Here is a 98606-nt window from a genome sequence, read left to right as displayed (position 1 = left end):
AATGTTTTCATTAAGTTACAATTAAGTGAGGTCTATTTGTGTTTTTTATTACGATCTATATTTTAAATAATTTCGATTTATTTCGTTTTTTAGAGAATATTAATTATTTTCGATTGTTTAATAAACAATAACCAGAACTAACAATTTTATTTGAACCTGATAATTGCAATTTAGAGCCAGTTAGATCATTTTAGATACATCAATCGGTATTACAATAGATTGCTGTATTTGCGAAAGGAAATCTAATTCGAAACAATTCTTAACACAAAGAAAACATTAAATTAAAACTAACTTTTTGTTAAGAATATATTTTTGTGCCAAATTGAAAAATTACAATTTACATTCATATCTATGTTTAGTATTAACCCTATCCAAATTAATCTGAGGCACTCCTCCTCAAAGTTGCTCTTCATTGCATTGGCGATCGCAGGCAATATGGATCTTACGGCGACAGCGGCTCCAGTGGAGCATGGTAAAGTTGTACATTCGTTTAATCAAGCCAAGATTAAGGTAAAAGGAAAAGTTTTAGATAGCAAGACACAGGAGCCCCTAGCATCGGTATCTATCCTTGCTGGCGGGGTAGCCAAAGGGACGACAGATCGAATGGGAAATTTTGAAATAGAGATTGAAGCAGGTGCTTCGATTCGTTTTCAATTAATTGGCTATGAGGCGCAAACGAAGATCTTTACGACAGAGCAGTCAACTGTGCAGATTGCGTTAAATGTTACTTCTGAGGCACTAAATGAGGTTGTTGTAACGGCACTGGGTATTCAACGTGAAGAGAAAGCACTTGGTTACTCCATTAGTACGGTAAAGGGGGAGGAATTGACCAATGCAATTTCAAACAACTGGACAGATGCGTTAACGGGAAAAGTTGCTGGTTTAAATTTGGTGAAATCGGGTGCTGGGCCATTGGGGTCAAATAAAGTTATCTTGCGTGGGGAAACCTCAATGACGGGTGATAATGACGCATTAATTGTAGTGGACGGGATTATTATGGGCGGCGGAAAGGAGATGACAGGTACTGGAAACTCTAATTATTTGGATAGTGATTCTCCTGTCGATTTTGGATCATCTTTGGCTGATATCAATCCCGAGGATATTGAATCCGTGTCCGTTTTGAAAGGACCTGGAGCGGCAGCCTTGTATGGTTATCGTGGAGCGCGAGGGGCAATTATTATTACAACCAAAAAAGGAAAGGGGATACAGAATAGAATTGGTATTAGTGTCAATTCAAATACAGCAATTGGAACAATGAACAGGTGGCCTGATTATCAATATGAATATGGACAAGGTGCGATAGGACAGGATTTGTATTATTCTTATGGACAATCAGAGGATGGCGCAAGTACCTTGAGTACATCATCTGCATGGGGGCCAAAATTTGATGGACAATATTTCTATCAATACGATCCCGCTAATTATAGACAGACGCCTACTGAACGTACACTTTGGCGACCATACAAAAATAATCGTAAGGACCTGTTTCAAACAGAATTAACTTCGACTAATTCCATTAGTGTTTCTGGATCTACGGATAAGACAACAGCTCGTTTTTCATATACCAATGTAACCAATAAGTGGATTATTCCCAACATGGGGTATAATCGACACACGATTGCAACGCAGTTTAGCAACAAGATCACTGATAAACTGAGCCTATCCACAAAAATCAATTTTAATAATAGAGGATCAGATAACCTACCCAATAGCGGTTACAATAACCAAAGCTACATGTATTTTATTCGCGGTATAGCTCCGAATATAGATGCAGCTTGGTTGGATCAAAATTGGATTCCAGGAAAGGAAGGCATTGAGCAAATGACACCATTTTCTACGCTTTTGGATAATCCAAGAACGATATCTTATGATATGGTGAATGGGCAGAACAAAAATAACTTGATTGGAAATGTGCAATTGGACTATAAATTTACCAATGAATTAAGTTTGATGCTCCGGACCGGAATTGATATGGGCTACGACAAACGTAAGCAGTCAAGACCTTTTGATACAAATAAATATGCCTTTGGTTACTATCGGGAACAATCTATCTACTCAGAAGAGCGCAATTCTGATTTCCTTTTGCAGTATAATAATCAACGTTCACAAGATCATCGTTTTGGCCTTTCTGCGGGAGGAGCTCTAATAAATAAGAAGTATATTAGAGATGATGCTACTGCCAATAGCTTGATTTACCCAAATCAGTATAATTTTGCGAATGCGAGGGAAAGAGTTCTCTATCAGCCTTTTAGAAAAGAGATGGCTATTCATAGCATATATGGTCTTGCTAATTATAGCTATAAAGAAAAATATTTTATCGACTTTACAGGACGCGTTGACTGGGCAAGTACATTGGCTTCTCCCGTGACAGGGAAGGTTCCTTTCTTTTTTTATCCCTCAGTTAACTCCAGTTTTATATTAAGCCAAATTTTTGAGTTGCCTAAGTCAATCAATTACTGGAAGTTGAGAGCTTCAATAGCAGGTGTTGGAGGAGGAGGTCAAGAACCTTATGGAAATTCTTATGGTTATTTTAGTGCAATAGGTTTTAATGGTGGACTGGCAAATCCAACAAGGGTTCCCGATGAAAATTTAGCTCCTGAAAATACTGTTTCCTATGAATTGGGAACAGACTTTCGGATGTTTAAAGATCGAATTAAATTGGATCTAACGGTATATAGCACTTCGACATCAAAACAACTGATTGAAACGCCGGTTGATCCCTCAAGTGGGTATAGAACCAGATATACAAATGCAGGAGAGGTCCGAAATAAAGGAATTGAAATTGCCCTATCCGGTGATATCTTGAAAAATCACGATAAATTAAATTGGAATATGTATGGTAATTTTTCAAACTACGATTCGAAAGTAATTTCTATTCCAGCGGCTTTAGAAGGACAGCTTGTCCTTTCTAGCTTATTTGGTAGTCGTGGTTCCATTATAGCGATTCCAGGGCGCCGATTTGGTGATATTTGGGGCTTAGGCTATGAAAGAAGTCCCGAAGGAAAGATTGTTTATGCGGATGGAGTGCCGGTTTTGACACAAGAAAGCATATATATCGGCAATCCTAATCCAACCACAAAATTTGGCTGGGGTAATGAATTCAAGTACAAAGGTTTCCGATTTAATTTCTTATTTGACGGTCAATTTGGTGGAGTAGGCTATTCATTGACACATGCCGTATTAATGGAAGAAGGGAAATTAAAGAAGACTCTTCCCGGACGATATAATGGAATTATTGGTGACGGTGTTGTGCTGAATCCAGATGGAAGTTATAGCAAAAATACGGCTGTTGCAACAGCAGGAGAGTACTATTCCAGACATTTTAACCGTGATAATATTGAATCAAATACGTTTTCTACTGACTTTATCAAACTTAGAGAAGTGCGATTCGACTATTCATTACCGAAATCTTTCCTAAGTCGTTACAAGATCGAAAAGGCATCTATTGGTGTATATGGACGGGATCTTTTTGTATTTACTAAATGGCCTGCTTTTGATCCAGAATTTGCTTCGTTGACTGGCAGTGGAATTGAGAAAGGAGCTGAAATCGCTCAGTTTCCTTCGACGCGAACAATGGGCGTAAATCTATCGTTTTCATTTTAATTATTGACATTATGAAAAAATATATCCGTATAACATGTCTACTGATGCTCGGAAGTTTAGTATTTCAGGGCTGTACTAAGGACTTCGTAGAGAAAAATACTAACCCCAATGCAATTGCTGCTGCTGCGCCACAAAGCTTAATTGCCCCAGCATTGGTTAATGTGTTGGGAACTAATCTTTCGCGCAATTTAAGGATCAATAATGAGTTAATGCAGGTGACTGTTACCGTAAATGATAATCTGGAAATCCAGCGTTATGAAATAAGACCGTCAGAATCAGAATCAAGTTGGTCCGGTTGGTATGTACAATTGACCAATATTAGAGATATATACCAAAAGGCTAACGCTGCACAACAGACCGGTTATCAGACTTATATGGGGATCTCCCTGGTTCTTGATGCTTGGGTAAGTTCGCTAATCACTGATATGTATGGTGATGTGCCGTATTTCGATAGTAACAAAGGTTTTTCCGAAGGTAATCTTACGCCTAAATTTGATAAACAGGAGGATATCTACAAGGATATTTTCCGAAAACTGGAGGAGGCCAATACCTTATTGAAAGAGAATGTTGCGGTAGAATCGGCCAATACAGCGATGGATCCGATTTATAATTCAGATCCGGTGAAATGGCGCAGATTTGGGAATTCCTTGTACTTACGGTTGCTATTGCGGCTGGCTCATAAAACGGAAACAAATGCTGTTGCGAAGATTAAAGAAATATTAGAGATCAATACTGCTGAATATCCGATTATGCAAAGCAATGCCGAGACTGCTGCATTGTATTATACGAATGTGCAGCCGTATATGAATCCTAATTTCACGCTGCGTGATATTGATTTCAATCGTACAAAAGGCTATGGCGAGTTTTTTATTAATAATTTGATGGACCTGGGCGATCCTCGTTTGAAGATCTGGGCGACTGAAGCAACGCTGGGCGTATACGGCGGAATGCAATCCGGTTACAAAAGGGGAAATGTCCCCGAGATCCAATCTACTTTACATCTTGCATTAAAGTCAGATGCACGTATGGGAAATATGATGAATTATGCTGAATTGCAGTTTATTATCGCCGAATGTGGTATCAGGGGCTATGCGAATGTCGATGCTTCGGCCGCAAATTTGAAAGGAGTAAACGCAGCTATGGAATTTTGGGGAACAACAGCGCCAGCAACTTATCTAACAAATCCAAAAGTAGCTTTTTCTAACACTGACCCCGAAACTGAAAAACTGAAAAAAGTGCATCTGCAAAAATACTATGCCATGATGTTTACCGATTTTCAACAATGGTATGAATATCGTCGAACACAGTTGCTGGATCTGTACAAAGGGCCAGGTTTATTAAACAATGGAAAGATGCCGGTCAGATTAAATTACCCAATTATTGTCCAATCACTTAATAGGGAAAATTACCAAGATGCGGTCGGTCGCATGGGCGGAGATGGAATAAATGAAAAAATGTGGTGGCAACCTACAATCAACTAGTTCATGAAAAAGTTAAAGTTAGTAATATGGACTGCGTTGGCGATGTCAACGTTCCTGACAGGCTGTAAAGAAGATATCAATGAGTCAATAGGAGAATTAAATCCTGAAATATCATTGTATACATTACGTAGCCTCTATAAAAATACGGACCTACAGCTCAACGAATCAAGTGCGCTGGGCGCAAAGTATGTAAAAGCGCTTGTGGTTTCGCGCGCTGAGAATAAGAATTTGCCCGAAAATACCATTGCTGTTCAGAATATTTGGCGCAATCAACGTAGAGGAATATTAGTAGAGGTTACTGATGCCTCGAGTTTCAAATTTGGTGACTCTGTTCAGATCAATATCGATGGTACAAAATTGGTCAAAAAATCTGGCCTAATGGTTTTATCTTCTGTTAATAATCAACAGGTCAATGTCTTTGCCTCAAATAAGGATGTTGCTCCATTGGCCGTATCGGTCGCGAACCTCAAAGCGAAATTCGACGAATTTGAATCAACTTATATTGATGTTACTGCTGATGTCGAGCCAGAGCCTGCAACCGGAACAGCCCTAAAAGGCGATAAGATCTTGATGGATGGAGATAAAAATGAGATTACCTTACATACCGAGGACAATGCAACATTTGCGGCACAGTCTATTGCTCCCAGCGCCTCTTTCAGAGGAATAGCATTCAGAGAGGGGGATAAATTGCAAATCCGAATGCAGGACTACTCCGACATGGCCTATGCAAGTGGTAAACTATATGCTGGATGGCCGGAGACTTTTGATGCTGTAGACGCGAGTGTGAAAGGAAGTTACGATATGGGCGAAAAGAACGATGTGCCTTTTTCAACTGGGCAATGGAAGTTATATCAGGCAATATTGGGTACTACTGCTGGTCGTGACCGAATTGTTTCCGGTAAAAATGCGATACGCATGCAACAGAATTTAAGTGTGGATGGTCATGTACAGATGAATTTTGATGTACCAAATGGCGCTTCAAAAGTGACACTTTGGTATGGTTCATATTATACAGATCGGTCATGCACGTTTAAGCTGGAATATTCTACCGATCAGGGCGCGACTTGGAAGCAAATAGGTGAATCCATCGCTGACGCACATCCAACTTCGCAGAGTATGAATTCAAAACAGGCTGTATTTTTAATGAATGTTCAAGGAGCTGTTCGTTTTCGGGTCACCAAGCTTGGATTGGGAACCAGCAACAATGTCATTAATAATGGAAGGCTCGGCCTGGATGATATTGCAATCTATAAGAGTTATTAAGTTGAACGACTGATTATGTAAAAGCCCTGTGTAGTGAAGACTCCACAGGGCTTTCTGTTGTCGGCATATATTTTCTAAACTCCTCATAAAAATTCGTTATCTTCATAGTAACTATAAACGAAGACTTATGAACTTAACAGACTTAGTTACAGGAGGAGTTGGCTCGAAAGCAATAGAAGCCATTTCTAAAATGACAGGCGTCAGTGAATCCAAAGCAAAATGGATTGTGGCAGCGGCTGTTCCTTTAATGATTGCAGCATTGAACTACAATGCAAAAAACAAAGGTCAATCGGAAAACATCGACAAAGCGATCGATCAACATAGCGGTGGAGGTATCTTCGATAAGATAGGTGATTTATTTGGCGAGGGTGGATCTGACGACGGGAACAAGATTGTCAACCATATGTTTGGACAAAACACAGAGGTGGTGACACAGAATATTGCCGATAAAGCTGGTATTAGCTCTGCTCAGGTAACTGGGGTTTTAGCAACGTTAGCGCCTATTGTCATGAGTTACTTAGGTCAACAAAAACAGGCGTCCAGTGGCGGGGGTATTGGTGACCTGATCGGATCTGTTTTAGGTGGTGGTGGACAGCAAGGTGCTGGGGGTGGTATGCTAGGAGGGATTCTCGGTTCATTTCTAGGCGGCGGACAGGAAGAGCCTGCACAAGAAACACAACAGGCTTCTACAGGCGGTAGTATGACTGATATGTTGGGCGGTTTGGCCGGCAGCTTCTTTGATAAAAGTAACGATGGTCAATCCAAAGGAAATATCCTTGACTCGATCGCAGGAATGTTTGCGAAGTAAAGCAATCTTATAACATAAAAAAGTCGGTAACTGATCAGTTACCGACTTTTTTATGTTGTATTGAATTAATTTTCTACCGTTACTTTAGGTGGAAAATTCTTATGTTTTCTTTTGCTGATTTTGTCTACATTAACAGGTTGAGGAACTTTAACATAGTATCCTGTACCATCATATTCTCGTTTATTCGGACTTTCCTTACATGCTGCCGAACAACAACCATCCATTTCCTGACCACACTCATCGCATTGTGTGAAATGCTCATTACACACAGGATTAGCGCAATTGATCATCTTGGTTGTCTGTTTGCCACAATTGAAACAGGTTGATACAACAGATGGGTTGACTGAGTTAACATCGACTGTGACACGATTGTCAAATACATAACATTGGCCTTCGAAATCTTCGCCACCAGCTTCTTTTCCATATTTAATGATTCCACCATGCAATTGGTAGACGTCCTCAAACCCCTCTTTTAACAATAGGGCAGAAGCTTTTTCACATTTGATCCCGCCTGTACAGTAGGTTAATATTTTTTTTCCTCTATATTGTTCAAGCTCTTTGATTTTTTCTGGAAATTCGCGGAAGTTGTCAATGTCCAAAGTCACCGCATTTTTAAAGTGACCTACATTATGCTCGTAGTTTGAACGCACATCCAATACAACGACATCTTCCTGGTCTTTCATCGCCAAAAAATCTTTTGGCTCCAAATGCACACCTGTTTGGCGGTTTGGATCGATTTCTTTAGGGTCTCTCAGACCAGAGTGTACGATTTCAGCTTTATAGCGACAGTGCATTTTGATGAAAGAAGGTTCTTCAACGTTATCGATTTTAAATTCTGTTTTGTTAAAACGACCATCCGCATAAATTGCATCCATATATTGCTGACAAGCCTCAGTCGTACCGGAAACAGTACCATTCAAGCCTTCATCAGCGACGATAATACGCCCTACTAAGTCAAGTGATTTACAAAATTCAAGGTGATCAGTAGCAAACTGTTCTGCGTTTTCGATAGGGCTGTAACAATAGTACAGCAATGTTTGATATTGTGTCATGATATTCATTGATACCGCTGCAAACGGCGTTTAATGCAAAAATAAATTCACTGCAAAGCTACGAAAAATAATAAATGGAAGGAAATGACCTTCGTCACCTTTTCTTCAAAGGTTCCAGAAGATACTCCAAGCCGTTTAGTTTGATCTCATAAAGTGTGGCCAGTTGCTGACCTAATTTGCCTTTAGGGAACCCTTTTTGATTGTACCAGACCAAATAAGGCTCCGGAAGATTGCATAACGTGTAGCCTTGATATTTGCCGAAAGGCATTTTAACTGTTACAAGTTCAGTGAGGATTTCAGGATTTAGCATTAGTCTTTGGGTTTTCCGTAATTGATGCGGTACCAGATCGCTTTTAAAGCGATAATCCCATGATTGAATAAATTGGGAATGGTGCCGTAATAGTGTTTGAAGATAGCGAAGCGTTCTTTTAGCGACTCCTTATGTTTCTGTTTTGACATCCCGCCGACGAGATAGCGAGCTACATATTGATGCGCATTAACAGATTTATTTGCCTTTTTAGCACAGCGAATGACCCAATCTATATCAGCGCATAGTTTGTAATTGAGATCATACGGTTCTGCAATACTCCGTTTGATGTAGATGGCCTGGTGACAGATATTCATGCCATAACGAAAACTCTTCCAGTCAAAACTTGCAGGTGCCTTATGTCTTCGTTCACCAATAAAAGCCCTATTGTCATCTATCAGTATCGTTTCACCATAGAGGATATCGGCACCATCACTGAGCTTCGCTAGGTTTTCGATGCTATTGAGATCGTATATTTCATCACCGGAATTCAAAAAGAGAACATAGTCACCTGTAGCCAAAGCAAGGCCTTTGTTCATCGCATCGTAAATTCCTTTGTCTTTTTCAGATAATAAGACCGCAATTTTATCCTGATATTTTTGAATAACGGCTAAAGTGCCATCGGATGATTCCCCGTCAATGACGATATATTCAATATTGTCATAAGTCTGGTTAACAACAGATGTGATGGTATGCTCAATATCCCGCACATTATTGTAAACGACAGTGATGATTGAAAATTTTGGATGAGCAGACATGTCTATTTATTGAATTTGTTAATTTTTTTCTTGAGGAATCGGATGCCCCGATTGAATAAAGAACCTTTCCGATGTGCGTAGAAATATTTGATAGCTTCATACCCTTGTACATTCTCCGCTATTTCGGTAGGGAAAGCATGTACAGGATGATCTGCTAAAGTGACCTGATAGGTTGATTCTGCAGCTGTATGAGTGCCCGAACCATCGTTACCGATATTCTGTGTCATCGAATTCCTCGGATACAAAACTAGTCCATTTTTTTTGAATACCGAAGCGTACCAACGTATTGCCCAGGAGTTGATCTTTCCAGTGCGGAGCTCCTGTACCTGTTTCCAAAAGTTCTCTTTTCCTTCAATACTGAACTGATGAATCTGTTCCTCCGAAAAATCGGAAACAAGCTCATCGATGTTTGGGTTGAAATGTTGCCATGCACGATCCCATGTTGCCCAACCCCAGCTATTGGCGACCCGAAAGAAAAACGTTTCAGGAAGCTCATTCAGGTTTTTTACCGGATAACCATAGCCACTGATCTGCATCACCGGTTCGTCCTCTTTATAGCGGTCTAGTGCTTTATTAAAGTAATCGAGGGCAAATTCCGATGTTTCAAGATCATCTTCTAAGACTATAATCTGTCCATGTTCGTTCACGACTTTGGTAACACCGTCGATGACATTTGCCGCTAGGCCCCAATTTTTGTTCCGCTCGACAATTTTGATCTGTTTAAAAGACCAAGGCTTTTTTATAATCTTACGTACTTCTTCTACAGCTTGAGCTGCACGTTCATCCTTTGCTGCATCTGAATAAATATAAACAGTCGTTTGGTCTGCAAGCTTGTTTTTCTCAAGTGCAGTAAGGGTCTTTAGTGTATGCGCTGGACGATTATACACAAAGAGTAGAACTGGAGCAAGACTGTTCATCGATCAAAAAATTTTATTATATGCTTTTTTATTGGCCTGTCGGGTATGACGAACTTGGCTGGTCTTACCCAATAGCCTAAAAGCAATATTGAAATAACTTCTTGTTTCAAAAATACGACCTTTACCTAAAGAAGACAGCATTTTCTTTACGCTCGCTAGTATAGCCATTGAGAAAGCCTTTGTAAACGTATAATTGATATTGCAATATTCGGTCAGGTGATAGACGAATTCGCTCTTTAGAAAAGCTTTGCGATCTACTTGACGCTGCTGTCTGTCGTGATAAGCCTTGGCATCTTCGGCCAACACAAAGTTCAATCCATAATAATGGATGCGGTTGGCATAATCTTTATCTTCTCCATAATGGAAGAAAATTGGAGAAAAACCGCCGACTTTTTTGATGACAGCTTTTGGTATCAACCAAAAAGCAGCATTGACGAATGAGCAGGTTCGATACGAATTTTCGAGCTGCGTATGCTTCGTATAGACTGAGAACCCATGGTCGAGTTTTTCCTCCGTGCCATCGTAGTGGATAGGGGAAACAATTCCAATGTTTGCGGTGTTTACCTTGATCAGGTTGGTGATGCAGTTCTGATCTATCCAAGCGTCTTGATTGACCAAAAAGGCGTAGTCATAATCTTTCTCTAGGGCGATGGTCAGTCCAATGTTGTTGGCCTTCCCAAAACCGAGGTTTTCGGGGCTTTCTATCAGTCTGACAGTAGGGTAAGTTTCTTTGATGATACGGGTGGTATGATCACTTGAGTTATTATCTATAACAAGGATATCCGTTTGATAGCTTGATTCCAATAAACTGGGCAAACATTTGTGAATCCAAGGTTCAAAATTATAAGAAACGATTATGGTGAGAATCTTGGCCATCTATTTTTTTCGGATAACTGTGATGAAATAGCTGAATAACTCAAGCAGAATGCTTGGCTTAAAAATTCTATTGACGATAATATATGCACATACAGCGACAGCAACAGTACTAGCAAACCGAAGGTAGAGGTTGGCAATAGATGCCGTGGCGTAGTGTGCTGCTAAACAGCTGATACCTGCTAATACAGCATACGAAAAAACATCCTGAATCAGATAGCTGAATGAATAGGTCATATAGGGTTTGGCCGAAGCGTACCAAACAAATATCCATAGCGCGTTTAATCCAGCGGTTAGTGTGATCAATATTTCGAGACCGAGTGATTTGCCAAAGACCAAAATAGCAATTTGAAGTAAACCAAAAACGACGATATTTCGCATATAGATCTGAGACTTGCCCTTGCTGATAATTAAGTTTGAGAAAACATTACTTACCGAGTCAAAAGCTGCTCCAATACAGAAAATCTGAAGAAATATGGCACTTTGTTCCCACTTTTCAGTGATGGCTATCGTAATGAAGTCTTGTGCCACTGTGGTTAAACCAAATAACATCGGGAAGGCTAAAAAAGCCGTAAAGGAGATGAGCTTGCGGAATACACGAAGCTGTCTATCCCTATCATCTTCTATTTCCCGAAGAATCGGTTGTGTGACATTGTTGACCATATTGGTCAAAATATTCTGTGCCATAATACTCCATCTATTAGGATTTACGGTATATCCCAACTCTTCAGCGGAATAATGGCGACCTAATACTGCAGCATATATATTTTTATTGATATTGATAAAGATATTCGTAACTAATATCTTACTGCTAAACCCTAGAATATCGCGGATAGGACTGAAATCAAAGGTAAATGAGGGTTTGAATTTGGAGAAATACCAAAAGCCAAGCATATTAAAACCGCTATAGGATACAATTTGTATTGCATAAGCCCAATAGGAATAATCTTTATAGGCTAGATAAACACCAAGGATATTTGATGCGACGAGGGCGAATGTTCCTGTGATTACTCTTTCCTTGATCTTTAAATTACGAAAAAGGTAGGCATGATGGGCAACCCCAAAGCTTCCAAGCCAAAAAGACAGAAAGGTAAATCGACTGAGTTCAACAAGTACAGGCTGATTGTAGTAAAGGGCAATCAGCGGAGCTGAAAAGAATAATACAATATAAATAAATGTACCTATTCCGACGCTTGTCCAGAATACAGCATTGTAGTCTTTATGCTGAACTTCTTTTTTATTGACAATCCCATACACAAATCCGCTCTCTTGAAATGCTGAGGCAAGAACAGAGAATATGGTAATCATGGCTACTAAACCGTAATCTTCTGCTGTTAGTTTACGATTTAGTAGAATACCGAAGCCGAAGCCCAAAAACTGCTGAATAATGCTGGCCATGCCACCCCACAGCAGTCCTTTTGTTGTTTTTGATTTTAAAGAGTCATTTTCCGTTTGCGATGACATGCTAAATTAAATGAGCGGCAATATTAAAGTATTGCAATTGTATTCGCAAATTCTTTTAAGGAAACATCAGTCGGATTGATATCAGTAATCAGATAAGAAATATCACGTAGGGGTACCACTTTCATTTTTTGAACGGAATTAAGTTTTTCCGCAATACTGAGTATAGCAACCTTCTTAGAGCATTTGATCATTGCACGTTTGATCTGCACAACTTCCCAGTCTGAATCCGTTACCCCATCTTCTACAGAGAGTGAATTGGTACCCAGCAAGCAAAGATCTACTTTTAGGTCCGCCAATTCATTGGCCACCTGTGCGCCTGATACAATATTTGTATTCCGTGAAAGCTTTCCACCAACCAAGATCACTTCAAGATTTGGCTTTTCAGCCAGTTCTAGTGCAACTAATGGACTGATCGTGAAGAATGTACATTGAAGGTGGTCTGGAATTGTTCGTGCCAGTTCAATCAAGGTCGTTCCCCCGCCGACCAATATAGTCATACCATTTGAGATCAATGAGCTTGCCTTCTTGGCAATTTCTTTCTTCGCCTCTTTAGCGTAAACATTTCCGTCCTGAAAAGGAAACTGAAAAGATTTGGATAGCGCTCCACCGTAGACTTTTAAAACTTTGCCATTTTCTGCAAGCTCGTTCAAGTCACGTCTGATCGTATCTTCGGATACATTAAGTTGGACACTTAAATCTGAAGATAAAACTTTGTTATGTAGATTGATCTGATGTATAATAAATGCTTGTCTTTCTTCCTTTAACATTGGTCTTTGGTTTTAATCGGAATTTTAAAATTAATTGAAAAAAATCAGTTTAAATGTAATGAAAATTATTCTTCCTTTTTATCAATTTTTGTTAAACCCGCTTTAAAGCGAGGTTTGAATCCTGTTGGCTTGTTGGTTGCTGTTTGTTCCTTTGTCGTATCGTCGTTCTGCTGTGGTTCAGCAGTTGGATTGGTTGTGCTGCTTTCCGTTAATGTTGGGGCTGCTTTTGAAGCCGGTTCAGCTGTCTGCTCTTCGCTTGTATCCTCTACTGAGGAGCTTGCGGATTGAACAGCTTCATCCGCCTGTTTGTCATCAGTACTTGCTGTTTTCGTTACACCAGCTTTGAATCTTGGCTTAAAGCCTGTCGGCTTCGATGTCTCTGTTGCCGAACTGCCTGAGGCCTCCGAAGGTGAGGATGTATTCGCTGTAACAGCGCTATCCACAGTCGCTGAAGGTGTCGTCGCATCCGCTACCGAAGAGTTTGCGGATTGAATAGGTTCATCCGCCCGTTTGTCATCAGTATTTGCCGCTTTCGTTATCCCGGCTTTAAAGCGAGGAGTGAACCCCGTTGGTTTAGCTATTGTTGTTTCCTGCTCGCCGGGTTCCTTTTGCTGCTTGTCAACAGTGTTCTCTACTGGCGCGGCCTTTGTTTGTGAAGAATCTGTATTTTCTGCTTTCGTCACGCCGGGCTTAAACCTAGGCTTGAATCCTGCGGGTTTGTTTGCTGCGGTTGCATCCGTTTCAGCGATATTCTCCTGTTGAGGTTCAATGGATGGATTGGCGGGGCCAGCTTCATCAAAAGTTGAAGATACTGGTTGCACAGGCTCAGCTGCTTTCGTTAGGCCTGCTTTGAATCTTGGCTTAAAGCCTGTCGGCTTCGGTGCTTCAGTTGCTGAACTGTCCGAGGGCTCTGTAGGTGAGGATGTATCCTCATTAACAGTACTATCAGCTGCTTTCGTTACACCCGGCTTGAACCGTGGTTTAAAACCTGTTGGTTTCGCCGTTTCTGGCGCAGCATCGTTCGACAAATCTGTAGGGGCGGACGTTTCGGCTGTAGCCGCTGTGTTTTTAGTGATCCCTGGTTTAAAGCGTGGCTTAAATCCTGCAGTAGAATTTGCAGCTGCTGTCGAAGATTCTGTTGTATGTTCCTCTTTCTGCTCAGCCGGCTCAGTTGTTGGAGTTGTTGCTTTAAACCTAGGTTTGAAACCTGCGGGTTTTGTGGCAGTGGCATCCGTTGCGGCCGGAGCCGTCTCAACAGGATCTGTTTGGATCGGTTTTTTGATGACCACGGTTTCTTCTTCCGCCAGATGGTAACTCTTACGAAGCTTGTTGAACCAAAATTTCTTGCTATGATCAAAACTTTTCTCGCCCATAGCAGAATAGTGTGCTCTGAACTCTTCAAATAAAGGTTCATCTGAAGCTTTTAAAGCTTTTAAATCAATTTTCTTTTTCGTGAAAAATTCTTCAAAAGTCATCCTGTTACGAGTTTGATATAGTCTATTACAAATGTAGTAATTTTTCTGACGGCGCTGAGAGGCCTTTCTATAAAAAAAGAGCGACAAGCGCTCTTTTAGATATTTTTGAGATAAACAGCTTATGCCATATTATGGTATACCGCCTGAACATCGTCATCCTCTTCGATTTTATCGATCATCTTTAACACATCTGCCGCTTGTTCTTCAGTAATATCAGAGTGTGATAGAGCAATACGCTCCAACTTTGCTGAGCTTACTTCAATACCTTTCTCTTCTAGCAATTTTTGCATATTACCGAAATCTTCAAAAGAAGTCTGAACTACAGCAACATCATTGCCTTCTTCATCAGCTTCAACGTATAATTCTTCCAAACCACCATCGATAAGCTCCAGTTCCAACTCTTCAAGATCCAATTCGTCTGTAGCTGCAAAACGGAAAATGGACTTGCGATTGAAAATAAAATCCAAGGATCCTGTTTTTCCCAATGAACCTCCGGCTTTGGTAAAATAGCTGCGGATATTTCCTACAGTACGGTTGGTATTATCTGTCGCTGTTTCGATCAAAACCGGAACACCATGTGGGCCATAACCCTCATATACATATTCTTCGTAGCCTTTTGAATCTTTCTCTGAAGCACGTTTTATAGCCGCTTCAATACGATCTTTAGGCATATTTACAGCCTTAGCATTATGTATTGCTGTGCGAAGTCTCGAGTTGGTTTCAGGGTGAGGGCCGCTTTCTTTAACCGCCATAGCGATCTCTTTACCTAAACGTGTAAATTGCACGGCCATCTTAGCCCAGCGTTTGAATTTCCGCTCTTTTCTGAATTCGAAAGCTCTTCCCATTGTTATATTTTGTTTTTAAGATTCTCAATCATATCGACTGTCATCTTCTGGATGTCAAATTCTGGCTTCCAGTTCCAGTCTTTGCTTGCGTATGAATCATCCAGACTTGCAGGCCATGAATCGGCAATCTGCTGTCTTGGGTCATTCTCTACGTAAGAGATTGCAAAATTAGGAAGAATTTTTTTAATTTCTTGTGCGAGTTCTTTTGGAGTAAAAGTAATACCACCAAGATTATAGGCGTGGCGGATGCTCAGACTTTCCTGTGGTGCGTCCATCAGCTCAAGTGTGCCGCGGATGGCATCTTCCATATATAACATCGGTAATGCTGTATTCTCGGATAAGAAACATTCGTAAGTACCTGTTTTCAGCGCCTCATAAAATATATCAACAGCATAATCTGTCGTTCCACCTCCCGGTTCTGTCTTCCACGAGATAATACCTGGATATCTTACGCTACGGATATCCAATCCGCGGTGCTCCTGATACCACTCGATAAGACGCTCACCTGCAAGCTTGCTGATTCCATAGATCGTATTCGGATCCATAACACAGTATTGCTCCGTATTTACTTTTGGTGAGTGCGGACCGAAGACAGCAATGGAACTTGGCCAGAATATTCTTGAAACTTTATACGTAACAGCTAGATCAAGCACGTTGAGCAATCCATTCATATTAAGCTCCCAGGCTTTTTCAGGATATTTCTCTCCTGTTGCTGAAAGCATGGCTGCCAATAAATATACTTGAGTAGGTTTATATTTTTGAAACAATATGTCGAGACCATTTTTGTCAAGCACATTTGCAATTTCAAAATTCTCGTCGGGGCTTTTTGTTTGTGGTTCTCTGATGTCTGTGGTGACAACATTTTCTGCACCAAATTTTTTACGCAGAGCGATTGCCAATTCAGTACCGATTTGGCCGTTTGCACCAATGATAATAATGCTTTCTTTCATGATGCAAATATAACGGCTTTTCAGTATCTAGCAACTGTTTGATGCAAAGGATATCTTTCTAAAAATGTTAATTTATAGACTCTTGGCACTGTTTTTATGAGATTTTAAACCGTTTCAATCGTTTGTTCTGTTTTTTTGAACGAGCAGCGAAAATTTTTATTTTTTTTGAATTATCGTCACTTCAATTTTTTTAGTCAAATCCGCGGTTCGTGGCCAATAATTTTTTGGCTGGGGTGGAAAAAAACCGAGTCGTTGTGACTTTTTTAGCGGAGTAAGCGATATTTTGTTATTTTAATATTGTAATTGGGGAATATTTTTTAAATTTGAAGAATTCATTCTTCAAGAATCAACTAAAAACAAATCAAATAACAAATTTTATATACACAATTTAAACACAGACAAAAATGAAAGTGGCAGTAGTCGGCGCAACAGGCCTTGTAGGTACTGAGATGCTAACCGTGTTGGCGGCGCGAAATTTCCCAGTAACAGAATTGATTCCAGTAGCTTCAGAGCGTAGCAAGGGTAAGGAAATTGAATTCAAGGGAAAGAAGTATAAGGTGGTTACACCATCTGAGGCTATTGCTTTGAAACCTGATGTTGCATTGTTCTCCGCTGGAGGTGATACGTCTAAAGAATTTGCACCAAAATTTGCAGAAGCTGGAATTACAGTTATTGACAATTCTTCAGCATGGCGTATGGATCCGACCAAGAAATTGGTCGTTCCAGAAGTAAATGGCGATGTGTTATCTGCTGATGACAAGATCATCGCAAATCCAAATTGCTCAACTATTCAAATGGTGGTGGCGTTAAAACCATTGCATGATAAATATAAAATTAAGCGTGTCGTAGTTTCGACTTATCAGTCCGTAACAGGCACCGGAGTAAAAGCCGTGAACCAGTTGATGGACGAACGCGCAGGTAAAGAAGGCGAAAAGGCTTATCCATATCAGATTGATTTGAATGTCATCCCACATATCGATGTATTCCAGGAAAATGGCTACACCAAAGAGGAAATGAAAATGATCTTGGAAACAAACAAAATCATGCGTGACGATTCAATCAAGGTAACAGCAACAACTGTGCGTATTCCAGTGATGGGCGGGCACTCCGAATCATTGAATATCGAATTTGAAAATGACTTTGATTTAAATGATGTACGTGCTGCATTAGCTGCTCAAAGTGGTTGTATCGTTGTTGATGATCCTGCTACTCTTCAATATCCAATGCCAAAAGATGCACATGGTAGAGATGAGGTTTTTGTAGGACGTATCCGTCGTGATGAATCGCAACCGAATACGTTAAATATGTGGGTAGTAGCAGACAACTTGCGTAAAGGTGCAGCAACAAATGCTGTTCAAGTTGCTGAACTATTGGCAGAAAAAGGATTGATCTAACTCAAGTAGATTCCATCATATTGAGCCCCCATGAAGCAGTTCATGGGGGCTCTTTTTATAGGTGCATTTGTGATTTTCAGAAGGATAGGTATATTTCAGCCAGATCCAATAAATCTGTTGCTATGGTGTCAAAGTCTTTGGCAGGATGGAAAAATCAATCTTATCATTTAGTGGTACATAGCTGTCTTTTTCCTGCTCTTCCAGACGGTCAGGAAATAATATGCCGAAGAGGTGATCTGTTTCATGTTGGAAAATAACTGCTGTAAATCCTTCAATATTTTCTTCGATAACTTTTCCCTCCTGATTGATGTATTGTAAACGGATCGCATAGCTCCGCAGAACATCTTCTTTGCGATTTGGGATGGATAGACAGCCTTCTGCACCCTTCCGTTTTAGCTTTGAACGCCACAGGATTTTTGGGTTTACATAAAACTCGAAAGGTTGTTCTGGCTTGTCAAACCGTTGCACCCAGATCAGGTTTTTGTTGATCCCAATTTGAGGTGCCGCTATTCCTACCCCTGGATGATTTGGATCCCGAACGGTTGCAAACATCCGCTTTGAAAGTGTTTCTAACAGTGGGGCATTGTACTTAACATCACTGCTTGTCGCTTTCAATACCTTTAGATCTTTTTCATCGGTAGTTTGTAATACACGAAGAATTGTGTTTTCATCACCTGATAGAATAATCTTCTTGTCAGCTTCTGTAAATTCCTGTCCGGCATTCAGGTTGACCGGCCGTTCATTCTTCGCTTTATGAAAGGCTTTTTCTCCTGCCATAATTTTTGTTTCTAAATTGTTTTCTACTGGGGGAACTGGACAACGATAACCGTTGCTATAGGCGCAATAAGGATTGTAAGCCTTATTAAAATCTATTTCAATGGTACTACCCTTGATGTCATCCGTGGACAGGTCAATATACCGTCCACCACTATAACTCTCCTGGCCGTTTGTCTGATCTAAAAATGGTAAAAATAAATGTTTTTTGTAGGCAGGATTTTGAAATAAGGCCACACTTTGGTAAATATTTAATGTCCTTTCAGCCCCATTCAATTGAAATGTCACAATCGCATAGCGTTTGTACTCATTGCTGGTACCGTCATAGGTTGGCATACGAAATACAGGTTCATCAAATAAGACCTCTATCTTAGCTTTAGCCTTATAGTTAGGGCTTATAGGAAAGTAATCTAAAGATGCCACTTGATCGGCTTTCAATGGGCCAAATTGCTCTTTGGCCAATTCCAAAGCTTTTTCCTTGCGCTGAGCCAAAATTTGTTGCTCATAATTGCTCTGGGCATGACCATATAGGCAAAATGCAACAAAAAGGCTGGCAATAACTGTTTTTCTCATTTATATTTTAAATAGTCTATCAAAGTTATAGCTTTTTTAGTGAATTCAGGTTTTACACAGTAAAAAATAAAAAAATGATGACACTTCATAGGCCTATAGCGTGTAGAAGCAGAATCTCAATACGCATATCTTGATACTCAAATCTAAATTGTACTTTTGTAAAAAACGATTTTCCATGAGGTTAATGGCATTTGATTACGGTACAAAACGAATTGGGGTTGCAGTGACGGATCCGATGCAAATTATTGCTACGGCCCTGACAACAATACATCCGCAGGATATTTGGACTTTTCTAACGGATTACCTCCAAACGGAACAGATCGAAACATTCGTTGTCGGTAAGCCCAAACAGCTGGACGGATCGGATTCGGAGTCAGCTTCGCATGTGGTCGGGTTTATGCGCAAATTGAAAAAGACCTATCCTACCATTCCAGTTGTGGAAATCGATGAACGGTTTACTTCAAAAATGGCCTCTGCAGCCATCGCTCAAAGTGGAAAGAAGAAAAAGGACCGTCAACAGAAAGGCCTGGTTGACACCGTCTCTGCGACAATTATCTTGCAAAGCTATATGGAGGGTCGGAATTTTTAAATACGAATTTTATGGCATGAGCCGCTAGCGTTAGATGACTCGTTTATTGATGGAGCAATGTCGATCTTAACAGCATATTGTCTATTTAGGCGATGAAATCAAGCCGGGTATAACGGGTTCACTTAATACAAAGTTACAGATGAAAAGCATATTATTTTTTACAGAAGACATAGATTTCAAATTAAAAGAAAAAGGTAAGATTCGTCAATGGATCGCTGATGCGATTAAAGGTGAGGGATTTAAACGCATAGGCGAGCTGAGTTTTATCCTCTGTTCGGATGCCTATCTGTTGGAGATCAATAAAGAATACCTGAACCACGATACGTATACCGACATCGTGACTTTTGATTCATCAGAGGATGAAGATACCATTGCTGGCGATATTTTTATCAGCGTGGAACGTATCCTGGAAAATGCACAAAAATTTAAGGTTGGTGAACGTGATGAGTTGCATCGCGTCATTATTCACGGTGTCATGCACCTTTGTGGATATCCGGACAAAAAGCCAGCCGATAAAGCAAAGATGACGGCTAAAGAAGATGAATATCTAGGAAAAAGAAATTTCTAGTTTAATTATAATCCAATGTCAGTGGGGGTGTCCAAAAGAAACGGATACCCTATTTTTTTATTCATATCCTCCTAGAGCCTCATTTCAGCAGTTCAATTCTCCAGCGAGGCTCTTTTCCTTTTTTGACAGCTTCTTGTTCATCTTTTTATACAAGTGAACGGTCATTTCTGTCTCAAATCTTCCCCGCTGAGGAATGCCTAATTATAAGGTATATATGTGAATATCTCATAAGTTTTTCCGGCAAAAAAACTTGACTTTTCGATTATATTTAATTAGCTTCAAAACACAAATTGTCTAAACCATTTATTTGTGTCTAATATGAACGAATTAGAGGAATATTTCCGAAATAACAATGCGAAGCTGATAAACAAATGGATGCATTATTTCGACGTATACGATCGCCATTTCCGTCGATTTAAAGATAAAGAGATTGTTGTGCTTGAAATAGGTGTCTTTCAGGGTGGAAGCCTTCAGATGTGGAAGAAATATTTTGGCGACAAAGCAAAAATCTATGGGGTAGACATCAACCCCAATTGTAAAGAACTAGAAGAGGAGAACGTAGAAATATTTATCGGATCTCAGTCAGACCGTAAATTTCTACGTAAAGTAAAAGAATCGATCCCGCCAATAGATATCCTGATAGATGATGGCGGGCATACCATGCTACAACAGATTATTACATTTGAAGAATTATTTGGACATGTAAAAGAGGATGGTGTCTATCTATGCGAAGATTTGCATACCTCTTACCAAGTTTTTTATGGTGGTGGGCATAAGCGGAATGGCACTTTTATCGAATACAGTAAGAATTTTATTGATTACATCAATGCCCATCATTCAGAACAACGAGGACTAAAGGTTAATGAATTTACACGTTCGGTTAACTCCTTGCATTATTACGATAGCATACTGGTTGTTGAGAAACATAAAATGCAGCCGCCAACACATATGAGAACGGGTAATGCTACAGTACAGGACTTTGATGCTCCGCCAACAGGGATAAGTGGATTAAAGTGGAAGATTAAGAAGCCGGCGCTAACAGTGATCAATAAATTCCTCCGTTTTTTTAGGATTGGAGGATTTATGTGGAGATAAGAAAACGATAATACACAAAAAAAGCGCTGTACAAAGTACAACGCTTTTTTTATAGCATTGCTAATGACTAAAATCTTTCAAATTGAGAGAAGAAGAAGTTACCTTCGATAGCCGCATTTTCATCAGAATCAGATCCGTGGATAGCGTTAGCATCGATAGATTTAGCATATTTGTTACGGATTGTACCTTCAGCTGCGTCAGCTGGATTAGTAGCACCGATTAATGTACGGAAATCTTCAACAGCGTTGTCTTTTTCTAAGATTGCAGCAACGATAGGACCTGAAGTCATGAATTCTACCAATTCACCATAGAAAGGACGTTCTTTGTGCACTGCGTAAAATGCGCCAGCAGTTTCTTTTGATAATTGAATGTATTTCATTGCAATGATTTTGAAACCACCAGCAATAATATCGTTTAAGATTGCACCGATGTGACCGTTCGCTACTGCGTCAGGTTTAATCATCGTAAAAGTTCTGTTAGTTGCCATTATTTTAATTTTTTTGCAAACTTAGATAAATTGCTTTTTATATGCAATATAATTAGGTTTATATAAAAAACAATTTATTCACCTTCGTGTGTTAACTAGCGTTACACCTGGTCATGAAACAAGTCTCAGTTTAACTCTGCTGAACCCGCAAGTTGTGCCTCCCTCTGTCACTGGCAATCTTTTTGCCGTGGAGAATGTAATAAGTTCATAGGCAATTGATAATGAAAGGAAATAAAAAATCAACTGTAAACAAATCTATAAGATAAATATATTCGATACGAATATGTAACTTTGTAATGTTATGGCATTAAATCTAACAGTAGACATCGATAAGGATTCCGGCTTTTGCTTTGGAGTGGTATACGCTATAGATATGGCAGAGGAGATTTTGGAAGAGGATGGTTACCTCTATTGTCTTGGTGACATTGTACACAATGACGAAGAAGTAGCCCGATTGAAAGCCAAAGGACTGCGTATTATTGATCATGCTGCGCTGCCTACACTACAAAACGAGAAGGTGCTGATCCGTGCACATGGTGAGGCCCCCGAAACCTATCGTACGGCGTTAGAAAACAATATTACGCTAATTGATGCTTCCTGTCCAGTCGTACTCAAATTGCAGAATAGGATCAAAACCTCGTTTGACCAGGAGGAAAAGATCTTGATCTTTGGAAAACATGGGCATGCGGAGGTCATCGGCCTACAGGGACAGACAAATAACGAAGCACTCGTATTTCAGGATATAGCTGAGTTGGATGATGCTGATTTGCCAGCTTCATTTACGCTCTATAGTCAGACAACAAAAAGTGTGGATAAATTCTACGCCATCAAAGATGAGTTGATCAAAAGAGGGTATGAGGTCAAGGCCAATGACACTATCTGTAGACAAGTGTCTAACAGATATGAGGATCTTGGTGCCTTTGCTCGACAATATGATAAAATTGTTTTTGTATCCGGTAAAAAGTCTTCCAATGGAAAGGTTTTGTTTGAAGTATGCCAAAAAGCCAATCCTGAAAGTTACTTTATCTCCGACCCTGCCGAACTGGATGCGTCAGTTTTTAGGACCGGTGACCGTATTGGTATATGCGGAGCAACCTCAACACCAATGTGGCTGATGAAAGATGTAAAAGCGAGCCTGGAAGCACTCTAACCTAGTTTACCCGTCATAGATATTTCATATTATCGCGAGTGAATCTGCAGTACATGCTTTTTTGTTTATTTTTGTAGGCTATGAGCAATAAAGCCAAAAAAGGTATTCTTTTAGTACAATTAGGTACACCCGATAGTCCAACTACTCCAGACGTAAAGAAATATTTGACCGAATTCTTAATGGATCCCCGCGTCATAGATATTCCTTATTTTCAACGGACATTATTGGTAAAAGGAATTATTGCTCGTACCCGCGCACCAAAATCAGCAAAAATTTACGAAACAATCTGGGACAAGGAAACCGGCTCTCCCTTGATGCATTACAGTATATTGCAACGGGACCTATTGCAGGAGTCTCTAGGGGAGGAGTATCATGTGGAGTTGGCCATGCGTTACCAAAATCCATCCATAGAAGCTGCACTGAGCAAGATGGAGGGGATGCTGCTCGAATCCGTTCGCGTTATTCCATTATTCCCACAATATGCATCGGCGACATCAGGCTCGGTAATAGACCGTGTGATGGAGTTGATCCGCAAATGGAACTATTTGCCTGAAATTAGTTTTGTAAGCAATTTCTGCACGGATGACTTAATGGCTGAAACGTTTGCAGACCATGCCAGAAAACACGATCTTACACATTTCGACCACTTTGTGTTTAGCTATCATGGCCTTCCCGTCAGGCAGCTGGGTAAGGTGGATCCCACAGGCAAACTAAAATGCCCTGAATCAGGTTGTGATTCCTGCAAAACAAATGTCAACGCATATTGTTATGTTTCTCAGTGTTATGCGACGACGCGGACCATTGTTGAAAAACTAGGCTTGCAAAAAGAACAATACTCCCTGTGCTTCCAATCCCGTTTGGGCAAAGAGCCGTGGATTCAACCCTATACTTCCGATCTGTTGCATGACCTCGCTAGTAAAGGCTATAAAAAATTACTGGTCTTCAGTCCGGCATTTGTGGCAGACTGTATAGAGACTATCGATGAAATTGGCGTGGAATATGCTAATGAATTCAAGGATTTAGGTGGAGAGGAAGTCTGTTTGGTCGAAAGTCTCAATGACGATCCCAAATGGATTGCATCTCTGAAGCAATTGGCACTCAATGCCAAAAATTAAAACGAATTAATGATGTTGTTAGTAAATGCATGTGTTTTACTCATTCTAGATTTTTATATCTTTTTTGCCCTTCGTGCTACAAAGATTAAATTTCCCAAAACAAAAATATTCGCCGTGTTATGGTGGTCGTATTCGGCCCTATTATTATTGGGTGTTTTTATATCTGCCAAATATAACATTCCATTGATTGTACGATCTGTTATTTTGGTTGGATTCTTTCTGACAGCAGCTTCAAAGATATTCTTCTTTTTGATTTTATTGATTGATGATATCCGTCGTGGTGGAGTCTGGGTCAAACGCTTGTTCAGCAAGAAAGAATCCGTTGAGGATGTTGTTGAAGATGCTGGCGATCCATTACCCGAAAATCCGGTCAAAGGCATCAGTCGATCCGAATTTTTGACCAAAGCGGGTATTTTAATTGGGGCCTCACCACTGATTCCATTAAGCTGGGGTATTATTTCTGGCGCATACGATTACCGCGTGAGACGTGTACCTTTATATTTACCTAATCTTCCGAAAGCTTTTCATGGCATGACTATCGCACAGATATCAGATGTACACTCGGGATCCTTCTATAACAAGACCGCTGTAACAGGTGGAGTCGATATGTTACTGAAAGAAAAAGCGGATGTAACATTCTTTACGGGGGATATCGTGAACGCTCAAGCATCTGAAATGCGCGAATACCAAGATATCTTTGCGCGTGTGAAGTCTGATTTAGGGGTATTCTCAACTTTGGGTAACCATGATTATGGTGATTACTATTATGGAAAAGAAGATTCTCCCGAGAAGCGGAAAAATTTAAAGGATGTGATTGATGTTCATAAAGTGATGGGCTGGGATCTATTAATGGATGAAAACCGCAAGATTAAAGTCGATGGTGAAGAGCTCTGTATCGTTGGGGTGCAGAACTGGGGAACAGGTCGTTTCCCAAAACATGGCGATATCAAAAAGGCATTGATGGGGACTGAGGAACAGTCCGTTAAGTTATTATTGTCCCATGACCCTTCTCATTGGCGCGCACAAGTATTGGATACTGATGTCGATGTGATGTTTGCAGGCCATACCCATGGTATGCAGTTCGGTGTACGCGCTGAAATGTTGCAATGGAGTCCTGTACAATATATTTATAAAGAATGGGCTGGATTATATCGTGCACAAGAAAACAAACGGTTATATGTCAATGTCGGTTATGGATTCTTAGGATATCCCGGTCGTGTTGGTATCCTGCCTGAAATTACAATCTTTGAGTTGATTAAAGGGCAAGATCCGAAATTTAAGGCTTAGTTTACTTTATGGAGGCCGTGGTCGTTCCGACCTTTGGCTTACTTAACCCTAGAAATGGCTAACCATACAGCGGGAAGATGACGTCGTTAGTTTTTTTAAGCTTTAAAGGATTCATCTTTAGATAATTTTACTTTTTAATTTTAACTTTTTACTTAAAAAAGCTAATATTGTGTATTCTGTACACCAGTTATACATAACATGCAATCAACTTTAAACTTTGGGGACTCTCCTCACACACGCGTTAATATTCTTACCGGGGAAAAAGTACTTGTGTCTCCACATCGCAGCAAGCGGCCATGGCAAGGACAAGTAGAAGATCTGCCTGACGATGATAGACCAGCTTATGATCCCAAATGCTATTTGTGCCCTACAAATAAACGGGCAGATGGGGATATCAATCCAGATTATAAAGAAAGCTTTGTTTTCGTCAACGATTTTTCGGCATTATTGAAAGATACTAGCCAACAGGAATTTAATGAGGACGAATTGTTTATTGCAGAGACCGAAAAAGGAATCTGTAAAGTTATTGCTTTTACACCACGCCATGACCTCACCTTGCCCGAAATGGAACAATCAGCTATAAAGGCTGTGGTTGATCTCTGGCAGAAGGAATTTGAGGAACTTTCCAAGGTGGAATGGATCCGCTATATTCAGATTTTTGAAAATAAAGGTGCTATCATGGGTTGTAGTAATCCACATCCACATGGGCAGATCTGGTCACAAAATCATTTACCGGTAGAGATCCAGAAAGAATGTGTTCAGCAGAAAAGATATTTCGACAAATATCAGCGTACCCTATTAGCTGAATATATCAAAGCCGAACTAAAAAAAGAAGAGCGCATTATTGATGAAAATGATTCTTTTGTCTCTTTAGTGCCTTTTTGGGCCGCTTGGCCTTATGAAGCCATGATTGTCAGCAAGAGAGCTGTGCAGAATATTACCGGATTTGACGAAAAGGAAAAGGAAGATCTTGCAGCGATACTTAAGTTATTGACTACACGTTATGATAACCTTTTCAAAACATCTTTTCCTTATTCTGCGGGTATGCACCAAGCTCCAGTTAATGATGGGGACCATCCGGAATGGCATTGGCATATGCATTTCTATCCACCCTTATTGCGCTCGGCAACAGTCAAAAAATTTATGGTCGGATACGAGATGCTCGCTAATCCACAACGGGATATTACACCTGAAGTCGCCGCTGAACAATTGCGGAATTGTGCTACTAAACATTATAAATCTAAGTAAGAATGATCGCAAAAGAAACTATAGTAAATAAATTTAAAAGCTTATATCAGGAAGAACCCATTGTGGTTTCCTCTCCGGGCCGGATTAATATTATTGGCGAACATACCGATTATAACGATGGTTTTGTATTACCTGCAGCTATCGACAAGGCTATTTATGTTGCTGTCAGCAGACGTACTGATGATGATGTCGTGTTGTATGCTGAAGACTATCAAGAAAGCCATGAAGTCAAATTAACGGATATCGCTATTTCAGACAAGCATTGGCCGAATTATATTCTCGGTGTAGTGGATCAATACCAAAAAAGAGGTGCCGTATTGGGTGGGTTTAATCTTTATATTGATGGTGATGTGCCATTGGGTGCCGGCTTATCTTCTTCAGCAGCAGTAGAATGTGCTGTTACTTTAGCCCTTAGTGAGTTGTTTCAATTAAATGTGGAACAGATTGATATCCCGCAAATTGCACAAAAAGCAGAGCATACCTATGCCGGTGTGATGTGTGGTATCATGGATCAATTTGCGTCGGCCTTTGGTAAAGAAAAAAATGTCATTAAGCTGGATTGTCGCTCCTTGGGATTTGAATACGTGCCACTTGACCTCAAAGGTTATGAGGTGGTCCTATTGAATACAAACGTGAAACACTCCCTTGCTTCGACGGCTTACAATACACGTAGAGAGCAATGTGAGCAGGCATCGGCATGGGTAAGGGAGCAATATCCGGAGGTTAAAAATCTGCGAGACGTTACAGTGGACATGCTGGATGAACTGGTTAAAGATAAAAATGCAGATATCTATGCCAAAGCAAGTTTTGTTGTCCGTGAAAATGAAAGGGTAGAGAAGTCTTGCGAAGCATTACGTTCAGGGGATATTGAACAGTTGGGACAATATATTTTTCAGAGTCATGAGGGCTTGAGCAAAGTATATGAGGTCAGTTGCCCCGAATTGGATTATCTGGTTGATTATGTCAAACAATTCCCCGAAGTCATTGGTGCACGGATGATGGGCGGCGGCTTCGGTGGCTGCACAATCAATATTGTTAAAGAAGGTGCCGTTGCATCAATTTTGCCAACCTTGGAGAAAGAATATCAACAAAAATTTGATAAGGAACTTTCAGTCATCCGGGTAGAAATTGCGAATGGTACGCGTGTACTTTAGCTAATAAACGGATAAAACAGAACAGAGCGGACAGTCTATAATAAGTGTCCGCTCTGTTCTATTTTATGGGATTAAAGCGGAGCCCCCGCCCGAATTTAGTCAAGTTTCCTCAGCGCCTGCTCTATGTCTTCAATTAAATCTGCTATATTTTCAATACCAACTGAGATACGCAGCATGCCCAAAGTAATACCGGAGGCTTTCTTCTGTGCTTGTGTGTGATGGCCGCCCCACATGCTGGCTGGATGTACGATCAATGATTCGACACCACCCAAACTGGCGGCATTGATAAATATTTCCAGGTTGTTAATTAAAGATTGTGCATTTTTGAAGGCCTGCTCTTCATCCTGTCCATCAACTTCAATACAGATCATTCCTGAAAAGCCGCGCATCTGGCGAGCCGCCAGTTCATACTGGGGGTGGCTGGAAAGCCCCGGATAACTTACGTTCTTAATCTTAGGATGCCGATCAAGGAAGCTGGCGAGTTCTAACGCATTTGAATTGATTTGTTTGACACGTAGACTCAGCGTTTTCAGTCCGCGGAGCAACAGCCAAGAATCCAATGGCGCCAGGGACGCACCCAGAGCAACACTGCGTTTCCATACTTTTGCAATATAGTCATGACTTCCACAGATAATGCCAGCCGTTAGATCGCTATGCCCGCCCAAATATTTCGTGGCACTATGAACAACAATATCAATCCCAAAGTCTCGCGGTGTCTGGTTTATGGGGGATGCAAAGGTATTGTCAACCATACTCAAAATATCATGTTGCTTAGCTAATTCACCTACGGCCTTTAGATCCGTAATATTTAAATTGGGATTGGAAGGAGTTTCGATATAGATCAGCTTGGTATTTGCCTGAATAGCCCGGGCAAAGGCTGCGGTATCCGTTTGGTCCACGGCTGTGACGGTGATGCCATAGTCGTTCAGAAATTCTTTAAAAAAAATAGCTGTTCCTGAGTAATGGGCAAGCTGTGCAACGATATGGTCACCGGATTTCACAATAGCTAATATAGCTGTACTGATAGCGGCCATGCCCGTAGCAAATACGAGTGCATCTTCTGTTTTCTCCAGTTTGGCGACTACCGCCGCAACTTGGCTATTTGTTGGATTGCCATGACGGTGATAAAAGTAAGGATGCTTGGGTTCGGTCGCTGCCTTGATGTATTCCGTGGGATCACTGTCGGCAATATAAGTTGATGTCTGAAAGATAGGAGCCGTTACAGCAGCAGTTGAATTGAAGTGTTGTCCTTCATGGATGAGTATCGTTTCGGTATTGGATGCCATGCTAATTTTTATTGATAAGTGTCCTTTTTTTAGCTTCAAAAAACACATCACATATATGTCTGTTCCTGATAGCAAATAAGAGCCTTCAATATCCTTTCATTGCACTTGGCGCAGATTGCTATAGGAAGGTTTCTTGTATACCCAAATATAAATAAAATCTACACAATAAGTAGATTTTATTTATAGCTGAGTGCCAAGAGTATTACGATAACATCTGTTTGAGTAGGTTTAGCGCGTAGCTTATTGTATTTACATTACTTAGCGCAAGGCGAAGCTGCCCTTTAACCTCTTTGAGATTGCTGATTTCAGGGTGGGACTGCACAAAAGACAGGACCCGACCAAATTGATCCGATTCGAAATAACTCGATTTTGGGTTATTGACAAAATACCCTTTTAAAGTATTCTTCTTATAAGATATCTTTTCGAACCCAATTGTTTTTCCAAACCATTGCAGACGTAAAGTATTGAATAGTTCGAATACTTCGTGCGGGATCGGGCCAAAGCGGTCTTCGAGTTCTTTCTCAAATGCCGCCAGCTGCTGTTCGTTATCGAGTTTGGAAAGCTCCGTATAGAGATTATAGCGTTCGGTGATATTCGTTACGTACTCATCGGGGATTAATACTTCAAGATCTGTGTCTATTTGTGTAAAATTAACATATTTGCGTTCTTGTTCATCCGCAAACACCTCCGAGAACTCATCGTCTTTCAGTTCTTGGATGGCTTCATCCAAGATTTTGTGATACATTTCAAAACCTATTTCAGCAATAAAACCCGATTGCTCTCCCCCCAGTAGATTGCCTGAACCCCGGATATCTAAGTCCCGCATGGCAACATTGAATCCCGAACCTAGTTCTGAGAATTCCTCTATCGCCGAAAGCCGTTTGTATGCCTCCGATGTTAATGTCGATAATGGTGGGCTCAATAAGTAACAGAAGGCTTTTTTATTCGAACGACCTACACGGCCCCGCATCTGGTGAAGGTCACTCAAACCGAACATATGCGCATGGTTGATGATAATGGTATTGGCATTCGGAATATCCAGACCTGCTTCAATAATCGTAGTTGCGATAAGTACGTCAAAATCATGGTTGATGAATTTGAGCATCACGTCTTCCAATTCATCACCCTCCAGCTGACCATGGGCCACACCAACACGTGCCCCGGGTACGAGCTTGCGGATTAAATTGCCCAATTGAGGAAGGTCAGCCACGCGGTTATGAATAAAGAAAACCTGTCCGCCTCGATCGAGTTCATAACTGACTGCTTCACCGATCAATGATTCATTAAATACGTGAAGCTCGGTCTGTACCGGTTGACGATTGGGTGGAGGAGTAGATATAATGCTTAGATCTCGCGCTCCCATCAAGGAGAAATGCAATGTCCTTGGGATAGGGGTTGCTGTTAAGGTTAACGAGTCCACATTGGCGCGCATAGCCTTTAACTTCTCTTTCGCGGCAACACCAAATTTCTGCTCCTCATCAATAATCATCAAACCCAGATCCTTGAACTTGACATCCTTACTCACCAAGCGATGCGTACCAATAATAATATCTATTTTTCCTTCCGCAAGACGCGCCAAAGTATCCTTGATCTGCTTCGTCGTTTTAAAACGGTTGATGTAGTCAATATTGCATGGAAGCCCTTTTAGGCGCTCTGTAAATGTACGGTGATGCTGTAATGCTAAGATGGTTGTTGGAACTAACACAGCAACTTGTTTGCTATCTGCAACGGCTTTAAATGCTGCCCGGATGGCAACTTCTGTCTTTCCAAATCCGACATCACCACAGATCAACCGGTCCATTGGATGTGGCGATTCCATATCTTTTTTTACATCTGCGGTAGCCTTTTCCTGATCTGGGGTATCCTCATAGATAAACGATGCCTCCAGTTCATTCTGCAAATAACTGTCTGGAGAGAAGGCATTCCCATGCTGAGCCTTCCGTTTTGCATAGAGCATAATCAGGTCACGGGCAATATCCTTGACCTTCTTCTTGGTCGTTTTCTTTAATTTATCCCAGGTATCCGTACCAAGCTTGTTCATCTTCGGAACCGTACCCTCCTTGCCAGAATATTTTGAAATCCGGTTTAACGAGTTGATATTGACATAAAGCAAATCGTTGTCTGCATAGATCAGCCGGATCATCTCCTGTGATTTGCCGTTGACATCGACCTTTTCAAGACCGCCATATCGGCCCACACCATGATCAATATGGGTGATAAAATCTCCGGGTTTAAGATCCCGTAAATCTTTCAGTGTAATCGCCTGCGAACGTTCGTATGCTTTTTTCCGTTTGTATTTGTAATACCTGTCAAATATCTGATGATCCGTATAACAAGCAAATTTCAAGCTGTCATCCCTAAAGCCTTCACGCAATGCTTTATGAATAGGGATAAACGTAGCCGCTTTGTCAAGATCCTCCAATATCGTATAGATCCGTTCGACCTGTTTCGTTGAATCCGAAAAGATCAGATTCTGGATCCGATGGCTCTCATTTTCCTTGAAATTATGGATCAGCAGATTAAAGTCTTTATTAAAAGATGGTTGTGGATGAATATCAAACTTGATCGTGACTTCCCCCTTATAGAAAAACTGTTTTCCAAATTCAATGATCGGGAAATCAAAAAATAGGGCATTGAGGTTTTTCTCATCGGTAAATTCATACTCTGGATTATGCCATTCCGGATTATCTTTTTTCTGTTTATCGGTCAGACTGGCCCAAAGTTGTTTCGCTTTTTTCAACCCGTCCTTGACAATATCCAGTGTAAACTGGGCATCTTTAATCCAGATGGAAGCCCCCTGATCGATATATTCCAATAAGGAAATGTGCTGCGAGGTCAGGAACTTGGCCTGAACATTCGGAACAATGGTAACCTTATGGATTTTATTGACCGAGAGCTGAGATTCAATGTCAAATGTTCGAATGCTTTCGATATCATCGCCAAAGAATTCGATGCGGTAGGGAAGGTCATTCGAGAAAGAAAAAATATCTACGATACCACCTCGTATTGCAAATTGCCCAGGTTCATAGACAAAATCTACACGTTCGAAATCATATTCGATCAAAAACTCATTGATAAAATCAATACTTAAAGCAGTGTTTTCTGTAATCTCCAGCGTGTTTTTCTCCAGATCGGTACGATTGATTACCTTTTCAGCAATTGCTTCCGGGTAGGTGACTACCATCTTTGGTAATTCAGACGTATGATTGAGCGAACTTAATGTTTCAGCACGCTGTAGTACGTTTGCCGAATCCGTCTGTGTGAAATCAAAAGCTTTTCGGTAAGAAGAGGGGAAAAAAAGTACCTGTTTGTCCAATAAGCTTTCCAGGTCACTCAGAAAGTAGGAGGCATCTTCATGCGTTGGCAAAATAAAGACCATTGGACGCTCCTGCAATTTGTAGGATGAGACGGCAATGAATGCATCCGAAGAACCGATAAGACCTTTCAGTTGAATCTTTGGATTTTTGGACTGCATAGCCTTTGTAAGCGACTGAACTGATTCGCTTTGGCTGTATTTTTCTAGTATTTCTTGAATTCCCACGAGCAAAAATTTCGAATAATTGCGAATTTAATTAATTCCTCGAAAGTATATGGTATATTGTGCTAAATTTTTTGGTAAAAAAACTTGTCGAAAAGATAACTTTTGCTACCCGGACAAAAAGGGAATATCCCATGAATGGCGAGCGAGAGTATTTTGGCAAATGACCAGTTGTGCTGCCTCTCATTGAAGACTAACAATTGAGGTTCCGCAATGAATTATTTTGCTAAGTGGAATGTATAAGCAAAGGCTAATAAGATTAAAAGGATCGCCAAATAGATTAATTTATATTGCTCGTAGGCAGTAACACGATAGGATCCAATTTTAACACGGTTTTTGCTGTTTCTCATAATTAATTCAGGTCGAGCTCAATTCGCTGTTCACTAATATAGCTTTTTAATGTTGTATTACCAAAAGCATGTAGTGCGTTTTGAAAATCTTCCCGATAATCGAACTGAAAGTCCTCATGAAGTTTATCATATTTACCGACAGCATGTTTAATACGGCCCGTGATATATTTATGCAATTTATGGGCTGCCGATTGATAAGATGAATCAAATAGTCGCTCATAGTCGCTGATGACCCGTTGTAGGATATAAAAACGGAATTCAGCTTCACTGGTTTTGTCTTTGGTGACTTTCTCATGCTCGTTCACCAGACCGCTTGCCTGTTTGACCAGCTTGCTCAGCCCGATAAAATTGCTGTGATGCGGTGTATTGCCAATCTGACTTGTTCCAATGTCAAACAATTGAGCTAATTGCTTCCGCAATTTATCAATACGTTCCTCCAGATCATATTCATTCTCCAACAATTGAAAATGCAATTGTTTCATCAGCATTTTGTCCTTACTGATCAGACGGACAAGTAATTTGTCTTTTTCTTTTTGAGGTAGCTCTAGGACAGCTTTCTTTAACTCGGCATCTTGATGTAGAGACATAGTGTTTGCGTAAAATTATCTTGTTATTAGCGATTAAAGAGCAAAGATGAAAAGACTCCTGATTGTTCAGCTAATAGTCCGTTATCCTTGCTCCTTTATCCATATCTTATCAACCGTCCTGAATATGTGGGCAGAAAGTGTCATCCTGATCCCACACTATAGGTCAGCTGGTTGATTGTTAATACAATATTCTAAATTTGATCGTATTGTCAATCTGCTTCAATTGCTTCAATAGATCTTTATCATATTCGCCCTGAATATCTGTAACGGCATAGCCAATATCGCTCCTAGTCATTAAGAACTGTGCAACGATATTGATGTTGTTTTGTGCATAGACCTTATTGATTTGGGCCATGATACCCGGTACGTTTTTATGGATATGCAGTAATCTTGTCACCTGTTTTACTTTTGGTAATACGAGATTCGGGAAATTACGGCTGAGATAGGTGTCACCATTGTTGATAAACTCGGCCATGCGACGTGGTATAAATTCCGAATTTTTCTTTTTACTTTTCTTATCATCAAATACGACAATTCCCTTAGCATTGCAAATATCTTTATTGATATGCCCCTTGATGTCGCCCAAATAACCGATTGTTTTTAATTTATCTGCCTGTTGAAGCTGTTCATCAGTGATATCGATATTGTCGCCTAGCAAAAGCATGCCAACATCTTTTATATATTTCTCTTCGAAAGTTTCTTTTGTACGGATCGAGAAACCATCTCTTTTCAGAATATGAGCAGCAATCTCCGGAACATCCCCGACAATGAGACAAAGGATACGGTTTTTAGGATAAGAGATCGCACGTGGCAGATCATTGACATATAGGAATTCATCAAAGCTAGGCGTGATGAAATCCGCTTTTTCAGTGACACTTTTACGTTGGATGTTCTCGGTGAAGGCAAAAAACTTTTCGATTAAACCCGATTCTTTCAATTGGAAATCCGAATAACCATCGCCAATACCAAAAAGCCGACCCTCGATATTCAGTTGTTTTAAGAGCTGTACTTTTCCGCCTTCAGTGGATAGCGGATTTTCCTCATCAAAGCCGATAATATTGCCTTCATCATCAAACCTAAATGTGTTTGCGTAGATATTTTCGGTTTTGATATGATAAGGTGTCACCACGGGCGTGATAAATTCCTTAAATCCACCAGAAACAATCCAGGCCGTATCCGAATTTTTTTTGAAAAATTCACGATTACGTGAGAAAGACGTTGAAACCTTTTTCTTGAGGTGAGATACCAATTTATCCAGGTGGCTTTTGTTCGCGTTTAGCAATTTCACACGACCAGCCAAGGCTTCACGGAAAGAGAGTTTTCCCTCCATGGCAAGATTGGTGTATCGTTCAATTTCATTGTAGATAGATTCGCGGTCAGGATGATTTTCGAGTGAGATCCGGGCGAGCTCATCGAGCGCTTCTACTTGGGTAAATGTACTATCAAAATCAATGATGTAATAGTTTTTCATCTTAATTATTTGTTTTTTAATGGCGATGAAGCTATCATGAGCAAACTGTTCATTTCCTTGGTAAGCAATTGGAGCTTTTGATGGTTTCATCGGGATACTGTTTAGCAAATGAAACAATCATAAACACGCAGGCTTTATTTTTAATCGGATAGTTTGGTAAGCTCATGACGGGTTCAGGGTTCGGTTGTTTAATATTTTATATTGTCTTTACTGTTTGCTGTACAAATTTGCAATTTCTTTTAATGTCTGTTCCAATGGACGGTAACTGTGGTTCAGGAGTGATTGTACCTTCGTATTGGAATACTGTAATTTGGCACTTGACGCTGACGCTGTTTCTTTGGTCAGGGAAGATCCTGATTTCTTGAAGACAGCGAGCATGCTGGAGACAGTGGATGCGATCTGAAGAAGAGTCTCGGAGACTTCAATCGTAGGTTCGGGCTTGTTCATCAGGACGCTGGCCACACTGAGTAGATCTTTATTGGGAATATTGAGGTGATTGATAATATAGCGTTCAGCGGTAATCTCGCCTTTTTCCATCAATTGGATCATAATCGACGCGACATCCTCAACATCGACGATACCGACACTCCCTTTTGGATAAAACTTCAATCCCTTATTGATCATTGAGAATATGGCTCCAGATCCCTTGTCTTTAGCTGCCGCTCCCAATATCACCGAAGGGTTTACAATAACGGCATCGAGCCCCTCAGTAATACCGCGCCAAACCTCCATTTCTGCCTGATATTTAGACAATGAATAGTTGGAGGTGCTGGGGCTATGCTCCCAATGGTTTTTTTCAGATACGGGTAAGTTGTCTTTGTTGGTGCCCAATGCTGCGATTGAACTAACATGAAGTAGACGAATGTTTTTCTCCAGACAAAGGTTGACAATATTTGCTGTTCCTTCTACATTGACCTTAAAGAGTGATTTAGCATCTTTCTTCTGATAGGAGACCAGTGCCGCACAGTGATACACTTTCGTTACACCTTCCAACGCGTCTTCCAGTTCAAAATAATCGTTGATATCTGCATCAATCCACTGAATCAACGAAGAAGATAACAAGGAGGCTGGAATAGTCGATTGAGCTCTCTTGGTCGCAATGACGTCAACTCCTTGATCTATCAGTTGTTTGATCAATGTAGATCCTAAAAAACCTGTTCCTCCTGTTATTAATATCACTTGATAAAGATACTGTTAAAAATAATGTTTTCAAAAGTTAGTTAATAAATGGATATTTGTGTGAGTTGCATCCCGAAAAAATAAGATGTTTTAAACAAATTATAGCTTATGTCGTCATTGTCCGTATTCTTTAGTCCGATTTCAATTGCAAGTATCTCTCCAGAACATGGTTTCTTAAATTCCCAATTAGGAAATGTGATTCAGGCCTATGAAATAGATTTTCCTGGCTGGGAGGAAAATGAACAACCTCAATTGGCTATTATCGGTGTACAGGAGGATCGGGCATCGGTCAATAATAATGGAACGGATAAAGCTCCGGATGCGGTACGCAAACATCTTTATACCTTGTATCAAGGTGATTATAAGATGAATATTGTCGATCTGGGGAATATTAAAGCAGGCAATACCATTCAAGATACCTACGTGGCCTTGAAATCTGTGGTAGAAGAATTAGTAAAGACGAATATCCTCCCGATTATTATCGGTGGTGGACAGGATCTGACCTATGCACAATACCTGGGCTACCAGAATTTGGAAAGGAAGATCGAATTGGCTATTGTGGATTCGCGTTTTGATCTCAATCAGGAAGAAGCTGAAAATGTCAGCCTCAATTCTCGGTCTTATGTCAATCACATTATTTTGCATCAGCCCGATTATTTGTTTAACCTGAATTCCATTGCTTATCAGACCTACCTCGTCAGCAAAGAATCCATCAATATGTACGACAAATTGTTTTTCAATGCAACCCGGGTGGGAATGATCGCAGGTAAAATGGATCAATCTGAACCACTTATCCGGGCGGCTGACTTGATCAGTTTTGATATCGGAGCCATACGAGCATCAGAGGCACCAGGCAATGCCAATGCGATTCCAAATGGCTTGTACGGAGACGAAGCCTGTCAGCTTGCACGTTATGCAGGTATGTCGGACAAATGTACTTCTATTGGTTTCTATGAATTGAACCCAACATTTGATCCAATGGAACAGACCGCAATGTTGGTTTCTCAAATGATCTGGTGTTTTATCGATGGCTATTATAATCGTAAGCAAGATACACCGTTGTATCCTAAATCGTCCTATATTATCTATCGTACCACACTTGAAAATGAAGAACATGAATTGGTTTTTGTGAAAAGCAAAAAATCAGATCGCTGGTGGATACAAGTGCCTTATTTTGGATCAAAATCTGTCAACGAAAGGTACTACCTTGTGCCATGCCGTTATGAAGATTACCAGATGGCCGTATCTGGGGAGATGCCTGATCTATGGTGGAAGACCCATCAGAAGTTGCAGTAAATCAGAATAAAAAAACATCACCCAATTGCAGCAGCATAAATCCATCAGTCAGTAGTGATATGATCAGTCAAAAAAGACTGTTGTATACTGCTGTTGACACACAAAACTTAACGTAAATCAAATTTGATAGCAGATGTTCTGTCACGACAGGTAAGAAGCTGCTATTCTCGTAAAATATAAATCATGGAAATATTTTTCTTTGCAGGAATTGTCTTGTTGTTGGTCATTTTGATCATATTGGTGTTGAAAAGAAACGGCGTCTCCGCTGTGGATGTGGGCCAGAATAAGGAAGTGGAGGCATTGAAAATTGAACTGGCGCGTTCACAACAACGAGAGCAAAGTTTGCTGGAGGAACGTTTAATGCTAAGAGATGAATTGGACAAGGAACGTGAGAGTGTATTGGTTGCTGAGCGTTCGCTGGAAAGCACACGTTCTTTCTATGAGGCCCAAATGGATAAATTTCAGGAGCAAAAAAATGAAATTGCCGAAATAAAAAGGCAGTTTAACAATGAATTTCAGGTTATCGCCAATAAAATATTGGAAGAGAAAACCCAGAAATTTACCGAAACTAACCACCGCTCACTCGGACTGATCCTAGATCCGCTCAAAGAGAAAATCAAGCTGTTTGAAGAGAAGGTAGATAAAAATTATAATCAGGAAGCGGCCGAACGAAATTCCCTAAAAGGCGTCGTGTTGCAGTTGGTCGAACAAAGCCTCAAGATTAAAGATGAAGCCAATAGCCTTACCAAAGCTTTAAAAGGAGATACTAAAAAGCAGGGTAATTGGGGTGAGGTGATTTTGGAAAGAGTCCTGGAGCGTTCGGGACTGATGAAAGACCGTGAGTTTAGGTTACAGGTTTCTTTAATGGATGCTGAAGGTCGGAGAATGCAACCCGATGCGATTATTGACCTTCCCGAAGATAAACATCTTATTGTGGATTCTAAAGTCTCCTTGATCGCTTACGAGCGTTGGGTAAATGCGGAGACTGATGAAGACCGAGCGATTTTCGCGAAGCAACATGTACAGTCCGTTGAAAATCATGTGAAGGAACTTTCCGCCAAAAACTATCATGAGTTGTATGGGATAGAATCTCCAGAATTTGTCTTGTTGTTTATGCCGATTGAATCTGCATTGAGTATGTCGGTCGCAGAAAAACCAGATCTATTCAGCGATGCTTGGGATCGTAAGGTCGTTATCGTTAGCCCTTCGACGCTTTTGGCGACATTGCGTACCATCGCCAGTATCTGGAAGCAAGAGCGTCAGACACGCAATGTGATTGAAATCGCCAAAGAAGCAGGAAGTTTGTACGATAAATTTGTGAGCTTTCTGACGGATATGGAGCAGGTTCAAAATCAGCTGGAGCGTGCGCTGAAAAGCCATGAGGATGCGACCAAAAAGCTGTCCACAGGTGCCGGAAATGTCATCGGTAAAGTGGAGAAGCTGAAACGATTGGGGGCAAAAGCAAATAAACAGATCGATGCTAAATTTCTGGACGAGGACGAATAATTAAGTCCTCCCTGTCCGACAGGTTCTGCAGGCATAACAATAAAGATTGAAGAGCTGATCATAAAAGCGTTAGGCTTCTTGCAGATAAGCTCTTCAATCCTCAATCTAAGGCCATAAGCCGGAGGCTTGACCCCATCAAAGTCTCAATACTAATATCTCAATACTAAATACTAGTATTACCCTAGAGTTCTTTCATACGTTTATTGATCGAAACATCTACATAAGTATCCTTTAAGCGATCAACAGCCTCTTTTTCGACAACGAGATTTGTGTCTGATTCGTAATCATGTAGAGTTCTTAGATTTTGGATTTCATTGTCATAAGGGTCACGTCCGGCCAACAATTTGACAATGACAGGAAGACATTCTAAAAAGACAAAAAGTAGTGCGATAAAGAATACCGCATTCGCATTGGATTCATTGACTTTTCCATTGGCATCATAGCGTAGATTGCCTAGCGCTGAATTGCGATCGGCAAAACCTGCGACGTTGACAGCACTGTCCAGCGAGGCATTGGACAAAACCTTTTGATCCAATATTCCTTCAAATTTCTGCTTTTGACGGATAGCATTTTGTTGTGCTGCTATCTTATTACGCAGGGTGTCCAGATAAGCTTCTTTCTTTTTGAGTTCTTCTTCCTTCATTTTAGCATAAGGGCCATAACCCATCACACCCGATGTCTCCGTGGTTTTATTCCCATAGATTTCATAATTCAATTTGGTACGATCAGCCTTGATACCTGATTCCACTGAATCACGCTCTACACTTATCGCTTTTAGTTGATTGACCTCATTGCTGTATTTTTTATTGAATGTACTGTTCAGTGTATCAATTTTTGCACGTTGGTCAGCGAGGAAACGTACACGTAAATTCTCGCGGATTTCCTTGTCAAAAATTTTCAGTTCCAAAGGCCGAGAAATAACTAAACCAATTAAAATAGCCAAGAGAATACGGGGTAGCGCCTGCAAGAGCTGCATCCAGCCACTTTTTGATTTGTTGATACTCAGTACGATATAGCGATCCATGTTGAAAATTGCCAAGCCCCAAATTATACCGAATACGATCGCCAGGAACCAATCTAGTGTTCCCCCACTAAACACAAAATACATGGCATAGCCGCCAGAAAGACTGGCAAACAAACCGGTAAAAAAAATAGTAGCACCTATGGCTGTGTACTTACTATGCTCCTCCGGATACTTTTCAAGAGTTTCTTGATGTACACCTGCACATCTCCAAAAGAAACGGTTAATAGCGTTCATTTAAATATTTTTACTCAAATTGACAGATTATTTTTAACAAGGTTACGAATAAGTTTTTGTTTTACAATAGGATGACGTTTTTTCAGTTGCTTGCGAAGCAATGATGCGGGGCCTCCTGTATTTGCCTAATTTTATTATCTTTGGAAAAAAATCAGGAATAATCAGACGATATGAAGAAAAGACAACTTTTGCCATTTTTAATAATAGTGGCAACTGCGATTGTTGGTTGTGAGGAAAAAAAAATGATGACAGATAATCCTCTTTTGTTAGCCTATGAAACACCCTTTAATGTTCCACCATTTGACAAGATCAAAACCGAACATTTCAGGCCTGCCTTTGAAGAGGCAATAAAAGTACATAATTTGGAAATTGACTCTATAGTCAATAACTCCGATAAAGCAACTTTCCAAAATACGATAGTAGCCCTTGAAAATGCTGGAAGCTTGCTAAATAATGTATCTACTGTATTTCATAATCTCAATAGTGCCAATACTAACGATAGCATTCAGGCAATTGCAAAAGATCTAGCCCCAATATTGTCTAGCCATTCGGATGAGATCTCGATGAACGCCAAATTATTTGATAAAATCAAGGAAGTTTGGAATAGCCGTACCACACTTGGTCTGGACGCCCAAGACAACAAGCTTTTGGAGGAGACCTATAAGAGCTTTGTACGTTCTGGCGCAAATCTAAAAGATGCAGATAAAGAGAAAATGAAACAGATCAATGCCGAACTTTCGACATTGACAACACAGTTCGGACAGAATCTATTGGCTGAAACCAATGCCTACCAACTGGTGGTTGATTCGGCGAGTCAATTGGAAGGCCTACCTGAATCTTTAAAAACTGCGGCTGCTGAGGAAGCTGTTGCTAAAGGTAAAAAGGATAAATGGGTATTTACTTTACAGAATCCTTCGATCATGCCTTTCCTGCAATATGCCAAAAATCGGGAACTGAGAAAGCAGATTTGGGAAGCATATCAAATGCGCGGGAACCACGATAATACAAATGATAATAAAGAAATCATTCAGAAAATCGTCAACCTTCGTCTTCAAAAAGCGAAGCTATTAGGTTATAAATCCCATGCGGCCTATATCTTGGAGGAATCTATGGCTAAGACACCTGAATATGTATATGCTTTATTGAATAAGTTATGGACACCGGCTTTGGCTAAAGCAAAGGGCGAAGAGGCGGATATCGCAAAAGAGATTAAGGGCGAAGGTGGTACTTTTGCGGTTGCGCCATACGATTGGAGATATTATACAGAGATTATCCGCAAAAAGCGCTTTGCACTGGACGAAGATGAGATCAAGCCTTATTTGAGCTTACCAACAGTACGTGAAGGCGCTTTTGCAGTAGCAAACAAACTATATGGTTTGACATTTGTTGCCCTTAACAATGTACCGACCTATCATAAAGAAGTCGAGGTGTACGAAGTGAAAGACAAAGATGGCTCGCATCTTGGACTTTTGTATGCAGACTTCTTTCCGCGTGAATCTAAACGTGGTGGTGCCTGGATGACATCTTACCGCGATCAATCCACAAAAGATGGTAAACGTGTTGCTCCGGTAATTTCTATTGTATGTAATTTCACAAAACCTGTTGGTAAGAACCCTGCATTGCTGACATTTGATGAAGCGACTACGCTATTTCATGAATTTGGACATGCTTTACATGGACTACTTTCTAATGTCAGATATAGATCAATGGCCGGTACTTCCGTACCACGTGACTTTGTAGAATTGCCATCACAGATCATGGAAAATTGGGCAGCAGATCCAGAGGTATTAAAGACCTATGCAAAACATTTTAAGACCAAAGAGGCCATGCCAGATTCATTGATCCAAAAAATGGAAAAAGCAGGTACTTTTGACCAAGGCTTTGCAACAGTGGAATACCTTTCAGCAGCATTGTTAGATATGGATTACCATGCGACAACCAAGGAAATTTCCAAAGATGTCAATGGATTTGAAAAAGCAGCCATGAAGAAAATAGGTATTATTGACGCAATTATCCCGCGTTATAGAAGTACTTATTTTCAGCATATCTTTGCTGGAGGTTATTCAGCTGGATACTACGCTTATATCTGGTCGGAAGTATTAGATTCAGATGCTTTTGCAGCCTTCAAAGAGAAATCATTATACGATAAAGCAACAGCAGATTCATTCCGTAAGAATGTCCTCGAAAAAGGAGGAACAGATGATCCGGCAAAAATGTACCGTATCTTTAGAGGTGCAGACCCAGATCCGAAATATTTATTGAAAAAAAGAGGATTGAATTAATCCACTACAAAACAAAAAAAGGAGATATATAAAAATATATCTCCTTTTTTTGTTTTAATACTTGTTATTCTAAAAACAATGCTTACATTTGGATATTATTTATAATGAGTCTAAATAAATGTATATAGTATGTGTGATACCAAGATTCTAAGTCAACGCGGAGATACCCACATTAGTGTTTGTCATAAGTGCAGAACATATTATATCTGGCAACAAAGTTTTGTACTGACATTTACACAGAATAAGTTTTTCGATTTTCTGAACATCATTAAGAGTAATGGTGACGAACTTTTCTTCAGTTCGTTCCCGGATGGTGAATTTCGCTTGATTATGAAGACCCCTTATCCCGACATTGTTTTCTCGTTTGATGAAGAGCAATGGCAAAACTTTAGGGACGCGCTACAAGAATCGTATTACATGAATGAATTTTATGGCATGTTAAACAATTAAGATAAAAAGTCCTGTTGCTTCGCTTGTGTTTCATCTCTCTTTCCTTATGCGTTGCTAACAGGCACAAACAAAACCCTCAGTGATATCCGTATTAACATACAGATAGCTACTGAGGGTTCTTCTTTATCTCGTGATGCGCTTATTCGCCTATCGCATAATATTTAAAATCGAGATCTTCAAGCTGTTTCCGATTCAATAGTTTTCGCCCATCAAATATAAAGGCAGGTTTCTTCATCTGATCTTTGATCTTCTTCCAGTCATAGCTTTTGAATTCATCCCATTCTGTTAATATGGCAACAGCGTGTGCGTCGTCACAGGCTTCATAAGGCGTATTGACAACTTTGACCAAGAGTCTATTTTCTTCCGATGAACGTGTGTTCAAATAATCCAAGTCAGCATAAATACGTTCCGCAGACACTTTTGGATCGTACACCGTGATTTCTGCCTGCTCATTTAATAGATAATCGGCAACATAGATCGCTGCGGATTCACGAGTGTCATTGGTATCTTTTTTAAACGCCCAGCCCAAAAAAGCAATCTTTTTTCCTGATACCGTATTGTACAATGTCTGGATGATATTGTCAGCAAAACGCTGCTTTTGATAATCATTCATTAAAATAACCTGATCCCAGTATTCAGCGACTTCCGTAAGTCCATAACTACGTGCGATATAGACGAGGTTGAGAATGTCTTTCTGAAAACATGACCCCCCGAAACCAACCGATGCTTTTAAAAACTTAGCACCAATACGTGTATCCATACCGATTGCTTTGGATACCTCATCGACATTGGCTCCCGTTTTCTCACAAAGAGCAGAGATCGAGTTAATAGAAGAGACCCGTTGCGCCAGAAAAGCGTTAGCGGTCAATTTAGAAAGCTCAGAAGACCACAGATTTGTCGTCAAGATTTTGCTTTGATCTACCCAATGCGCATAGATATTCACTAATGCTGTAATTGCTTCTTCATTTTCACCGCCGATAAGTACACGGTCCGGATTGATCAAATCCTGTATTGCCGTCCCTTCGGCGAGGAATTCAGGATTTGATAAAATATGAAAATTTACACCGTTACCGGTATTGTCAAGGATACTTTTCAATGCAGCAGCTGTACGTACCGGAAGTGTGGATTTTTCGACAACAATCTTATCATCTTTGGCGACTGAAGCGATTTGACGAGCGCATAGCTCGATATATTTTAAATCTGCAGCCATCCCCTTTCCTTTTCCGTAATTCTTGGTTGGGGTATTTACCGAAATAAAAATCATATCAGCCTCATCAATAGCCTTGTTGATATCGGTTGAGAAAAACAAATTGCGCCCCCTCGCTTCAGCAACGATTTCTTGGAGCCCCGGTTCATAAACAGGAAGGTTTTCCAGGTTTTCATCATTCCAGGCAGCAATACGCTCGGTATTCATATCAACGATGGTGATCTCAATATGAGGACATTGTTTCGCAACAACCGACATTGTTGGCCCACCCACGTAACCAGCTCCTATACAGCATATTTTCTTGATAGTTTTACTCATTTTGATTATCTTAATCAGCTATAAATTGAACAACAAATGTAAAGAATTCGAAATTGTTTTTTGTCGATAAAAGTCAATATTTCATTTCGGAAGTGTAAAAACGGGACGTTATTGTAGCATAGAGGTTCCATCGAAGCCTTTGTCCGGCTCATTTTGAAGGTATAAGAGCTGAGGTGGGTGGATTAGCTGGGGGGTAAATCTCTTTTCAGGCAGTTTGATTAGACAGCAAAGGGTCGGTATAAATAATTGAATCGGGACTAAAATCTATCAGATTTATACTAATTTTACATTAAAAATAGGAGCACGATTTTGATAAAGCAAGAAGTTATTGACAAAGTACTGGAAACGGCACGGATAGAGGAGGTGGTAGGTGACTTCGTTGATTTAAAGAAACGTGGTACCTCGTTGATCGGAAACTGTCCATTTCACCACGAAAAAACACCATCATTCCACGTTTCTGTCTCAAAAGGTATCTATAAATGTTTTGGCTGTGGTGTCGGCGGGGATTCCCTCAAATTTGTGATGGAACTGGAAAAGTTCTCCTATCCCGAAGCGATTCGTTATCTGGCTGATAAATATTCCATTGAGATTGAAGAAGTTGAACGGTCTCCAGCACAGCTGGCTGCGCAGGATAAAAGAGAAAGTCTGTATGTCTTGAGTGCCTGGGCCGGTAAATTTTTCGTAGAACAGCTCTGGAAAAGTGAAATGGGGCAGGTCATCGGACTCAACTATTTCAAAGAGCGGGGATACCGTGAGGATATCATCAAGAAATTCGAACTGGGTTATTCACCCGAAGAGTGGACGGCACTGGTGGATAAGGCACAGGAAGCAGGCTTCCATCCGGATTACCTGGCTGCAAGTGGTCTTGCTATTGAACGTGACGATAAATCGCTCTATGATCGCTTTAGGGGACGTGTCATGTTCCCAATCCATAATTTAACCGGACGTATTATCGGTTTTGGTGGACGTACGCTAAAAACGGATAAGAAGGTCGCCAAATATGTGAACTCACCCGAAAGTGAGATCTATCATAAGTCAGATGTACTCTATGGATTGAATTTTGCCAAAAAGGCAATCATGGAAGAGGACAACTGCTATCTCGTCGAGGGCTATGCAGATGTTCTATCTGTACATCAGGCTGGTGTTGAAAATGTGGTTTCTTCCTCGGGAACCTCCTTGACCACAGGTCAGATTAAATTGATTTCCAGATTTACCAAAAATGTAACCATACTCTATGATGGGGATGAAGCTGGTATAAAAGCTTCATTGCGTGGTACTGATATGTTGCTGGAGGAAGGCCTGAATGTAAAGGTACTGCTCTTCCCGGATGGGAATGACCCCGATTCCTATGTGCAAACATACGGAGCCACAGCCTTTAAGGATTATGTGAAATCCCATCAGCAGGATTTTATCTTCTATAAGACTAATATTTTACTTCGCGATGCCAACAACGATCCGATCAAAAGGGCCGAAGTAATACGCGATGTTGTTGAAAGTATCGCTTTGATCCCGGATGAGATTAAAGTTTCTGTTTTTATTCGGGAATGTAGCAGTTTATTGGATATTGAGGAGCGTATTTTGCTTGCCGAGCTCAACAAAATAAGGCTGAATAAGGCAAAAAAAGCCGATAAGGATGCCTCTCGCAAGGCCCAAAATACTCCCGCAAACACGGGAATGCCGCCGTTTGGAATGGATGGCCCGCCGCCTGATTTCTTTATGACAGACGATGAGCGTGGAGAAGTGCCGGCCATGGAAGCAACAGAACAGCCTACACAGCTTACTGCTGAGATCCTGCAAGAGCGTGAGATCGTCCGTATCCTGATCAACTATGGTGATTACCTGGCGACCTGGGAAGGGGATGGCGATATTCCGGTTGCAGGTGTCTTATTGGGTAATATTGGCGATATCGAATTTAAAGATAAGGCCGCCGCATTTATTCTGAAAGCTTATCGGGATGCTGCTGAAAATTATGAAATCCCCGATGCAAAATTATTTTATTCCAATGCTGATGCCGCAGTTTCCGAGCTGGCGATCAATTGTGTGGCGACGAAATATTCGCTCAGTGAAAATTGGAATGATGATAAACGCAAGATCTATGTGACTCAGGAGTATGAACATCTCAAGCAATTGGTTGTAGAGGCTATCTATCGGATAAAAAAGCAAAAGATCGGGGCGGAAATGCATCATATTCGTGAGGAAATGAAGCAAGAACAGGATGTTGCTAATCTGGAAGTGCTTATCTTTAAGTATCAAAAACTCAAAGAAGCGGAGCGTCTTTTGGGGGGATTTTTGGGAAATACGATTGTAAAGTAATTCGGATAATATGGCGAAACATCTTGAAATAGGATTACAGGGCGAACAGTTAGCCATGGAATACCTGATCGAGATGGGCTATAAAATAGTGTTAAGAAATTGGCGATTTAAGAATTTAGAAGTAGATTTGATCGTCATGGATGGGGATACCCTGGTATTCGTGGAGGTGAAAACACGGTCGACGACAGATTTTGGTGAGCCTTATGAATTTGTGGATGTGCGCAAACAACGGCGACTGATTCGGGCAGCACAAGCCTATATATTAAAACATGCATATAGTGGTGAAGTGAGATTCGATGTGGTAGCTGTAACGAATAGCACACATTCAAAACTTACTTATATTAAAGATGCATTTTGGGATAGTTGAGAATAGTATTGAGCTATCCGATTTGAAATAAGAGATCTTGGGCGTATAAGCCATCAGTTTACCAAGTTTCTGGTTTTGAATCAGACTTTTATATTATAAAAATGAAACGATCATGATTTATTAAACATACTGTTTTATAACAATGCGATCGTTTCATCAGCTTTAAAAATAGATTATTTAGATGAAAAAAATCACGTATTTTATTGCGATAGCAACACTTGCTTTTGCTTCCTGTAAATCGAAAAAATCCGCTTTGGAATTTGCGTCGCCTGGTGCAAACCAAGCCGTTTTAAAGGGCAGTCAAGTGCAACTAAAATTGAAATTTGACGCAATTACCATGGATTCTGTCGCTTACTTTGTGGATGACAAACATGTGGGTTCTTCTACGGATACTGTAGCAATTACCGTAGAGACCAAAGATATGGCCTATGGTTCACGCAATATTTCTGCCACAGTCTATAGCGGTGGAAAGTCAGATTCAGTCTCCAGCACATTCTATGTGGTTCCTGCAAGTGCAAAGAACTATGGATTCCAGGTTGTCAACAAGTATCCTCATGATACCACAGCATTTACCCAAGGTCTTCAGTTTGCCGATGGTGTATTGTATGAATCAAATGGACGATATGGTGAGTCTAACCTTAGAAAGGTAGATCTGACAACTGGAAAAGTCCTGAAAGAAATCAAATTCGATGAGAAAACTTTTGCTGAAGGGATGACGTTAGTCGGTAATAAACTGTTTATGCTAACCTGGCAGCAAGGTGAGGGATACGTTTTTGATAAAAATTCATTTACAAAAGAGAGCTCATTTAAATACGAAAATAGTAAAGAGGGCTGGGGCATTACCTACGATGGGAAGCGTTTAATCAAGTCAGATGGTTCCAATAAATTGTTCTTCCTAGATGCAGTTACTGGTAAAGAGTTGGGCTCAATTGGTGTATATGATGAGAACGGTCCCGTAGATCAACTGAATGAATTGGAGTATATTGATGGAAAAGTTTACGCGAATGTCTATCAAAAGGATGTTCTCGCAATTATCAACCCAGAGACAGGTGCTGTAGAGGGGAAGATTAATCTGGTCGGAATCTATGAGCATACTTCAGCTTATGATAATGAGCTGAATGGAATCGCCTATGATCAGGCCAATAAACGCTTGTTCGTAACTGGCAAGTTGTGGAACACACTGTATGAAATCAAAGCAATAGAAAAGTAACGTATTAAGCGAAATACATATAAAGAAAAGCGATGTCCCTGGATATCGCTTTTCTTTTTACGGTGAGTCTAACAGTGCCAATATCAAGTAAAGGGTATTGATCGTTCATGTGAGGCGATTTGGTCCACACAAAACGAATGCATTGACAGACCTTCTGAGAAACATAAACTCGTATCAATTCATCGCGGGACCTTGACGCATGGATCCTTCAAACATAAAAAAGTAGCCGCCAATCTATATCGCAGGGACCACTTTACATCTTGGCTCCTACAACTCAAGAGATCAGACATAAGCCAATAATGATAGATCTTGTCGTAAAACCTATATGCTTTAACAAGCGCCAACAGCTATTAGAATCAACTGAACGTTCTTTTTGGCCAATAAACCTAGGGCTGTGAGCTTATTGATACCTTGATGAAAAAACGCGAATCAATAAAACCTTCATGCTCTTATAAGCATCAATAGCCATGAAAATCAACTGAAGGTTCTTTCTGACCAATAGAAAACAGACACTATAAAAAAAGGGATGAAACATATGTTCCATCCCTTTTCTATTGATTTATATTTTGTTATTAATAAACAGGAACAAAGCTCCAGTTATCATCAAAACGAGTTGTACCATTTAGGCCTGTCGCAACATAACCAGTTGATCCGATTGTGTAAGCAACAGCATCTTGTCTTGCACCACCACCAAGGGCTGTATTGTCACTTGTCCAATAGTCGCTGCTGATATTATATTTCACAACTGAACTTGTTGCAGTTCCTTTTAATCCACCAACTAAGAAACCACTATTGCCGATAACGAAAGCAGCAGCATTAGAACGAGTCATATCATAACTATATGTGCCATCGTTTCTGTTTAGATCTGCTAATTGTGTCCATTTGCTACCATCAAATTTGTAAAAATCTGCTGGGTAACCACCATTGGAAACTCCGCCGCCAACATATGCAGCATTACCCGATACAAATACAAAAGCACCTTTTCTCTTAGCTGTAAATGGAGCATCAGGAATCGCTTCCCATTTATTTAAATCTGGGTCATATTTGAAAAATTGATTGGTAAAGGAAGTACCATTTGCAATCGTTGTTTCTCCTGTACCCACATAGGCTTTTCCTCCGATAGTAAATGCAACAGCATTTGCTAATACGATAGGTAAATCAGCAACTTTAGTCCATTGTTTTCCTTTGTCTGCTGAAGGGTCAAATTTATAGAAATCTTTCAAGAAGTTTGCGCCATCATTACCGCCACCTACATAGCCAAAATCTCCGATAGCAAAAGCAATTGCGCCACGACGGCCACTACTTTCTACGTTATTATCAGCTAATGGATCTTTTTCGCTCCAAGTGTTAGATGCTGGATCATAAGCATAGGTGTTTTTTAGGTTAACAGGCTTGCTACCTGCATTGTTTGATTGACCTGTAGTTACATAAGCGATGTTCTTTATTACAAAACTTGCTGCAGAGGAAGTTTGTGGACCTTTGTAAGCTGCTTTTTGAAACCACTCAGTAGATTTATCTTCAGTGTTGTCGTCGCTTTTTTTACAAGAAGAGAATGATGTAACTGTAACTACAAAAGCTGACAATACGAGTAGCCAATTTTTCTTGTTCATAAATTATTGAAATTTAGTATAAAGGATGTTTAATTTAATTCTTGGATCATTACCATCTTTTGCCAATATCAACCGATTCGCTGTACTTGATAGCTGTGGAGGTATTGCTACTGAAGTCCCACCTACAGTTCCAACTGGTACTGGCAATGGGGGTAAAGATAGATATAATGAAGTGTTTTTATATGCTGTTGTTTTAATTTTATTTAAATAATCAATCAAATTAAAGGTGTATTTACCATTTGCGTCTCCAATTTTAATCAATCGGGCCACTTGCATGGCGTTTGCAGTCTCTAATGATGCTAAGGCACTAACAGGCGTCCCTTCGCTATTTGCGACCATAAGGACCAAATTACTTGGTTGCTCATAGCCTTCCAGCGGGTTGTTTTCTGCTTCAATGACAAGTTCCACCTTATTTATTGAAATTGTTGGATCATTGACCAATGATAATAACGTAGGGAACTCAATTTTCGCTACAACACCACTTGAACCTTCCAAGAATGTATTTCCGTCGGTTTTTTCAACATCAATCTGCGGATTTGATAGCGTCATAGATGCAAATTTTGTCGCAGAACGATCTGTCTCAATTTGGTTATATTGGTATGCTTTGCTGTCGATAGCAAAAAACTGTTTGCCTTTTGTCTTGTTTCCTTCATTGTTTTCAAAAGAATAATGTACCTGAAGGAAAACGGTATCTTTAAAGCCGATAAGCGCTGTATTGTTATTATCTGGAACAAGCGCTAACCCTTTGAAATATTCTTGAAAACTAGTGTTATTTTGAATCCTGATATCGCCATCTTTGATCAATCTAAAAAGTTCATTGCTAATGGTACTATTGAATTTAAAGAACAATGAATCTGTTGATTTGACACGTGGGTTAAAGGAAAGCTCTGCTAATGGCGTGTTTTCATAAGCAAATTTTTTATTGCTGAATATACTGGCTGCAGTCACATAAAATGGTCGTGCGGTCGTTGGCTGTGTTGGATCAATTGGTGTCAGGGTGATATCTTCCGTAACACGATGAACAGCGATTTTCTGAACTTTGGTTGTATCACCAGCATAGTATTTGTTCGGACTTAGAACCAAAGACACAGAATCCAATACCGCATCATCTGGAATGGCGGTACTGTTTATTGTACCAATTCCCAAACGCATATAAGAAGTTGATTTGACACTACCAGTGACAGCATTGCTATTTTTTCCTACAAGAATCGTCCCCGTATTTGAAGTTGGAAGAGGATCCAATTGGTAAGTGGAAACTTTCACGGAAACAGTATCAATTGGTACTACGCCAATCGTTTCATCTCTTGAGCTATCCAAAGAAAGTGAAATGTCTTTATTACAACCGACAAAAGCTGCCAACGTAAAAAGTGGAAGTAAAAATTGTATACTACGTCTCTTAAAGTTTTTGATCATATTAATTTTTGAATAGTGCAAAAGTAATCAATGCTTACTGTTAATCAGTGTTATATTTTGTTAAATATGGTTAATTACCACAGCGATTGCAAATCTAGTAATTTAAATTTGTTTTCATTATGGGTAGAAGATTTAAATTGCTGATCAGCTTGATCGTTTTAATAGGCACAGGAATCACCATTGTGCTGGGCATCTGGCTTTACGGAAGTTATACCAATCGGCGGGATCTTTTTCTGTCTACGGCTGAGCGGTCGCTCTTTAATGCGGTGCAGGAGGTATACCAGGCAGAAAATGGTGATCAACGATTGGATGGGCCTGAGACCGAAAGAGATCAGCTTCTCAATGACGTGAAAAAAGAACTTCTACCTGCGGTACCGGAGACGGAGCTTGATCAGGCTTTGCAAAGGGTACGCGCCCGCCAGCCGCGCAAAGAACATGCTTTTCGTGGCGATCCTGATCGAAAAGGTAAAATGTATTCCAAAGATCGTGATCATCAGAATGCCATTATTCCACCCTTTTTGTTCCGTGATTTTGAAATGAACAAAACGAATCTAGACCAGATCGACAATAAATTCAAGGAATCACTGAGCAATAAAAGCATTTCCGTACCCTATGAACTAAGTATCGTAACCATTCCACGTGAACAGGTGAAAGATGTACGTCGCGAATATCGGGAAAAGAACCTGGCCTGGACCAGACCGATGATGGTCAATCCCCTAAAGAATGAATTCCTCGTTGTCAAATTTCAGGAGGATTGGAAATATCTGCTGTACAGCTTGAGCTGGCAATTACTGATTTCGCTACTGTTGATTGGGCTTTTGTTAGGAACCTTCTTTTATCTGATGAAAACCATTTTTAACCAGAATAAAATGGCCGAGCTTCGAAAGAACTTTGTTGACAATATGACCCATGAACTGAAAACTCCAGTATCCACCGTGATGGCAGCGATTGAAGCCATACAATTATACGGGGTGCGGGAAGATAAGGTAAAGATGGACCGTTACCTTGATATTTCAAAAAAGGAACTTGAACACCTCTCCGGCATGATTGAAAAAGTCTTGCAGATGGATATTGACGCCTCTCGGGGAATTGTATTGCAACGGTCGGATTTTGATATTGTCGCGATGGTGGCAAGTGCGATTGAAGTGGCTCAGCTCAATAAAACAAAAATAGTCGAGGTGGAGCTCTTTGCTGATCCTAGATCGATCCAGATCAAAGGAGATGAGTCCCATCTGAAAAATGTTATCAATAATCTATTGGAGAATGCCATTAAATATGCTGGACCGCATGTTAAGATTAAAGTTGAAATAAAAGGGGCTAAGGAACATGTTCAGATCCATATTACGGATAATGGCAAAGGTATTGCAGCAGAATACCATCAGCAGATCTTCGATATGTTTTTTAGGGTACCTTCGGGCAATCTACATGATGTGAAAGGTTTTGGACTGGGGCTTGCTTATGTCAAGCAGGTTGTAAAACGCCATGAGGGCAAGATCAGTGTAGAGAGTGAGCTGGAAAAAGGGAGTATTTTTATGATCAGGTTACCATATTAACCTAAAGAAAGCGACCTTCAACATAACGTTAGTATAGAAAAACATTATTATTGAACAACAGGAATTATGATTAATATTTTATACGTAGAAGACGAACCGAGTCTGGCGATGATTGTTGCAGATAGTTTGGAGGCCAATGGCTTTCAGGTTGTACACTGTAACAATGGAGAGGAGGCCTTGGAATCTTTTAGCATAGCGAAACCGGATATTATGGTCGTAGATGTGATGATGCCTGTCATGGATGGGTTTACCTTGGCGGCAAAAATCCGTGAGATGGATACCTTGCTTCCCATTATCTTCTTAACAGCTAAAGTGCAGACAGAAGATGTGGTCCGGGGATTTCGTCTCGGGGGAGATGACTATGTCAAAAAACCGTTTAAAATCGAAGAATTGGTCGTAAGGATAGAGTCCTTGTTAAAGAATAGTCCCAAGATGCTGTTTGGACAGAAACTGATGATCGGTGATTATACACTGGACAGTTTGAAGCACCAGCTGATTTATCAGGAGGAAATGCTCAAGTTGTCTTTTCGTGAAAGTGAGCTCCTCCGTAAACTCTACGAACAGAAGGACAAGGTAATCCCTAGAGAAGAGATCATGCGTGCTTATTGGAGCCATGATAAGTACTTTACAGGACGAAGCCTAGATGTATTTATTAGTCGTATTCGAAAGTATTTAAGTCAGGACCCAAGGGTCAAAATTACCAATATACGGGGGGTCGGATATATGCTTACAGTGGATTGATAACAGCGTTCCACGTGGAGATTTTTTATTCTTTTCGCATTCGATTAGCCTTCCCGCCCATACCCCGTATATGATAGGTGAAACTTAAGATTGCATATCGGGTAATTGCATTGGATTGGGATACGCGTACCCAAAGGTCATTGACCTGTTGATTGATGTTTTTATTGTCATTAAAAATATCAAAAACCGTTAAATTGATCTCTGCATTTCTCTTTTTGAACAGCTTCTTGCCGACGGAAACATTCCATAATAAACTTGTCGTACTGGGCGCGTTAAGAATACTTCCGTTGTACAGGTAATTGAAAGTCGAATTTAACGTCCAGCTGTGTAATAACGTCAATGCGATGGAATTGCTGATGGTATGTTTATAAACAGAATAATTGGATTTTTCAGTTGCCGAATTTTTTGAATACGATAAATTCCCATTATAATCCAATCCGATGATCAGCTCCTTGCTGAAGGCTGTGTTCACACCGACGCGTTGATTTATACCGTATGTCTTTGCATTAACTTTCTCTAGATTCAACAAGGTAAAGTTCTGATTGAAATATAGATTATTATTCAGGTTGACATTGAGTTTTAAAGGTTCGATGCGATAACCGAGACTATTATGCCACTTTAAATTGTAGACCCCGTCAAAATTTTCCGGTTTGATATATTGGCCTCCTGGTCCCAGTATGACATCATTCTCAATGGTAAATGCCGAATCAGTTGTAAAGATCGTGTTTGAAATCTTGTTCTGAATAAAATCGGCTGTAAAGTCTGATGTAAAGCTCCGGCCAGAAGCCTTATTGATAGACCTAAACTGCATGACCAGGTTATGATCATATTCCTGTTTTAGGTTCGGGTTGCCCGAAGTAATGCGTAGTGGGTTCTGATTATCGATAAAATCCTGTAGCTGCTCAATGGCAGGTGTATTCGTTTTGGCATTATAGCGCAACTCAATACGTGTTTCCTTGTTGAAATTATACTGGAAATTCAAGTTTGGCAGCAGGCTATTGAAATGGCTCTTTGTTTTTAATTTGTTCGGAAATAGCTTGTCATTTGTCTGATTGGCGGTCTGGTAATCCAATCCAATTTGAAACCGTATGCTATCTTTTTTATTGAATAAATAGGATACCCCAGCACTATGGTAAACGAAGTCATTGCGAAATTCATTCGAAAGGCGGTTTTTCAACTCCCCCAATTGTTCGGTTTCCGCCAGGAATTCATACGTTTTACGGTCAGAGTAGCGCACCGTATTTCGGAAGGTGTAATTACCTTGCAGACGCGAGTATTTATTCAGCATCTCCGTATAGGCAATTTTTGAGCGAAAGCCATTATTGTCACCATTTGAGTAATTACGATTGTTTGCGGTGTCAATTCGACTAAACTCCCCATTTCTATAATAGGTATTCAAGGCATAGTTCGCAGCATCCCCCTTGTTCGTGCTGAAAGAACCATTAAAATTGACGCTAATAGTTCGTCCCGGTTTGTTTAGCCTGCGCATATAAGTCAGATCCCCACCCCAGTTGAAATTTTCGCCAAAACTACTGTTGTTCCTGTCGGATTGGTTGAGCATTTCGCTCAGGTTTAATAAGGTACTGCCCAGCGAGCTGCTATGCCTATTATTGCTCTGGTAGGAGAAATTGGGCTGTATGTCCAGCTTTTGAATAGAATCTATTTTCCAGTTCGCCCGCAGGGAGAAGGCGTGATTATTTGTGTAGGTGCTGCCAGATTGCTGTTGATTGTTGATCTGGTTGGCTCTATTGCCTGCAGTGTATTCCGTTTTGTTTTGGCTGATGGTATTATTGTCGGTATAGTTGTAGGTGTAATTGGCGTTGAAATCCATCCGGTCCGCAAAAAAACGGTCGAGATAGTTAAATCCAGCATTGAAACGTGTTGTGACGCCCTGTCCTGTACGCCCACGTATGTTGCCTCGTGGCGCAAAACCATTGGGCTGATTGACGTTATTGGTATTGATATCTATGGAATATTGACGCTTTGGATTCATTTTGGTAACCTGCGTATTGATCGCATACTTCTCATCCGGACCAGCTCCGCCACTGATTTTGCCAAAATATGATTTCCTTTTATCCGGTTTGGTGACAATATTAATCACTTTCATGCGCTTGCCATCATCAAATCCACTGAATTTCGCTTGTTCGGTTTTGTCATCAATAAGCTGCACTTTGGAAATGACATCCGCGGGTAAGTTTTTAAGGGCCACTTTTGGATCAGTGCTAAAAAACTCACGACCATCAATGATAATCTTACTTACGGCTTCCCCCTGCGCCTTTACATTACCATCTTCGTCAATTTCTACACCTGGGATCTGTTTGACCAGTTCGTCAGCATCTGCAAAATCAGGTGTAACATATTTTTTGGCATCAAATTCTAACGTATCGCCCCGTACCTGTACGCTCGTCGGTGAGATGCTGATTTCGTCCAGCACGATCTCCGAGCTGTTGAGCTTAAAGTTGATCTCGGCGGTTTTACCTACTAATTTGATCTTCCGAATATCTGCCGTATAGCCCATTGGCTGTACCGAAATCAGATAATCACCATTGGGAAGTGCGACACTGGTAAACTTGCCCAAGATATCCGTTGGTGTTTGCAGTTTACTGGAGTCTTTTAAGGCAATGATCGTAATACTGGCTCCCGAAATTGGTTTTGAACCGTTGCTGTCCATGAGCTTCCCTGAGATATATTGCTGGGCAAAAGCATTCATCTTTAACAGCATTAAACTAAGCGAGAGGATAACGATTGTCCAGGTCTTGATTTTCATTGGTTGATGATGTCTGCGTGGTTTTAGGCGCTGTTGTTGGTTCTATTTTTTTATTTGTCAAATTTATGCGACTATTTGATACGAATTACTATCATTTTAGTTACAATAATCCTAACTGAACGGAAAGATTAGATATATTTGCAGTAGAATTAGAAATCAACTGAACGGCATAGTATATGAAAGAAAGTGTTTTGAGTAGAAAAGAGCGTATTATGAAAGAAGCATTACTGCTTTTTTCAGACCAGGGCTATACCAATACGTCTACCAAAACAATAGCGCAGAACGCTGGCGTTTCTGAGGCTTTGATATTCAAACATTTTGGAAACAAAGATGCACTCTTGGTCTATTTGATCAAATCCGGATATCGCAAGGTCCTGACCCATCACCGTGGGATGATGACCTATCGTGAACCCAAAGACTTCTTACGTACCATGATCAATCTTCCCAATAAGTTGGTCAGTGCTGAACCGATATTCTGGAAATTGCAGGAACGACTGTCACATCATCCCTTTTCCAAACAACAACATGAGCAGTTTATGAAACCAGTGCAGCCGATTATCCATCGTGCTTTTGAGGAACTGGGTTATGAAAATCCTGAATTGGAAACGCAGTTTCTCCTCTTGATCATTGATTCATTTTGGAAAAAGGAAGCTATTGGCGAATTGGAGCATGTCATGGAATTGACCCTGTTTCTGGAGAAAAAGTATAATTTGATTTAGTCTATTGTATTGAGTTTTTGTATTTAGATTCTGGCTGTTCAAGCTTACTGCAGATACTTCATCCCTAAACCGGTTCTCGACAAAATCAACGATAGACAACGGGTACATCCGGCACCACTTCTCACTTCTTAAATCATTATATTGCTCGCTGTTGCGCTTAAATTGCGTCTTGTCGCGTGTTTCAATAAAATTGTTGCAAAAACAATTTCATATTATCCAAAATAATAACGTTATTAGTATTCTATTTAAGACATTATACAAACTAATTTATGTTCAAAAAATTCAGTCTGGGCCTATTGGCATTGGCCAGTGCGCTATCATTTGCGAAGGCACAGGACAAGAAAGATTTTGTAAAATACATCAATTCCCAGCATGATTGGGTAGATGCCGTATTTAATACCTTGACTCCAAAGGAAAAAGTTGCGCAGTTGTTCCTTGTAAGGGCGCATACTAATCTTGGTCAGAAATATATTGATTCGGTCGCGCAGGTTGTTCAAGATGAACATCTGGGTGGTCTGGTGGTTTTCCAAGGCGGTCCCGTACGTCATGTGGACATGTTCAATCGTTATCAGTCTTTATCTAAAGTGCCGTTAATGGTAACCTTTGATGGAGAATGGGGGCTTGGTATGCGTATGCCGGATTCTACGTTATCATTCCCTTATCAGATGACACTCGGTGCTGTGCAGGACAATCAATTGATCTATCGCATGGGACGTGAGGTTGCGCTAGATTTTCATCGTATCGGTATGCATTTCAATTTTGCACCAGATGTGGATATCAATAATAACCCGAAAAATCCGGTCATCGGTATTCGTTCTTTTGGCGACAATAAATATAATGTCACCAAAAAAGCAAAAGCTTATATGGACGGTATGGTGGATGGTGGTATCTTGGCTTCCATTAAACACTTTCCGGGACATGGCGATACAGATGTAGATTCACACTATGACCTGCCTCAACTCCCTTTTGATAAAACCCGATTGGATACACTGGAAATGTACCCTTTCAAAGAACTTATTAAAGCCGGTGCACCAGCGGTTATGGTTGCGCATATGAATATCCCTGTCTTGGATGATACTCCCAATATGCCGTCTTCTATTTCTAAAAAGGTCGTTACAGACCTATTGCGAAATGAGCTTGGCTTTAAAGGCTTAACAGTGACTGACGCGATGGACATGAAAGGCGTCAAAAAATTCTTCCCGAATGGTGAAGCCGATGTTCAGGCAATCATTGCCGGACATGACCTCCTTGAGGTATCCGAAAATAGTAAACGCGCGATTGACCTTATTCTGAAAGCAATCGAAGAAGGTCGGATTTCACAGACAGATATTGATGCACGCGTGAAAAAAGTATTGGCTGCTAAACTATGGTTAGGCCTAGACAAATACCAGGCAACCCCGCAGCAGAATCTGTATGCCGATTTACATAGAGCGTCTGCAGTTCAGCTGATTGATGAGTTATCCAATGCTGCTATTACAGCCCTCAACAGCTCCGAAAAATTAAAATCCTTTAAAAAGGATCAGCCTACAGCGATTATCAATGTCGGTGTTGCTGTCAATCAAACATTCCAGAACGAACTGGCGGCGGGATTGACCAACGAAACACAATATTTTGTGCCAGACAGCTTGAGCAAAGATGATATGAAACGTCTTGTGAAAGAAATCAAGAAAAACAAGCAATACATCATCGCTGTACACGATACACGACTACGTCCACGTCCTACAATGCAATTGAATGAAAATGTGCAGGACCTGATGAAGAAATTTGCAAAAAAATCCATCTTGACCCTATTTACAAATGTATATGCATTAGATGGCGTAGAAGCATCCAAGAAAGCGAAGACAATTTTGCTAGCTTATCAAAATGATGCTTTTATGCAGAAAGCTGCTGCCAAAACGATATTGGGACAAAATACTCCTAAAGGAAAATTGCCTGTTACCATCAATAAAAAATTCAAGTACGGACAGGGCAAATAAGGTCGCTATAAAATCACACCAATAAAAGAGCCCTCCCGGATAGCTGTGCTGTTGTCATCAGCACAGCTATCCGGGAGGGCTCTTCTTATTTTTTGTCAATGCTAATCGTTCTTACGAAGATTAGGTCTCCTCATTTTCTTCCCGACTGTCAGAAGGACGACTTTCATTTTTCATCCGGTCTATTGCGGTGACGACATATTTATAACGTTGATTCTGTTTGATGTCATCATCCGTATATTGGAGTTTATCGGCATCGAATGTGATAAAGATAATTTTGCTAGGATCTTTGATATTGACCCGCTCACCTACGACAAATCGATAGACGACATAGCCATAGGCTGATTGACCATCGCTGGCTACATCCGGTTTCTGCCAAAAAAGTGTATTCATTTTTCCGTTAGCGGATGATTTTACCAGCAATCCGAAAGGAGCGTTTGGTGGGATGCTGTCCAGCCAAGGCATTGTCGGGGGTAAAGCAGGGGTACGATACAAGTCATTTCGCATGGAGTCTTGTAGTCCAGCCAAGTTGTCCATGAGCGATTTGGAACTGAAATATATACTTCCTTCCACATCATGTTCTTCGCGTAGGTGGCGTACCTGTCGGGGGATCTGACTTTTGTCGGTCCATCCGGTCTTATTTTCTGTTACCCGGTAGGCTCCATGACCTACATAAAAATGCCGACCATAGGTATGTCGTTGCCACCAGGATACCAGAACCTCATACGCCGCTGCGCGGTTTTTAAATGGAAAGTAGATTTGTGGATTGATATAGTCGATCCAGCCTTCCTGCATCCATTTTACACCATCCGCATAGAGCTCCCGATACGCACTTAGCCCACGTGTTTCCGAACCAATACTATTGTTTTCCTTATTATCCCATACACCACATGGACTGATCCCATATTTAACATGAGGTTTTATTTTTTTTATGGCAATGCCGAGGTCGCGCACGAGCATGTTCACATTATTGCGTCGCCAGTCTTCAATATTTTCGATGCCATTATTATACTGGGCAAAAGTCAGCTGATCCGGGACGGATGTACTCCGGCTATCGGGATAAGGGTAAAAATAATCGTCAAAATGAATGCCATCCACATCGTAATTCTTGACAACATCCATAATGACATCGATGATATATTTACGGACATCGGGCAGTCCCGGGTTGAAAAGCTTTTTTCCTGCGTATGTAAAGAACCATTCGGGGTGACGTTTGGTGATATGGTCCTCTGAGAAATGTGCGGGATTCAATGTGGTCGAGGCCCGATAGGGGTTGAACCAGGCATGCAGTTCCATGCCTCTTTTATGTGCTTCCTCAATGGCAAATTCTAAAGGATCATAAAATGGGGATGGGGCCTGACCCTGTTTTCCTGTCAGGTATCTGCTCCAAGGTTCACGACCTTTACCATAAAAAGCATCTGCTGCAGGCCGTACCTGTAGAATGATTGCATTTAAACCCGCACTACGGTGCTGGTCGAGGAGGTCTATAAATTCCTGCTTTTGCTGGGCAACATTATTGCCGGCTCTGACCGAAGGCCAGTCTATATTACCTATGGTTGCAACCCATACACCACGAAACTCTCGCTTAGGTATTTGTTGGGAATATGTTCTGATCGAAAATAAACAGATAAAAAAGGCAAAAAAAGAATATAAATATGTTTTTCCCGTCATTCTATAAATTGTAGCCAACAAAGATAGGGAAGCATTTCTTACTTTTTCCCTAAAAAATGTAAGATGTTTGTTGGATACTTGTTAAAAGAATGTCAGCTTGGTTTTCAAATTGATAATAATGCAAATACAGGTAACATTGTACACTTATTTGTGCTAATTTAGATGCGGTTTTCACAAAAGCTATGCAAAGCGAGCTAACCGCAACAATAAAGATTATGAGCAAAGAACAAATATCCGTTTTTGATATGTTTAAGATAGGTATCGGACCATCCAGTTCGCATACCTTAGGTCCTTGGCGTGCAGCCCAGCAATTTACCCATGTCCTCAAGACAAAAGGTGTATTGAATGAGGTCGATCAGGTCAAGATTTTGCTTTATGGATCTTTAGCCAAGACCGGTGCTGGACACGGTACAGATATCGCTGTTCTGCTTGGACTGAGTGGCGATGATCCGGTTACCTTTGATGTAGATCAGGTGACACCAAAGGTGGCGCACATCAAAGCGGTAGGAGAACTGGTAGTTGCAGCTGAGCGCACGATTCCATTCTCCTATCAGGAAGACCTTCTGTTTTTGTACACGGAGAGTTTGCCCTTCCATCCAAATGCCGTTACTTTTCAGGCTTTCCTATCGAGTGGTAAGGCCATTACCGAAACCTATTATTCAATCGGTGGTGGATTTGTCGTTCAGGAAAATGATACCGAGAGTGTATTATCCGAAGTAGATCTTCCTTTTCCAGTGGATACCGCACAGGAGCTACTGCACTGGACGATGAAAACAGGCTTGAAAATATCAGAACTTGTTCTTGAAAATGAGTGTGCATGGCGGGAGGAAAGTGAAACTGTTGCTGGTGTCCTGAATATCTATAAGACGATTTATGAATGTATCTATCGTGGCTGTCACACTGGTGGTACACTGCCCGGAGGCTTGAATGTAGAACGGAGGGCTGCGAAATTAAATAAAAAATTGATGCAGGGGCGTAGCTACCAAGATTATGAATCATGGATAACTGCAATTCGTGAAGGTGGACAGAATTTTCAATATATCCTAGACTGGGTAAGCTGTTTTGCGCTTGCTGTCAATGAAGAAAATGCATCGTTTGGACGTGTTGTTACTGCTCCTACCAATGGCGCTTCGGGGGTAATACCAGCGGTTTTACAGTATTATATTACTTTCCATGACGGTATGCGAGAAAATAAAATTGTGCAGTTTATCCTAACAGCTTCGGAGATCGGATCCATCTTTAAAAAGAATGCGACTATTTCAGCCGCCATGGGTGGTTGTCAGGCAGAAATTGGGGTATCCTCAGCAATGGCTGCCGGTGCGCTGACGGAGGTGCTGGGTGGATCACAACGCCAGGTGCTGATGGCTGCGGAGATCGCAATGGAACATCACCTCGGATTAACCTGCGATCCTATCGGAGGACTGGTACAGATCCCTTGTATCGAACGCAATACCATGGGGGCGATAAAAGCAATTACAGCAGCGCAGCTGGCTTTACAGTCAAATCCCGACAAAGCCAAAGTAAGCTTGGATACAGTGGTCAAAACCATGTGGGAGACCGCTTTGGATATGAACGCCAAATATAAAGAAACTGCAGATGGCGGCTTGGCGGTCAATATCCCATTGAGTTTGCCGGAATGTTAAGGTTAAACTGATTTTTCTTGTTTTTTGTATCTTTGCTGTTGTAGAACATATATACTCATAATTAGTATACGCGAATGAAATATTGTGCAATCGCCTCCGGGAGTAATGGAAACTGTTATTATATAGCCAAAGATGATTCGGCTATCTTAATTGATGCTGGTATCAACAGTAAACATATTCATCTTCGGATGTATAATCTTGGGATTATTCCGACCCAGATTAAAGCAATTTTCATTACGCACGAACACTCCGATCATATCCGCGGATTGTCGGTTTTTGCAAAAAAATACAATCTACCCGTGTATATCACGAAGGGAAGTTATGAAGGATCCAGACTACATTTACCTTCCCACCTGGTCAATATCATTGCGCCCAATGAGGAAGTTGAAATAGGAGGACTTAAAATTTATGGGATCCCCAAATATCATGATGCAAAAGAACCCTGTAGTTTCCTTGTCTCTGATGGAGTTCATAATATCGGTGTGCTGACCGATATTGGACGGCCCTGCGAAAATGTGCAACATGTGATCCAACATTCGGATATTCTCTTGCTGGAATCCAATTACGATGAAGATATGTTGCATACTGGAAGATATTCTTATTTTTTGAAGAATAGGATTAGCAGCGGATGGGGGCATCTTTCCAATCGTGTTGCGGTTGAACTATTCAATCAATATAAAACCGATCGTCTCAAGCATCTGATCTTAACACACCTCTCCGGTGAAAATAATACGGTCGATCTTGTTCATACGACATTTGAGCCCCATTGTGAGCATATCAAACTTCATGTGGCTACACGCTATCAGGAAACGGAATTGTTTGACATTACCCATATCTTAAATAAACAGGCGGTTTCATCGCCGACGGCCTGTCTTGGATAGTTAAGCTAAGTACTGCTTCTAATAAAGCGACCGTCACTCCTAATAAAGTCAACGACCATTTCACTTTTATTGCTGATACTGATCCGATATGAATGCTGCTACATAAACAGGCGGTTTCATCGCCGACGGCCTGTCTTGGATAGTTAAGCTAAGTACTGCTTCTAATAGAGCGACCGTCACTCCTAATAAAGTCAACGATTACTCTACCTTTTTTGCTGATATCAATCCGCTATGGGCCCCCTATTGGCGCGACTTAAAGAAACGGGCCAGCTGATTTTATTGATCAATATCTTGTAAGTTGTTGTTTTACAGGGGGATTTTTTAAAAAAATCAAAGATAACTCCATAAGTAAAAAAATTAAAATATAGTTGATATCCAAATAATTCCTTTTATATTTGCTTTGTTTTTAATCAGTCTAAATTATTCAATAAGAATTTGCTGGTCTGGTTAAAGACAAAAACACCATGCAATAGACGGCAATCTATCACATGGTGAAAAAGCTAAAGACAGCGGCAACTGCCTTTAGCCGACTGAAGCAGCGCGCTGCTCCAGTTGCTTCCGATATAGGATATGGAAGAACTTGCAAGATAATGAAATTTGCGGTTTTATTCGTTAACCGTTTTTTTGGCTGTAAGATCCTCCATAATAAGTTGAAAAACTATACGCATCAATCAACATATTATGAAAATTTTAACTTCGCTCTTTACATTCCTTACAGTATTGTTTTACTGTAACAGCAGTTTCGCTCACGCACTTTGGATAGAATCCGCTCCTCATGGTACAGTCAATCAGTCTCATGAAGTAAAAGTCTATTATGGTGAATATGTTACCAATGAAAGAGATCAAATTGAAAAATGGTATTCTGATGTAAAGGATTTTACCTTGTTATTGTATGTTCCAGGAAAAGCCCCTGTTAAAGTACAATTGACCAATAAAGGAGATCATTTCAGCGGTTCATTCCAACCAACTGAGCAAGGAACTTACTTTTTATCGATCGTAAAGGCACCGAAAGATCTAGGTGGCCAGACAAAATATGAGTTTTCCTCACTAATGCCCGTTGTTGTTGGCAAATCAAGCAAATTGGATTATAGCGCATTAAAAAATCCGTTACAGGTTGAGTTGCTCAATTCAGCAAATGCAAAAAAAGGCACTAGCTTACAGGCTAAGATAACCAGCGAAGGAAAAGTTGTTCCAAATGCCAAGGTATCTGTTTTCTCGTCCACAGGTTGGGGAAAAGAATTTGTAGCTGATGCCAACGGTGTTGTTACGTTCGATGCTCTTTGGGCTGGTGCTTATGTACTCGAAGCAAGTACATTTGTCGAAAAAGCAGGCGAGCATGAGGGAAAACCCTATGTATCGTCTTGGCAGGGAAGTACAACCTTTTTTGCAGTAAAATAAAAATTGATACCTACAAATTAGATGGATTCATTTTAAATCCCATATTCAAAATGAATCCATTCTTTATTACATATCTACCAGTGAAATACTCATGAATAAAACTTTATCCTTTCTAGCTATTCCGATGATCAGCTCAATTTTTTCTGTAGCGCAAGCGCAGAGCAAATTGAAGATTGACGGTATCCTTGTCAATGAAAAATCCGAACCTATTTCGGGTGCAACGATTAAACTATCGAATACAGGGGTGACTACCAGTACCGATAGTGATGGTCGCTTTATCTTTGATAGACTTTCTGCCAAGACTTACCGCTTGGAAATCAAAGCTTTCGGCTATGGTAAACATTCCATGGAGGTAACCGTAAAAGACGAAGAAACACATTTAGGGCCCATCATTATGAAAGACGAATCCGAGTCAATCGATGAAGTGGCCGTGTACGGTAAGTACTATGAGCATTATAAGTTTGATAGTATATCCGGGTCATTGCGTCTTAAAACACCGATCTTGGAGTTACCCCAAAATATTCAGGTTATTTCATCTGACCTCATGGCTGATCAGCAGGTTTTTGACATTGTCGATGGTATTACACGCAATATCAGTGGTGCAACACGTCAAGGACACTGGGACAATCAATACGCCAATATTCGTATGCGTGGATCCAAGATCCCGGCATTTCGTAACGGCATGAATATCGAAGCATCATGGGGACCCACGGCTGAGGACGCATCTATGATTGAGCGTATTGAATTTGTAAAAGGCCCAGCTGGCTTTATGTTGGCCAATGGTGAACCGGGGGGATTCTATAATGTTGTGACCAAAAAACCGACAGGAAATACGAAAGGCTCGGCGACATTCAATATGGGGAGCTTTAGTACATACCGTGCCGCGGTTGATTTTGATGGCAAGTTGAGTAAAGATGGTAAATTGTTGTACCGCTTAAATATGGCTGCACAGCAAAAGGACTATTTTACAAAATACAACTATAGTAATCGTGTAGTGATTGCGCCAGTGGTAACTTACAAATTGGATTCATTAACTAATTTGACATTCGAATATACTTATCAAGGGTCAACTTATTTGGCTAATGGTAACTATACTTTTTCGCCAAAAGGATTTGCTGATTCAGATATTTCCAATGATTTTTTCTATGGTGATCCTTCTATGGAGCCGGGTAAGCTAAGGGATCACAGTGCGTACATCTATTTAGACCGCAAACTGAATGATCGATGGAAATTACACGCGCAGATGGCCTACTTTAACTTCGATATGAAGGCGACAAGTACTTGGCTTACCTATATGACAGCAAAGGGAGATATGCCCCGAACTTATTCAATAGCTGACGAGCATGGCGAAAATCGTTTTGGTCAGATCTCTTTAAATGGCGAGGAGTATACTGGAAGTGTCCGTCACCGAATTTTGGTTGGTGCTGATTATGGAAATAAAAAGTTTTGGGGTGATTTCAGAGATCTAATGCCTAAAGATAGTACTGGATTTGCGCCGATCCCTTGGACTCCATTGAATGTATATAATCCTGTTTATGGTATACCTGGAAATTTGCTTCCGACAGTAGATCGTTCTAAAAGTGTGAAAGTACGCGCTGGAGGCAGTAATTACGTTACCTCAACAAACTATATTTCTTTTTATGCACACGATGAAATGGCATTTTTGGAAGAAAAATTGAGATTATCTTTAGGCCTGCGCTATACAATTAATGAAGTTGTTGGAAAGACGGCTGTTTCGGATAGAACAGATAAAGCATTTACTCCTCGTGTTGGATTAAGCTATTCCATTGACAAATCCACAAGTATATACGGATTATTTGACCAGTCTTTTGTTCCTGTAGCTGGTACGGATTGGGAAGGTAATGCTTTTAAGCCGGTAAGAGGTGTTGATTTAGAGGCGGGAGTGAAAAAAGAATGGATGGGAGGAAAATGGATTTCTACGCTTAGTGCTTATACTATTGCACGTAAGAATGCTTTGGTTGCCGATCCTGATCCGAGCCATGTTGTTAATGGGGTATCTTTTCAGACACAGTTAGGCGAAACAAGATCTAAAGGTATTGAGTTTGATATCACAGGAGAAATTTTAAGAGGGTTAAATGTCAATGCCAATTATGCGTTGACAGATTCCAAAATATCAAAGGATACGAAAGAAGAAAATGTTGGGAATATTACACCCAATACGGCAAAACATACGGCAAATGCCTGGTTATCCTATCGGTTACAACAAGGTGTGCTAAAAGGTGTAGGTTTTGTTGGAAGTGTTCAAGGGATGTTTGACCGTGCCGTAGGAACGACAAAAGAAAGTAATTTTAAGAACTATCTACGTACTGATGGTGGTATCAGTTATCAAAAAGGTAAATATAATATCTCCCTTATGGTTAACAATCTGCTAGATAACCGTAAGTTGTTAACAGCCGGTTCGACAGGTGCTGCTAATGCAAAAATAGCCGGAAGTGTAAATTATTATTCGTACATCGTTGAAGCAAGACGTAATTTCCGTATGGGTATAACTTACAAGTTTTAATCAAGCGATTCTATATAAATCATTTATGCGATGTATAGCACACTTTTAATAATCATACTTATTGGCGCTTACCTTTTTTATAACAGCAGTAAAAAGGTGAAGTTTCATCATAGACCCGAGTGGTTGAAAAAGCTTTGCGCACAGACTCAGTCTGTGCGTATCTTGAGCATTGTAATGCTCCTGCTACCATTTGGGGTTATCCTCTATCTGCAGGGGCTTGGTGCAGGATTCTTTGCTTTTTTTGCCTATGTCATGTGTATGATGAGTCTTGTCGTTTTACTGAACCCTTACCGTTATTTGACAGGGTACCAAGTTCTCGGATTGTATGCAGCCAGTCTCTGTGTTGAATTTTTGATATCCTAATTGATTCCTTATGCCAGCAAATAAAAAATACCTGAGTTCGCCCTTGCAACGATTCCTGAAGATTACGGCCGGATTTATCGGCGGTTATGTTGTGATGCTCTCTTTTCATGTATTGTTGACTAACCTTTTTGAGAAAAAAGATGTTGTTATGACTGCCGGATTCACAGGTTATCTACTTTGGGCAGTCCTGATGCTTCTGGCTTTTCTTTCCAAAAGCGGATGGAAAATATGGGGAATTTATTTACTCTTGGCTGCGGTTTTTTCGTTGCCTTATTTGTTAAAGATGTAATCAATCATGAACAACAGAAATTACAATATCTATTTTAATACCCATACCATCAGTGGCATTATTATCTGTGCGCTTCTGTACGTGATATTTTTTGCAGGTTCCTTTGCATTTTTTAGAAATGAGATTGCGGCTTGGCAAAATAATGCGTCGTACAAAACATACAAGGAAAACCATCAAAGCTTTGACAAACTTTTGGATTCTCTAAAGGGAGAAGCCAACCTACATGGGCGTGATATCAACTTCTATATGCATAGGGAGGGGACTTCTGCTTATGTGGGGTACACAGCGTCAAACGACACGATACTCAATAAGGAAAATCTATCCAAGATAACGCCTAAACAGAAAGCTGAAAAAAAGAAAGGCCGGAGACGGAGAGGTGGAGATGATGACTCGAAAAATTTTACCTATAATTTTGTCAATCAAAAAGTAGGAGACTATGCGCAGAACTATGATATGGGCGAGTTTTTATTCCGCTTACATTTTCTGGCCCAACTCAATCAAGTCCCCATTAGCGTAGGAATAGCGCCATTTGGATATCTCGTTGCAGGAATTACAGCCTTTATCTTTTTATTTGCATTGATAACAGGTTTGTTATTGCATTGGGACAAATTAGTATCGAACTTTTTTGTTTTTAGGCCATTCAGCAAGTGGAAGACTGTCTGGACAGATATGCATACTGCCCTCGGGGTGATTGGATTTCCTTTTCAATTTATTTTTGCCGTTACAGGTACATTTCTGATTGTTAACTCAGTTTTGGCACTACCTTTCAGCAAATTGCTGTACGATGGTGATCAGCAGAAAATGTATCAGGATATTGGTGTTTCAGCTAATGAAGATTATGCGTATAGCTATAAATCCTTGAACAGGGATGTGAAAATCGCTCCTTTCTTGGATATGGCAAAGACAAAGTGGCCAGAAAGCGAGTTCCTGCGTATTGTCGTAAAAAACTATGCGGATTCAAATATGCATGTTATCATGGAACTCGAACCACATTTTAACAACAGCTTTGCCGGATCTGGAATATTGACCGTGAAGGTGGCGGATAATAAAATTTTAGAAGAGAAATCACCTTTAACAGGAGCGAGCTATGGGGACTATGTCCGAAGCATTATTTACCGTTTGCATTATGGTGACTATGGTGGGTACCCGCTCAAAATGGTCTATTTTATCTTAGGAGTAATGGGCTGTCTGGTTATTATTTCAGGAATTCTGATCTGGTTGGTTGCGCGGGATAAAAACAATGTCATTCCAAGAAAACGCAAATTCAACTTTTGGGCAGCTAATGTCTTTACCGCGATATGCTTGACGATGCTCCCGGTTACAGCGATTACATTTATTGCGATCAAGGTCAGTCCTAAAGTTGATCAGGACTTTATTTATCGGGTCTATTTTTACGCATGGTTGGTGCTGTCACTTTACTATATCATTCGTCGCAGTATAAGAAGAACAAACCGCGAAACGCTATTGGTCGGAAGTATCCTTGCATTTATCGTCCCGATAGCCAATGGTTTGGTAACACATAATTGGCTTTGGAAAACATTTGTTGACGGCCAACGCGATTTATTTATTGTCGATTTTCTTTGGTTGATGATTGGTATCATCGGATTACTGGCCTTCTATAAGACAAAAAAATTCTTTCAAAAAATTCAGTAATTAGAAGGCGTCGTTTGGGACGCCTTCATCATTTTTGGGATTTTTTAAAGCCTCTTTTGACGTTTTATAGGCTAATATTTCGCACCTGAAAGCAAAAATTCTTTGGGCAAACATATAATTCCAAGTCATGTAATGTTTGTCGTTGGGTACGTCTACATTACGTATTATAAAATATATGCCAAGGGGCTGCTTTATCCAAGCAGCCTCTTGGCATATATAAGATACAGCTAAATCACCTGTAAAGTACTTTTCGCTTTATACAATCTGTGAGGAGATACGGTACTGGAGGGTTAGAGCGTTTTCGCTGATTTGTTACTCCTTGTTCGATAGTTGTTCGAGGATCCTTCGGGTGTGCATTGCTACTGCTTCTGGACAGCGTTGGGGTTGGTTTGACTGTTCTTCGGCTGTTGTTTGCCTTGTTGTCGATGGATGACCGAAGCGTAAGCGACCAGATGTCGAACCAGCCCCGAAGAAATCCCGAAGTTGGTACGAAGTATGTGCGGAGCCTACTCGAACATTGTTGGCATTTGAACGGACTTAAGGGGACTTAAAGGGAGTTGAAGGGACTTTGTGCACCTTAGCGATCATGGCCTTATGTGTTGTTGGACGAGCTGTTGTTTAATTCATACGATTATTGTATTTTTAAAGTACACCAATTTAACTTAATGAAATGAGTAAATCTTCTGGTAACCGCAATATAGGAGGAAAGCAGGGGGTATCATACGAGCTGAGTGAAAATAGTCGTTTAGCTGGACTTGATTTTACCTATAACAGTGGCTTAACCAGTCGTTTGTATCAGATTCTAAAATCCATTCAACCTCGTGCCTGTGAACGCAGTACCTATATACGATTGCAAAATGCACTATATGAAGCTGTACGTAATGACCGGGTGCATGATCTCGGGAGCTTACGGCTCGGATATGGATCAGTACTCCCCTTGAAAGGTTTCCGGTACTCCAAACGGGTCAGCTGGAACAATTTCTTTATGAATCACCCAGTCGCACATTTTGATGAAGCCCAGCAACAAGTTCGGGTTCAGCTCCATTTGGTAGGTCTCCGTAAATTTAATTTAATCCATGAAAAGCTTCGTAAAATAGACATAAAAATATATTGTGTGGTGATTCAACTGGATGATCGTAATACTATATTTTACCATTCTAGCAAAGCCTTGGAGCTAAGAAAAGAAGATCACAAAGTGGACCGTGGCATTACTTTCACATTGGAGGATTGCAAAGATGCCGTCATTTTATGTCTGGGCACAGTAAGGTGCTGGCTGACGAGCCCTGATGGGTGTGACGAATTTATGTCCAATAGTAGTACCCTGATGACTGGTGAAATTTTCGATGTGATCCTGATCCGTGGAGGTAAGCATACTATATTCCCGGAGGAAAAATCCGATAAACTGCCACCACCTATTTCACAGAGTCATAATGATGAGGTTGACTGGGATTAACCGATTAGATGACAGCCTTAAAAAAACGGCCCAATCGCATCAGGTCGTTCGCTGTCTTTTCGTTCCAATCGACGGCATAGTTGAGCCGGATACAATTTTTAAATTGATCATGTTGGGTAAACATTCGGCCTGGAGCAAAGCTCAATTTTTGTTTTAGCGCGTAATCATAAAGTACGGTAGAATCAATTTTTGGATCCATTTCCAACCAGAGTACAAATCCACCTTCGGGTTGAGACATTTTGGTGTTATCGGGAAAATGGGCCTGGATACTATTTCTAAAATTGATATAATTGCTGTACAACTTCTTCCTAAAAGTATTGAGGTGATGGTCATAGCGACCGATCTGCAAAAATTTGGCTACGGCCTCCTGGTAAATGGCCGGTTGCGAGATGGTCTGGATAAGCTTTTGTTTGAGGATTTTGTCTTTGTATTGTCCGGGTTCAACCCATCCGATGCGAAAACTTGGCGCCAATACTTTGGTTACAGATCCGCACCACATGACCAAACCTTCTTCATCAAAGTATTTACAGGGTTTGGGTCGTGAGGTACCGAAATAAATATTTCCATAAAGGTCATCTTCGATCAAGGGGATATGATGGAAAGCAAGGAGTTTGACAAGTTCTTTTTTATGTTCATCGGGCATCAACGCGCCCAAGGGGTTGCTGAAATTGGAAACAAAACAGCAGACATCGATTTTATGGATCACTTTTTTCAGGGCGTCCAGTTCAATGCCCGTAATGGGGTGGGTCGGTATCTCAATGGTCTTTAAACCCAACACCTGAAACGCCTGGATAATGCCAAAATAGAGGGGGCTTTCCACGGCAATGGTGTCGCCGGGTTTCGTGACCGCACGGAGGCAGCTATAAATGGCATTCATGGCACCCGAAGTGATAATCAGGTCTTCGTCGCTTATTTTTCCTTCTAGTACGAGGGACCATTTGGCAATCTCTTTACGTAAAGTCGGACTACCCTGCACCTGCCCGTAATGATCACCGTAATCATGCAGCTCGTGTACGGTCTCCAGGATACATTTGTTGAGCTTCTGAATGGGGAGCAAAGAAGGGCTGGGTAATCCCAAAGAGAATCGCGTAATTTCCTTATCCTCCAATGAGTGGAAAACTTTATCAATCAATGCTGCGGGATCTTGCTTCTTTTCGTCAATCTTAAATGTTGAGATGGACGGTATAGACATCCGGCGTTGACCGGCCAGGCTGACAAAAAATCCCGATTTGGGGCGAGACTCGATCAGAGATCTGCTCTCGAGCTCCATGTAGGCGCTCTTTGCCGTATTTAAGCTCACATTATACAATTTTTGCGCACTACGGACAGAAGGAAGACGATCACCGTAGGTCAAAGAGCCATTTTTGATCTGGTTCTCTACGATGTTTGCAATTTTCTTATACAATTGTTGCTGCTCCATACTTATACTAATTTACTGTTTCCCTTTGGATTTACCCAATCATGAAAATGACGGATTCCCCTTTTTAGCGATTCTTCGTCGCCAAACATATTTAAAAGCTGCTGTTCGAAATAAACCTGCGCTTTGCGCTTAAATACCATTGATAAGTCTTCGGAAACTTCAGTTCGATACGAAATTTCGACAGTGAGGTTGTTGTTTTCGGAGACTGTAGCAGAAGAAACAGCTGCTATTTCCTCGTTTTGGGCAAGCAAGAGAAAAGGCATGTGCTGCAGGTTTTTGTTGGTTACTTCGGACTGAGCCTTTTTTAGTAGGGAGAGATCAGAGAGATCAACCTGTCTGATGGAATACGATTGATGTGTTGTAGTCGACATGGCAATAAATCTTTTTTGCTAATTTAAGAAGGGTACAGACCGAATTTGAGGTACAGAATTCGGGCAAAACTAGGGTACAGATGAAAAAGTAAAAAATATGACCGGGAGTTGATGGTTTTTAATTTCCATTTAAGATCTTTACAAGAGTTAATGAAATGTCTCAAGACCAATAAATTATGACAGCCTATGCATAACTTGTTTCCGCTATTTATTGCCATGATTACGGCCATCGTTCTACTTGAAATGCTGGCCACGAAACTTCGGGTTGCTTATCCCATTTTATTGGTTTTGGCGGGCTTGATTGTCAGCTTTATTCCAACCTTGCCCGTTGTTGCGATCGATCCGGATGTTATTTTTCTGATTTTCCTTCCCCCCTTATTATGTGAGGCTGCATGGTCGATTTCGTATAAGGAGATGAAGAAATGGTGGCGTATTATTGGAAGTTTTGCCTTTTTGGTCGTTTTCTTCACTGCGCTATCCGTTGCGGTGGTTGCCAATCATTATATTCCAGGTTTCACGCTCGCAATGGGTTTTCTACTGGGTGGGATTGTTTCCCCGCCAGATGCCGTCAGTACGGGTGCAATCATGAAGTTTGTGAAAGTTCCAAAATCTACTTCTGCAATCCTGGAAGGGGAGAGTCTGTTGAATGATGCTTCATCTTTGATTATTGTCCGTTTTGCCCTGATTGCCGTGGGTATGGGACAGTTTGTATGGCAGGAAGCAGCGGTATCGTTTATCTGGATGTTGGTCGGTGGGGTTGGCATCGGTGTCTTTTTGGGCTGGTTTTTTATTCAGGCACATAAACGCTTACCGACGGATGCACCATCGGATATTGCTCTGACCTTGATCGAACCCTATTTTATGTATTGGATTGCCGAGCAGTTTCACAGTTCTGGGGTGCTGGCCGTCGTTGCGGGAAGTCTGTTGATGTCCAACCAGCGGCTTAAATTTCTGAACAGTACCAGTCGCGTGCGGGGGCTGAGTGTCTGGGAGAGTTTTGTGTTTATCCTGAATGGCATTGTATTTTTCATTATCGGTCTTGATCTCCCCGAAATTGTAGCTGGTTTGCGCGCAAATGGCACTTCACTGCGGGAGGCAATCGGTTATGGTCTTTTGATTACAGCAGTCCTTATCTTTGCTCGTATGATCAGTGCATACGCTGCGATGATTGCGACGCTTATCTTTCGTCCAAGTGTGGCGCCTAGGGCGCGGTCTTCAAAACAACGGTTCTTTATGCCACTTTTACTTGGCTGGACGGGGATGCGGGGAGTAGTTTCCCTGGCAGCTGCGCTTTCCATTCCTTTGGTCATGAATGGTACCGTGATACCTCAGCGTCATCTGATTCTATTTATCACCTTTGTCGTCATTCTCTCAACCCTTTTGATTCAGGGATTGACTTTACCCTATCTGATCAAGCGGACGAAGCTCTTTGATACTGTTCTTGCAGAGGAACCCGAAGAGGTAGCCAAACAGCAGATGAAGCAAGGCTTAAAACAGCATGTCTATCAGTTTCTCAAGGATAAATATGAGAAAGAAGAACATAATCGGGAGGCAATGGAAAGGATTTTGCGACATTGGGAGGAAAAAGTCAATGCTGCGGATGATTCGTGGATGAATGAACGCACGAAAGTGATTTTCATTGAGCTTTTGGACGTACAGCGCGAATACCTGGAAAAATTGAACTGTGAGTCGGAGATTGATGAGGATATTGTCCGTGCGCAGCTCTATCAGATTGACCTGGAGGAAGAGCGCCTGCGCATGATATAATGCTAATGCAGTGGTATTCTATTGATCGGGATAAATAATAGTAGTTGTAGCCCTTTTGGGCTTGGTACATAAGTTGAATTGCGATGAAAGTAATAATAACAGGGGCCACAGGGATGGTCGGAGAAGGTGTTTTATTGGAATGTCTTCAAAATGATAAAATAGATGCAGTATTGAGCATATCACGCCGTACTGCTGATATACAGCATCCAAAGTTAAAGGAGCTTTTGGTTAAGGATTTCACGGATCTTTCCGAAGTTGAGACGGAGATCGGCGGCTATGATGCCTGTTTTTATTGCGCAGGTGTCAGTTCAGTTGGCATGAAAGAGGATAAATACCGCTATATCACCTATGATACGACGTTTGCATTTGCAAAATCGCTGTTGAAGATCAATCCCGAAATCAGCTTTATTTACGTGTCTGGAGCGAGTACAGATAGTACAGAACAGGGACGGGTGATGTGGGCGAGAGTGAAGGGCAAGACGGAAAATGATCTGGCGAAATTGCCATTTAAGAAAGAATACAATTTCCGCCCGGGCGGAATGACGACCGTCGCGGGACAGAAGCATGCCAATCCATTCTCGTTTGTTGCCAAGATTATAAAGTTCTTTGCCCCTTCGGCAGTGTTGTCACTACATGAAGTGGGGCGGGCGATGATACATGCCGTGGAGCGGGACGATGTAAAAAATATATTGGAAATCAAGGATATCAGGGCATTGGCTTAGTGGATGGGTGGATATAAGGTCTTTCGGCCATTATTTCCATTTCCAGTCCAGCTCCTCCTGATAGGTGATATGAAGACGTTGGCTAAGCGCTGTCAGGAAAGCTTTAAATTCGGCGGTATCTTCGATCTGCTGTTTTGGAAAAAACAGTTGATCGGCCATTTTTAGTTTGATAAAAAATGCGAAGGCCGTTTCGGTGATATATTCAAACTGATCGTATTGATATTTGGACTCCATTTGTGTGCTTTTGATCTGGAGATAATTGTCTTCAAAAGTAATTGTATGGAGGATGCCGATCCGATTTTGGAATTCAGGGCTTTTGACATATTTGGTGAAATAGCGCTTATAGTATATCCCAAGATATTTGGGAAAGAGAAGAAAGGCGATTATGCTCACTCCGATAATCAAAATAGCAAGTTGACGTTCATAGTAGAAAAACGGGATGGCGAGTATCAGCATGAGCAGCATAAACATGAATCGTGATTTTTTGCGTGCTTTAATTATTTGGGGTGATTTAGACATACTGAACAGCAATGCATCCAGTTGATCTTGTTCGGAAAGGGTTAGTTGAAGTTCTTTCATAACGTAAATGTATTAAATTGGTAAGATAATCGGAATATTTCCGACTATCTGCAAATAATTTGACATGTCTGTTTTTTGCACCAGCGGAGATCCGATAATATAAGGTTGGGATGGTCGCGGGTGGGCTTCCAGGGCTCGACGAATTAGGTAAGAATCATGCTATTCACCAAAAGTAATGCTTTTTGGTGAGTTCGTTCACTGAAAAGCATTACTTTCAGTGAATTGAGTGGTAGGATTTTGATGTAGTGACTGATTGAAAGTAGCCTGACGTATATCGGTATTTATTTCTTATTCTATTTTCTCGACCTGAATAGCGCTTGAGATTTTCTCAAAGTAATCTTCCATCTCTTCGTTACATCTTTCGATAAACAACTTTGTAAGCTCCTGTAATCTTATAATAGCGAATGGATCCCCTTTATAGTTCGCGTTATACCTGAATTGCTGTTGGGCTTTGATAATTTCTTTAAAGAGTTTAATATGATCAGTATTGTTCAGACAAAAGGTCGCATGTGCTTCGGGAACGATTAACCGACAGAGGTTCATTAAAAAAGGGAGCCCAACGGTTTGGGGTTTGTATTGAAGGATTGTATTGATAACACCGAGGCAGATTTGTTCTAAAGCCTGTGAGAGGGTGTAATATACCGCTTCGACACCACTAGGCCAGCCTTCTTCATAAGCTATATATAAGCAACGGGCGTTTTTATAGCGACTATCCCATTGTTTGCGCGCATATTCCAAGTCGAGTTGGGGAACTGCGATGCTGTCTAGTGCTAAGTTTTCTATCGTTGCGTTTTGAAACCATATATCACCGACTTTCATCAGCGATAGAAAGAAAGGATGGCCTTTGGAGAGTTTTTTGATAAAGTGCGCTGTTTCTTCCGTCACTAAGGTCAGCGAAACATTTTTCGGCAGCAGATCCATTGTCTGTTGCTGTATGTTGGTCAGTTCTGTATTTAGGCTGTCATACGCGATAAAGAGGTAGTAAACATGCGTTATCTGCTCTTCTTTATTGTTTTGGAGCAGACTATTGTACTTATGTTGATCTGAATGATAACCGAAGCAGGCAACTAACGAAGGAGTACAGTATAACTCCAGAATATTTAAAATCAGGTCTCGATAACTGCTGTTGCAATGATATTTATTGTAAATAGCAATGTTATTTTTGAATTTTTCAATCTTCCTGTGCTGAATTTGTTTTGGGCTAAGTTGTCCTCTGATTTCTTCGAATAAAAGATTGGAATAATCGTAGATCCAATTTAACGCATTTATAGCAATTTGGTATGCTGTTTCTAATAAGCTTTCTCAATCTTATTAAGCGCTCTTTTTTTATCTTCTGTATCCGCCAATTTTGCTAATTTGGAATCAAATGTTTTGAGATAGTTGATATTTGCTTTAAGCGAATGTGATTTTTTTTCATCACTTATCAATAGATTTTCTGCTGTTCGGAGTGATAGTTCAATGGCTTGGTGGAGCATAAATGCTGCATGTGAATGGTCTCTGTGCTCTAGATAAAAATTATAGCCATCAATAAAAGAACGGATCTTTGTTTTCTCTTTATTTATATACACTTCAGTTTTCTCAATGACTTTTTCAGCAGAATCGTTAGGTACTACAAGTTGTATTTCCTGCGCTGGGTTTTGATAAATACGGTTCCCAGTTTGGCATATGAGTTGGGTTCGGCCCAGTCCTTGGTCGATTTTCTTTTGTATCTCGCGAGGTAAATGCACATTGAAGTAAAGATTAGGATAGTTTCCGATCGCTTTGTTGATTAGACTACGGGCTTTGTCAAATCTGGTAGCAGAATTTGACGAAAGATTAATCTGTAGCATTTGATATTTTTTTCCATCATGGTCAAACGGCCATAAATAGATTTCATCGACAGCAATAGCACGAAGGATGGCTTCGATGATTGGAGTAAGTTCGGTGTTCATAATTGATAGTTGAATTTTATTTTCAAATTTCCTAAGCAATCGATTTGGTGAATGTTATCTCGTTTTTATTGGCTAGAAGATAGCATAGTTCAATCAGTTTTTGGAAGTTAAGGAGGAATTCAGGAATATCCAGCTCCCCATAGTATACAGTGCCTTTATCCAATATAAATCCTCTGTGGATAAGATCTGCAAGGTTATCGTGCCAATCAACAATTGAGTAGGTAAATAGCATTTTAATGAGATAATACTCTGGATAACTCGTTTCGAGAAGTGAGAGAGCTTTGAAATTTCCAGTTCTATTTTTATCCCGGAAAAAATAGTATAAGGAAACCTCTTGATGTGGAGTTAATGTCATTTCTGCATTTCTATCAACAAACCAAAAGATTTCCTCATATAAGATATCTAGGAGTGTTATCGATTGTGTGAATAGCCAAAACCGACTCTCTGGAATATATACTTCGAACGCCTTGTCCCAGTTTTTAAAGTTTTTTTCTGCTGACACATATAAGCTGTTAATGAAGGCCTGCCAGTCATGCAGATCTTCCCCTCCCAGAATGTTTTTGATTTTTTGGATGGTCTCTTTCTGATGTGGACTTTTCTCAATTTCAGTGGGAGATATATTGATCTTTTCTAAGGTTGTGGCTTCTATAGTCAAATTTTCAGAAATTTCGCTTTCTACTGCGTCATCGGAAGGTTCCTCCTTTGTCTCTATGCTGTTGGTCTGTTTCGAAGACTTTTGGCCTTGGCTTTCCTCATTTTCAATATCTTCTTGATTGTTTGCTATACTGTCTGGAAGTGATTTATTTTCATATATTTTATGCAGAGATATAGCTAATCTTTGTAATAATTCTCTAACGGCAAGCACATCATTGGCTCTATTGCCCAAAAATTCATCGTCGCTATCACCAATCTTTACCCAGAGATTATCAAGCGTTTCATACCATTGTTTTAATGTCTGATATGAAAAAAAGCGACCTATATTATCGACAGGGGATTCAATGTCATTATTGGTAAAGACTCCTGCTCTAACGTAATTCCAATAATCAGAATCACATTTAAAAAAATCCAATGGATTTTTCAGCTTTTTTAAATTACATTTTTTAAAAATCACATAGGCGATTTCTACCTGTTTTATGAGTAGCTTGACATTATAATTATTGGCTTGTACAGGAGGGTTTAATTGTGCATTCGTGGCGACGTTGATTAGAATATTGAGATCTCTTAGCCAATAGTCTATCCCTGTCTCAAGTACAAAAAAATCTTCGAGATATTTCAGCGGATCTTCAATATACTCCTTGCTTAAATAGCGAAAATGTTTCGCTTTTAGTTTCTTTTGCGTATTTTTCATGCTAGGAATGTTTTTTGGTTAAATACTGTGTTTATAATTATCAATGCTAAAGCTAATTTAAGCACTAATTTTCGATAAAACAAATTATATATTGATAATTATTGATTATGAGTTCTTTTTTAACGAGAATTAAGGTTATTGCTGATAGGGAGGGATTAAGTGTAACAGCGTTTGAATCGGCTATTGGGGCCAGTAGAGGCGTATTTACACGTGCACTAAGCAATAATACAGATGTTCAGGCTAAATGGCTGATTAGTATTGTCGAAAAATATCCTGAATATTCCTCGGAATGGTTATTAAAGGGGGAAGGAGAAATGCTTAAGCCTGTTTTAGCTAAGGAGGATGAAGAGACGTATCTAACACCTGATTTGGAAAGAATCACTAATGGGGAGATTCATGCGTTAAAGCAATTAATTTTGTCACAAAATATCACTATTAAATCTCAGGAAAAGACAATTATATCATTAGAGCGATTATTATTGTCGTTGGAGCGCGAGATTGAATCGCTGCGGAATAAATAGATTATCATCGGCAGAAAGGCAATTGATTATTATTTTCATGGGGATAAGTTATTCAATCGCTTGGAGTCAACAGGAACTAGTGAGCCTTTTTTTGTGAAGATAAACTCCGATACAAACGGAAAACTTGGTTTGTGGTTTGGTTTAAAATAATAGCGTCTTAAAAGTAGAATAATTGTGAACGTAAAAGAACGCGTATTGCTGATCGCTGAAAGAAAGGGCATCAGTAAAACTGAATTTTTTAAAGATGTGGGGCTTTCCTATGCCAATTTTAAGGGCGGCCAGAAAAATACAGCGCTGAGTTCGGATGCAATGATTGCAATATTGACCCGCCATCCAGATATTAGTCCTACTTGGCTATTGATGGGTGAAGGTAAAATGATGCGTAGCGCGGAAACCGTTAGCCCTGAACCACAGATTGCTGCTGCAAGTTCCGAAGGTTCGTCAGTTTCCAAACAATTGGTCGCCGCACTTGAGCAGACAATCAAAGCGCAGGAAAAGACAATTTCTGCTTTGGAGGGACAGGTTGTGCTGCTGAATCGGAAGTAAGCGCTGGGCGAGATACTGTGTTAGTTCCGATGAGAGTTCTTTTCTCCAACGGAGACATTCTTTACCCAAAGAGCTTTTAAAACAGCAATTTTTTTTTCTTTCCGAAGAACTAGACACGTGCTCAAATGGAAATACTGCTGTTGTCATCATGTTTCATTGTTAAAATTGGGATTGTGAGACTTATGCCTTGATGCAAAGATGTGAAAACTATTTTTCATTAGTAAAGCCACTTAGTTATTGAAATAGGAACAGATCTGCTCTTCGTTTACAAAATAGCTGATTATAGCGATTTCCTTGGCCTCCTTTTTGCCTATTTTTGTTAAGTATCAGGGATGCTATTGTTAAGCTAAAAATATTGAGCTACCCTTAGGGATGGGTTTCAACAGATTTAGCCGACTTTGATGGATATCTGCATCGCTATTTAAAGAAATAAAGCTATATGTTTAGAAAAGTATTACTCCTGTGCTGTATCCTATACAGTTGTTTTATGAACCGAAGCATGGCGCAGCCAGCGGGTGAACGACCTGTTTATACATCCAAGTGGGGCTATCTCTATCGGGAGTCCGGAAATAACAATGATCCTTTGGGGGTATTTAGTACCGAAGCACCGATTTATCTGCTCGACTCGACCAATATGCAGTATAAGGTGCAGGTCAGCAACGGTGATATTGGCTTTATCGATCGACAACCGCTGAAGAAATTCATGGACGGGAAAAAATCTGCTGGTGAGCCCGCCAAGTATTTTTATCGGGGTGTCGAGGGGTATCAGTGCCCACACTATTATGTGCAGGTGTCCGAACTACGTGTCCGTAAATCGCCTTCAACGACAAGCACCGCTGTGCGCCGCGCTCCGCTCAATGAGTTGCTGTGCATTGATTATGTCCCTTTATATACCGACGGTTGGGTGTATATCGGTGATCATTTTCATGAGAATCCTGAATATGTTCAATTGAAATTTTTAGGCTCCGTCCTGACCTACGATAAAGTACTGAAAGATTATTTGGCGGTAAAAGGTAAGGATCAGGAGGAAGAACTGGTTCAGGTAGGAAGATTGCGGGAGCTGGCTTGGCGGGAGGAGAAAAACTTAAAACAGGCTTTTTCCTATTGGAAGGAATCTTATACCGCTTACGGGGTGGAAAATCCGAAAGTCGATATTGATTTTGAATTGCTGCTGGCCAGTAAACGGGATAAAAAACCTGATTTTGAAGCCTATGAAAAGAAAATGAAGGCGCTGAACTTGCATTTTATCTGGAAAGGGATAGCACTCGTCGACGGAGAAATCAAGGATGCGCAAATGAACCAGTTGAAGATGCAACGTGTATCGGATATACCGGATATGCCCGAATGTGGCTGGGAACCGCGTTACTTTTATAAAACCCCGAATATGATTGTGGCATTTGAGGAAAATTATAAAAAGAAGATCGTCGGAACGGTTTATAAACTATATTTTACGGACGGTGAGATCTTAGTGATAGGCAATGAGCGTATGGACGCCAATTACGCTGAAAGGGATTTTATCAATCATTTTGGTGATATGATCTCTACGAATATGGTCGAAGAACCACATGTGTACCGTTTTCAAAATGGCGACGCAGGCCAACTGATCATCACGTTTAAAGATGGTAAACTGTTTAGCTATGACTGTATGTATTATTGTTAGCCGACCAGAGTAAGGCGCTAAATAAAGAAATGTATTCTACAGGGATTTCCTGTTTTTAAGGATAGCATAACCAAACAAGGACCTGTGTTGAGCAGGTCCTTGTTCGTTTCTATGATTTCTAATGCTAGATTACTTCCATTTCAAAAAGTCTGGCAATGTGTCCGCGAAGTTTTTCCTTCACTTCATCCATATCGACTTCTTGACCAAGTTCCCGCTTCAATGAGGTCACGTCTTTGTCGTCGATACCACAGGGGATGATATTGCTGAAATAATCCAGGTCTGTATTGACGTTAAACGCAAAGCCATGCATGGTTACCCAGCGTGAGGCACGCACGCCCATCGCGCAGATCTTGCGGGCCGTAGGCTTGTCCGGTTCAATCCAAACACCTGTAAACCCTGGATATCTCCCCGCTTGAACACCATAATCGGCGCAGGTCAGGATGATGGCTTCCTCCAATGTTCTTAAATAAAGGTGAATATCGGTAAAGAAGTTGTCGAGATCCAGAATCGGATATCCTACAATCTGACCAGGTCCATGGTAGGTGATATCACCGCCACGGTTGATCTTATAGAACTTCGCTTCTTTTTCTTCCAGGCCTTTTTCATCCAGCAGCAGGTATTCTTCGTGTCCGCTTTTTCCTAAGGTATAGACATGGGGGTGGGCTGTGAAAATCAGGTAGTTTGGCGTGTCTGTCGTTGTCGCATTGACCCGATTGTCATGTTTGACGTCTAATACGCCCTTGAAGATGGACTCTTGTCTGTCCCAGGCTTCCTGATAGTCTACAAGTCCCCAATCTTGGAACTGCACCACTTTATTCATTGCTTATTTTTTTAAGAAGACGGATCGTCAGTAACGATCCGCCGTCATGTTTGTCAAATTAATACAACAGGTTGTTGTATGGATAACGTTCATTATGCATCTTCACGATAATATCGTAAAGTGTCTGTTTGAACTCTTCGATATTTGTCTTGTTTGTTGCAGACAGGAAGATCGCCGGATCGGAGTTTTTCGCCATCCATGAATTGCGGAAATCGTCCAATGTAATTTCTACCTCTTCACCATCGTGTCCTTCTTCAACAGCCGGTTTGTACAGATCGATTTTGTTGAACACTGTAATAACGGGCTTATCTAAAGCTTTCAGATCTTCCAATGTTTCATTTACCGCCTGAATGTGGTCTTCAAAGTTGGGGTGTGAGATATCCACCACGTGGATCAGCACATCTGCTTCTCTGACTTCATCCAATGTAGATTTGAAACATTCCACCAGGTGATGCGGTAATTTGCGAATAAAACCTACCGTATCGGACAGCAGGAACGGAAGGTTGTCGATAACGACCTTACGTACCGTGGTGTCAAGCGTTGCGAAGAGTTTGTTTTCGATCAATACATCAGATTTGGAGATCATATTCATGATCGTTGATTTACCAACGTTCGTATAACCTACCAGAGCTACGCGGATCATCTCGCCACGATTTTTGCGCTGGGTTTCATTCTGCTTGTCGATCGTTCTCAGTCTTTCCTTGAACAACGAAATTTTGTCCAAGATAATCCGTCTATCGGTTTCGATCTGCGACTCACCGGGACCACGCATACCGATACCCCCGCGTTGGCGCTCCAAGTGGGTCCACAGCCGGGTCAGTCGTGGTAGTAGGTATTGCAATTGTGCCAGTTCCACCTGGGTTTTTGCCTGTGCAGTTTTCGCATGTCGGGCAAAGATATCCAGGATCAGATTGGAACGGTCCAAGATTTTGCGTTGGAGTTCTTTCTCGATGTTACGCAGTTGGGATGGGGATAACTCATCGTCAAAGACAACAATGTCGATCTCTTCGGCTTCGACATAGGCTTTGATCTCTTCAAGTTTTCCGCTACCGACAAAGGTCGCCCTATCCGGAAAAGCTAACTTCTGCGTAAACATACCTTTGGTCTCTCCGCCGGCTGTTTGTACGAGAAATTCAAGTTCTTCCAGGTATTCCCTTGCTTTTGTTTCAGTCACGCCTTGAGTGATCACACTGACCAAGACGGCTGTTTCGGGTTTTATTGCTGTATCGTGTATTTTAATTCTGGCCATTTTGTACTATTAAGTATATTGTAGCGTATGGAGCGCGTTCAACTATGAGTTCATAGCGATCGTCTGCCTCTTATCATACTTCCACTTTTAATTTTTGTTTTGAAAAAGGTGAATTTAAGAAAAACCAATAAGTTTTTTGTGATTTGCTTACCAGGGGCAACTCAAAATAAGTAAGCGGTCAGTCGCCATCTTTTGCCTAGTAAAAGAAGGGGATATTTTTTATATCATGATCATAATGATGCAAAATTAAATAATTTTGATTTTATATACAAATGAATTGATCACTGGATTTTTGTATAAGTGATTTATGACGATCTGTTTACCTTACTTTTGGTCACCATTTCTCAGGGGAATGAAACCTCTCTCGGAAAGGTTTATGCTGACTTGGGCATTTCTGAGGAAAGCCGTTGGTAGACTATTTGGATTTATTGGGCGCTGAATCGCGTCAAATAGTTTATTGAATGCTCAGCTTATGGAGCATTCTCGTGGGCACTGAAGGTGTCATCATCTGGTTTGTGCCGAATATATAGCGTTTCTTTTTTTGAATTTAAGTGCGCCAGTACTGATTGGCTGAAGATCAGGATATTTTGTCCCAGGCAATACCATCTGATTTCCGAGCCAAAAAGCTTCGAAGTAACTGATTTTTCTCGCTCTGAAGCGTAGGATCTTCTTTAAATATGGCAATCACGGTGTTTCTACACTCGGTCAATAAGGCCTGGTCTGTCGCTAGATTGGCCATCTTAAGGTCAAGGACGCCAGATTGTTGTGTGCCGGAGATGTCACCGGGGCCGCGTAATTCCAAGTCAACTTCGGCGATCTCAAAGCCGTCATTGGTGCGCACCATGGTATCCAGCCGGAGACGGCCTTCCTTGCTGAGCTTATTTCCCGACATCAGGATACAAAAGGACTGTTCGGCTCCACGGCCTACACGCCCCCGCAATTGATGGAGTTGGGAGAGGCCAAATCGTTCGGAGTTTTCAATGACCATGACAGAGGCATTAGGCACATTGACACCGACTTCAATTACGGTTGTTGCCACCATGATCTGTGTTTCATGCTTCACAAAACGCTGCATCTCAAAATCCTTATCTTTTACGGGCATCTTGCCGTGAACAATGCTGATTTTATATTGCGGAAGGGGAAATTCGCGCTGTAAATTCTCCAGCCCTGCTTCTAAATAAATCAAGTCCAGTTTTTCACTTTCTTTGATCAGGGGATAGACCAGATAGACCTGTCTGCCTTTGGCGATTTCCTCGCGCATAAAACCAAACATCCGCAGACGGGAGCTTTCAAAGAAATGCACGGTTTTAATCGGTTTACGTCCGGCGGGAAGTTCGTCGATCACCGAAATATCAAGGTCACCATACATGGTCATCGCCAGCGTCCTTGGAATAGGAGTCGCTGTCATGACCAGCATATGCGGTGGAATGACATTTTTGCGCCAGAGTTTAGCCCGCTGTTCCACACCAAAACGGTGCTGTTCATCAATGACAACAAAACCAAGATTTTTAAATTGCACTTTATCCTCAATGAGTGCATGGGTGCCGATCAGGATATCGAGTGTTCCCTCTTCAAGCGCCTGATGTATCAGCCGACGTTCTTTGGTGCCGGTTGACCCTGTGAGCAGTTTGATGCTGACGAGATCATCACCGACAAGCTGTTTGAGTCCATGATAATGCTGTGTGGCCAAGATCTCGGTAGGTGCCATCATACAGGCTTGGAAGCCGTTGTCAACTGCGAGCAGCATACTCATCAGGGCAACGACCGTTTTACCGGAACCCACATCACCTTGCACGAGACGGTTCATCTGCGCGCCAGTATTGGTGTCGATACGGATTTCTTTAACAACGCGTTTCTGTGCACCCGTCAACGGGAATGGAAGTCGTTCATTGAAAAAAGTGTTGAACTTTTCGCCTACTTTATTGAAGCGCTGGCCTCTGAATTTCTGCGTGTTCAGTTGTTTGTTGTTGAGCAGTTTGAGCTGGATGAAAAACAGCTCTTCAAATTTGATCCTTTTGATGGCCTGGTTCAATTCCTTTTGGTTGCTTGGGAAGTGAATGGACGCTAACGCCTGCTGGTGAGAAACCAGTTGGTGTTTTGCCATTATTTCCTGGGGAATCGTTTCACCGATACTCCGAAATACCGTCTCCAATGCTGTCTGCTGCAAACGTTGGATGCCTTTGGTGTCCAAATTGAATTTTTTGAGTTTCTCCGTGGAGGAATAGACTGGCTGTAAGCTCATGTTACCCGCCTGTTTGACCTGCGGATTGTACAGGTCCATTTCAGGGTGGGTGATGGAAAGCTGCCCATTAAATTCGCTGGGCTTGCCATAAATGATATAGGCCGAACCTACTTTCAGGGACTTTTGGAGCCAGGGAATGGACTGGAACCAGACAAGTTCCATGGAGCCGGTTTCGTCCTTGAATGAGCCGACGAGGCGCTTGGTCCTTTTTTCACCCACGAGCTGTAGTGAAACCAGCCGCCCCAAAACCTGTGCCGCCATCATATCGGGGTGCAGCTTCCGTATCTTGTGGAATTCTGTACGGTCGATATAACGGAAAGGATATTGGGTCAACAGGTCCCCAATGGTAAATACCTGTAACTCTTTCTTGAGTACATCTGCCTTTTGGGGACCTACACCTTTGAGGTATTCTATTGGGGTAATTAAACTTAATTCAGCCATTCTTCTCGAATGGCTAAAATACGAAAAATTTAATTTTTACGATTTAAATACTTCTACAAATGGCTTACCATTCCTGCATTGAACTGATTTTTTTCCTATTTGTGTGACTGGTCTGACAGGCTTTTTTTTACGCTCAATGCACTTAGTCTTGTAAAGTTTTCTGTTTTGAATCAGTTTATTCGTACTTAATCGTGGCCTTTCCTTCCTTACAGATGACATTAATCGGTTTTCGATAAGGAGTGCAATTGATCCTTGGAGCCATCATGGGCTGGTATATTTCCATCAGCTTATTATAATCATTGATCATGTTCTGTAAGGTCGTTTTATCAACGGAACGGTGGTAGGGGATATGATTGGTGCCACATACGGTCTGGATGTCTATTATTTTCCAGTCATCGGCATTGGAACATTCTTTTGGGCTGGCCAGCGCTATAATTTTACTGTATTTTTCATTTGAAAGTGTTTCCAATTCCTTTTCGGTTTTTTCTTTATAGGGGTTGTCAAGATGGGATTCGGATTTACAAACAACAAATAGCATAGTACAAGCGAGCAGGGAGGTAATACCTAGGACGGACAGATTTTTCATAATAGCGTATTTGGTTTTTTGACTGAACGGACAATTTTGTGTAGGTGCTACAGTGAGGATCGAAAATTTCTCATGGCTGTGATTTTTTTAAAACTGTGGTTTGTGCTGGGCCGTAGGAGGGGGGAGCCTTAGAGTAAAGCGGAATCAGAACGGTAAAAAAAGCGGCTTAACCTTATGGTTAAGCCGCTTCGGTATTGCAGGGAATTCTTTTTAGAAATTTCCTTTCGCAACATCCCACCAAAGGCGTGTACCCCCATTGTCGGGGCCACCCAATAAAGCAACAGCTTTCTGTACTTCGGCTTTATTAGTAATCTCTTCATTTTGAGGGAATGGTAATCGACGAATCTGTACTTTTGTATCGATCAGTCCAGCACTGTTATTGACAACAACAGGAAATAAACGTGGATATCCGGTACGACGGAATTCACTCCATGCCTCTTGTCCTTCCGGGAAGATTGCCAACCATTTTTGGGTAATAATGCGTTCTAACTTTTCCTCGTTTGTTGCGGCATCATTCCATTTAATAGTAATATTACTTGGCGATTTTGCATCGTTGTCTTTGTTGATAGGGTCTTCGTAATCTGCCGCTATATTCGTATTATCATTTAAGTAGACATTTAAGCCTGAAGTTACCCCCCATTGTGCGAAAGAAGTTTCGATTCCTTTTTCATAAAGCGATTGCGCTGTTCCGCCTGGATTATTCCATCCTCTTAAAGCGGCTTCAGCACGCAAGAAATAGACTTCTGCGGCGGTCATCAAGACAGGTGCTGTGCTTGGAGTAAGCGTAGGGGTGTTTCCTTCTGTATTGAGCGCGGAAAAATTTAGATGCGTTTCTTTTTTTATACCACTTCCACCAGCACGAATACCAATATATTTTCCTTTAGATTTTAATAATATCGTCTCTGTTGTCGCTGGGGTAACAGGAGACATGTATCTGGAGATCCTTGGATCTTTTAGTCCGACCATATAGGATGTGAGGGTTGCGTTAATGCGTGTGTCTGCCCAGTTTTTAGAAATAAACCATAATGGATTAGTAAAAGTTCCTTCTGTTGGTACTTTCACTTTAAAGTTTTCAGTATTATTTTCCAGGACTCCGCCATTGGCTGGGTTTAACGCAATTTCAGCTTGGGTCTTTGCTTGTTGTGGCGCTACTTTCACAATGCGCATAGCAAGACGTAGTCTAAGCGAATTGGCCAGTTTAAGCCAATTTTTAAATCGGGTCTGATTATCCATGTTTGGATAAACCAAATCTAATGATTCAATTTTGTCACTCATAGGGCTTTGTGAATTGAATGCTTTTAGAACATCTATTACCTGATCCAACTCATTAAAGAACGTTGTATAAATATCAGATTGCTTGTCATAAGGAATAGTTTCCTCAGCTGATCCAACTTTGATGTACGGGATTGGCCCATAAATATCAGTAACACGGCTTGCGGCCTCTACTTTAAGGATTTTTGCGACGGCTCCAAGAGCGGGATAGTTTTTGTCCAGGCCGTTTTTTTGTAATTTGTCGATAGGATTAATTACACTAAGGTAAAGGACTTTAAAAGCTTCCCCATTCCATTCGCTTTTCAGGGCGTAATTAAGGTTACTCCGTTCAAAATCTGTTGCTGGCATCATGTATCCTGAGAAGACATCAGCATTTAAGTTTTGTTGTAGCTGAAAAGAATTGGGATCTCCTCCGCCAGAAAAATTGTATATAGCCATCTGAGGCCTTTTAAACAATATCTCCAAGTCTTTTCCACCAGCGGCTAGTTCTTCGTCAGTCAAGCCTAAATTATTCTTGTTGTAGTCTTCAAAATTCTTAGTACAGCCGTTCAAGGTTCCTCCAATGAGTAAACCTGAAACTATAAATTTGCTTATATTGTTGAACGTATATTTCATGTGTGTATTCTTAAAAAGTTGCATTTAACGTTAGTCCGTAGTTACGTGTTGCCGGCATCATAAAGATATCTATACCGTTAAGCGAATTGCCTGTGGACATTGTTACTTCTGGATCAAAAGGTGCTTTCTTTGTGATATAGAACAGATTTCGCCCAACAGCATTGACACGAAGTTTTTTGAAGAAACTATCTTTGATATTAAAGTCATAACCAAATGTCAATTCGCGTAATCTCACCACTGTTCCATCGTAAATATATTGACTACTTGCAGGTGTCATGCCCCCAGTCGAACTATACCATTGTTCGGCATCGATGTTGGTGACAGGGGTTCCATTTGATGTGGCACCATTGATAGTTACACCACCGTTCGCACGCGCGTCGCCACTAACTTTTGATACTCCCCTTCCATCGAGTAGCGCTTGCGTCAATGACATCACTTGATAATCAAATTTACCATCGATAAGGAAACTCAAATTAAAATTCTTGTAGCTAAAAGTATTATTCCAGCCCATCTGCCAGATTGGATTCGAATTTCCTAATTTGACGTATTCCGAATTTACTTGAGGTGTTCCGTTGGCGTCAACGATAATCCGACCCTGGCTGTCTTTTACAAAATCCTTTCCATAGATATCGCCGAAGGAGCCGCCAACTTGAAATTTTGATGCATAATTACCGAAATTTCCTGCGCCTGTTAGAGCAAATTCAGTTACACGATCATCTAATTTCACAATCTTATTTTTATTATAGGTGAGATTTAAGCTGGTATTCCAGGTGAAATTATCATTTTTAATCGCATCCAATGATATCAATGCTTCTATACCTTGATTTTGGATATCTCCGGCATTGATCGCAAATTGATTGTATAAAGATGCCTGGTTTGCCGCAATTTTAAAGAACTGATTCTTGGTGTTAGTTTTATAATAGGTCACATCCACATTTAAACGGTTGTTCCACATGCGCCACTCTGTTCCAATTTCCAGCGAGTGAGTTTTCTCAGGTTTTAGCGTTTTAAGAAAAGCAATGTCATTTAATGTCAATACAGAATATGAGCCTAGAGAATTGGTCAATAACGTAGTGTACGGTGGAAGATCATTACCTACAATAGCATAAGACGCTCTTACTTTTGCCATATTGATAAATTCCGGCATGTTTAATTTATCATTCAATACGACCCCTAATCCGACGGATGGATAAAAGAAAGATTTAGAATCTGTAAATGCTAGGGTGCTGGACCAGTCATTACGTGCTGTAAGATCGAGATAGAGCCATTGATCGTAAGACAAGTTCGTGCTTGCAAATATTGATTGCAGCTGTCGACGATTATTGGATAATGCAGATGGATCAGGTGTTGTGGAATTTTGAATTATAAACTGATTTGGGTATTCTAAACCTGCAGTTCCGCTAGTATAGTTTACGCCTTCTGTTTTCCAGTCCGTGATACTCGTGCCGACCAATCCTGTAATCTGGAATTTATCATTGACTTGAAAATTCATGTTGGCGATAAAATCTCCATATTGTTGTGTAATGGTGGTATTTGTATAATCATACCGACCATTTGGTTTGCCGAGAGGGGTTGGTGTACCTGCGTATACTTTTCTGTCCCATATTTCACTTGTACGATCTACACTACCGCGCGCTTGAACACTTATCCAAGGTGCAATCTGATATTTTGCGCTACCATTTAGTAAGAGACGATTACGCGTTGAACGGGTTGGGTTCCGATTTACAATCCACCATGGATTTTGCTGTGTTGTTTGTACATCATTTAAAGTGTACCAATTTTGATCATAAAGATTACGAGAACTATTAAAAGTTTCAAATTGTTTATAGTCAGCGATATTTAGATCCCGTGGCATCAGATATAATCCGATTAATGGATTGAAGTAGAAGCCAGAAGTTGGGGCATTATCAAGCTTTTGCGTTATGTAGTTAGCACTTCCTTCTACTGTTAGTTTATCATCAAAAAATTTGGCGCTTTCCTTCAGGTTGAAGTTATGCCGCGTAAGATCATTTTGGGGTAATATTCCTTTTGCTAGGGTATTGGCGTAAGAAAAATAAGTTTGATTTTTCTCATTGCCACCCGATAAGGTCAACGAATTGGTAAAATTACTTCCGGTACGGAGAAACTCACCAACATTGTCATAATTTTTACCATCGGTTTGTGCTCCCCAGCTTGATAAACTAGTTATATTGCTTTTACCACCTGAACCTCGTCCATATTGGTTTTGGAACTCAGGTAATGATACCGCCTGCTCAATCTGTGCGCTTGATGAAAAATTGATCGTTGTACGGCCTTGTTTGCCAGATTTTGTCGTAATTAAAATAACACCGTTGGCGGCTTGACTTCCATATAACGCAGCTGCTGAGGCGCCTTTTAACACAGATATATTTTCTACATCCTCTGGGTTGATTAACGCGATTGGATCTCCACCATCACGGTCACCGCCATAGATATTTCCAGGTTGTGAAGCTACTGTCTGATTATTGATCGGAACACCGTCCACAACGTAAAGCACTTGGTTATTCCCAGAGGCGGATTTGTTGCCACGTAAGACAACTTTTGCAGACCCTCCAGGACCGGAAGAGCTAGAAGCAATGTTGAGCCCAGCTACTTTTCCATTTAAGTTATTAGCTAAGTTGGTGCTTTTCACCTTGTTCAGTTCATCTCCATTGACCTGTTGAGTGGAGTAGGTCAGTGATTTCTGTGCACGACTGATACCTAGCGCGGTGACAACAACACTTTCGAGCTGTTGCGTCTGCCCCTCCAAGCTTACCGTAACTGTTGTTTCTCCTGGTCCAAGTGTAATCGTCTTATTTTCGTAGCCAACTGTGCTGATATTCAGGATACGATTTTTGTCGTCTACATTGATCTGAAATGTTCCCTTACTGTCTGTGGAGCTTGCTGTTGACGTTCCCAATACTTTAATGGTGGCGCCCGCGAGTGGAGCTTTTGTTTTTGCGTCGACAACCGTTCCTTTCACCTGGTTGCTTTGTGCGTGTAGTAAAGATGCTGAAAAAAGCATTGTCGGAACAATACTCAACATCTTAAGTGTAGTGTATAATTTGTTATTCATCTAGTATATGAGTTATATTCAGTTTTTTATATACATATTTTCACAACAGAAGTTATTTTTCACGGTAATGGCTAATTCCATTTAGCATGTCGGTTAGGGAAAACGATATTGAATAGAGCGGGAGAGCAAAATAAATTATGATAGTATATTATTCAATATCCCAATTGATAGGAGTGGAGGAAAGTGTGATTTCCTTTAATAAATACTAATTTACTACTGTTGATGAGAAATCAAAAATTTTAAGAAACAAAATTGATACAAAAGTGTTTTTACTTTATTTAAAGTGTTGTTTTTTAACATCTTAAATTTTTTTTGATTTCTGATTTCTTCAAGAATTGTATTATTCAGTAGGAAATACTTAATTCTTTTTTAGTTTTAGATCTTTAATTGTTTTCAGATTTCCTTGCAAACGATCGTTATTGAAGTAATAAACAGGAGGTATTCTATTTGAGTAATCTCCTTTCTCTGAAATTTTGAGACCTTTTTTGGGGATGCTATTGTAAATTATTGAATTTATTGCAGGATCTTCTTTAGAACCGAAATCAGTTTCGATATTGTCTATAACAGTTTGATCAGCAAGTATGCCTTTAAAATAATCTCCCTCATTTTGTGCGTTTAAAAGTTGGTACATACTCAGGTAAAGGTCAAATTGATTTATTTTAATTGGGAAAAAGCCGATTGGTTTACCATAAGTCTGCACCTTTTCTTGGCCCGTTCTTGATACACCGATGATTTGCACGTCCAGATATGGTTTAAAAATATTAATTAACAGCTCGCTCGCGGATGCGGTCATATCACTGACTATAAAATAGATTTTTTTAAGACCCGGCAAGCCTGATTCTTTATTAAAATAGCTGGTATTTGTCCTTATTGTATAATCTAAATCGTATAGGGTGATTGGTTTATTATTGTTATAGACAGGTTTTCCATTTTCATCTAATAGGTGTTGGGACTTTAAGATGTCAGCTTTTCCATTTTGCATTAGATTATTGTAGTGTTCGGAATACATAATTTTCTTGTTCACTGAAGAAGGAGCTATCAAGTTCGCGAAGAAATTAACACTGGTTTGGAACCCTCCCTGATTGTATCTCAGATCGACGATCAATTCTGAGACATTAGATTGTTCAAATGTTAAAAAGGCAGGTTCTAGATATTTTTTAGTATTTTCCTCCGAAGTAAAACTATTATAGGCTAAATAGCCGATTTTAGTGTTGCTTCTGTTTAATACTAACTTTTTGACAACCGGATTTTGTTCATATATAGCTGCATTTAATCGGACTTCTCTTCTTCCTAAATTTAGATCAAGTATCTCAAATTTGATAAAAGATAGGTTAAGTGCAATTTGCCATTGTTTGATAAAGGACTTTTCCGAAATGATCCCCTCTCCATTGATAGTCAAAATTTGCATTCCCCTGGTTAGTCCTGCTTTTCCTGCAGGTGAATTTGGATCTACATAAAGAAGCCGAATATTGTTATTCTCCATTGCGACAGAAATACCAAAGGGATTTGATAAGGTATAATCCTTTATCGTGTTTTCATTGATAGAAGCAGGTGTTTGAACTATAGTTGAGTATTTGGGTGATCCTGGATTTAACGAATTATACTCATAAAGTTCATTTGTTATTATATTTTTTGCGTAACGAGTTAACTGAAAAATTTCATTTTCATAAAGCTTGATTTCATTTGTTTGTGCTTGAAAAAAAGATGTTGGATTGAAACGATCAATTGCAGGCAATTGATCGTTCCATAAATATACTTGTTGAGCAACGAGATAAATAGAATCTAAATTTTCTAGTATGTTAGGCTGACTTGATGAAATATCATAAACGGGGATGTCCTTTTTATTGCAAGAATACAAAAGAAGTATAACACCGGCCAAGAAAATATTAAATAACTCAGTTTTCATCGTTTATTTTCGCGTTGTATTGATCTACTTTTTTGACAGCTTTTATCATTCATTTGTTTCTAGTTTTTCAAATTTTTCAAAACCATTTAACGATTCAGGTAAAACGTAATAATGATCAGCGTTGGGCTTTAACTTGAAAAGATAGTTGTCAATAAGTATATTCCAAGCTCGTGGTAAATAGGAGGCATCTACATCTGGATAATAGTGTTTCTTTGAATGAACCGTCTTATCTAAATAATGTTCGAAACCATAATTTTTGAAGAATATACTTTCGGGTCGAGCGTTTTGACTTTGAGATCCATTTAATAAAACGAAATAATTTCCTTTTGCTTGTGTTGATAGGATAGCATCATATTTAAATTCCAAAAAATTTGGAACTATCAACCTGAGTGTTGCTCCAGGGTCACTATAGCAGGCAATGTATGGATCAGCAGTACGCGTAATAGAGCGGCTAAATCCGAGCGATGGACTGGTGTTTCCATTATACATTCCTGGGCTCTTATCTTCCTGCTTAATATTTCGGTATTCAATCCTTACATATGGTTTATCAAAAGGACCATAATTAATCTGAAAAGGAGCGGAGAACAGTTCATTACCTTCTTTTAGCAGCGCTAATTGAAATGCAATTGGTACTCCGGGGCTTTCTTTTGAATATGTACTATTTGCTGTTAAGGTTTGAATAAATCCTGCTAGTCCTTGGATTTTTTCCGCAGGTGATGAGTCAGTTCCAACACCTGTATATTTGACCTTGATGGAAGCCTCGTTTATTATTTGTTTCTCTTCTTCGGTCATATCTTTACCAAGCCCAACGAGACCTTTAAGGATATCGATCTGTTTATAAACAGCATTGTATAGCTTTTCGCTACTATATTTGGACTCAATAACCATTATTCCCATTCTGCCATATGTCACGCTTTTGACAAAAAGAGGTGTCACACCACCTGTAATTTTTTGCAGATCCAGTCCTCTTGGATCAAATAATTTATCATATCCATTATAATCCTCTACATCTATCGTGAAATTTTCCTGAGAAAATCGAATCTTCATTGCAGATATTGAGGTGATCTTATGATTCTCACCTTGTTTGATCGTATTTGTGCCAACTAGGAATGCATCTATTCCTTTGTTAAATCCGTATAATGTCTTTAATTCCTCATATACTCGAAATGTGTCCCTCTCCACTTCTAATTTAGCTGCGCCGATGTCATCAGGGTATAAACGCTCTAAATCAGTCAATGCAGCATTAAATAGCGTTCTTTCGGCAGTAGGTCGTGGTAAGTTTGTATATGCAACTTTATCTGGCGAAATAGGCATCGATGTAGATATTGTCACCGGACGAATATGATCTGAAATTCCTTGCAAAATTTTGGGATCGAACAGTGCGCCATCTACACTTCTACCATCAATAATTGAACCCGGATAGATAATCTTGCTCATTTCCGGCTCAACAATGGTGAACATTTGTGACTTGTATTTTTGATAAAGAAATATCTGGTTATCCTTCACATCTATTGTATCGCCTACCGGCTCCGTCCATGCATCAGCACGTGTGCCTCCAGATCTCAAAGTTGCATCAGTACTGCTTTTTTTTGCAAATCCTTGATTGCTAATTTGTCTAGGGAAGGAATTCGTGTTTATAGAGAATAGGTCTAATTTGGGATCTTTAAGCGATTTCAAGCTATCGTCAAATGTAGTTTTATTAAGATCGAAGTGATCTTTTGAACACCCCCAAACTAAAATAAGCAGACAGAAGTAATATAATATTCTGCTGCTTTTTGGGATATATTTTTTTCTATAACGTTTTAATGTTGTATTCATTTTAATTTCCATATTTTTATGTCGCTAGCTGCACTATTTGACCGCTATCAATTTCATATAATTAATAGCGCTGAATGTTAAAAACAGTTTTAAACCTAGAATTGTCTTTTAGATACTTGGCAGTATAGGAGATTGGTACGCCCGGATCACTGGCTGTAAAGGTTCCTACATTTTCTGATATAAAATTTGATAGGTTCTCCGGATCAGGGTCCAGCAGCAACTGAACTGTATTACTCCCTATTTTACTCCCTAATAAATAAATTGTTATTCTACTGCCAGCGAACAGAGACTTTTCTTCTTGTGTGTATGATTCTGTAGTTTTTTTCAAAATTTTCTTAACAACCTTTTCGAAAACACTTTGCATATCACTACTGGCTTTATTAGATTCAAGCACTAGTAAACCAAAGCGTCCATAAGTTACCGAATTGATATAGACTGGCGAAAAACCATTAAATACATCGGACGGAATGGATTTAATGTCAATAAGTTCTCCTTCTACTGGATCAGACATATCAAAGGTGAAATTTTTGACAGTATAGCTTGCAACATATTTCGAATAATATTGGGTAGAATTAGAGCTTCCGCTAAATGAAGTGTTTGTTGAAGAAAATAGTTTTTTTTCATTTACATTATACCCAAATGCAAGCTTCACTTCTTCATATTTATTAAATCCTGCAAAGTATTGGGTAAAATCAACAATGGTCTCGCCCGAAAAATCAGGAGCCATCAATGCATCTCTTAAAAACATCCTGCTGTTCGCTAGACTCGCAGTTGGTATTGTTCCAAACGATTTGCTTGATGGGAATGAAAGTTGCACACTGATTGGTGCTCTATCATAACCAAAAAGGGTTTCAAATTTATCATTTGCTATCGAGGATGCTTTTAAAATAGCCCCCGGATAGATGTAACTCGCGTTTGATGGGGTTACTATCATTTCATCGGACTCATAATATGAAACTGTCCCGACTCCCGATGGGGTTGTCGTATCCCGCAGATGGGTCAAAACAGCTTTTTTACTTGTGCCAGACGAAGGCTCTACTCCAAGCTTTTTGCTTCCAATAATAACTGGTGCAACAGGTTGAATCTTTAGATCCTTAAAATAACTTGATAGTAATTTTTTTTCACTCTTTTGCGAATCGGTGTTCTCTTGATAAGGCATGTCCTTTTTGCACCCGCTTATTATCAAAAGGAATAAGACTGATAGAATGTACAGGTTTTTTCTCATGACCATTGTTGATTATTATAGACAATTAGTACGTAATATTCAGTTTAAATTTGTTTCTGAACGTTCCGAAATCGCGTAAATAGTTCAATGAATAATACAAGATAACTCCTGGGTTGTCTGGGGTAAAGTTTCCATTCTGGGCAATTACTCGTGCAAATCCAGCTAAACCTCCAGTTACTGCTTCAACAGTGCTTTTTCCATCCACTCCGATTATATAAACCTTTATTCTTGCATTTTGGATGGTTGCTTTTTGTTCCTTGGTGAGTCGTAAACTAAGTTCAGCATAAAATTTATCTCCCAATTTTCCAGTAGCGGATACACCTAACATTTCGGCGGAAAGGTTGAAAGCTACGTTTAATGTCTGCTTTACCATTGAATAAGATGAATCAGACTCCATAAAGAAAATTCCCTTGCGTCCGTAAGTTACTGAACTTACAATCAACGGTTCGTAAGGCCCAATTGTTTTAATATCAAAGCTTTCTTTTAAAAAAGGTTCATATATGGGTGGTTCTATGTTAACCGAAAAGTTTTCTTGGGTAAATTCTGCCCGTACTTTTGTCTTAAAGCTGGACTTGCTTAGTGTATCCAAGTAGTCGACCGTCAATATTTTTCCCAAATCCAGATTTGCACCAAATGATTTTTTTAGCTCCTCAGTCTTTTGAAATTGGCTCTGTTCATAGGTAAACGATTGGATTTGGATACCAGAGCCGGCTTTTAGCGCGTTTCTCAAATATTCATTCTCTACTCTTTTTGATGGTAAGGTCGTTCTCGCAATGCTGTCAGTAGGGAAGTTGACATACATAGTTATCGGATTACGATGCTGTGGAGCGATAAAGACCGTTTTTACATTGTCAACATTAATTGCATCCTCCCCTTTAATAATGGCTCCAAGGTATAATTGCCTTCTGGTTTCGTCTAGGACAGCTGGTATTTCGGTAGATTCATAAAAAGCAGTTTTCCCTGTTCCGTCAGCCCATGCACTGTCCCTTAGAAATGTCATGGAGTTTTGTTTTGTTTAGCAGCCCTTGTACTCCATTCTTGTCAAAATTGGATAAGTTAAATATTGTAGGTTCAAAGGCATACTTTTTGAAACTTTTGGCTTGTGCGTTGATTTCTTTTTCCTCACTTGGTACCAAATCTTTTACTTTGGAACATGATGTGGCCAGTAAGCCGAGAATAGTTGCCGGCAGGATAATTCTTTTAATTGTTTTCATGCATTAAGTTTTTT

General features: G+C 40.4%; 77 protein-coding genes. 37 read left to right on the top strand and 40 right to left on the bottom strand.

Annotated features, from left to right (window positions below; translation table 11 throughout):
* Nucleotides 1–351: 351 nt before the first annotated feature.
* The 4 genes from AC07UV_RS18775 (at nucleotide 352) to AC07UV_RS18760 (ending at nucleotide 7155) form a co-directional block, all read left to right on the top strand.
* A complete protein-coding gene (locus AC07UV_RS18775) occupies nucleotides 352–3603 on the top strand; it encodes a SusC/RagA family TonB-linked outer membrane protein (protein ID WP_495184851.1) in 3252 nt (1083 codons plus the stop codon).
* Nucleotides 3604–3614: 11 nt separating this feature from the next.
* Nucleotides 3615–5084, top strand: coding sequence for a SusD/RagB family nutrient-binding outer membrane lipoprotein (locus tag AC07UV_RS18770; RefSeq protein WP_495184850.1), 1470 nt, complete (start codon nucleotides 3615–3617; stop codon nucleotides 5082–5084).
* 3 nt (nucleotides 5085–5087) lie between these two features.
* Nucleotides 5088–6347, top strand: a complete 1260-nt coding sequence (locus AC07UV_RS18765; RefSeq protein ID WP_495184849.1) for a DUF5689 domain-containing protein — start codon at nucleotides 5088–5090, stop codon at nucleotides 6345–6347.
* A gap of 127 nt (nucleotides 6348–6474) precedes the next feature.
* Nucleotides 6475–7155 carry a DUF937 domain-containing protein gene (locus AC07UV_RS18760; protein WP_495184848.1) on the top strand — a complete coding sequence of 227 codons (681 nt, stop codon included), beginning with the start codon at nucleotides 6475–6477 and terminating at the stop codon, nucleotides 7153–7155.
* 65 nt (nucleotides 7156–7220) lie between these two features.
* Here the strand turns inward: AC07UV_RS18760 and trhO are convergent, their stop codons facing one another.
* The 10 genes from trhO to AC07UV_RS18710 all read right to left on the bottom strand — a co-directional run bounded on the left by trhO (nucleotide 7221) and on the right by AC07UV_RS18710 (nucleotide 16563).
* Nucleotides 7221–8207 (bottom strand): oxygen-dependent tRNA uridine(34) hydroxylase TrhO, encoded by a 987-nt coding sequence (trhO, locus tag AC07UV_RS18755; protein WP_495184847.1) that lies wholly within the window; start codon nucleotides 8205–8207, stop codon nucleotides 7221–7223.
* Between the two features lie 94 nt (nucleotides 8208–8301).
* Nucleotides 8302–8517 carry a DUF3820 family protein gene (locus tag AC07UV_RS18750; protein ID WP_046673143.1) on the bottom strand — a complete coding sequence of 72 codons (216 nt, stop codon included), beginning with the start codon at nucleotides 8515–8517 and terminating at the stop codon, nucleotides 8302–8304.
* Nucleotides 8517–9272, bottom strand: coding sequence for a glycosyltransferase family 2 protein (locus AC07UV_RS18745; protein WP_495184846.1), 756 nt, complete (start codon nucleotides 9270–9272; stop codon nucleotides 8517–8519). Before AC07UV_RS18745 ends, AC07UV_RS18750 begins: the two co-directional genes overlap by 1 nt.
* Before the next feature lie 2 nt (nucleotides 9273–9274).
* Nucleotides 9275–10189, bottom strand: a complete 915-nt coding sequence (locus AC07UV_RS18740; RefSeq protein ID WP_495184845.1) for a glycosyltransferase — start codon at nucleotides 10187–10189, stop codon at nucleotides 9275–9277.
* Nucleotides 10190–10192: 3 nt separating this feature from the next.
* Nucleotides 10193–11065: a glycosyltransferase family 2 protein gene (locus tag AC07UV_RS18735; RefSeq protein ID WP_495184844.1), complete on the bottom strand. Its 873-nt coding sequence runs from the start codon at nucleotides 11063–11065 to the stop codon at nucleotides 10193–10195.
* Nucleotides 11066–12526 carry a lipopolysaccharide biosynthesis protein gene (locus tag AC07UV_RS18730; RefSeq protein WP_495184843.1) on the bottom strand — a complete coding sequence of 487 codons (1461 nt, stop codon included), beginning with the start codon at nucleotides 12524–12526 and terminating at the stop codon, nucleotides 11066–11068.
* 23 nt (nucleotides 12527–12549) lie between these two features.
* Nucleotides 12550–13293, bottom strand: a complete 744-nt coding sequence (locus AC07UV_RS18725) for a DeoR/GlpR family DNA-binding transcription regulator (protein ID WP_104383594.1) — start codon at nucleotides 13291–13293, stop codon at nucleotides 12550–12552.
* Nucleotides 13294–13358: 65 nt separating this feature from the next.
* The gene (locus tag AC07UV_RS18720) at nucleotides 13359–14768 is read right to left on the bottom strand and encodes a hypothetical protein (RefSeq protein ID WP_495184842.1); all 1410 of its coding nucleotides are present in this window, start codon (nucleotides 14766–14768) and stop codon (nucleotides 13359–13361) included.
* A 119-nt stretch (nucleotides 14769–14887) separates the two neighbouring features.
* Nucleotides 14888–15613 (bottom strand): YebC/PmpR family DNA-binding transcriptional regulator, encoded by a 726-nt coding sequence (locus AC07UV_RS18715; RefSeq protein WP_120260406.1) that lies wholly within the window; start codon nucleotides 15611–15613, stop codon nucleotides 14888–14890.
* Nucleotides 15614–15615: 2 nt separating this feature from the next.
* The gene (locus AC07UV_RS18710; protein ID WP_223581435.1) at nucleotides 15616–16563 is read right to left on the bottom strand and encodes an NAD-dependent epimerase/dehydratase family protein; all 948 of its coding nucleotides are present in this window, start codon (nucleotides 16561–16563) and stop codon (nucleotides 15616–15618) included.
* 404 nt (nucleotides 16564–16967) lie between these two features.
* Here AC07UV_RS18710 and AC07UV_RS18705 point away from each other — a divergent pair, with 404 nt between their 5' ends.
* Complete coding sequence (locus AC07UV_RS18705; protein WP_282251719.1) at nucleotides 16968–17957, top strand: aspartate-semialdehyde dehydrogenase; 990 nt, start codon at nucleotides 16968–16970, stop codon at nucleotides 17955–17957.
* 120 nt (nucleotides 17958–18077) lie between these two features.
* Here the strand turns inward: AC07UV_RS18705 and def are convergent, their stop codons facing one another.
* On the bottom strand, nucleotides 18078–19304 hold the full coding sequence (gene def, locus AC07UV_RS18700; protein ID WP_495184841.1) for a peptide deformylase: 1227 nt from the start codon (nucleotides 19302–19304) through the stop codon (nucleotides 18078–18080).
* Nucleotides 19305–19479: 175 nt separating this feature from the next.
* On the opposite strand from def, the gene ruvX reads away from it, so the two are divergent.
* The 3 genes from ruvX to AC07UV_RS18685 all read left to right on the top strand — a co-directional run bounded on the left by ruvX (nucleotide 19480) and on the right by AC07UV_RS18685 (nucleotide 21556).
* Nucleotides 19480–19893, top strand: a complete 414-nt coding sequence (ruvX, locus tag AC07UV_RS18695) for a Holliday junction resolvase RuvX (RefSeq protein WP_282251724.1) — start codon at nucleotides 19480–19482, stop codon at nucleotides 19891–19893.
* 139 nt (nucleotides 19894–20032) lie between these two features.
* A complete protein-coding gene (gene ybeY / locus AC07UV_RS18690; RefSeq protein ID WP_495184840.1) occupies nucleotides 20033–20461 on the top strand; it encodes an rRNA maturation RNase YbeY in 429 nt (142 codons plus the stop codon).
* 318 nt (nucleotides 20462–20779) lie between these two features.
* Nucleotides 20780–21556 carry a class I SAM-dependent methyltransferase gene (locus AC07UV_RS18685; protein WP_282251728.1) on the top strand — a complete coding sequence of 259 codons (777 nt, stop codon included), beginning with the start codon at nucleotides 20780–20782 and terminating at the stop codon, nucleotides 21554–21556.
* 67 nt (nucleotides 21557–21623) lie between these two features.
* On the opposite strand, the gene AC07UV_RS18680 is transcribed toward AC07UV_RS18685, so the two are convergent.
* Nucleotides 21624–22043 (bottom strand): nucleoside-diphosphate kinase, encoded by a 420-nt coding sequence (locus tag AC07UV_RS18680; protein WP_077437233.1) that lies wholly within the window; start codon nucleotides 22041–22043, stop codon nucleotides 21624–21626.
* 301 nt (nucleotides 22044–22344) lie between these two features.
* Here AC07UV_RS18680 and AC07UV_RS18675 point away from each other — a divergent pair, with 301 nt between their 5' ends.
* From AC07UV_RS18675 to galK, 5 genes are all read left to right on the top strand, one after another.
* A complete protein-coding gene (locus AC07UV_RS18675; protein WP_282251731.1) occupies nucleotides 22345–23193 on the top strand; it encodes a 4-hydroxy-3-methylbut-2-enyl diphosphate reductase in 849 nt (282 codons plus the stop codon).
* Nucleotides 23194–23273: 80 nt separating this feature from the next.
* Nucleotides 23274–24308, top strand: coding sequence for a ferrochelatase (hemH, locus tag AC07UV_RS18670; protein ID WP_495184839.1), 1035 nt, complete (start codon nucleotides 23274–23276; stop codon nucleotides 24306–24308).
* Nucleotides 24309–24320: 12 nt separating this feature from the next.
* Nucleotides 24321–25595 (top strand): metallophosphoesterase, encoded by a 1275-nt coding sequence (locus AC07UV_RS18665; RefSeq protein ID WP_282256156.1) that lies wholly within the window; start codon nucleotides 24321–24323, stop codon nucleotides 25593–25595.
* 198 nt (nucleotides 25596–25793) lie between these two features.
* Nucleotides 25794–26843, top strand: coding sequence for a UDP-glucose--hexose-1-phosphate uridylyltransferase (locus AC07UV_RS18660; RefSeq protein WP_495184838.1), 1050 nt, complete (start codon nucleotides 25794–25796; stop codon nucleotides 26841–26843).
* 2 nt (nucleotides 26844–26845) lie between these two features.
* Nucleotides 26846–27997: a galactokinase gene (gene galK, locus AC07UV_RS18655; protein WP_495184837.1), complete on the top strand. Its 1152-nt coding sequence runs from the start codon at nucleotides 26846–26848 to the stop codon at nucleotides 27995–27997.
* 95 nt (nucleotides 27998–28092) lie between these two features.
* Here the strand turns inward: galK and AC07UV_RS18650 are convergent, their stop codons facing one another.
* From AC07UV_RS18650 to AC07UV_RS18630, 5 genes are all read right to left on the bottom strand, one after another.
* Nucleotides 28093–29283, bottom strand: a complete 1191-nt coding sequence (locus AC07UV_RS18650; protein ID WP_495184836.1) for a trans-sulfuration enzyme family protein — start codon at nucleotides 29281–29283, stop codon at nucleotides 28093–28095.
* 202 nt (nucleotides 29284–29485) lie between these two features.
* A complete protein-coding gene (mfd, locus tag AC07UV_RS18645) occupies nucleotides 29486–32824 on the bottom strand; it encodes a transcription-repair coupling factor (protein WP_495184835.1) in 3339 nt (1112 codons plus the stop codon).
* 349 nt (nucleotides 32825–33173) lie between these two features.
* The gene (locus tag AC07UV_RS18640) at nucleotides 33174–33758 is read right to left on the bottom strand and encodes a hypothetical protein (protein ID WP_282251740.1); all 585 of its coding nucleotides are present in this window, start codon (nucleotides 33756–33758) and stop codon (nucleotides 33174–33176) included.
* 178 nt (nucleotides 33759–33936) lie between these two features.
* Nucleotides 33937–35229 (bottom strand): HAD-IB family phosphatase, encoded by a 1293-nt coding sequence (locus AC07UV_RS18635; protein WP_495184852.1) that lies wholly within the window; start codon nucleotides 35227–35229, stop codon nucleotides 33937–33939.
* 207 nt (nucleotides 35230–35436) lie between these two features.
* Nucleotides 35437–36408: an NAD-dependent epimerase/dehydratase family protein gene (locus tag AC07UV_RS18630; RefSeq protein WP_282251741.1), complete on the bottom strand. Its 972-nt coding sequence runs from the start codon at nucleotides 36406–36408 to the stop codon at nucleotides 35437–35439.
* Between the two features lie 108 nt (nucleotides 36409–36516).
* Between AC07UV_RS18630 and AC07UV_RS18625 the strand changes: the two genes are divergently transcribed.
* The gene (locus AC07UV_RS18625) at nucleotides 36517–37704 is read left to right on the top strand and encodes a formimidoylglutamase (protein WP_495184834.1); all 1188 of its coding nucleotides are present in this window, start codon (nucleotides 36517–36519) and stop codon (nucleotides 37702–37704) included.
* A 183-nt stretch (nucleotides 37705–37887) separates the two neighbouring features.
* Nucleotides 37888–39210 (top strand): DNA recombination protein RmuC, encoded by a 1323-nt coding sequence (locus AC07UV_RS18620; RefSeq protein ID WP_282251745.1) that lies wholly within the window; start codon nucleotides 37888–37890, stop codon nucleotides 39208–39210.
* 181 nt (nucleotides 39211–39391) lie between these two features.
* Here the strand turns inward: AC07UV_RS18620 and AC07UV_RS18615 are convergent, their stop codons facing one another.
* Nucleotides 39392–40468 carry a DUF4407 domain-containing protein gene (locus AC07UV_RS18615; RefSeq protein ID WP_282251747.1) on the bottom strand — a complete coding sequence of 359 codons (1077 nt, stop codon included), beginning with the start codon at nucleotides 40466–40468 and terminating at the stop codon, nucleotides 39392–39394.
* A gap of 170 nt (nucleotides 40469–40638) precedes the next feature.
* Here AC07UV_RS18615 and AC07UV_RS18610 point away from each other — a divergent pair, with 170 nt between their 5' ends.
* Nucleotides 40639–42750, top strand: coding sequence for a M3 family metallopeptidase (locus AC07UV_RS18610; RefSeq protein WP_495184833.1), 2112 nt, complete (start codon nucleotides 40639–40641; stop codon nucleotides 42748–42750).
* Nucleotides 42751–42879: 129 nt separating this feature from the next.
* Nucleotides 42880–43200: a hypothetical protein gene (locus AC07UV_RS18605; RefSeq protein ID WP_120260384.1), complete on the top strand. Its 321-nt coding sequence runs from the start codon at nucleotides 42880–42882 to the stop codon at nucleotides 43198–43200.
* 139 nt (nucleotides 43201–43339) lie between these two features.
* Here AC07UV_RS18605 and AC07UV_RS18600 read toward each other — a convergent pair whose 3' ends face one another.
* Nucleotides 43340–44725: a nucleotide sugar dehydrogenase gene (locus AC07UV_RS18600; RefSeq protein ID WP_495184832.1), complete on the bottom strand. Its 1386-nt coding sequence runs from the start codon at nucleotides 44723–44725 to the stop codon at nucleotides 43340–43342.
* A 309-nt stretch (nucleotides 44726–45034) separates the two neighbouring features.
* On the opposite strand from AC07UV_RS18600, the gene dnaG reads away from it, so the two are divergent.
* The 3 genes from dnaG to AC07UV_RS18585 all read left to right on the top strand — a co-directional run bounded on the left by dnaG (nucleotide 45035) and on the right by AC07UV_RS18585 (nucleotide 48615).
* Complete coding sequence (dnaG, locus tag AC07UV_RS18595) at nucleotides 45035–47038, top strand: DNA primase (RefSeq protein WP_495184831.1); 2004 nt, start codon at nucleotides 45035–45037, stop codon at nucleotides 47036–47038.
* 10 nt (nucleotides 47039–47048) lie between these two features.
* The gene (locus AC07UV_RS18590; protein WP_495184830.1) at nucleotides 47049–47405 is read left to right on the top strand and encodes a YraN family protein; all 357 of its coding nucleotides are present in this window, start codon (nucleotides 47049–47051) and stop codon (nucleotides 47403–47405) included.
* A 181-nt stretch (nucleotides 47406–47586) separates the two neighbouring features.
* Nucleotides 47587–48615: a glutaminyl-peptide cyclotransferase gene (locus AC07UV_RS18585; protein ID WP_495184829.1), complete on the top strand. Its 1029-nt coding sequence runs from the start codon at nucleotides 47587–47589 to the stop codon at nucleotides 48613–48615.
* 572 nt (nucleotides 48616–49187) lie between these two features.
* Here AC07UV_RS18585 and AC07UV_RS18580 read toward each other — a convergent pair.
* Nucleotides 49188–50225 carry a Kelch repeat-containing protein gene (locus AC07UV_RS18580; protein ID WP_282251753.1) on the bottom strand — a complete coding sequence of 346 codons (1038 nt, stop codon included), beginning with the start codon at nucleotides 50223–50225 and terminating at the stop codon, nucleotides 49188–49190.
* Nucleotides 50226–50228: 3 nt separating this feature from the next.
* Nucleotides 50229–51638, bottom strand: a complete 1410-nt coding sequence (locus AC07UV_RS18575) for a DUF4270 family protein (RefSeq protein ID WP_282251755.1) — start codon at nucleotides 51636–51638, stop codon at nucleotides 50229–50231.
* 119 nt (nucleotides 51639–51757) lie between these two features.
* Between AC07UV_RS18575 and AC07UV_RS18570 the strand changes: the two genes are divergently transcribed.
* A complete protein-coding gene (locus tag AC07UV_RS18570) occupies nucleotides 51758–53191 on the top strand; it encodes a sensor histidine kinase (RefSeq protein ID WP_495184828.1) in 1434 nt (477 codons plus the stop codon).
* Nucleotides 53192–53257: 66 nt separating this feature from the next.
* Nucleotides 53258–53932 (top strand): response regulator transcription factor, encoded by a 675-nt coding sequence (locus tag AC07UV_RS18565; protein ID WP_495184827.1) that lies wholly within the window; start codon nucleotides 53258–53260, stop codon nucleotides 53930–53932.
* A gap of 25 nt (nucleotides 53933–53957) precedes the next feature.
* Here the strand turns inward: AC07UV_RS18565 and AC07UV_RS18560 are convergent, their stop codons facing one another.
* Nucleotides 53958–56699 (bottom strand): TonB-dependent receptor, encoded by a 2742-nt coding sequence (locus AC07UV_RS18560; RefSeq protein ID WP_495184826.1) that lies wholly within the window; start codon nucleotides 56697–56699, stop codon nucleotides 53958–53960.
* Nucleotides 56700–56875: 176 nt separating this feature from the next.
* Between AC07UV_RS18560 and AC07UV_RS18555 the strand changes: the two genes are divergently transcribed.
* Complete coding sequence (locus AC07UV_RS18555) at nucleotides 56876–57418, top strand: TetR/AcrR family transcriptional regulator (RefSeq protein ID WP_223581494.1); 543 nt, start codon at nucleotides 56876–56878, stop codon at nucleotides 57416–57418.
* Between the two features lie 269 nt (nucleotides 57419–57687).
* Nucleotides 57688–59394 (top strand): glycoside hydrolase family 3 protein, encoded by a 1707-nt coding sequence (locus AC07UV_RS18550; protein ID WP_495184825.1) that lies wholly within the window; start codon nucleotides 57688–57690, stop codon nucleotides 59392–59394.
* 120 nt (nucleotides 59395–59514) lie between these two features.
* Here AC07UV_RS18550 and AC07UV_RS18545 read toward each other — a convergent pair whose 3' ends face one another.
* Nucleotides 59515–61062: a glycoside hydrolase family 10-like protein gene (locus tag AC07UV_RS18545; protein ID WP_495184824.1), complete on the bottom strand. Its 1548-nt coding sequence runs from the start codon at nucleotides 61060–61062 to the stop codon at nucleotides 59515–59517.
* A 215-nt stretch (nucleotides 61063–61277) separates the two neighbouring features.
* On the opposite strand from AC07UV_RS18545, the gene AC07UV_RS18540 reads away from it, so the two are divergent.
* From AC07UV_RS18540 to AC07UV_RS18505, 8 genes are all read left to right on the top strand, one after another.
* Nucleotides 61278–62705 (top strand): L-serine ammonia-lyase, encoded by a 1428-nt coding sequence (locus tag AC07UV_RS18540; RefSeq protein WP_495184823.1) that lies wholly within the window; start codon nucleotides 61278–61280, stop codon nucleotides 62703–62705.
* A 74-nt stretch (nucleotides 62706–62779) separates the two neighbouring features.
* The gene (locus tag AC07UV_RS18535) at nucleotides 62780–63586 is read left to right on the top strand and encodes an MBL fold metallo-hydrolase (RefSeq protein WP_282251768.1); all 807 of its coding nucleotides are present in this window, start codon (nucleotides 62780–62782) and stop codon (nucleotides 63584–63586) included.
* Between the two features lie 681 nt (nucleotides 63587–64267).
* Entirely contained in the window at nucleotides 64268–64984 is a 717-nt protein-coding gene (locus AC07UV_RS18530) for a DUF4198 domain-containing protein (RefSeq protein ID WP_495184822.1), read from the top strand.
* A gap of 91 nt (nucleotides 64985–65075) precedes the next feature.
* Nucleotides 65076–67508, top strand: coding sequence for a TonB-dependent siderophore receptor (locus AC07UV_RS18525; RefSeq protein ID WP_495184821.1), 2433 nt, complete (start codon nucleotides 65076–65078; stop codon nucleotides 67506–67508).
* A gap of 96 nt (nucleotides 67509–67604) precedes the next feature.
* A complete protein-coding gene (locus tag AC07UV_RS18520; protein WP_495184820.1) occupies nucleotides 67605–67871 on the top strand; it encodes a hypothetical protein in 267 nt (88 codons plus the stop codon).
* Nucleotides 67872–67881: 10 nt separating this feature from the next.
* The gene (locus tag AC07UV_RS18515; protein WP_223581510.1) at nucleotides 67882–68160 is read left to right on the top strand and encodes a hypothetical protein; all 279 of its coding nucleotides are present in this window, start codon (nucleotides 67882–67884) and stop codon (nucleotides 68158–68160) included.
* Nucleotides 68161–68166: 6 nt separating this feature from the next.
* A complete protein-coding gene (locus AC07UV_RS18510; RefSeq protein ID WP_495184819.1) occupies nucleotides 68167–69813 on the top strand; it encodes a PepSY-associated TM helix domain-containing protein in 1647 nt (548 codons plus the stop codon).
* A gap of 670 nt (nucleotides 69814–70483) precedes the next feature.
* On the top strand, nucleotides 70484–71266 hold the full coding sequence (locus AC07UV_RS18505) for a hypothetical protein (protein ID WP_495184818.1): 783 nt from the start codon (nucleotides 70484–70486) through the stop codon (nucleotides 71264–71266).
* A 4-nt stretch (nucleotides 71267–71270) separates the two neighbouring features.
* Here AC07UV_RS18505 and AC07UV_RS18500 read toward each other — a convergent pair whose 3' ends face one another.
* Together AC07UV_RS18500 and AC07UV_RS18495 are read right to left on the bottom strand one after the other, a co-directional pair.
* Entirely contained in the window at nucleotides 71271–72686 is a 1416-nt protein-coding gene (locus AC07UV_RS18500; protein ID WP_495184817.1) for an aminotransferase-like domain-containing protein, read from the bottom strand.
* 2 nt (nucleotides 72687–72688) lie between these two features.
* Nucleotides 72689–73057: a hypothetical protein gene (locus tag AC07UV_RS18495; RefSeq protein ID WP_104383637.1), complete on the bottom strand. Its 369-nt coding sequence runs from the start codon at nucleotides 73055–73057 to the stop codon at nucleotides 72689–72691.
* Between the two features lie 186 nt (nucleotides 73058–73243).
* Between AC07UV_RS18495 and AC07UV_RS18490 the strand changes: the two genes are divergently transcribed.
* Together AC07UV_RS18490 and AC07UV_RS18485 are read left to right on the top strand one after the other, a co-directional pair.
* On the top strand, nucleotides 73244–74824 hold the full coding sequence (locus AC07UV_RS18490; RefSeq protein WP_495184816.1) for a Na+/H+ antiporter: 1581 nt from the start codon (nucleotides 73244–73246) through the stop codon (nucleotides 74822–74824).
* 83 nt (nucleotides 74825–74907) lie between these two features.
* Complete coding sequence (locus tag AC07UV_RS18485; protein ID WP_282251783.1) at nucleotides 74908–75546, top strand: NAD-dependent epimerase/dehydratase family protein; 639 nt, start codon at nucleotides 74908–74910, stop codon at nucleotides 75544–75546.
* 30 nt (nucleotides 75547–75576) lie between these two features.
* Here AC07UV_RS18485 and AC07UV_RS18480 read toward each other — a convergent pair whose 3' ends face one another.
* The 4 genes from AC07UV_RS18480 to AC07UV_RS18465 all read right to left on the bottom strand — a co-directional run bounded on the left by AC07UV_RS18480 (nucleotide 75577) and on the right by AC07UV_RS18465 (nucleotide 79404).
* Nucleotides 75577–76125 (bottom strand): YcxB family protein, encoded by a 549-nt coding sequence (locus AC07UV_RS18480; protein ID WP_495184815.1) that lies wholly within the window; start codon nucleotides 76123–76125, stop codon nucleotides 75577–75579.
* Nucleotides 76126–76413: 288 nt separating this feature from the next.
* Nucleotides 76414–77046 (bottom strand): hypothetical protein, encoded by a 633-nt coding sequence (locus tag AC07UV_RS18475; protein WP_495184814.1) that lies wholly within the window; start codon nucleotides 77044–77046, stop codon nucleotides 76414–76416.
* 368 nt (nucleotides 77047–77414) lie between these two features.
* Entirely contained in the window at nucleotides 77415–78056 is a 642-nt protein-coding gene (locus AC07UV_RS18470; RefSeq protein WP_495184813.1) for a HEPN domain-containing protein, read from the bottom strand.
* A gap of 31 nt (nucleotides 78057–78087) precedes the next feature.
* Nucleotides 78088–79404, bottom strand: a complete 1317-nt coding sequence (locus tag AC07UV_RS18465) for a hypothetical protein (protein WP_495184812.1) — start codon at nucleotides 79402–79404, stop codon at nucleotides 78088–78090.
* A 107-nt stretch (nucleotides 79405–79511) separates the two neighbouring features.
* Between AC07UV_RS18465 and AC07UV_RS18460 the strand changes: the two genes are divergently transcribed.
* The 3 genes from AC07UV_RS18460 to AC07UV_RS18450 all read left to right on the top strand — a co-directional run bounded on the left by AC07UV_RS18460 (nucleotide 79512) and on the right by AC07UV_RS18450 (nucleotide 82131).
* Complete coding sequence (locus tag AC07UV_RS18460) at nucleotides 79512–79925, top strand: hypothetical protein (protein ID WP_495184811.1); 414 nt, start codon at nucleotides 79512–79514, stop codon at nucleotides 79923–79925.
* 174 nt (nucleotides 79926–80099) lie between these two features.
* Nucleotides 80100–80471 (top strand): hypothetical protein, encoded by a 372-nt coding sequence (locus AC07UV_RS18455; RefSeq protein ID WP_495184810.1) that lies wholly within the window; start codon nucleotides 80100–80102, stop codon nucleotides 80469–80471.
* Between the two features lie 487 nt (nucleotides 80472–80958).
* Entirely contained in the window at nucleotides 80959–82131 is a 1173-nt protein-coding gene (locus AC07UV_RS18450) for an SH3 domain-containing protein (protein WP_495184809.1), read from the top strand.
* Between the two features lie 124 nt (nucleotides 82132–82255).
* Here the strand turns inward: AC07UV_RS18450 and lipB are convergent, their stop codons facing one another.
* The 11 genes from lipB to AC07UV_RS18395 all read right to left on the bottom strand — a co-directional run bounded on the left by lipB (nucleotide 82256) and on the right by AC07UV_RS18395 (nucleotide 98592).
* A complete protein-coding gene (gene lipB, locus AC07UV_RS18445; protein WP_495184808.1) occupies nucleotides 82256–82951 on the bottom strand; it encodes a lipoyl(octanoyl) transferase LipB in 696 nt (231 codons plus the stop codon).
* 58 nt (nucleotides 82952–83009) lie between these two features.
* Nucleotides 83010–84200, bottom strand: coding sequence for a GTPase HflX (gene hflX, locus AC07UV_RS18440; protein ID WP_282251795.1), 1191 nt, complete (start codon nucleotides 84198–84200; stop codon nucleotides 83010–83012).
* Nucleotides 84201–84777: 577 nt separating this feature from the next.
* Nucleotides 84778–86883, bottom strand: a complete 2106-nt coding sequence (recG, locus tag AC07UV_RS18435) for an ATP-dependent DNA helicase RecG (protein WP_495184807.1) — start codon at nucleotides 86881–86883, stop codon at nucleotides 84778–84780.
* A gap of 175 nt (nucleotides 86884–87058) precedes the next feature.
* Nucleotides 87059–87469 (bottom strand): hypothetical protein, encoded by a 411-nt coding sequence (locus AC07UV_RS18430; RefSeq protein ID WP_495184806.1) that lies wholly within the window; start codon nucleotides 87467–87469, stop codon nucleotides 87059–87061.
* 210 nt (nucleotides 87470–87679) lie between these two features.
* Nucleotides 87680–89356: a SusD/RagB family nutrient-binding outer membrane lipoprotein gene (locus AC07UV_RS18425; RefSeq protein ID WP_495184805.1), complete on the bottom strand. Its 1677-nt coding sequence runs from the start codon at nucleotides 89354–89356 to the stop codon at nucleotides 87680–87682.
* A gap of 10 nt (nucleotides 89357–89366) precedes the next feature.
* A complete protein-coding gene (locus AC07UV_RS18420) occupies nucleotides 89367–92429 on the bottom strand; it encodes a SusC/RagA family TonB-linked outer membrane protein (RefSeq protein ID WP_495184804.1) in 3063 nt (1020 codons plus the stop codon).
* A gap of 358 nt (nucleotides 92430–92787) precedes the next feature.
* A complete protein-coding gene (locus AC07UV_RS18415) occupies nucleotides 92788–94335 on the bottom strand; it encodes a S41 family peptidase (protein WP_495184803.1) in 1548 nt (515 codons plus the stop codon).
* Nucleotides 94336–94380: 45 nt separating this feature from the next.
* Nucleotides 94381–96165: a thiol-activated cytolysin family protein gene (locus AC07UV_RS18410; RefSeq protein ID WP_495184802.1), complete on the bottom strand. Its 1785-nt coding sequence runs from the start codon at nucleotides 96163–96165 to the stop codon at nucleotides 94381–94383.
* 49 nt (nucleotides 96166–96214) lie between these two features.
* On the bottom strand, nucleotides 96215–97312 hold the full coding sequence (locus AC07UV_RS18405; RefSeq protein ID WP_495184801.1) for a thiol-activated cytolysin family protein: 1098 nt from the start codon (nucleotides 97310–97312) through the stop codon (nucleotides 96215–96217).
* Between the two features lie 91 nt (nucleotides 97313–97403).
* Entirely contained in the window at nucleotides 97404–98378 is a 975-nt protein-coding gene (locus AC07UV_RS18400) for a thiol-activated cytolysin family protein (protein WP_495184800.1), read from the bottom strand.
* Nucleotides 98347–98592, bottom strand: coding sequence for a hypothetical protein (locus AC07UV_RS18395; protein WP_495184799.1), 246 nt, complete (start codon nucleotides 98590–98592; stop codon nucleotides 98347–98349). The genes AC07UV_RS18400 and AC07UV_RS18395 overlap by 32 nt, the downstream gene beginning before the upstream one ends.
* Between the last annotated feature and the right edge of the window lie 14 nt (nucleotides 98593–98606).

This window comes from Sphingobacterium sp. GW821-FHT03E03 (assembly GCF_059420745.1).
The sequence above is the reverse complement of the archived record's forward strand: the minus strand, read 5'-3'. Positions and strand labels throughout refer to the sequence as shown.

Coding starts and splice junctions, on each gene's coding strand:
- AC07UV_RS18525 (WP_495184821.1), top strand. CDS start 65,076: ATGAATAAAACTTTATCCTTTCTAGCTATTCCGATGATCAGCTCAATT.
- AC07UV_RS18425 (WP_495184805.1), bottom strand. CDS start 89,356: ATGAAATATACGTTCAACAATATAAGCAAATTTATAGTTTCAGGTTTA.
- def (WP_495184841.1), bottom strand. CDS start 19,304: ATGAGAAAAACAGTTATTGCCAGCCTTTTTGTTGCATTTTGCCTATAT.
- trhO (WP_495184847.1), bottom strand. CDS start 8,207: ATGACACAATATCAAACATTGCTGTACTATTGTTACAGCCCTATCGAA.
- AC07UV_RS18650 (WP_495184836.1), bottom strand. CDS start 29,283: ATGGCATCCAATACCGAAACGATACTCATCCATGAAGGACAACACTTC.
- AC07UV_RS18510 (WP_495184819.1), top strand. CDS start 68,167: ATGAACAACAGAAATTACAATATCTATTTTAATACCCATACCATCAGT.
- AC07UV_RS18765 (WP_495184849.1), top strand. CDS start 5,088: ATGAAAAAGTTAAAGTTAGTAATATGGACTGCGTTGGCGATGTCAACG.
- AC07UV_RS18570 (WP_495184828.1), top strand. CDS start 51,758: ATGGGTAGAAGATTTAAATTGCTGATCAGCTTGATCGTTTTAATAGGC.
- AC07UV_RS18640 (WP_282251740.1), bottom strand. CDS start 33,758: ATGTCTCTACATCAAGATGCCGAGTTAAAGAAAGCTGTCCTAGAGCTA.
- AC07UV_RS18625 (WP_495184834.1), top strand. CDS start 36,517: ATGTCGTCATTGTCCGTATTCTTTAGTCCGATTTCAATTGCAAGTATC.
- AC07UV_RS18615 (WP_282251747.1), bottom strand. CDS start 40,468: ATGAACGCTATTAACCGTTTCTTTTGGAGATGTGCAGGTGTACATCAA.
- AC07UV_RS18545 (WP_495184824.1), bottom strand. CDS start 61,062: ATGACGGGAAAAACATATTTATATTCTTTTTTTGCCTTTTTTATCTGT.
- AC07UV_RS18725 (WP_104383594.1), bottom strand. CDS start 13,293: ATGTTAAAGGAAGAAAGACAAGCATTTATTATACATCAGATCAATCTA.
- AC07UV_RS18475 (WP_495184814.1), bottom strand. CDS start 77,046: ATGGATCTGCTGCCGAAAAATGTTTCGCTGACCTTAGTGACGGAAGAA.
- AC07UV_RS18580 (WP_282251753.1), bottom strand. CDS start 50,225: ATGAACAAGAAAAATTGGCTACTCGTATTGTCAGCTTTTGTAGTTACA.
- AC07UV_RS18585 (WP_495184829.1), top strand. CDS start 47,587: ATGAAAAAAATCACGTATTTTATTGCGATAGCAACACTTGCTTTTGCT.
- AC07UV_RS18620 (WP_282251745.1), top strand. CDS start 37,888: ATGGAAATATTTTTCTTTGCAGGAATTGTCTTGTTGTTGGTCATTTTG.
- AC07UV_RS18575 (WP_282251755.1), bottom strand. CDS start 51,638: ATGATCAAAAACTTTAAGAGACGTAGTATACAATTTTTACTTCCACTT.
- AC07UV_RS18735 (WP_495184844.1), bottom strand. CDS start 11,065: ATGGCCAAGATTCTCACCATAATCGTTTCTTATAATTTTGAACCTTGG.
- AC07UV_RS18405 (WP_495184801.1), bottom strand. CDS start 97,312: ATGCCTTATCAAGAGAACACCGATTCGCAAAAGAGTGAAAAAAAATTA.
- AC07UV_RS18675 (WP_282251731.1), top strand. CDS start 22,345: ATGGCATTAAATCTAACAGTAGACATCGATAAGGATTCCGGCTTTTGC.
- AC07UV_RS18505 (WP_495184818.1), top strand. CDS start 70,484: ATGAGTAAATCTTCTGGTAACCGCAATATAGGAGGAAAGCAGGGGGTA.
- AC07UV_RS18680 (WP_077437233.1), bottom strand. CDS start 22,043: ATGGCAACTAACAGAACTTTTACGATGATTAAACCTGACGCAGTAGCG.
- AC07UV_RS18530 (WP_495184822.1), top strand. CDS start 64,268: ATGAAAATTTTAACTTCGCTCTTTACATTCCTTACAGTATTGTTTTAC.
- AC07UV_RS18415 (WP_495184803.1), bottom strand. CDS start 94,335: ATGAAAACTGAGTTATTTAATATTTTCTTGGCCGGTGTTATACTTCTT.
- AC07UV_RS18660 (WP_495184838.1), top strand. CDS start 25,794: ATGCAATCAACTTTAAACTTTGGGGACTCTCCTCACACACGCGTTAAT.
- AC07UV_RS18565 (WP_495184827.1), top strand. CDS start 53,258: ATGATTAATATTTTATACGTAGAAGACGAACCGAGTCTGGCGATGATT.
- AC07UV_RS18550 (WP_495184825.1), top strand. CDS start 57,688: ATGTTCAAAAAATTCAGTCTGGGCCTATTGGCATTGGCCAGTGCGCTA.
- AC07UV_RS18705 (WP_282251719.1), top strand. CDS start 16,968: ATGAAAGTGGCAGTAGTCGGCGCAACAGGCCTTGTAGGTACTGAGATG.
- AC07UV_RS18760 (WP_495184848.1), top strand. CDS start 6,475: ATGAACTTAACAGACTTAGTTACAGGAGGAGTTGGCTCGAAAGCAATA.
- AC07UV_RS18395 (WP_495184799.1), bottom strand. CDS start 98,592: ATGAAAACAATTAAAAGAATTATCCTGCCGGCAACTATTCTCGGCTTA.
- AC07UV_RS18775 (WP_495184851.1), top strand. CDS start 352: ATGTTTAGTATTAACCCTATCCAAATTAATCTGAGGCACTCCTCCTCA.
- ruvX (WP_282251724.1), top strand. CDS start 19,480: ATGAGGTTAATGGCATTTGATTACGGTACAAAACGAATTGGGGTTGCA.
- AC07UV_RS18730 (WP_495184843.1), bottom strand. CDS start 12,526: ATGTCATCGCAAACGGAAAATGACTCTTTAAAATCAAAAACAACAAAA.
- AC07UV_RS18720 (WP_495184842.1), bottom strand. CDS start 14,768: ATGACTTTTGAAGAATTTTTCACGAAAAAGAAAATTGATTTAAAAGCT.
- AC07UV_RS18400 (WP_495184800.1), bottom strand. CDS start 98,378: ATGACATTTCTAAGGGACAGTGCATGGGCTGACGGAACAGGGAAAACT.
- galK (WP_495184837.1), top strand. CDS start 26,846: ATGATCGCAAAAGAAACTATAGTAAATAAATTTAAAAGCTTATATCAG.
- AC07UV_RS18535 (WP_282251768.1), top strand. CDS start 62,780: ATGAAATATTGTGCAATCGCCTCCGGGAGTAATGGAAACTGTTATTAT.
- AC07UV_RS18665 (WP_282256156.1), top strand. CDS start 24,321: ATGTTGTTAGTAAATGCATGTGTTTTACTCATTCTAGATTTTTATATC.
- AC07UV_RS18430 (WP_495184806.1), bottom strand. CDS start 87,469: ATGAAAAATCTGTCCGTCCTAGGTATTACCTCCCTGCTCGCTTGTACT.
- AC07UV_RS18590 (WP_495184830.1), top strand. CDS start 47,049: ATGGCGAAACATCTTGAAATAGGATTACAGGGCGAACAGTTAGCCATG.
- AC07UV_RS18740 (WP_495184845.1), bottom strand. CDS start 10,189: ATGAACAGTCTTGCTCCAGTTCTACTCTTTGTGTATAATCGTCCAGCG.
- AC07UV_RS18770 (WP_495184850.1), top strand. CDS start 3,615: ATGAAAAAATATATCCGTATAACATGTCTACTGATGCTCGGAAGTTTA.
- AC07UV_RS18465 (WP_495184812.1), bottom strand. CDS start 79,404: ATGAAAAATACGCAAAAGAAACTAAAAGCGAAACATTTTCGCTATTTA.
- AC07UV_RS18715 (WP_120260406.1), bottom strand. CDS start 15,613: ATGGGAAGAGCTTTCGAATTCAGAAAAGAGCGGAAATTCAAACGCTGG.
- AC07UV_RS18460 (WP_495184811.1), top strand. CDS start 79,512: ATGAGTTCTTTTTTAACGAGAATTAAGGTTATTGCTGATAGGGAGGGA.
- AC07UV_RS18540 (WP_495184823.1), top strand. CDS start 61,278: ATGAGCAAAGAACAAATATCCGTTTTTGATATGTTTAAGATAGGTATC.
- AC07UV_RS18495 (WP_104383637.1), bottom strand. CDS start 73,057: ATGTCGACTACAACACATCAATCGTATTCCATCAGACAGGTTGATCTC.
- AC07UV_RS18420 (WP_495184804.1), bottom strand. CDS start 92,429: ATGAATAACAAATTATACACTACACTTAAGATGTTGAGTATTGTTCCG.
- AC07UV_RS18555 (WP_223581494.1), top strand. CDS start 56,876: ATGAAAGAAAGTGTTTTGAGTAGAAAAGAGCGTATTATGAAAGAAGCA.
- hemH (WP_495184839.1), top strand. CDS start 23,274: ATGAGCAATAAAGCCAAAAAAGGTATTCTTTTAGTACAATTAGGTACA.
- AC07UV_RS18600 (WP_495184832.1), bottom strand. CDS start 44,725: ATGAGTAAAACTATCAAGAAAATATGCTGTATAGGAGCTGGTTACGTG.
- AC07UV_RS18410 (WP_495184802.1), bottom strand. CDS start 96,165: ATGGAAATTAAAATGAATACAACATTAAAACGTTATAGAAAAAAATAT.
- ybeY (WP_495184840.1), top strand. CDS start 20,033: ATGAAAAGCATATTATTTTTTACAGAAGACATAGATTTCAAATTAAAA.
- AC07UV_RS18750 (WP_046673143.1), bottom strand. CDS start 8,517: ATGCTAAATCCTGAAATCCTCACTGAACTTGTAACAGTTAAAATGCCT.
- AC07UV_RS18490 (WP_495184816.1), top strand. CDS start 73,244: ATGCATAACTTGTTTCCGCTATTTATTGCCATGATTACGGCCATCGTT.
- hflX (WP_282251795.1), bottom strand. CDS start 84,200: ATGGCCAGAATTAAAATACACGATACAGCAATAAAACCCGAAACAGCC.
- AC07UV_RS18450 (WP_495184809.1), top strand. CDS start 80,959: ATGAACCGAAGCATGGCGCAGCCAGCGGGTGAACGACCTGTTTATACA.
- AC07UV_RS18485 (WP_282251783.1), top strand. CDS start 74,908: ATGAAAGTAATAATAACAGGGGCCACAGGGATGGTCGGAGAAGGTGTT.
- recG (WP_495184807.1), bottom strand. CDS start 86,883: ATGGCTGAATTAAGTTTAATTACCCCAATAGAATACCTCAAAGGTGTA.
- AC07UV_RS18605 (WP_120260384.1), top strand. CDS start 42,880: ATGTGTGATACCAAGATTCTAAGTCAACGCGGAGATACCCACATTAGT.
- AC07UV_RS18500 (WP_495184817.1), bottom strand. CDS start 72,686: ATGGAGCAGCAACAATTGTATAAGAAAATTGCAAACATCGTAGAGAAC.
- AC07UV_RS18685 (WP_282251728.1), top strand. CDS start 20,780: ATGAACGAATTAGAGGAATATTTCCGAAATAACAATGCGAAGCTGATA.
- AC07UV_RS18560 (WP_495184826.1), bottom strand. CDS start 56,699: ATGAAAATCAAGACCTGGACAATCGTTATCCTCTCGCTTAGTTTAATG.
- AC07UV_RS18515 (WP_223581510.1), top strand. CDS start 67,882: ATGCCAGCAAATAAAAAATACCTGAGTTCGCCCTTGCAACGATTCCTG.
- AC07UV_RS18745 (WP_495184846.1), bottom strand. CDS start 9,272: ATGTCTGCTCATCCAAAATTTTCAATCATCACTGTCGTTTACAATAAT.
- AC07UV_RS18610 (WP_495184833.1), top strand. CDS start 40,639: ATGAAGAAAAGACAACTTTTGCCATTTTTAATAATAGTGGCAACTGCG.
- AC07UV_RS18635 (WP_495184852.1), bottom strand. CDS start 35,229: ATGAAAAACTATTACATCATTGATTTTGATAGTACATTTACCCAAGTA.
- AC07UV_RS18470 (WP_495184813.1), bottom strand. CDS start 78,056: ATGAACACCGAACTTACTCCAATCATCGAAGCCATCCTTCGTGCTATT.
- AC07UV_RS18710 (WP_223581435.1), bottom strand. CDS start 16,563: ATGAAAGAAAGCATTATTATCATTGGTGCAAACGGCCAAATCGGTACT.
- AC07UV_RS18480 (WP_495184815.1), bottom strand. CDS start 76,125: ATGAAAGAACTTCAACTAACCCTTTCCGAACAAGATCAACTGGATGCA.
- lipB (WP_495184808.1), bottom strand. CDS start 82,951: ATGAATAAAGTGGTGCAGTTCCAAGATTGGGGACTTGTAGACTATCAG.